Source organism: Streptomyces sp. NPDC097129 (assembly GCF_055668065.1).
Window position 1 is genome coordinate 1023424 of record NZ_JBVOQE010000001.1, and the last position, 114399, is coordinate 1137822.

98 protein-coding genes, 4 tRNA genes and 3 pseudogenes (2 of these 105 cut by a window edge) are annotated in these 114399 nt (G+C 71.9%); 53 read left to right on the plus strand and 52 right to left on the minus strand.

The genetic code is table 11. From position 1 onward, the window contains the following. Positions 1–312, plus strand: partial view of a glycoside hydrolase family 3 protein gene (locus tag AC0B9F_RS04585; protein WP_471998737.1) — the 3' portion only. It extends 1527 nt beyond the left edge of the window; only the last 312 of its 1839 coding nucleotides appear in the window; the start codon falls outside the window, past its left edge; its stop codon occupies positions 310–312. A gap of 119 nt (positions 313–431) precedes the next feature. Here the strand turns inward: AC0B9F_RS04585 and AC0B9F_RS04590 are convergent, their stop codons facing one another. From AC0B9F_RS04590 to AC0B9F_RS04625, 8 genes are all read right to left on the minus strand, one after another. After that, positions 432–1844, minus strand: coding sequence for a S28 family serine protease (locus AC0B9F_RS04590; RefSeq protein WP_471998738.1), 1413 nt, complete (start codon positions 1842–1844; stop codon positions 432–434). A gap of 87 nt (positions 1845–1931) precedes the next feature. Next, positions 1932–2327, minus strand: coding sequence for a hypothetical protein (locus AC0B9F_RS04595; RefSeq protein WP_471998739.1), 396 nt, complete (start codon positions 2325–2327; stop codon positions 1932–1934). 137 nt (positions 2328–2464) lie between these two features. After that, positions 2465–6184, minus strand: a complete 3720-nt coding sequence (locus tag AC0B9F_RS04600) for an ABC transporter ATP-binding protein (RefSeq protein WP_471998740.1) — start codon at positions 6182–6184, stop codon at positions 2465–2467. Positions 6185–6335: 151 nt separating this feature from the next. After that, positions 6336–7343, minus strand: coding sequence for an esterase-like activity of phytase family protein (locus tag AC0B9F_RS04605; protein WP_471998741.1), 1008 nt, complete (start codon positions 7341–7343; stop codon positions 6336–6338). A 53-nt stretch (positions 7344–7396) separates the two neighbouring features. Continuing rightward, positions 7397–8314, minus strand: coding sequence for a serine hydrolase (locus AC0B9F_RS04610; protein WP_471998742.1), 918 nt, complete (start codon positions 8312–8314; stop codon positions 7397–7399). Positions 8315–8641: 327 nt separating this feature from the next. Then, positions 8642–10327, minus strand: a complete 1686-nt coding sequence (locus AC0B9F_RS04615) for a thiamine pyrophosphate-binding protein (protein WP_471998743.1) — start codon at positions 10325–10327, stop codon at positions 8642–8644. Then, positions 10324–11304: an agmatinase gene (gene speB, locus AC0B9F_RS04620; protein WP_363268861.1), complete on the minus strand. Its 981-nt coding sequence runs from the start codon at positions 11302–11304 to the stop codon at positions 10324–10326. The genes AC0B9F_RS04615 and speB overlap by 4 nt, the downstream gene beginning before the upstream one ends. Before the next feature lie 58 nt (positions 11305–11362). Next, positions 11363–12823, minus strand: coding sequence for a sodium:solute symporter family protein (locus AC0B9F_RS04625; RefSeq protein ID WP_471998744.1), 1461 nt, complete (start codon positions 12821–12823; stop codon positions 11363–11365). Positions 12824–13008: 185 nt separating this feature from the next. Here AC0B9F_RS04625 and AC0B9F_RS04630 point away from each other — a divergent pair, with 185 nt between their 5' ends. After that, a complete protein-coding gene (locus tag AC0B9F_RS04630) occupies positions 13009–14469 on the plus strand; it encodes a PucR family transcriptional regulator (RefSeq protein WP_471998745.1) in 1461 nt (486 codons plus the stop codon). An 82-nt stretch (positions 14470–14551) separates the two neighbouring features. Beyond that, positions 14552–15340 (plus strand): phosphatase, encoded by a 789-nt coding sequence (locus AC0B9F_RS04635; protein WP_471998746.1) that lies wholly within the window; start codon positions 14552–14554, stop codon positions 15338–15340. On the opposite strand, the gene AC0B9F_RS04640 is transcribed toward AC0B9F_RS04635, so the two are convergent. The 3 genes from AC0B9F_RS04640 to AC0B9F_RS04650 are packed head-to-tail and all read right to left on the minus strand — an operon-like array spanning position 15279 to position 18409. Then, positions 15279–16316, minus strand: coding sequence for a cation diffusion facilitator family transporter (locus AC0B9F_RS04640; protein WP_471998747.1), 1038 nt, complete (start codon positions 16314–16316; stop codon positions 15279–15281). The genes AC0B9F_RS04635 and AC0B9F_RS04640 overlap by 62 nt on opposite strands. Before the next feature lie 26 nt (positions 16317–16342). Beyond that, entirely contained in the window at positions 16343–17215 is an 873-nt protein-coding gene (gene tesB / locus AC0B9F_RS04645) for an acyl-CoA thioesterase II (RefSeq protein WP_471998748.1), read from the minus strand. 36 nt (positions 17216–17251) lie between these two features. Beyond that, positions 17252–18409 (minus strand): acyl-CoA dehydrogenase family protein, encoded by a 1158-nt coding sequence (locus AC0B9F_RS04650; protein WP_471998749.1) that lies wholly within the window; start codon positions 18407–18409, stop codon positions 17252–17254. Positions 18410–18575: 166 nt separating this feature from the next. Here AC0B9F_RS04650 and AC0B9F_RS04655 point away from each other — a divergent pair, with 166 nt between their 5' ends. Continuing rightward, the gene (locus AC0B9F_RS04655; RefSeq protein ID WP_471998750.1) at positions 18576–19001 is read left to right on the plus strand and encodes a DUF3592 domain-containing protein; all 426 of its coding nucleotides are present in this window, start codon (positions 18576–18578) and stop codon (positions 18999–19001) included. 15 nt (positions 19002–19016) lie between these two features. On the opposite strand, the gene AC0B9F_RS04660 is transcribed toward AC0B9F_RS04655, so the two are convergent. The 4 genes from AC0B9F_RS04660 to AC0B9F_RS04675 all read right to left on the minus strand — a co-directional run bounded on the left by AC0B9F_RS04660 (position 19017) and on the right by AC0B9F_RS04675 (position 23348). Next, complete coding sequence (locus tag AC0B9F_RS04660; protein WP_471998751.1) at positions 19017–19397, minus strand: hypothetical protein; 381 nt, start codon at positions 19395–19397, stop codon at positions 19017–19019. Between the two features lie 459 nt (positions 19398–19856). Beyond that, positions 19857–20774, minus strand: a complete 918-nt coding sequence (locus AC0B9F_RS04665; protein WP_471998752.1) for an RNA polymerase sigma-70 factor — start codon at positions 20772–20774, stop codon at positions 19857–19859. Next, the gene (locus tag AC0B9F_RS04670; protein ID WP_471998753.1) at positions 20771–21964 is read right to left on the minus strand and encodes an NAD(P)/FAD-dependent oxidoreductase; all 1194 of its coding nucleotides are present in this window, start codon (positions 21962–21964) and stop codon (positions 20771–20773) included. The genes AC0B9F_RS04665 and AC0B9F_RS04670 overlap by 4 nt, the downstream gene beginning before the upstream one ends. Before the next feature lie 556 nt (positions 21965–22520). Next, positions 22521–23348: a helix-turn-helix domain-containing protein gene (locus AC0B9F_RS04675; RefSeq protein WP_471999005.1), complete on the minus strand. Its 828-nt coding sequence runs from the start codon at positions 23346–23348 to the stop codon at positions 22521–22523. A 112-nt stretch (positions 23349–23460) separates the two neighbouring features. On the opposite strand from AC0B9F_RS04675, the gene AC0B9F_RS04680 reads away from it, so the two are divergent. Beyond that, positions 23461–24237 carry an alpha/beta fold hydrolase gene (locus tag AC0B9F_RS04680; protein ID WP_471999006.1) on the plus strand — a complete coding sequence of 259 codons (777 nt, stop codon included), beginning with the start codon at positions 23461–23463 and terminating at the stop codon, positions 24235–24237. 449 nt (positions 24238–24686) lie between these two features. Beyond that, positions 24687–25306 (plus strand): annotated as a pseudogene (locus AC0B9F_RS04685) (IS5 family transposase); the annotation flags it as partial. Positions 25307–25764: 458 nt separating this feature from the next. Here AC0B9F_RS04685 and AC0B9F_RS04690 read toward each other — a convergent pair. From AC0B9F_RS04690 to AC0B9F_RS04700, 3 genes and pseudogenes are all read right to left on the minus strand, one after another. After that, positions 25765–26250: a hypothetical protein gene (locus AC0B9F_RS04690; protein ID WP_471998754.1), complete on the minus strand. Its 486-nt coding sequence runs from the start codon at positions 26248–26250 to the stop codon at positions 25765–25767. Positions 26251–26256: 6 nt separating this feature from the next. Beyond that, a pseudogene (locus AC0B9F_RS04695) lies at positions 26257–26664 on the minus strand (GNAT family N-acetyltransferase); the annotation flags it as partial. A gap of 86 nt (positions 26665–26750) precedes the next feature. After that, positions 26751–27302, minus strand: coding sequence for a flavoprotein (locus AC0B9F_RS04700; RefSeq protein ID WP_471998755.1), 552 nt, complete (start codon positions 27300–27302; stop codon positions 26751–26753). 114 nt (positions 27303–27416) lie between these two features. Between AC0B9F_RS04700 and AC0B9F_RS04705 the strand changes: the two genes are divergently transcribed. The 5 genes and pseudogenes from AC0B9F_RS04705 (at position 27417) to tgmC (ending at position 31887) form a co-directional block, all read left to right on the plus strand. Further along, complete coding sequence (locus tag AC0B9F_RS04705; protein ID WP_471998756.1) at positions 27417–28601, plus strand: helix-turn-helix domain-containing protein; 1185 nt, start codon at positions 27417–27419, stop codon at positions 28599–28601. Between the two features lie 417 nt (positions 28602–29018). Next, complete coding sequence (locus AC0B9F_RS04710; RefSeq protein WP_471998757.1) at positions 29019–29393, plus strand: DUF6415 family natural product biosynthesis protein; 375 nt, start codon at positions 29019–29021, stop codon at positions 29391–29393. Positions 29394–29533: 140 nt separating this feature from the next. After that, the gene (gene tgmA, locus AC0B9F_RS04715) at positions 29534–29827 is read left to right on the plus strand and encodes a putative ATP-grasp-modified RiPP (RefSeq protein ID WP_471998758.1); all 294 of its coding nucleotides are present in this window, start codon (positions 29534–29536) and stop codon (positions 29825–29827) included. Then, positions 29824–30772 (plus strand): annotated as a pseudogene (gene tgmB / locus AC0B9F_RS04720) (ATP-grasp ribosomal peptide maturase). Before tgmA ends, tgmB begins: the two are co-directional and overlap by 4 nt. After that, positions 30769–31887, plus strand: coding sequence for an ATP-grasp peptide maturase system methyltransferase (tgmC, locus tag AC0B9F_RS04725; RefSeq protein WP_471998759.1), 1119 nt, complete (start codon positions 30769–30771; stop codon positions 31885–31887). Before tgmB ends, tgmC begins: the two are co-directional and overlap by 4 nt. Positions 31888–31902: 15 nt before the next feature. Here the strand turns inward: tgmC and AC0B9F_RS04730 are convergent, their stop codons facing one another. Further along, positions 31903–32496, minus strand: coding sequence for an SACE_7040 family transcriptional regulator (locus AC0B9F_RS04730; protein ID WP_471998760.1), 594 nt, complete (start codon positions 32494–32496; stop codon positions 31903–31905). Between the two features lie 95 nt (positions 32497–32591). Between AC0B9F_RS04730 and AC0B9F_RS04735 the strand changes: the two genes are divergently transcribed. The 10 genes from AC0B9F_RS04735 to AC0B9F_RS04780 all read left to right on the plus strand — a co-directional run bounded on the left by AC0B9F_RS04735 (position 32592) and on the right by AC0B9F_RS04780 (position 45533). Then, positions 32592–34208, plus strand: coding sequence for a carboxyl transferase domain-containing protein (locus AC0B9F_RS04735; protein ID WP_471998761.1), 1617 nt, complete (start codon positions 32592–32594; stop codon positions 34206–34208). Between the two features lie 8 nt (positions 34209–34216). Next, positions 34217–36148, plus strand: a complete 1932-nt coding sequence (locus AC0B9F_RS04740; protein WP_471998762.1) for an acetyl/propionyl/methylcrotonyl-CoA carboxylase subunit alpha — start codon at positions 34217–34219, stop codon at positions 36146–36148. Continuing rightward, complete coding sequence (locus AC0B9F_RS04745; RefSeq protein ID WP_471998763.1) at positions 36145–37086, plus strand: hydroxymethylglutaryl-CoA lyase; 942 nt, start codon at positions 36145–36147, stop codon at positions 37084–37086. Before AC0B9F_RS04740 ends, AC0B9F_RS04745 begins: the two co-directional genes overlap by 4 nt. 5 nt (positions 37087–37091) lie before the next feature. Further along, positions 37092–38252: an acyl-CoA dehydrogenase family protein gene (locus AC0B9F_RS04750; RefSeq protein WP_471998764.1), complete on the plus strand. Its 1161-nt coding sequence runs from the start codon at positions 37092–37094 to the stop codon at positions 38250–38252. Between the two features lie 99 nt (positions 38253–38351). Continuing rightward, complete coding sequence (locus tag AC0B9F_RS04755; RefSeq protein WP_471998765.1) at positions 38352–39401, plus strand: ABC transporter substrate-binding protein; 1050 nt, start codon at positions 38352–38354, stop codon at positions 39399–39401. A gap of 165 nt (positions 39402–39566) precedes the next feature. Continuing rightward, on the plus strand, positions 39567–40421 hold the full coding sequence (locus AC0B9F_RS04760; protein WP_471998766.1) for a siderophore-interacting protein: 855 nt from the start codon (positions 39567–39569) through the stop codon (positions 40419–40421). Positions 40422–40536: 115 nt separating this feature from the next. After that, positions 40537–41979: a lysine decarboxylase DesA gene (gene desA / locus AC0B9F_RS04765; RefSeq protein WP_471998767.1), complete on the plus strand. Its 1443-nt coding sequence runs from the start codon at positions 40537–40539 to the stop codon at positions 41977–41979. Further along, positions 41963–43243 (plus strand): lysine N(6)-hydroxylase/L-ornithine N(5)-oxygenase family protein, encoded by a 1281-nt coding sequence (locus AC0B9F_RS04770; RefSeq protein ID WP_471998768.1) that lies wholly within the window; start codon positions 41963–41965, stop codon positions 43241–43243. Before desA ends, AC0B9F_RS04770 begins: the two co-directional genes overlap by 17 nt. Beyond that, entirely contained in the window at positions 43240–43764 is a 525-nt protein-coding gene (locus AC0B9F_RS04775) for a GNAT family N-acetyltransferase (RefSeq protein ID WP_471998769.1), read from the plus strand. Before AC0B9F_RS04770 ends, AC0B9F_RS04775 begins: the two co-directional genes overlap by 4 nt. Further along, complete coding sequence (locus tag AC0B9F_RS04780) at positions 43761–45533, plus strand: IucA/IucC family protein (protein ID WP_471998770.1); 1773 nt, start codon at positions 43761–43763, stop codon at positions 45531–45533. The genes AC0B9F_RS04775 and AC0B9F_RS04780 overlap by 4 nt, the downstream gene beginning before the upstream one ends. 65 nt (positions 45534–45598) lie before the next feature. Here the strand turns inward: AC0B9F_RS04780 and AC0B9F_RS04785 are convergent, their stop codons facing one another. Next, positions 45599–47233 carry a beta-N-acetylhexosaminidase gene (locus AC0B9F_RS04785; RefSeq protein WP_471998771.1) on the minus strand — a complete coding sequence of 545 codons (1635 nt, stop codon included), beginning with the start codon at positions 47231–47233 and terminating at the stop codon, positions 45599–45601. A gap of 185 nt (positions 47234–47418) precedes the next feature. Then, positions 47419–48984, minus strand: coding sequence for a purple acid phosphatase family protein (locus AC0B9F_RS04790; RefSeq protein ID WP_471998772.1), 1566 nt, complete (start codon positions 48982–48984; stop codon positions 47419–47421). Between the two features lie 164 nt (positions 48985–49148). On the opposite strand from AC0B9F_RS04790, the gene AC0B9F_RS04795 reads away from it, so the two are divergent. Further along, complete coding sequence (locus AC0B9F_RS04795; protein ID WP_471998773.1) at positions 49149–49406, plus strand: hypothetical protein; 258 nt, start codon at positions 49149–49151, stop codon at positions 49404–49406. Positions 49407–49419: 13 nt separating this feature from the next. Next, positions 49420–51237 carry a glutamine--fructose-6-phosphate transaminase (isomerizing) gene (gene glmS / locus AC0B9F_RS04800; protein ID WP_471998774.1) on the plus strand — a complete coding sequence of 606 codons (1818 nt, stop codon included), beginning with the start codon at positions 49420–49422 and terminating at the stop codon, positions 51235–51237. 175 nt (positions 51238–51412) lie between these two features. Here glmS and AC0B9F_RS04805 read toward each other — a convergent pair whose 3' ends face one another. Together AC0B9F_RS04805 and AC0B9F_RS04810 are read right to left on the minus strand one after the other, a co-directional pair. Then, entirely contained in the window at positions 51413–51964 is a 552-nt protein-coding gene (locus AC0B9F_RS04805) for a hypothetical protein (protein ID WP_471998775.1), read from the minus strand. Positions 51965–52110: 146 nt separating this feature from the next. Continuing rightward, entirely contained in the window at positions 52111–52638 is a 528-nt protein-coding gene (locus tag AC0B9F_RS04810) for a universal stress protein (protein WP_471998776.1), read from the minus strand. A 313-nt stretch (positions 52639–52951) separates the two neighbouring features. Here AC0B9F_RS04810 and AC0B9F_RS04815 point away from each other — a divergent pair, with 313 nt between their 5' ends. The 5 genes from AC0B9F_RS04815 (at position 52952) to AC0B9F_RS04835 (ending at position 56709) form a co-directional block, all read left to right on the plus strand. Beyond that, positions 52952–53266, plus strand: coding sequence for a hypothetical protein (locus tag AC0B9F_RS04815; RefSeq protein WP_471998777.1), 315 nt, complete (start codon positions 52952–52954; stop codon positions 53264–53266). Positions 53267–53643: 377 nt separating this feature from the next. Next, positions 53644–54852, plus strand: a complete 1209-nt coding sequence (locus AC0B9F_RS04820) for a helix-turn-helix domain-containing protein (RefSeq protein WP_471998778.1) — start codon at positions 53644–53646, stop codon at positions 54850–54852. 487 nt (positions 54853–55339) lie between these two features. After that, the gene (gene orn / locus AC0B9F_RS04825) at positions 55340–55948 is read left to right on the plus strand and encodes an oligoribonuclease (protein WP_471998779.1); all 609 of its coding nucleotides are present in this window, start codon (positions 55340–55342) and stop codon (positions 55946–55948) included. Positions 55949–56059: 111 nt separating this feature from the next. Then, positions 56060–56132 (plus strand) — tRNA-His (locus AC0B9F_RS04830). Positions 56133–56175: 43 nt separating this feature from the next. Next, positions 56176–56709 carry a GNAT family N-acetyltransferase gene (locus tag AC0B9F_RS04835; RefSeq protein ID WP_471998780.1) on the plus strand — a complete coding sequence of 178 codons (534 nt, stop codon included), beginning with the start codon at positions 56176–56178 and terminating at the stop codon, positions 56707–56709. A gap of 99 nt (positions 56710–56808) precedes the next feature. On the opposite strand, the gene AC0B9F_RS04840 is transcribed toward AC0B9F_RS04835, so the two are convergent. After that, entirely contained in the window at positions 56809–57870 is a 1062-nt protein-coding gene (locus tag AC0B9F_RS04840) for a LacI family DNA-binding transcriptional regulator (protein WP_471998781.1), read from the minus strand. A 332-nt stretch (positions 57871–58202) separates the two neighbouring features. Here AC0B9F_RS04840 and AC0B9F_RS04845 point away from each other — a divergent pair, with 332 nt between their 5' ends. The 4 genes from AC0B9F_RS04845 (at position 58203) to AC0B9F_RS04860 (ending at position 63017) form a co-directional block, all read left to right on the plus strand. After that, positions 58203–59537 carry an ABC transporter substrate-binding protein gene (locus AC0B9F_RS04845; protein ID WP_471998782.1) on the plus strand — a complete coding sequence of 445 codons (1335 nt, stop codon included), beginning with the start codon at positions 58203–58205 and terminating at the stop codon, positions 59535–59537. Beyond that, positions 59534–60565: a carbohydrate ABC transporter permease gene (locus AC0B9F_RS04850; RefSeq protein ID WP_471998783.1), complete on the plus strand. Its 1032-nt coding sequence runs from the start codon at positions 59534–59536 to the stop codon at positions 60563–60565. Before AC0B9F_RS04845 ends, AC0B9F_RS04850 begins: the two co-directional genes overlap by 4 nt. Next, positions 60562–61455 (plus strand): carbohydrate ABC transporter permease, encoded by an 894-nt coding sequence (locus AC0B9F_RS04855; protein WP_471998784.1) that lies wholly within the window; start codon positions 60562–60564, stop codon positions 61453–61455. Before AC0B9F_RS04850 ends, AC0B9F_RS04855 begins: the two co-directional genes overlap by 4 nt. A gap of 116 nt (positions 61456–61571) precedes the next feature. Next, the gene (locus tag AC0B9F_RS04860) at positions 61572–63017 is read left to right on the plus strand and encodes a GH1 family beta-glucosidase (protein ID WP_471998785.1); all 1446 of its coding nucleotides are present in this window, start codon (positions 61572–61574) and stop codon (positions 63015–63017) included. Between the two features lie 54 nt (positions 63018–63071). On the opposite strand, the gene AC0B9F_RS04865 is transcribed toward AC0B9F_RS04860, so the two are convergent. The 3 genes from AC0B9F_RS04865 to AC0B9F_RS04875 all read right to left on the minus strand — a co-directional run bounded on the left by AC0B9F_RS04865 (position 63072) and on the right by AC0B9F_RS04875 (position 66807). Further along, positions 63072–64556 carry a glycoside hydrolase family 18 protein gene (locus AC0B9F_RS04865; RefSeq protein ID WP_471998786.1) on the minus strand — a complete coding sequence of 495 codons (1485 nt, stop codon included), beginning with the start codon at positions 64554–64556 and terminating at the stop codon, positions 63072–63074. Between the two features lie 170 nt (positions 64557–64726). Beyond that, complete coding sequence (locus AC0B9F_RS04870; protein ID WP_471998787.1) at positions 64727–66103, minus strand: sensor histidine kinase; 1377 nt, start codon at positions 66101–66103, stop codon at positions 64727–64729. Then, on the minus strand, positions 66100–66807 hold the full coding sequence (locus AC0B9F_RS04875; protein ID WP_471998788.1) for a response regulator transcription factor: 708 nt from the start codon (positions 66805–66807) through the stop codon (positions 66100–66102). The genes AC0B9F_RS04870 and AC0B9F_RS04875 overlap by 4 nt, the downstream gene beginning before the upstream one ends. A 141-nt stretch (positions 66808–66948) precedes the next feature. On the opposite strand from AC0B9F_RS04875, the gene AC0B9F_RS04880 reads away from it, so the two are divergent. After that, positions 66949–67482 carry a hypothetical protein gene (locus AC0B9F_RS04880; protein WP_471998789.1) on the plus strand — a complete coding sequence of 178 codons (534 nt, stop codon included), beginning with the start codon at positions 66949–66951 and terminating at the stop codon, positions 67480–67482. A 9-nt stretch (positions 67483–67491) separates the two neighbouring features. Here the strand turns inward: AC0B9F_RS04880 and AC0B9F_RS04885 are convergent, their stop codons facing one another. Together AC0B9F_RS04885 and AC0B9F_RS04890 are read right to left on the minus strand one after the other, a co-directional pair. Further along, positions 67492–68361 (minus strand): spermidine synthase, encoded by an 870-nt coding sequence (locus AC0B9F_RS04885; RefSeq protein WP_471998790.1) that lies wholly within the window; start codon positions 68359–68361, stop codon positions 67492–67494. 211 nt (positions 68362–68572) lie between these two features. Next, positions 68573–69013, minus strand: coding sequence for a hypothetical protein (locus AC0B9F_RS04890; protein ID WP_471998791.1), 441 nt, complete (start codon positions 69011–69013; stop codon positions 68573–68575). Positions 69014–69323: 310 nt separating this feature from the next. On the opposite strand from AC0B9F_RS04890, the gene AC0B9F_RS04895 reads away from it, so the two are divergent. Next, on the plus strand, positions 69324–70799 hold the full coding sequence (locus AC0B9F_RS04895) for a hypothetical protein (RefSeq protein WP_471998792.1): 1476 nt from the start codon (positions 69324–69326) through the stop codon (positions 70797–70799). Between the two features lie 325 nt (positions 70800–71124). Here the strand turns inward: AC0B9F_RS04895 and AC0B9F_RS04900 are convergent, their stop codons facing one another. Then, positions 71125–71721 (minus strand): histidine phosphatase family protein, encoded by a 597-nt coding sequence (locus AC0B9F_RS04900; RefSeq protein WP_471998793.1) that lies wholly within the window; start codon positions 71719–71721, stop codon positions 71125–71127. A 214-nt stretch (positions 71722–71935) separates the two neighbouring features. Here AC0B9F_RS04900 and AC0B9F_RS04905 point away from each other — a divergent pair, with 214 nt between their 5' ends. The 7 genes from AC0B9F_RS04905 to AC0B9F_RS04935 all read left to right on the plus strand — a co-directional run bounded on the left by AC0B9F_RS04905 (position 71936) and on the right by AC0B9F_RS04935 (position 78344). After that, positions 71936–72868: a phosphatase PAP2 family protein gene (locus tag AC0B9F_RS04905; RefSeq protein ID WP_471998794.1), complete on the plus strand. Its 933-nt coding sequence runs from the start codon at positions 71936–71938 to the stop codon at positions 72866–72868. Then, positions 72819–73940 carry a hypothetical protein gene (locus tag AC0B9F_RS04910; protein WP_471999007.1) on the plus strand — a complete coding sequence of 374 codons (1122 nt, stop codon included), beginning with the start codon at positions 72819–72821 and terminating at the stop codon, positions 73938–73940. Before AC0B9F_RS04905 ends, AC0B9F_RS04910 begins: the two co-directional genes overlap by 50 nt. Continuing rightward, positions 73931–75523, plus strand: a complete 1593-nt coding sequence (locus AC0B9F_RS04915) for a hypothetical protein (protein WP_471998795.1) — start codon at positions 73931–73933, stop codon at positions 75521–75523. Before AC0B9F_RS04910 ends, AC0B9F_RS04915 begins: the two co-directional genes overlap by 10 nt. A 2-nt stretch (positions 75524–75525) precedes the next feature. Next, entirely contained in the window at positions 75526–76863 is a 1338-nt protein-coding gene (locus AC0B9F_RS04920) for an AAA domain-containing protein (protein WP_471999008.1), read from the plus strand. A 245-nt stretch (positions 76864–77108) separates the two neighbouring features. Next, a complete protein-coding gene (locus tag AC0B9F_RS04925) occupies positions 77109–77474 on the plus strand; it encodes a hypothetical protein (protein ID WP_471998796.1) in 366 nt (121 codons plus the stop codon). Positions 77475–77701: 227 nt separating this feature from the next. Then, on the plus strand, positions 77702–78280 hold the full coding sequence (locus AC0B9F_RS04930) for a bifunctional DNA primase/polymerase (protein ID WP_471998797.1): 579 nt from the start codon (positions 77702–77704) through the stop codon (positions 78278–78280). Beyond that, positions 78271–78344: transfer RNA gene (locus AC0B9F_RS04935), tRNA-Lys, on the plus strand. Before AC0B9F_RS04930 ends, AC0B9F_RS04935 begins: the two co-directional genes overlap by 10 nt. An 82-nt stretch (positions 78345–78426) precedes the next feature. Here the strand turns inward: AC0B9F_RS04935 and AC0B9F_RS04940 are convergent. Beyond that, positions 78427–79797, minus strand: a complete 1371-nt coding sequence (locus AC0B9F_RS04940) for a M6 family metalloprotease domain-containing protein (protein WP_471998798.1) — start codon at positions 79795–79797, stop codon at positions 78427–78429. Positions 79798–80056: 259 nt separating this feature from the next. Between AC0B9F_RS04940 and AC0B9F_RS04945 the strand changes: the two genes are divergently transcribed. Further along, the gene (locus tag AC0B9F_RS04945; protein WP_471998799.1) at positions 80057–81895 is read left to right on the plus strand and encodes a putative bifunctional diguanylate cyclase/phosphodiesterase; all 1839 of its coding nucleotides are present in this window, start codon (positions 80057–80059) and stop codon (positions 81893–81895) included. Here the strand turns inward: AC0B9F_RS04945 and AC0B9F_RS04950 are convergent. The 3 genes from AC0B9F_RS04950 to AC0B9F_RS04960 form a co-directional block, all read right to left on the minus strand. After that, positions 81868–82977, minus strand: coding sequence for an LLM class flavin-dependent oxidoreductase (locus AC0B9F_RS04950; protein WP_471998800.1), 1110 nt, complete (start codon positions 82975–82977; stop codon positions 81868–81870). The genes AC0B9F_RS04945 and AC0B9F_RS04950 overlap by 28 nt on opposite strands. A 1431-nt stretch (positions 82978–84408) precedes the next feature. After that, positions 84409–85140 (minus strand): maleate cis-trans isomerase family protein, encoded by a 732-nt coding sequence (locus tag AC0B9F_RS04955; protein ID WP_471998801.1) that lies wholly within the window; start codon positions 85138–85140, stop codon positions 84409–84411. Beyond that, the gene (locus tag AC0B9F_RS04960; protein ID WP_471998802.1) at positions 85137–85946 is read right to left on the minus strand and encodes a maleate cis-trans isomerase family protein; all 810 of its coding nucleotides are present in this window, start codon (positions 85944–85946) and stop codon (positions 85137–85139) included. Before AC0B9F_RS04960 ends, AC0B9F_RS04955 begins: the two co-directional genes overlap by 4 nt. Before the next feature lie 148 nt (positions 85947–86094). Between AC0B9F_RS04960 and AC0B9F_RS04965 the strand changes: the two genes are divergently transcribed. After that, positions 86095–87048: a D-2-hydroxyacid dehydrogenase gene (locus AC0B9F_RS04965; RefSeq protein WP_471998803.1), complete on the plus strand. Its 954-nt coding sequence runs from the start codon at positions 86095–86097 to the stop codon at positions 87046–87048. Positions 87049–87186: 138 nt separating this feature from the next. Beyond that, a complete protein-coding gene (locus tag AC0B9F_RS04970; protein WP_471998804.1) occupies positions 87187–88587 on the plus strand; it encodes an amidase in 1401 nt (466 codons plus the stop codon). Here AC0B9F_RS04970 and AC0B9F_RS04975 read toward each other — a convergent pair. Beyond that, positions 88568–89062 (minus strand): DUF3830 family protein, encoded by a 495-nt coding sequence (locus tag AC0B9F_RS04975; RefSeq protein ID WP_471998805.1) that lies wholly within the window; start codon positions 89060–89062, stop codon positions 88568–88570. The genes AC0B9F_RS04970 and AC0B9F_RS04975 overlap by 20 nt on opposite strands. Positions 89063–89109: 47 nt before the next feature. Here AC0B9F_RS04975 and ehuB point away from each other — a divergent pair, with 47 nt between their 5' ends. The 6 genes from ehuB (at position 89110) to AC0B9F_RS05005 (ending at position 93336) form a co-directional block, all read left to right on the plus strand. Then, entirely contained in the window at positions 89110–90024 is a 915-nt protein-coding gene (gene ehuB, locus AC0B9F_RS04980; RefSeq protein WP_471998806.1) for an ectoine/hydroxyectoine ABC transporter substrate-binding protein EhuB, read from the plus strand. Continuing rightward, complete coding sequence (gene ehuC / locus AC0B9F_RS04985) at positions 90021–90722, plus strand: ectoine/hydroxyectoine ABC transporter permease subunit EhuC (RefSeq protein ID WP_471998807.1); 702 nt, start codon at positions 90021–90023, stop codon at positions 90720–90722. Before ehuB ends, ehuC begins: the two co-directional genes overlap by 4 nt. Next, positions 90719–91369: an ectoine/hydroxyectoine ABC transporter permease subunit EhuD gene (ehuD, locus tag AC0B9F_RS04990; protein WP_471998808.1), complete on the plus strand. Its 651-nt coding sequence runs from the start codon at positions 90719–90721 to the stop codon at positions 91367–91369. The genes ehuC and ehuD overlap by 4 nt, the downstream gene beginning before the upstream one ends. Beyond that, positions 91359–92141, plus strand: coding sequence for an ectoine/hydroxyectoine ABC transporter ATP-binding protein EhuA (gene ehuA / locus AC0B9F_RS04995; RefSeq protein WP_471998809.1), 783 nt, complete (start codon positions 91359–91361; stop codon positions 92139–92141). Before ehuD ends, ehuA begins: the two co-directional genes overlap by 11 nt. Positions 92142–92337: 196 nt before the next feature. Then, the gene (locus AC0B9F_RS05000; RefSeq protein ID WP_471998810.1) at positions 92338–93096 is read left to right on the plus strand and encodes an IclR family transcriptional regulator; all 759 of its coding nucleotides are present in this window, start codon (positions 92338–92340) and stop codon (positions 93094–93096) included. A 166-nt stretch (positions 93097–93262) separates the two neighbouring features. Next, positions 93263–93336: transfer RNA gene (locus tag AC0B9F_RS05005), tRNA-Lys, on the plus strand. A 39-nt stretch (positions 93337–93375) separates the two neighbouring features. On the opposite strand, the gene AC0B9F_RS05010 is transcribed toward AC0B9F_RS05005, so the two are convergent. The 4 genes from AC0B9F_RS05010 to AC0B9F_RS05025 all read right to left on the minus strand — a co-directional run bounded on the left by AC0B9F_RS05010 (position 93376) and on the right by AC0B9F_RS05025 (position 97340). Beyond that, a complete protein-coding gene (locus AC0B9F_RS05010; protein ID WP_471998811.1) occupies positions 93376–93837 on the minus strand; it encodes a DUF3592 domain-containing protein in 462 nt (153 codons plus the stop codon). Positions 93838–93925: 88 nt separating this feature from the next. Then, entirely contained in the window at positions 93926–94531 is a 606-nt protein-coding gene (locus AC0B9F_RS05015; protein ID WP_471998812.1) for a lytic polysaccharide monooxygenase auxiliary activity family 9 protein, read from the minus strand. Positions 94532–94689: 158 nt separating this feature from the next. Beyond that, positions 94690–95805 carry an SPFH domain-containing protein gene (locus AC0B9F_RS05020; RefSeq protein ID WP_471998813.1) on the minus strand — a complete coding sequence of 372 codons (1116 nt, stop codon included), beginning with the start codon at positions 95803–95805 and terminating at the stop codon, positions 94690–94692. A 32-nt stretch (positions 95806–95837) separates the two neighbouring features. Further along, the gene (locus AC0B9F_RS05025) at positions 95838–97340 is read right to left on the minus strand and encodes a peptidoglycan-binding protein (RefSeq protein WP_471998814.1); all 1503 of its coding nucleotides are present in this window, start codon (positions 97338–97340) and stop codon (positions 95838–95840) included. A 187-nt stretch (positions 97341–97527) separates the two neighbouring features. On the opposite strand from AC0B9F_RS05025, the gene AC0B9F_RS05030 reads away from it, so the two are divergent. From AC0B9F_RS05030 to glxA, 3 genes are all read left to right on the plus strand, one after another. Then, positions 97528–97601, plus strand: a tRNA-Lys gene (locus AC0B9F_RS05030). A 355-nt stretch (positions 97602–97956) separates the two neighbouring features. Beyond that, a complete protein-coding gene (locus tag AC0B9F_RS05035; RefSeq protein WP_471998815.1) occupies positions 97957–99993 on the plus strand; it encodes a glycosyltransferase family 2 protein in 2037 nt (678 codons plus the stop codon). Further along, the gene (gene glxA / locus AC0B9F_RS05040; protein ID WP_471998816.1) at positions 99990–101924 is read left to right on the plus strand and encodes a radical copper oxidase GlxA; all 1935 of its coding nucleotides are present in this window, start codon (positions 99990–99992) and stop codon (positions 101922–101924) included. The genes AC0B9F_RS05035 and glxA overlap by 4 nt, the downstream gene beginning before the upstream one ends. A gap of 66 nt (positions 101925–101990) precedes the next feature. Here the strand turns inward: glxA and AC0B9F_RS05045 are convergent, their stop codons facing one another. The 13 genes from AC0B9F_RS05045 to AC0B9F_RS05105 all read right to left on the minus strand — a co-directional run. Continuing rightward, positions 101991–102992: a glycoside hydrolase family 6 protein gene (locus AC0B9F_RS05045; RefSeq protein ID WP_471998817.1), complete on the minus strand. Its 1002-nt coding sequence runs from the start codon at positions 102990–102992 to the stop codon at positions 101991–101993. A 94-nt stretch (positions 102993–103086) separates the two neighbouring features. Continuing rightward, entirely contained in the window at positions 103087–103752 is a 666-nt protein-coding gene (locus AC0B9F_RS05050; protein WP_471998818.1) for a class F sortase, read from the minus strand. Positions 103753–103754: 2 nt separating this feature from the next. Continuing rightward, positions 103755–104354 carry a hypothetical protein gene (locus AC0B9F_RS05055; RefSeq protein ID WP_471998819.1) on the minus strand — a complete coding sequence of 200 codons (600 nt, stop codon included), beginning with the start codon at positions 104352–104354 and terminating at the stop codon, positions 103755–103757. 138 nt (positions 104355–104492) lie between these two features. After that, a complete protein-coding gene (locus AC0B9F_RS05060) occupies positions 104493–105272 on the minus strand; it encodes an HAD-IIA family hydrolase (RefSeq protein WP_471998820.1) in 780 nt (259 codons plus the stop codon). 80 nt (positions 105273–105352) lie between these two features. Further along, on the minus strand, positions 105353–106846 hold the full coding sequence (locus AC0B9F_RS05065) for an alkaline phosphatase family protein (RefSeq protein WP_471998821.1): 1494 nt from the start codon (positions 106844–106846) through the stop codon (positions 105353–105355). Positions 106847–107018: 172 nt separating this feature from the next. Beyond that, entirely contained in the window at positions 107019–108083 is a 1065-nt protein-coding gene (locus AC0B9F_RS05070) for a 2-aminoethylphosphonate ABC transporter substrate-binding protein (RefSeq protein WP_471998822.1), read from the minus strand. Positions 108084–108123: 40 nt separating this feature from the next. Continuing rightward, entirely contained in the window at positions 108124–108921 is a 798-nt protein-coding gene (locus tag AC0B9F_RS05075; protein ID WP_471998823.1) for an ABC transporter permease, read from the minus strand. Further along, positions 108908–109786 carry a 2-aminoethylphosphonate ABC transporter permease subunit gene (locus tag AC0B9F_RS05080; RefSeq protein WP_471998824.1) on the minus strand — a complete coding sequence of 293 codons (879 nt, stop codon included), beginning with the start codon at positions 109784–109786 and terminating at the stop codon, positions 108908–108910. The genes AC0B9F_RS05075 and AC0B9F_RS05080 overlap by 14 nt, the downstream gene beginning before the upstream one ends. Further along, entirely contained in the window at positions 109779–110831 is a 1053-nt protein-coding gene (locus AC0B9F_RS05085; protein WP_471998825.1) for an ABC transporter ATP-binding protein, read from the minus strand. The genes AC0B9F_RS05080 and AC0B9F_RS05085 overlap by 8 nt, the downstream gene beginning before the upstream one ends. Further along, positions 110828–111553: an HAD family hydrolase gene (locus AC0B9F_RS05090; RefSeq protein WP_471998826.1), complete on the minus strand. Its 726-nt coding sequence runs from the start codon at positions 111551–111553 to the stop codon at positions 110828–110830. The genes AC0B9F_RS05085 and AC0B9F_RS05090 overlap by 4 nt, the downstream gene beginning before the upstream one ends. Positions 111554–111558: 5 nt before the next feature. Next, on the minus strand, positions 111559–112683 hold the full coding sequence (locus AC0B9F_RS05095) for a TIGR03364 family FAD-dependent oxidoreductase (protein WP_471998827.1): 1125 nt from the start codon (positions 112681–112683) through the stop codon (positions 111559–111561). 131 nt (positions 112684–112814) lie between these two features. Beyond that, positions 112815–113570: a GntR family transcriptional regulator gene (locus AC0B9F_RS05100; protein ID WP_471998828.1), complete on the minus strand. Its 756-nt coding sequence runs from the start codon at positions 113568–113570 to the stop codon at positions 112815–112817. A 138-nt stretch (positions 113571–113708) separates the two neighbouring features. Then, positions 113709–114399 carry the 3' portion of a hypothetical protein gene (locus tag AC0B9F_RS05105; RefSeq protein WP_471998829.1) on the minus strand. 161 nt of this gene lie beyond the right edge of the window, so only the last 691 of its 852 coding nucleotides appear in the window; its start codon lies off the right edge, out of view; its stop codon occupies positions 113709–113711.

Consider the following 114399-nt stretch of genomic DNA (forward strand, 5'->3'; position numbering starts at 1 on the left):
GACGCGGACGCGGTCGTCGTCGGGACGTACAACGTCACCGCTGGCAGCAGCCAGCGCACGCTGGTGCGGCGGCTCCTCGCGACGGGCAGGCCGGTGGTGGCCCTCGCCGTGCGCAACCCCTACGACGTGGCCCAACTGCCCGAGGTGCGCGCGTACCTGGCGTCCTACTCGTGGACCGACGTCGAACTGCGCGCCGCCGCCCGGGTGATCGCCGGGCGGGTCGCTCCGCGCGGGAAGCTGCCGGTGCCGGTGATGCGGGCGGACGATCCGGCGCGGGTGCTGTATCCCATCGGGCACGGCCTGGCGTACTGACGCCACGGTCCGTCGGGGAACGGGCCGCGCGGGCCGTGGCCGTCCGGTCGGTGTGACCGGACGGCCACGGCCCTGTACGTGCGCCTCGGTAGCCGGTCGGCTGCGCCCGCCGGGTGTGGCTACGGGCGCAGGGCGGGCTCGCGTTCGACGTCGCGCACGTCCAGCCGGCTGTCGAACTTCGCCAGCGGCACGGCCCGCGCGGTGTCCTGCTGGACGCCGGCCCACTCGAGGATGCGGGCGGTGGCCAGTTCCTTCTGCGCGGGCACCAGGCCGGCCACGTTGGCGCCGTGGTTCATGCCGGGCGCGGTGAAGACGTAGGAGTCCTCGGCTCCCTTGTCGACGCGGAAGCGCTCGCTGCCCCACGGGTCGTTCTGGCCGTAGACGAAGAGCATGTGGCGGGCGTTGTGCCGCACCCAGGTGTCGACGTCGCGCATCGCCCACGGCTGGAAGCGCATCGGGATCTCGCGCGGGACGAAGTTGCGCGGCGGCTGGTAGCCGTAGCGGATGTAGCGCTTCTCGATGTGCGGGAAGCGGATGGTGGGCGCGCCGAGCTGGGTGCCCGCCTGGTAGTAGTACGGCGTGTACGTCTGAAGGCCCTGGTCGGTGTAGGCGGAGAAGCCGGAGATCTCGTCGACGGAGGCCCAGATCTCGTCGTCGCTCGCGGTGGCCGCGTTCGCGGGGATCTCGTCGCAGTCGGCGAGGAGGCTGTACTGCCAGAAGCCCCACACGTAGTCGAGGACGACGGCCTCGTAGGCGCGGTCCAGGGAGCCGATGGTGGTGAAGGTGTAGCCGTTGGCGGAGGCGTACGCCGCGTACTTCTTCTCCAGCGGCTCGCGGCGCACCAGCGCCTCGCGCTGCACCGCGTTCAGCTTGTCGCGGCACTCCTTGGTGCCGACGGAGGCGAAGAAGCGGTCGTAGGCCGAGTCCTCGTTGTTCACCACGTCGTCGGGGGCGACGTAGGCGATGACGCCGTCCATGTCGCGCGGGTAGAAGCGCTCGTAGTAGGTGGCGGTCATGCCGCCCTTGGAGCCGCCCGTGGCGAGCCAGTTCCTGGAGTAGACCGGCTTCAGGGCCTCGAAGACGCGGTGCTGGTCGCTGGCGGCCTGCCAGATGTCGAGCTTGGACCAGTCGGCCGGGGCGGGCCGGGACGGGGTGAAGTAGCGGTACTCCAGGGAGACCTGGTTGCCGTCCACGATCTGGGTGGGCTCGCGGCGGGACGGGGTCGTGGAGACGTTGTAGCCGCCGGTGTAGAAGACCGTCGGGCGGCTGACGTCCTTGTGCAGCACGGTGATGCGCTGCTGGAACGTGCCCGCCGAGGGGTGCCGGTGGTCGACCGGCTGCGTGTAGTTCAGGACGAAGTAGCGGTAGCCGGGATACGGCTTCTCCTGGATCAGGCTCATGCCCGGTATCGAGAGAAGCCGGTCCTTGATGTCCTGGCTGCCGGAAGTGTCGGCGGCGGTGGCCGCGCCCGCCGCGCTCAGCGTGCCTATGAGCACGGTGAACGCCAGCAGCCATCTGAGTGCCTTGCGCATGCACCCTCCCTGTGAGACAGATGTGCGCCGGAAGCTATCGGAGCAACATCGTTTCCACCAGGGGGAGTTAAAGAAAGAGGAAACCGTTCAGCACAGAATCCAGCCGGAGTTGACCGATCCGCCGCCCACCGAGCCGGTGACGCGTACGCAGCGGTGCCCGGCGTGCACGGTGACCGGCCCGGCCCGCTGGATGAACCGTCCCTTGTCCACGACGGGCCGCCCGCCGCGCGCCTGCACGCTGACCGACATGACCTGCCGGGGCCCGGGGCGGCTGGGCACGGTGAGCGCGCAGATGTAGCCGTCGTTCCGGTAGACCTGCACGCTGCCGGTGGCGAAGGGCAGCGTCGCCACCCTGTGCCCGCCGCACCGCGTGGGCGCCGCGGCGGCCTCGGCACTGCCCGGCGCGGCCAGCGCGAACAGCCCGGCCGCGGTCAGCACACCCAGCCCGACCGCCGTCCGCCGCCGTATCCCACCCCAGTCCACAGTCGTCCCTCCCTGCGTCCGCACGACAAGAGGCGTACGAGTGTACGGACGCAGGACGTATGTCGGATGGTTGCACGACCGTCATGGACACGACGCGCGGGGGGCGCTGCGGAGGGAGCGACCGGGGGCACTGGCGGTCAGCGGGCGGCGCTCACCGGTTCCTCCGGCTCGGCCTCGCCGATGAACGTGCGCCACAGACGGGCGTAGTGACCGTCGCGGGCGAGGAGTTCCTCGTGGGTGCCGTCCTCCGCGACGCGGCCCTGGTCCATGACCACCACCCGGTCCGCGCGGGCGGCGGTGGTCAGCCGGTGTGCCACGACCAGCGTGGTGCGGCGGCCCGCGAGGCGGTCCGTGGCCTGGTTGACCTGGGCCTCGGTCGCCAGATCCAGCGCGGCCGTCGCCTCGTCGAGCAGCAGGACGTCCGGGTCGACCAGCTCGGCGCGGGCCAGCGCGATCAACTGCCGTTGCCCGGCGGACAGGTTGCGTCCGCGCTCGGCGACCTCGTGCAGATAGCCGCCCTCCAGCGTGGCGATCATGTCGTGCGCGCCGACCGCACGCGCCGCCGCCTCCACCTCCGCGTCGGTGGCCTCGGGCCGGCCGTAGGCGATGGCGTCGCGGATCGTGCCGGGGAAGAGATACGCCTCCTGCGGCACGACCCCCAGACGGTGCCGGTACGACGTGAGGTCCAGGTCGCGCAGATCCGTGCCGTCCGCCGTGACGCGGCCGCCGGTCGGGTCGTAGAACCGCGCCACGAGCTTGACGAGGGTCGACTTGCCGGCGCCGGTCTCGCCGACGAAGGCGACCGTCTGCCCGGCGGGGATGCGCAGGTCGACCCCGCCCAGGGCCTCCTCATCGTCGCCGTACGCGAAGTGGACGTTCTCGAAAGCGATCTCGCCGCGCAGGGACAGCACCTCCAGCGGCTCCCGCGCGGCCTTCGTCGACGTCGGCTCGCGCAGCAGTTCCTGGATGCGGCCCAGCGACACCGTGGCCTGCTGGTAGCCGTCGAAGACCTGGGAGAGCTGCTGGACGGGCGCGAAGAACAGGTCGATGTACAGCAGATACGCCACCAGCCCGCCCGTGGTGAGCGTCGCCGCCTCCACCCGGCCCGCGCCGACGATCAGCACCGCGGCCGCGGCGACCGACGACAGGAACTGCACGAACGGGAAGTAGATCGAGATCAGCCACTGGCCGCGGATGCGCGCCTGCCGGTAGCTGTCGCTGCGCTCGGCGAACCGCCGTCCGCCGTCCCGCTCGCGGCGGAACGCCTGCACGATCCTCAGGCCCGACACGGACTCCTGCAGGTCGGCGTTGACCGCCGACACCCGTTCCCGGGCCAGCTCGTACGCCTTCACACTGGCCTTGCGGAAGAAGTACGTGCCGACGACCAGCGGCGGCAGCGTCGCGAAGACGACGAGCGCGAGCTGGAGGTCGATCACCAGCAGGGCGGCCATGATGCCGAAGAACGTGACGACCGAGACGAAGGCGGTGACCAGCCCGGTCTGCAGGAACGTCGACAGCGCGTCGACGTCCGTCGTCATCCGCGTCATGATCCGGCCGGTCAGCTCCCGCTCGTAGTAGTCGAGACCGAGCCGCTGGAGCTGGGAGAAGATCTTCAGGCGCAGGGCGTACAGGACCCGCTCACCGGTACGGCCGGTCATCCGGGTCTCGCCGACCTGGGCCGCCCACTGCACGGCCACCGCGAGCAGCGCCAGCAGCGACGCCGCCCAGACGGCGCCGAGCGCCATCCGGGTCACGCCGCTGTCGATGCCGTGCCGGATCAGCACCGGCAGCAGCAGGCCCACCCCGGCGTCCACGGCGACCAGGGCGAGGCTGACCAGCAGGGGCAGTCCGAAGCCGCGCAGCAGGCGGCGCAGGCCGTAGGAGTCCTCCGCGCGGACCGCGGCCGCCTCGTCCACGGCGGGGGTGTCGGTGGCCGGGGGCAGCGCCTCGACCTGGGCCAGCAGCTCCGGCGTGGCCGGGGTGCCGTGCAGCGCCGCGTCCCGGGGCTCGCGCTCGCCCGCCCACAGCCGGGGCGTGATGCCGCGCTCGGCGTCGAACTCGGCGTCCAGCTCCTCGCGCACCGAGGTGTCCTCGGCGGGCGCGGCAGGCCGGCTGTGGCCCGGGGAGACACCGCCGAGCTCGTCGGGGTCGGTGAGCAGCCGCCGGTACAGGGCGCAGCGTTCCTGCAGCTCGTCGTGGGTGCCGACGTCGGCGAGCCGGCCGTCGTCGAGGACGGCGATGCGGTCGGCGAGGTTCAGGGTGGAACGGCGGTGGGCGATCAGCAGGGTGGTGCGGCCCCGCATGACCTCCTTGAGCGCCTCGTGGATCTCGTGCTCCACGCGGGCGTCGACGGCGGAGGTCGCGTCGTCCAGGACGAGCAGGCGGGGGTCGGTGAGCAGGGCGCGGGCGAGCGCGATGCGCTGGCGCTGTCCGCCGGAGAGGGTCAGTCCGTGCTCGCCGACCGTGGTGGCGTAGCCGTCGGGGAGCTCCTTGATGAAACGGTCCGCCTGTGCGGCGCGCGCGGCGGCCTCGATCTCCTCGTCACTCGCGTCGGGGCGGCCGTAGGCGATGTTGCTGCGGACGGTGTCGGAGAAGAGGAAGGAGTCCTCGGGCACCAGGCCGATCGCGGCCCGCAGCGACTCGAAGGTCAGCTCGCGCACGTCGTGGCCGCCGACCAGGACCGCGCCGTGGGAGACGTCGTAGAAGCGCGGCAGGAGCAGGGAGAGGGTGGACTTGCCGGAGCCGGAGGAGCCGACGACGGCGAGGGTCTCGCCCGGCCGGATCTCGAAGCTCAGCCCCCGAAGCACGGGGCGCTCATGGTCGTATCCGAAGGACACGTCGTCGAACTCGACGCTCGCCGGCGCGTCGGCGGGCAGCGTCTTCGTGCCGTCCTTCAGGGCCGGCTCGGTGTCGATCAGCTCCAGGACGCGCTCGGTGCCGGCGCGGGCCTGCTGGCCCACGGTGAGGACGACGGCGAGCATGCGGACCGGGCCGACCAGCTGGGCGAGGTAGGTGGAGAAGGCGACGAAGGTGCCGAGCGTGATGTGCCCGCGCACCGCGAGCCAGCCGCCGAGCGCCAGCATCGCGACCTGGCCGAGCGCGGGGACCGCCTGGAGGGCGGGGGTGTACCTGCTGTTCAGGCGGATCGTGCGCAGCCGTCCCGCGTACAGCCTGCGGCCGACCTCGCGCAGCTTGCCGGTCTCCTGCTCCTCCTGCCCGAAGCCCTTGACCACGCGTACGCCGCTCACCGCGCCGTCGACCACGCCCGCGACGGCGGCCGCCTGGGCCTGCGCGTACCAGGTGGCCGGGTGCAGCCTGCTGCGGCTGCGCCGGGCGATGTACCAGAGCGCGGGCGCCACGGCCAGCGCGATAAGGGTCAGCGGCAGGGAGAGGGAGGCCATGATGCCCAGGGAGATCAGGAACAGCAGGACGTTCCCGATGGTCATCGGCAGCATGAACAGCAGGCCCTGGATCAGCTGCAGATCGCTGGTGGCACGGCCGACGACCTGCCCGGTGGACAGCTCGTCCTGGCGCCGGCCGTCCAGCCGGGTGATCGTGCCGAACATGTCCGTGCGCAGGTCGTGCTGGACGTCGAGGGCGAGCCGGCCGCCGTAGTAGCGGCGCACATAGGTGAGGACGTACACGACCAGGGCGGCGCAGATCAGCACGCCGGCCCAGGGCGCCATACGGCGGCTGTGGTCGCCGATCACGTCGTCGATGATCACCTTGGTGACCAGCGGGACGACGGCCATGACGGCCATGCCGCCGAGGGAGGAGCCGAGGGCGAGGACGACGTCCTTGGGATACCGCCAGGCATAACCCCACAGTCGCCGAGCCCATCCCCGTTGCGGTGTCACTCCGTGCCTCCCAGTGGTCCTGCTCTACCGGAAGGCTCCAACACCGCCGGGCCACGATTTCATCCCCGCGCAACAAACGTTCGGCCGTCACGGGAGGGGGTGTGCAGCCGACGTATCGAATGTCCGTACGACGCCACGTACGGCAAGCTGCTCAGCCGGTCCGTACCCGCAGGAAGTAGAACCGGGTCGTCTGGGCCGCGTTCTGGTTGTCGTCGCTGACCAGCGTCACCCTCAGGGCGCCGTGGTCGCGGCCCGTGACCGCCATGCCCTCGATGTTGTCGAGCAGCGGGTTCGGCTGGGGCTGCTTCGCGGTGGCGCCGAGGGACGGGCACGCCGCGATGTCGGCCAGCAGGGTCTTGCTGATCGGGCGGACACCGGGCCGCCCGGTCAGCCATGCGATCCCACTGACGTCCGTCGCGTGGCGCGGATCGGCCAGGTAGAGGCGGACGGTGTTGCCGACGCCGGTGGTGAAGGCGCGCTCCAGGACGAGGAGGCGGCCGTGGCCGATCCCCTGGACCTCGGCGACGCCGAGGCCGGGGTCGGTGCGGTAGGCGTACTGGGCGGCGAGGCTGAAGCTGCCCGCGCGGCGCTCCCAGGTCTGGAAGCGGACGGTGTCCGCCGGGTCGCCGGTCAGCGGGTACTCCATCGACGCCAGCAGGGTGCGGCCGTCCGGCAGGAGGGTCAGGCCCTCGAAGGTGCCGTTGGGCCGTGCGCGGCCGGCCGGGGCGGCCCACAGCGCGTCCGGCACCGGCAGGCGCCCCAGGAGACGGCCGTCGGGGTCGTAGCGGCGTACCGATGGCTCGATCTCGGAGGTGATCAGCCGGCTGCCGTCCCGGTCGACCGCCAGGCCCTCGGAGTCGAGCCGCGCCCCGCTCTCGTCGGCGAGCGGCACCACGGACGTCGGTGTGAGCGTCCGCCGGTCCAGGCGGAACAGGAAGGAGCGGTCAGAGAGAGCGGCCAAGGAGCCGTCCCGGTCGACGGCGAGCGCGGAGAGGTTGCCGACGAACTCCCCCCGGTACGTCTTCATGTCGAGGGCGTCGGAGAAGCCCTCGAGGGTCACGGTGGGCGAACAGGCGTGTCGTTCCTGGACGTCGGCGGGCCAGGCGGCGGTCAGGGAGGCGACCACCGCCAGGCCGGCGAGTACGGGTCCAAAGCGCATGCCGGTCACCGTAGGCGGGTACGGTGACCGGCGTGCGGCGGCGTGACGGAACGTCAGCCCTGCGGCGGGACCGCGACGAACGCCTCGCTCGGCCGGCTGGTCGGCGTGTAGCGGGCGGTGGCGGCCGGTACCAGGTCCCGGTGGATGACCTTGGCGACGTTCTGGATGGTGGTGACGCCGTAGCTCATGGTGCTGTTGTCCTGCGTCAGCACCGTGATCGTGTAGTCGTGGCCGGCGCCGTTGAAGGTGCCGAGGCTGTGCACGCGCCAGCCGTGCGTGGCCCGCTGCAGCCAGCCGTTCTTGACGTGCACGGCGACGGAGGAGGGGGCGCCGGCGGGCGTGCCCCAGCGCTGCGAGGAGACGACCTGGCCCATCAGCTTCAGGATGTAGGCGCGGGAGTTGTCGCTGAGCACGGTGTTCTTCGCGGTGACGAGCTTCAGCAGCTTCTGCTCGTCGGTGACGTTGATCTGGGTCAGCCCCCAGTAGCCTCCGCTGCCCGGCGTCGTCCTCGTCATCCCGGCGGCGGCGAGGAAGCCCTTGATCTTCGTCGGGCCGAGCTGCTTCCACAGCGCGCTGGTGGCGTTGTTGTCCGACTGGGTGATCATGGCCTTGGTGAGGGACGCCTCACGGTCGGTCAGATACCGGTTGTGCTTCTTCGCGTCCCACAGCAGCGTGGCGAGGACGGTGACCTTGACGGTGCTCGCCGAGTCGAAGGCGCTGGTGGCGCGCAGTGTGCAGGTCGTGTTGGCCGTACGGTCGTAGAGGCCGAGCGCGACGGTGCCCTTGCGGCCGGCGAGCGCGCCCGTGATGTCCTTCTGCAGTTTGGCGGCGAGGCCAGCCTTGGCCGACGTGCAGCTGACGGCCGGTGTGGCGGCAGCGGCGGGCGTGACCGCGACCACGCCCGGAACGAGAACGCCCGCGCCGACGGCGGCGGCCAGCAGACGGGCGCGCCTTGATATCCCCTGAGTCATAACCTTGTTGACGCACGAGTTCGACCGAATGGTTGTACGGAACCGGGATCATTCCGCGCCCGTGCGTCACACCCGCCGGAAGCAGACCGTGCAGGCGATCCCGGGGAACTCCCGTGACCGCCACGTGGTCCAGCCGTACGTACCGCAGGAGAACGTGTCCTGGTACCGGGCGACGCGGCTGACCACGACCACGTCGGCCTGCCCGCAGGAGGCGGCCTGGAAGGTGGCACGCCCAGAACCCGGCGTACCGGGGGCCCGGCAGCCCGACGGAGCCCCGCAGTTGGGACGATCCCGGCGGCTGCGCGGGCTGCGACGGCGGGGCCGGGCTCAGCCCAGGTGGGTGGGGGCGAACATGCGCAGTACGGCGGGCAGGACGACCACCGAGGGGCCCGGCGTCGCGAGCGCCTTCGCCAGGTCGGCGTGAAGGGCCTCCGGGGTGGTGCGCACGCCCGGCACCCCGAAGGACTCCGCCAGTGCCACATAGTCCGGGCGGGTCAGCTCCGTCGCCGTGGCCTGGCCGAAGGCGTCCGTCATGTACTCGCGCAGGATGCCGTAGCCGCCGTCGTCGACGATCAGCCAGGTGACGTCCAGGTCGTACTGGCGGGCCGTGGCCAGCTCGGCGATGGAGTACAGCGCGCCGCCGTCGCCGGAGACCGCCAGCACCGGGCGGGTCGGGTCGGCCGCCGCCGCGCCGAGGGCGGCCGGGAAGCCGTAGCCGAGGCCGCCGGCGCCCTGCGCGGAGTGCATGGCGTTGGGGGCCTTGGCGTCGAAGGCGGACCACGCCCAGTAGGCGAGGATCGTCATGTCCCAGAAGGAGGGCGCGTCGGCCGGCAGCGCGCGGCGCACCGACGCGAGCACCTGCTGCTCCAGCGTGAGGTCCTGGGCGTCGATCCGCGCGTGGACCTTGGCGAGCAGGTCCCGGACGCGCTCGGGGGCCCCCGGGTCGGGGCGCTCGGTCACCGTCTCCAGGAGGGCCTGCAACGCCAGCCGTGCGTCGGCGTGAATGCCGAGGGCCGGGTGGTTGGACTCCAGCTTGCCGAGGTCGGCCTCGATCTGGATGACCCGGCCGCGGGGGGCGAAGGTGTGGTAGTTCGAGGAGAGTTCGCCGAGGCCCGAGCCGACGACGAGCAGGACGTCGGCGTCCTCGAGGAAGTCGGTGGTGTGCCGGTCCTCCAGCCAGGACTGGAGGGACAGCGGGTGCTCCCAGGGGAAGGCGCCCTTGCCGCCGAAGGTGGTCACGACCGGCGCCTGGAGCGTCTCGGCGAGTGCGAGCAGCTTGCCGGAGGCGTCCGCGCGGACCACTCCCCCGCCCGCGATGATCGCGGGGCGTTCGGCGCGGGACAGCAGGTCGGCGGCCACGGCGGTCAGTTCGGGGCGCGGGAGAAGCTCGTCCGGCGTGGCGTCCAGCGCCGTCACCACCGGCAGCCGGGTCTCGGCGAGCAGGACGTCCTGCGGGATCTCCACCCACACCGGGCCGTGCGGGGCGCTCAGCGCGGACTTCCAGGCCGCGGCGATCGCGGACGGGATCTGCGACTGGGTGCGGACGGTGTGCACGGACTTGACCACGCCGCGGAAGGAGGCGGCCTGGTCGGGCAGTTCGTGCAGATAGCCGTGGCGGCCGCCGCCGAGGCCGGCCGTCGGGATCTGGCTGCTGATGGCGAGGACGGGGGCCGAGGCGGCCGCGGCCTCCTGCAGCGCGGCCAGGGAGGTGAGGGCTCCCGGGCCGGTCGACAGCAGCAGCGGCGCCGCCTCGCCGGTGACCCGGCCGTAGGCGTCGGCGGCGAAGCCCGCGTTGTTCTCCACGCGCAGGCCCACATAGCGCAGGTCGGAGCGGCGCAGGGCGTCGAACATGCCGAGGGCGTGCTGGCCGGGCAGGCCGAAGACGGTCGTCGCGCCGAGCCCGGCCAGGGTCTCCACGACCAGGTCTCCGCCGTTGCGGCCGCCGGGAGGATTCAGCGCGGCCTCCGTCTGGGCGGCACTCGGACGGAGCTCCAGGTCGTGGTCGTGGGTCACTTGCCCTCGTTCTCCTTGCGCGCGGCCGCGATCTGGCGGCTCATGATGGTGGTCAGTTCGTACGCCGTGTGGGAGGCCGCCACCGAGGTGATCTCGGCGTGGTCGTAGGCGGGGGCCACCTCGACGACGTCCGCGGAGACCAGGTTGCAGGAGGCGAGGCCGCGCAGGATCTCCAGCAGCTCGCGGGAGGTCATGCCGCCCGCCTCGGGGGTGCCGGTGCCGGGGGCGTGGGCCGGGTCGAGGCAGTCGATGTCGATGGAGATGTACAGCGGGCGGTCGCCGATGCGCTGGCGCAGCTGGTCGGCGATCTCGTCGGCGCCGCGGCGGTAGACGTCCGCGGAGGTGACGATGCCGAAGCCCATCTTCTCGTCGTCGGTGAGGTCCTGCTTGCCGTACAGCGGGCCGCGGGTGCCGACGTGGGAGAGCGCCTCGGTGTCGAGGATGCCCTCCTCCACCGCGCGGCGGAACGGGGTGCCGTGGGTGTACTCGGCGCCGAAGTAGGTGTCCCAGGTGTCCAGGTGGGCGTCGAAGTGGAGCAGGGCGACGGGGCCGTGCTTCTTCGCCACCGAGCGCAGCAGCGGCAGCGCGATGGTGTGGTCGCCGCCGAGGGTCATCAGACGGGCGCCGGTGCCGAGGAGGTCGTCGGCGGCGGCCTCGATGGTGTCGACGGCCTCGTTGATGTTGAAGGGGTTCACCGCGATGTCGCCGCCGTCGGCCACCTGCGCGAGGGCGAACGGGGAGGCGTCCTGCGCCGGGTTGTAGGGGCGCAGCAGCCGGGACGCCTCACGGATGGCGTTGCCGCCGAAACGGGCGCCCGGCCGGTACGAGACGCCGGAGTCGAACGGCACGCCCACGACGGCGACATCGGCGCGGCCGACCTCGTCGAGACGGGGCAGCCGGGCGAAGGTCGCGGGGCCGGCGTACCGCGGGATGCGGGACGAGTCGACGGGGCCGCGGGGCGTCTCGTTGCTGCTCATGGTGAACTGCCTTCTTTCCTACGCTTCTTCGCGTATGTACTGCTTGGTCCCTGTGACTCTACTGGGGAGCCGGGACCGGTTCGGACACGGGTTCGGCGGTCTGGCCGGCCAGGCGGTCGCGCCAGGCCGACAGGACGGCCGCGTCGGTGGGCCTGGTCGTGAGGGAGACGACGACGTAGGCGGCGAGGGAGGCCAGCAGGCCGTAGTAGACGGGCTCGTTGGCGAGGATGCCGTAGCCGGCCATCAGGCCGATGACGGCGAGACCGCCGACGATCACGGCGGCGAGCGCGCCCTGCACGGTGCCGCGCTTCCACAGCAGACCGCCGAGGATCGGCACGAGCAGGCCGCCGACGAGCAGGTTGTACGCCACCGTCAGCGCCTCGACGACGTTGTTGAGCGCGATGGCCGTGCAGATCACGGCGATGCCCATGATCAGGATGAAGGCGCGGTTGCCCTTGACCTCGTCGTGCTCCTCGCCGCCGCGCTTGACGGCGCCGCGCAGCCGGGACCAGATGTCGTTGTTGGCGACGGTGGCGCAGGCGATCAGCGCGCCGGAGGAGGTCGACATCACGGCGGCGAGGGCGGCGGCCAGCACCAGGCCGCGCACGCCGATGGGGAGTTCGTCCTTGACGATGGTGGCGAAGGCGTCGTCGGGGCTGCCCAGCTTGGGGTACATGACCTTGGCGGCGGTGCCGATGACGGCGCCGGCGAGAGCGTAGACCAGGCAGTAGGTGCCGGCGACGGTGCCGCCGTACCGGGCGGTCCGGTCGCTGCGGGCGGTGAACACCCGCTGCCAGATGTCCTGGCCGATCAGCATGCCGAAGGTGTAGATCAGCACATAGGTGAAGATCGTCTCGCCGCCGATGCCCAGCGGGTCGAAGTACGAGGTCGGCAGCTTGGCCTTCATGCCGGAGAAGCCGCCCGCCTTGACCACCGCGATCGGCAGCAGCAGGAGCAGCACGCCGATGGTCTTGACGACGAACTGGACCATGTCCGTCAGGGTGATCGACCACATGCCGCCGAGGGTGGAGTAGGCGACGACGATCGCTCCGCCGAGGATGATCGCGACCGTGCGGTTCATGTCGAACAGGACGTCGAAGATCGTGGCGTAGGCGATGGTGGAGGTCACCGCGAGCATGAGGGTGTACGCCCACATGACCACGCCGGAGATGACGCCGGCCCGTCCGCCGTAGCGCAGGTCGAGCATCTCGGAGACGGTGTAGACCTTCAGCCGGGCGATGCGCGCCGAGAAGAAGACCGACAGGGCGAGCAGGCCGAGGCCGATGGTGAAGACCATCCAGGCGCCGGAGAGGCCGTACTGGTAGCCGAGGCCCACGCCGCCGATGGTGGAGGCGCCGCCGAGGACGATGGCCGCCATCGTGCCGGAGTACATCGCGGGCCCCAGGCGGCGGCCCGCCACCAGGAAGTCGCTCTTCGACTTGGCGCGGCGCATGCCCCACCAGCCCATGGCCAGCATGCCGGCCAAGTACAGGACGATGACTGTGTAGTCGACGGCCATGGGGCCTCCTTCCACCGTTCTCGGTGGCGTGTCGTGAAAGTGAGGGAAGAGTCGGCAGCGGTTCGCGGGGACATCCGCCCGTACCCGCGGCTGCCGGTTCCGGACTGACACTAGGTGGCCGAAAAGCGACTGCGAAGTGTACGTTTCCTCCATTCGTACGACCGCCGGGTGGATGGAGTGCACACATGCCGGAGCAGGCCGTACCTCCCACGCCCCCCGTTCCCCTCAGGTCGCTCCTGGCCCGTGAGGACCTCGCCCTGGTGCAGATCGCCGGGCCCCGCGATGCGGGTATCGCCATCCGCTGGGCGCACACCTCCGAGATGGCCGACCCCTACCCGTACCTGCTCGGCGGCGAGCTGCTGCTGACCGCGGGCGTGCACATCCCGCAGGCCGCCGGGACGGACGGGACCTTGGGGGCCTACTTCGACGACTACGTGTCCCGGATCGTCGCCGCGGGCGGCGCGGCCCTCGGCTTCGGGGTGGCGCCCGTGCACGACACCGTGCCGCGCGCGCTGGTGGAGGCGTGCGAGGCGCACGGGCTGCCGCTGCTGGAGGTCCCGCCGCAGACCACGTTCTCCGGTGTCGCCCGCGCGGTGTGGCAGCTCATGGCGCAGGCCCGCCTCGCGGAACTGCGCCGGGTGACCGAGGCCCAGCAGTCCCTGGCGGCCGCCGCGGGCCGCTCCGACCCGGTGCCCTCCGTGCTGCGCCAGCTCGCCCAGCGCGTGACGGGCCGGGCCGTGCTGTACGGCCCGGAGGGCGCCCGCATCGCCGAGGCGGGCCGGGAGCAGCCCGAGGAGGCCATGGGCGCGCTCACCCGGCTGGCCGCCGTGGTCACCCGCCGCTCCACCACCACCGCCACGGACACCGCCGCCGGCGTCCACCTCGCCGCCTACGCCCTGGGCGTCGGCCAGGGCTTCGCGCTCGGCGTCGCCGCCCCGCAGCGCGACCCCGCCGACCACACCATCGCCTCACTCGCCGCCGTCCTGCTCACCCTGCTCACCGGCGAGCACCAGAGCGGCACCGGCGCCGCCCGCTCCTCCGCGCTGGTCCGGCTGCTGCTCGGCGCGGCGCCCGAGGAGGTGGCCGCGCTGCTCGGCGCGGACAGCCGCATCGTCGTCCACGCCCTCCCCGACAGCCAGGCCCCGGACCCGGTGGCGGCCTCCGCGCTCGGCGCGGCCCTCGGCACCCCGCTGGTCGACCTGGCCGACGACGTCGTACGCCTGCTGGTGCCCGCCGGTCACGAGGTGCCGGAGCAGCCCGGCTGGACGCTCGGCATGAGCGCGCCCGCCGGCCCCGCCGACTGGGCGGCCGCCGACCGCCAGGCGGCCCGCGCGCTGGCCCGCGCCCGCGCCGGCCGCACCCCGCTGGCCCGGCACGACGACCGCCCCGCCCTGACCGACCTGCTGCCCGCCGAGGAGGCCGCCGCGCACGCCCGCGCCTTGCTCGCCCCGCTCACCCCCGCCCTCACCCAGACGCTGCGCACCTGGCTGTCCCTGCACGGCAGCTGGGACCGGACCGCCGTCGCCCTGTCCGTGCACCGCAACACCGTCCGCCAGCGCATCGGGCGCTGCGCGGCCCTGCTGGACGCCGACCTGGACGACGCGGACGTACGGATGGAGCTGTGGCTGGCGCTGAGGCAGCTGTGAGGCCGGCGCGGGCTACGTGACCCGTGTCCCAGCCGCCGGGACGCCGGCCGCGCGCACAGCGATCTGCCTCACAATGGTGACCATGCCGATACCCGGGACGCCCAGCCGCGCCGAACTCGTCGCCCACCTCGTCCGCACCCGCATCGCGGGCGACGTCGCCACGCCCCGCGAGAACAACCTCTCCCACTACCGGCAACTGGCGAACGGCAACCGTCTGTACTGGCTCGGCCTGGAACTCGGCGACCGCTGGAGCGACGAGCAGGACGTCCTCGCGGTGATGGCGGAACGGGCCGGCGTCAACGACGACCCCGAGTACCGCTACGGCCAGGACACCATCGACCCCGAGCTGACCGTCGACGCCCTGGAGCGGATGGCGGGGCGGCTGCGCAAGGCGGCCGACGGCTCCCAGCGGGTGCTGTTCGCCACCGGGCACCCCGGCGGCCTGCTCGACGTGCACCGCGCCACGGCCGCCGCGCTGCGCGCCGCCGGCTGCGAGATCGTCGTCATCCCCGAGGGGCTGAGCACCGAGGAGGGGTACGTCATGCAGTTCGCGGACGTGGCGGTGCTGGAGCACGGGGCGTCGCTGTGGCACACCCACTCCGGTGAGCCGATGCGGGCCATCCTCACCGGCCTGGAGCGCGAGGGCCGCCCGGTGCCCGACCTGGTCGTCGCCGACCACGGCTGGGCCGGGTACGCCGGCCAGCACGGCGTGGACAGCGTCGGCTACGCCGACTGCAACGACCCGGCGCTCTTCCTCGCCGAGGCCGAGGGCACCGTGCAGGTGACGGTGCCGCTCGACGACCACGTGGTCAGCCCGCGCCACTACGACCCGATGACGGCGTATCTGCTGGACCAGGCGGGTCTGGCGTGACCCGCTCGCCCGGAGCCGGCCTCCCGGGCGTCGGATCGAGGTAGACCCGCCCGATCGCGGGAAGCAGCTCCCGCAGCCGCCGTTCGGCCTGCTCGCAGGCCCGCTCGATCTGCGCGGCCGTGGACACGTCCCGGAAGTCGACCTTCGCCGCCACCAGGGCCTCCTGTGGCCCCTGCACCAGCGTCGTCAGCTCCAGTACGGCCTCGATCTCCTCCACGGCCAGCAGCTCGGCCCGGATCCGCTCCCGCACCGGCTTGGGCAGCGGGCGCCCGATCAGCAGCTCGGCGTTGGAGCGGCCCAGCACCCAGGCGACGTACAGCAGCAGCACGCCGATGCACAGCGACGCGAGCGCGTCCCACACGCCCGACCCGCTGAGCTGACCGCCGAGCAGCCCGCCGGCGGCCAGCACCAGGCCGATCAGCGCGGCGGAGTCCTCCAGCACGACCGCCTTCACGGCCGTGTCGGGCGTGCGCCGCAGGTAGTGCCGGAACGGCACGTCGAGCCGGGCCGCCTCCCCGCGCGCCTGCCGCACGCCCGTCCGCAGCGAGAAGCCCTCCAGCAGGAAGGCGACCACGAGGACGACGTACGACACGAGCGGGTCGCCCAGCTCCTCGCCCGCGAGCAGGGTGTGGACGCCGTCGTAGAGGGAGAAGACGGCGCCGCCGACGAAGGTGGCGACGGCGGCGAGCAGTGCCCAGATGTACCGCTCGGGCCCGTAGCCGAGGGGGTGTTCCTCGTCGGCGGGTTTCTCGCTGCGTTTGAGGGCGGTGAGCAGCAGCACCTCGGTGACCGTGTCGGCGACCGAGTGCGCGGCCTCGGACAGCATCGCGCTGGAGCCGCTGAGCACTCCGGCGACCGCCTTCGCCAGGGCGATCCCGAGATTGGCGAGGGCGGCGACGATCACGGTGCCCGTGGACTCGCCGCCGCCCTGCGCCGCCGACTGCTGCGCCTGGTGCGCCTGGTGTGCTGGGGCCATGCCCCTCAGTGTTCCCGGAAGAGCCTTCAGTGTTCCCGGGGAACGCGGACCACGCCCTCCTGGATCACCGAGATGGCCAGCCGCCCGTCCTGCGTGTAGATCCGCGCCTGACCGAGGCCCCGGCCGCCGGACGCCGACGGGGACTCCTGGTCGTACAGCAGCCACTCGTCGGCGCGGAAGGGCCGGTGGAACCACATGGCGTGGTCCAGCGACGCGCCGACCACGTCACCGACGGCCCAGCCGCCGCGGCCGTGCGCGAGCAGCACGGAGTCGAGGAGGGTCATGTCGGAGACGTAGGTGGCGAGGACGACGTGCAGCAGGGGGTCGTCGTCGAGCTTGCCGTTGGTGCGGAACCACACCTGGGAGTGCGGCTCGCGCGGCGCGCCGAAGCGGCCGTACGGCGGCTCGTCCACGTACCGCAGGTCGATCGCCTCGCGCGCTTCGAGGAACCGCTCGACGACCTCCGGGGCGAGGTGGTCGTATCCGCTGAGCCGCTCCTGCGAGGTGGGCAACGACGCCGGGTCCGGCGCGGGCGGCATCGGGGCCTGGTGGTCGAGGCCCTCCTCGTACGCCTGGAAGGAGGCGGACAGCGAGAAGATCGGCCGGCCGTGCTGGATCGCGACCACACGCCGGGTGGTGAAGGAGCGGCCGTCACGGATGCGCTCGACGTCGTAGACGATGGGCGCGCCCGGGTCGCCCATGCGCAGGAAGTACGCGTGGAGCGAGTGGGCGAGCCGGTCCGCGGGGACCGTCCGCCCGGCGGCGACCAGTGCCTGGGCCGCGACCTGCCCGCCGAAGACGCGGGGGACGACGGCGGAGCGGGACCGGCCGCGGAAGATGTTCTCCTCGATCTGCTCGAGGTCGAGCAGATCGAGGAGATCCTGGAGTGCCTGGCTCATGGGTAGTAGTTGTACCGGCCAGTGATTACCGGTGGCCTACAGACCCATGTCCTTCGCGATGATCGTCTTCATGATCTCGCTGGTGCCGCCGTAGATGCGGTTGACGCGGTTGTCCGCGTACAGGCGGGCGATCGGGTACTCGTTCATGTAGCCGTAGCCGCCGTGCAGCTGGAGGCAGCGGTCGATGACGCGGTGGGCGACCTCGGTGCAGAACAGCTTGGCGGAGGCGGCCTCGGCGGGCGTCAGCTCACCGGCGTCCAGCGCCTCGGTGGCGCGGTCGGCGACGGCCTCGGCGGCGTCGACCTCGGCCTGGCAGGCGGCCAGCTCGAACTTGGTGTTCTGGAAGTGGGCGACGGGCTTGCCGAAGACCGTGCGCTCCTGCACGTACTGCTTGGCGAACCGGACGGCGGCCTTGGCCTGCGCGTAGGCGCCGAAGGCGATGCCCCAGCGCTCGGAGGCGAGGTTGTGGCCGAGGTAGGAGAAGCCCTTGTTCTCCTCGCCGAGCAGGTCCTCGACGGGGACCTTGACGTCGACGAACGCCAGCTCGGCGGTGTCGGAGGTCTTCAGGCCGAGCTTGTCCAGCTTGCGCCCGATCGAGTAGCCCTCGGACTTGGTGTCCACGGCGAACAGCGAGATGCCGTGGCGGCGGTCCTCGGCGGTCGGCGCGGCGGTGCGGGCGCACACGATCACGCGGTCGGCGTGCACACCGCCGGTGATGAAGGTCTTGGCGCCGTTGAGGACGTAGTGCGTGCCGTCCTCGGAGAGCTTGGCGGTGGACTTCATGCCGGCCAGGTCCGAACCGGTGCCCGGCTCGGTCATGGCGATGGCCCACATCTCCTCGCCGCTGACGAACTTCGGCAGGTACCGCTTCTTCTGCTCGTCGGTGGCGAGCATCTTGATGTACGGCAGAGCGAGCAGCACGTGCACGCCCGAGCCGCCGAACTGGACGCCCGCGCGGGCGGTCTCCTCGTACATGACGGCTTCGAACTTGTGGGTGTCCAGGCCGGCGCCGCCGAACTCCTCCGGCACGCTGATGCCGAAGACGCCCAGCTCACCGAGCTTGTAGTAGAAGTCGCGCGGGGCCTGGCCGGCGGCGAACCACTCGTCGTAGACGGGGACGACCTCGGCCTCGATGAAGGCGCGGAGGGTCTCCCGGAACGCCTCGTGATCCTCGTTGAACACCGTACGGCGCACGGCCGCCACCTCCACGTACGTCGACTGTCTAAGCGCTTGCTCAGACTAACGGTACCGGCGAGTAGGGAGTCCGTCCAGAGACGGCCGGGGGTAACGCTGGTCACGCCCGACCGCGAGCGGCGCCCCGCACCGCAACCGGGACCCCCGCCCGCGCGTCGCACAGGGCATGCGACCCGAATGGCTCTTCTCGCTCATCCCGCTGACGGTCGGCGCGGGCTTCCTCGCCTTCGGCGTGTCCGGACGCCGCCGCGCGGAAGCACTGCGCCGCACCGGTGTGACCGCGCGGGGCCGGATCGTCCGCCACGACATCCGGCGAAGCGACGAAGGGCCCCGGTACCACCACCCCGTCGCGGCCTGGACGACCCAGGACGGCCGCGAGTGCACGCACGCGTCCAGGTTCGGCCGCGACAAGATCACCCCCCGCTTCGGCGTGGGCGCCCCGGTCGTGGTCCTCTACGACCCGGCAAAGCCCAGCCGCTTCATCATCCAGGGCTGGGACACCCCGGCGGTCGACAAAGTGTTCACGATAGTGGGGGCGGCGCTCACGGCCGGCACGGTTTTGGCGGTGCTCGTGCTGGCCATCACCCTCTGAGGGCGGTGAGGTGGGTCATGCTTCCTCGGGCCGCAACCGCAGCGAGGCTTCCCACTCGAGGTCCTGCCGGTAGACGACGGAGCCCTGGCGGTACCAGACCCGATACCCGGCGAGGTCGTCGTGCACGGGGGCGGTCACCTTGACGCGTGCCAGGACGTAGGCGTCGGCGCTGCTGTGCGCGGGCACGGTGATCGGCCGTGGGGCGTGGACCGGGGCGCCGGGCACGGTCCCCCCGAAGGTGGAGGCATCGGAGACGCCGAGGGTGTACCCGTCCAACTCCTGAAGAGTGACCACGCCGTACCGGACGACCCGAAGCCCCTGCGGCACCCGCAACCACTCGGTACGCAGCACGGTGAGCGGCTCCCCGGTGACGTTGGCCTGGAGGGGCAGGTTCACCCAGTACTCCCCACCGACCCGGGCATGCTCGAACCCGACCCGACCGCCCCCCGTCGCGTCGAGCCCCCGCCCCTGCGCCAAGCTGCGCGCCCGATCACCCCCAGCCGCGCCCGTCACCAACACCAACGCGGCAACCACGACCACCGCCCGCCGCATCCCCACACCCACGGCTCTGCCCCGCACACCGACCATGACGAATCCCCCCTGTTGATCATTACTGGGGAATGAGACCACGGGACCGACGCGCGGGGAAGCCTGCGGCACCACAGGCCACCACCCGCAGCCGCCAAGCCCACCCCGACCCTGCCCAAGAGGCGAGCGGCCCCACGGTCACGTCACCGATGTACAGCCTGCGAAGCCGACCCTGTCCGTGGCGTCAGCTGGCGCCACGGGACTGACCCGAGTGCATCGCCGCGCGCCACAGCAAGCGGCCGAGGGCGTCGACATCGATCGGGCGACTCAGGAGAGTTCGTGTCGGGTGCCGTCGGCGACGGCGTGGAGCTTGTCGGGGTTGGCCACGTTGTGGATGGCCGAGATGCGGCCTTCCGGGTCGAAGTCGAAGGTCATCGTGGCGATCACGCGCTCCGGGCCGTGGAAGACCACGCCCGGGCCGCCGTTGATCCAGGTGAGCTCTGCCCGCATCTGCCCGGGTTCGATGCCCTGGTAGGTCGCGGTGCCGAGCGCGGCGAACCAGCCAGCCACGGTCTTCAGGCCCACGACCGGCTTGAGGGCCTGACGGACCTTGCCACCGCCATCGGTCCACAGGGTGACGTCCGGGGACAGCAGCTCCATGAGGGTGTTGATGTCGCCGCCCGTCGCCGCCGCGAAGAACCGCTCGGCGATGTCGCGTTGACGAGAGCGGTCGGTGCTGAAACGGGGCCGGCGGGCCTGGACATGCTCGCGGGCGCGGTGCGCGGCCTGCCGGACCGCCGGCTCCGAGCGTTCCACCGCCTCCGCGATCTCCACGTAGCTGAAGGCGAAGACCTCCTTCAGCACGAAGACCGCGCGCTCCAGGGGGCTCAGCGTCTCCAGGACGACCAGCAGGGCCATGGAGACCGAGTCCGCCGCGGCGACGCCGTCGGCGGTGTCCGGGCCGGTGAGGATCGGCTCGGGCAGCCATGGCCCGACATAGGTCTCGCGCTGGTGGCGGGTCGAACGAAGCAGCTCCATCGCCAGGTTGGAGACGATCCGGGTCAGGTAGGCCTTGGGGTCGGCGACCTGGGAACGATCGGCCGCCGACCACTTGAGCCAGGCGTCCTGGACCACGTCCTCGGCGTCGGCGGCGGTGCCGAGGATGCGGTAGGCGACGGAGAAGAGCAGCGTGCGGTACTGCTGGAAGGCGAGCTGGTCGGCGTCGGCCGGCTGCGGCTGGGTCACTTGGCACTCCGGATCCGGGTGTAGCGGCCGCCGTGCGGCCAGAGGGCGCCCGAGGCGGGCATCTTCTTCATGCGGACGAAGGTCGGCCACGGCGCGGCGGTGACCGTCTCCTTGTACTTCGCGGCCCGCTTGCCGGTCAGCACGATCCGGCGCGGGCTGTCGTCGGGGTGGGTGAACTGCACGACGGCATCGTTTCGGCCCAGGCTGACGGGCGTGTGGTAGTAGCCGAAGCGGAAGGACTTGGGCTCCTTGCCGGCCAGCACCCGCAGGATCGACAGGGCCGCGTGCACACCGGTGGGCATGCCGCCCTGGCAGGTCCCGTGCATCACACCGTAGCCCTGACGGATCGCCGCCGCGTCGCCCACGGCGTAGACGTCCGGGTGGGAGACCGAGCGCAGCGCGCCGTCGGTGACCACCCGGCCCCGCTCGTCGACGGCCAGGCCCGCAGCGGCGGCCAGCGGGGAGACGCGGGTGCCGCTGGTCCACAGCACCGCGGCCGCCGGGATGCTGGAGCCGTCCGCGAGCTCGACGCTGTCCGGCAGCACCTTGACCACGTCGACGCCGCTGCGCACCCGCACGCCGAGCCGGGCGAGCGCCGCGTCCAGGTGGGCCTTGGCCTTCGGGCGCATGCCCGCGCCCGGCTCCTGCCGGCCCAGCAGTACCACCTGGAGTTGCGGGTGCCGCTCGGCGATCTCCGCGGCGGCCTCGATACCGGTGAGACCGCTGCCGCCGACCACGACGGTCCCGCCGTCGAGCCCGGCCAGGCGGTCGGCGAGAAGGGCGGCGTCCTGCGGGCTGTTGAGGGTGTAGGCGTGGTCGTCCACGCCGGGGACCGCGACGGTGTCCGCGATGCTGCCCAGGCCGTAGACCAGGGTGTCGTAGCGCAGGATGCGGTCGTCGTCGATCCGGACGGTCTTCGCCCCGGCGTCCACGGCAGTAACCCAGCCACGGACGAAGCCGGCCCCGGTGCCCTCCAGCAGCTCCGGGATGTTCATCTCGGCCGTCTCCTGGCCGGTGGCGGTCATGTGCAGCCGGAGCCGCTCGGTGAAGGTGTCGTACGGGTTGACCAGCGTCACTCGCAGGTCACCGCGCTTCCTGGTGCGGGCCGCCAGCTGGATCGCGGCGGAGAGCCCGGCGTAACCGGCGCCCAGGACCAGGACCTCGTGCTGCTGCGCTGCTGTCGCGTTCATCGCTCTGCCGCCTCTTTCGTGTCGTCTGTTCCCGCCTTGCGGACGACCACCAGACGCAAGCTGCCCTTCCGAACGTGACATGAGGTTGACGTGGTCCGCGTCACATTAGAAAGAGAGGGAGCGGGCGGCACGGCATCAGCACCCCCCGAGCGCCGCGACGCGCAGCATTCAATCATGATCGACCAGGATCGACTGGCTCTGCACGGTAACTGACGGAACAACAGAAACCGCAAGTCAGCGGCACATCTGGTGCTTCGACGCCGCCCGCGAGCGCGACCGCCTTCACCCCACCCTCGACCAGCGGAACTACGCCCTCACCACTTGATCCCGAGCTTCACTCGAAACGAACCGCGCCCAAATCACCGATCGTCACCACCCAGACACCTGAGCGGCGCCGCCCACTACCGGCTCCGGACTCAAGCCCCCGAAGGACTTCTGGAGCCGACCACTTAGAGGTCTCGCAGCCAGGCACGGTGGTACCCAAGCACCCGAGGCAGGGACAGTGACCTTGCGATCATGGAGTTGCGACGCTCCGTGATCATGGATGAGTACCCCCTCACTCGACGGCCACCCTCGCCTGCCACGCGCCCGGGCGCACGCCTGTCGCCTTCCGGAAGAACACCGAGAAGTTGGACGCGTCGGGGAAGCCGAGCGTGTTGGCGCAGGCGGTCGCGGTGAGGCGGTCGTGTGCGAGGAGCCGTTTGGCTTCCAGGACGATCCGATCGACGATGTACGCCTTCGCGCTGCGGCCGGTGACCTGCTGCACCGCTCTTGAGAGGGTGCGGGGAGCGTATCCCAGTGTCCGGGCGTAATAGCCGGCGTCATGATGTTCCCGGAAGTGCGCTTCGACGCTGGACCGGAACAGTCGGAACACCGGATTGATCGACCGTGCATCGGCGTGCGGGGGCCGGAGCCGGGCGATAAGCGCGGACAGCAGGATCTCGGGCAGCTCCGTCGAGATATCCCCGGGTGGGGCGGATGCTTCGAGCAGGAGATGGTTGCGCGCGGTGTCGACGAACGGCCAGTCGGCGTCGGGAATGCTCCAGTGAGCGACCAGGTCCGGGGACGCGACGAGCTCCCGGGTGGCGTGGGTGACCGGCGCGGTCGGCACGAACAGCACGACGTGCCCAGCCACGCCAGTGATGTCGTCCCATCGGTGCACAGCTCCAGGAGCGACCCACACCGCGGACCGCTCCTGGAGCGGGTGTCGGAGGAAGTCCACGGTGACGGATCCGTGCCCGGCATCGACGACGGCGAGGACGTGGAAGTCGGCGCGCTGTGTCCCGCCGTCGTTCAGCTCGCGAAGGCGGTCGAACGTCATGGCTTCGACAGTGGCGGCACGGCGCCCGACGGGCTGGTAGGTCATCTGCCGGATCACGGTCATCTGTCCAGTTTCCACCATCAGGCGACCAGTCATGCCGATGCCCCGACACAGCGGAAGGAATTCAATCAACACACAGAACAACTGCCCCAGAACACTGATCGAGAGGGTCATGATGAACACGACGCAGCAGCCGCTACTGCCCGCTTATGACCACCGGCCGGGGAGCGGACCGACCCTGGTGTTTCTGCACTACTGGGGCGGATCCGCCCGCGCCTGGGACCTCGTCGTCGACCGCCTCGCCGGACGCGACATGCTCACTGTCGACTTCCGCGGGTGGAGCCGCTCGAGCAACCTGGCCGGCCCTTACACCCTCCGGCAACTCGCCGACGACACGCTCGCCGTGATCGCCGACGCGGGCGTCACCGACTACATCCTCGTCGGACATTCCATGGGTGGCAAGGTCGCGCAGCTCATAGCGGCGACCCGGCCCACCGGCCTCCGCGGGATCATCCTCGTCGGTTCCGCTCCGGCGAAGCCCGCCGCAGGGATCACTCCCGAGTACCGGGAACGCCTTTCCCACGCCTACGACTCCAACGAGTCCGTCGCTGACGCACGGGATCACATCCTCACCGCGACAGAGCTGCCCGAATCGATCAAGTCGCAGATCGCGACCGACTCGCGCGCCAGTACCGACGCCGCCCGCACGGAGTGGCCGCTGCGCGGCATCGCGGAGGACGTCAGCGAGCACACCCGCATGATCAGCGTCCCTGCCCTCGTCGTCGCCGGAGAGAACGACCATGTCGAGCCCGTCGACGTGCTCGTCAACAACCTGGTGCCCTACCTCTCCGGAGCTGACTTCACGGTGATTCCGAACACGGGTCACCTGATCCCACTGGAAGCTCCGGCCGACCTCATCGACGCAATCACGGCCTTCGCGCCAGCAGCCTGACCATCTGCGCGTCCTGAAAATCCACAGTGATGATGGCTGGGTGATCGCTTCGGACCTGACCCAAAAATCCACCGACGCTGTTGAGTTGTCCTGGCGAGGATGCGTCGGTCCGGGGCGATCATGCGCGTGGCCACATCCCCGCCACACCTGCTTGCCGTGGCCGACCGGGGCGACGAGCATGTCGGCCTCACCCCCGACGCCGTGCCGACAGGCGGGGCCCTTGTTCATGGACTACCTGTAGGCCGGTGACGTCGAGGGTCTGCCTACCGCCCGGGCCCAGAGGGATGTGGTGAGGGCGCCCCCACGAACCAGAACGAGCCCGCGGTATGGCCACGAGACCTCTGACCCGATCGTCGTGGGCACCAGCCGACGACCAGCGCGAGTAGTTCTCCTGCCCCTCACACCAGAGCCGTGACCAGCAACTTCACCACGCACACCACTCATTGGGGAGACCTGTGTGGATCGCCATGGGCGTCTTCGCGCGGCTCAAGCAGATCGCGCTGGAGTCCTACGACCGGATCGTCGGGCTGGAGCTCGACCAGATCGCCGTCGACGGCTCGATCACCAAGGCCCCCGGAGGCGGCGAGGTAGCCGGGCGTTCCCCAGTCGACCGCGGCAAACAGGGCCGGAAACGCTCGGGCATGACGGACGGTTACGGAATTCCGCTGGGCCGGGTCCTGGCCGGGGCCAACCGACACGACTCCCCGCTGCTCGCCTCGACACTGGACCGCCTGGACGACCTCGGACCGCTGCCCGACGACATCACCGTCCATCTGGACGCCGGCTACGACTCCGACAAGACTCGCGCCCTGCTCGACGCGCGCGGCTTGCACGGCCGGATCGCGCACAAGGGCGAGAAGGCACCCATCCAAGCAAGCCGAAGGTGGCACGTGGAGCGCACCCACGCCTGGAGAACGCCTTCCACCGCCTCGCCCGCTGCTACGAGCGCCGGGCCATCGTCGTCAACGCCTTCTTCGATCTCGCCGACACGATCACCACCGTCCGTAACCTGATCCGCCAGGTATGGAAGACCCACCGCTGGGACGAACGCCCGCACCGCCGACCATGAGTACACGCCTATCTGCGAGACCTCTTAGCCAGGCCGACGTGGCTGGCAGGTCCCTACTAGGCCGGCAACCCCCGACATCGCGCGCCTTGCCCCCTGGCAGCGCTTGGCCCTAACCGGCGGCGGCAGCCCTGGCGTGGCGGACAGATCACGGTCCCGCTACCCGCACCCGCCAAGCCCACCCGGCGTCCATGCGAGGCGCCACCGCGCCCCACACCCCGGTCGGCCGCCCAGCCGACCCGATCGACGCCCCACCCGGGCCCCCGCTCTCCCGGGCCGCTCGCTCGCTTCTCCCCCGTGCTGGAGCGGGCCGGGTCAAGGGTGGCCCGCAGGGCCATCGGCGCAGCCGACGCGCAGCGCCCTTGACGCGGCCCGCGGAAGCACGACCCTGACGGGGAAGCGAGCGGCCCCACGGTCACGTCACCGATGTACGGCCTGCGAAGCCGACCCTGTCCGTGGCGTCAGCTGGCCCTAACCGCTCCCTCCGGCCAGACGACGTCCACCGGCAGCCCGGCCTCCCTGGCTTCAAGGACGGTGTCCGCTGTACCGCCGCCCTTACCCGAGGGCGGCTCGCCGTTCCAGACGGCCACGAGGCGATCAGCTCGGCCGAGCAACGTGCGGTTGGCGTCCTCGTACGCCGCTCGATTCGCGGACTGGTGATCGAGCAGGACCACTTCTCCGGCCGCTTCGAGGAGCCGGTCGAAAGTCTCGGCATGGTCGGGCTTGACCTTGTTCGCCCGGTAGTCCTTCGAGGGGATGACCGCGACCAGGAGGCCACCGAGTTCCAGGACGACTTCAGCGAACAGCGAATCGGACCCGTTGGCGATACAGGAGACGCCCGTGAGGGCGTCGGCGTACGGCTCCAACACCTTCCGCAGCGCCTCGCGCACCAAAGGCACAGTGCTGTCGGTCAGGTCCATGTGCCCGGTCACGGCGATCGTGGTCACGTTGCTTCAAACCTTCCGTGTGGAGACGAAGCCGAGTGAGGCCAGCCCCTCGTCGCGGCAAAGGCGGTCGGAGGCACCTCCGACCTCCGTCTGGAGGAGCTGGTAGTCAGCGCCACGGGACTGACCCCAGTGCATCGCCGCGCGCCACAGCAAGCGGCCCAGCTCCCTGCCACGGGCCTCGGGCAACGCGGCGAAATACTGAGGCATCAGCTGGCGGTAGCCGACCGCGTCACGGCGGATCTCCATGGGGCCGATGGCTCCCACGACACGTCCTTCCAGGGCTGCCGTCAGGACCGGCCCGCAGCCCCCTGCCTGCATCTGGGTGTACAGGAAGAACAAGCCGTCGCCTGCCATGGCCCTGGCGTAGGCCTCGAACGTCTTCCGTACAGCGGCCGGCCACTCGGGGAACGCACGCGCCAGTCAGCGGCCGCCACAGCCGACCGCATCGGCACCCGCTGCTGCCCGACAGTGCGGGATCTGCCCACCGGCGCCGCCCAGGGTCACCGCGCTGCAACGCTGTCCTCGGCTGCCCCGAGCACCAGGTGCCACGGGTACTCCTTGGGCTTGCCCTGGCCAGGCTGGTTCGGTACGAAACCGCCCTCGCCGTAGAGGACTCGCACGCCCATCTCGCGCAGCTCCGCGACGCTGCGTTCGAACTGCCGGTGTTGCACGTAGGCCGCGTTCACGCACGGCATCGCGACCGTGGGAATGCCCTTCCCGATCCCCTCCGCGACGACACCGACCACGAAGTCCCGGGTGATGCCGAGCGCCCACGCGTTGACGGTATTGAAGGTCACGGGAGCCACCGCGATCACATCGGCCCTGGGCCACACGTCCGGCTCGCCCGGCAGCTTGTACTCGCTGCGCACGGGGTGCCCGGTCAGCCGCTCAAGCTCCGCCCGCTGCGGCTCCAGCCAGCGCGCGGCGGTGGGAGTCAGACCAAGGCACACATCGAAGCCACGCTCATGAGCGTCCTCGATGACCGTCGCCACATCGAACACCGGAGGGGCGGCAGAACCGAACAGGTAAAGGACGGGTCGCGTCGTCGTCATTCACCCATCCGATCACAAGCCACCTGCCCGACGGCAAAGGAGCGGGACGGAAGGGTCACGCTCACATCACTGCGCGAGTACCTTTCCCAGTGGGTGCTCAGACGGGAGACGGGGATGCCCACACAGGACGAAAACCACACGGGCGCACGCATCAAGGAACAGCGCAGACTGGCCAGACTCACGCAACGTCAGTTGGCCTCGCTACTGCCCTACTCCTACAGCTACCTCAACCAAGTCGAGTGCGGGGCCCGCCCGGCCACCACCGCCTTCGTCGCCGCGTGCGCCAAGGCCCTCAAGGTCGACGTCACCGTGCTGACCGGACAGCCATACATCACCGAATTGCAACGCGACCGCCTCGCCGAACTGATCCGGCCCATCCGAGAGTCGCTCGACCTCTACGACCTCGGGCCCAACCCGGACCTGGCCGTCCGTCCACCGGACCGGCTCATCGCGAGCGCCAACCAGTTGTGCGCCGACGTACGCGCGACCCGACTGCGCAACGCGGCCCGCGATCTGCCCGGGGTGGTCGCCGAACTGACCCACACCGCGTGGTCAACGCCGTCCACCGAGCTGTGGCAGGCGCTCGCATCCGCCTACCGCACAGCACACGACATCAGTGTGAAGCTCGGCTATTACGACCTGTCCTCCGTCGCACTTGACCGCATGGACTGGGCGGCGCAACGGGCCTCCGACGCAAGTCTGGCGGCTGTGCGGCAGTACATGCGGGCCCTGGTGTATTTCCGTGAGGGTGAGTACCTGATCGGTAAGCGACTCATTGCAGCCGGGCACAAGGTCGTGGCCCAGGCCGATCACTCGCGCGAAGCGGTCGCCGTTACCGGGCAGTTGCACCTTGGTGGAGCAGTCATCGCCGCACGCACCGGCAATCAGGCGATCGTGGATCAGCACCTCGAAGAGGCGCGCCGGATCGCAGAGCGCATCGGCGACGCCTCGGACGTCCACTGGCTCAGCTTCGGCCCCGTGAACGTCGCCCTGCACCAGCTGTCTGCAGCCGTGGAAATGCGCCGCTTCGAAGACGCGCTGAAGCAAGCCCGGATGATCAAGCTACCGACTCAGATGGCCACCTCCCGGCGAGCTCATTTCCTCATCGACCAGGCCCGCGCCGAGATGGAGACCGGTCGCGGCGATGCGGCGCTGAAGTCGTTGGTGGAAGCCCGCCGCCTGGCGCCGGAACAGACTCGCTACCACCCGGCCGCACGAGAGACGATCACTGGTCTGGTACATCTGGCCCGCCGCACACCGGACACGCTCAATCACATGGCGGCCTGGGTGGGCCTGTAGCGGTGCTCGCAACACTCACAGAACTGTGAGTGTTGCGGCCCTAGCGGAGCGTCACGCTGTTCTCACACCTCGTCAATGGTGAGCGGCACCAGGCAAGTTGAGCGAACACCGCCCAGCCTGCGCGATCAGGCCACTCAGCCGCTGGCACCGAGGTGCGCCCCGGCGGCCGCGCGAACGGCCCCGGGGCCGGCCAACGCTGCGAAGGAGCGCCGACGTGACGAACGGTACATGCCCTGCCGGGAACCGCACATCAGCCGCGAAGATGACCATCCGGGTGTACAAGGTGGACCACCACGGCACGGTCACTCAGGACCTTGGGACGGTCAACGTCCTACCCACCGAGGAAGCTCCGTCGCTCACCGGCGCGTTCCCTCCCTGTGCGTGCCCGCGCTGTCGGGCCGGACAGGCGGTGGCCCGGTGAGCGCCACCTTCGAGAGCAACAACGCCACCGCCCCGCTGGACATCGTCACCATGCGGGAGACCACCGAGCACGTGCTCGGTCCGGAAGGCGAGGTACCGCCCCCGGCACCCGCGGACCCGGACACGCTCGCCGCCCTGCTCCGCGGCCACCTGCAACTGCTCATCCCCGAAGTCGCCGAGAGGGCGGCCCGGCTGCCGAGGGACAGCGTCTCCCGCTACTGCGCCCTCGCCTGCATCGGCGAGGCCCGTCGCAAGCTGGACGCAGCGCCCAGTGCCCGCTTCGGCGGCCCCGCCGGCCACGCCCGCCGCCTGGCCCGCGTGCTGCGCGCCCTGTGCGACCACTACGAGAACGCGGAACACGGCGAGCGGTGACACCGCTCAGAGCAATGCCGGTCCGCGCCCCGGTACCGGCGCGGACCCCCGGCCGGCGTACCCCCACGGCGACCGCAGGGTCAGGGTCGCATCCCGGAACTCCCGTACTCGACCAACGCCCGACAGTGAAGGAGCACACCTTGTTCGTCCACTCCGACCGGCTCCCGACCGGCACGCCACTGCCCTCCGGCGCCCGCACCCTCACCCCGTGGGGGCTGGGCCGCATGGCCCCGTACCCGACCATGGCCCCGGACTACGCGCACGCCGAGATCGACCCGGTCACCCAGGCTGCCGTCTTCTTCGACGCCGACGGGCACGTCCTGGAGATGCCCGGCCACGGCACCAGCACCGGCACCTCGCCGTCCACAGGCACCAGTCCCGACGGCAACGGCTCCACGCAGGACAGCGACACGGGCAGTGACAGCGACCAGTGAGTGAGCCGCGTCCGGTGCTGGTCGTCACCAGCCTGTACGACCCCCACCGCCGACGTGGTGATCAGCGAGCTGCACGACCGTGGTGTCCCGGTCGTGCGGCTCGACTCCGGGCACTTCCCGGCATCACTGTCGGTGAAGGCCGAGATCACCGATCGTGGCATCCGGGGGCGTATCTCCACCCCGTCCCGCACGGCGGACCTGTCCCGCATCCGCGCCCTCTACTACCGTCGTCCCTCCGGCTTCTCGTTCCCGCACCTGACCGAGCAGGACGCGCGATTCGCCGTCACCCAGGCCCGCTACGGCCTCGGCGGCGTACTGGCCTCCCTGCCAGGCTGTCTGTACGTCAACCACCCGCACCGCATGGGTGACGCGGAGTTCAAGCCCTCGGGTCTGGCCGCAGCGGTGCAGGCCGGCTTCGACGTACCGCCCACGCTAGTGACGTCCGAACCGGACGCCGCCCGGGCGTTCATCGAGCGGCACGGCCCGGTCATCTACAAGCCCCTGCACAATCCGGTGTATCTGGTCGACGGCGTCTCATCCGTCGTCGAGGTCGCCGAGGTGACGGACGAAGACATCGACGACCGCGTGGCCGGGACGGTGCATCTGTTCCAGAAGCGCGTCCCGAAGACAGCCGACGTCCGCGTGACGGTCATCGGCCCCCGTGTGTTCTGCGTGCGCATCGACTCGGACCTGCTGGACTGGCGCACCGACTACAGCCGTCTGACGTACACCCCGGTCGGGCCCCCGCCCGGCATCGAGGCCGCCCTGCAGCGCTACCTGTGCCACTTCGGGCTGGTCTTCGGCGCTTTCGACTTCTGCGTGGACGGCGACGGTCGATGGTGGTTCCTGGAATGCAATCCCAGCGGCCAGTGGTACTGGCTCCAGACGGAGACCGGCATGCCCATGCTGACAGCGCTGGCAGACCTGTTGGAGACGACGTCATGACCGACCCCGCCCACCTCCACGCGTCGCTCATCGAAGAACTGGCGGAAGGAGGCAGTCTGCGCTCACCCGCGTGGAAGCAGGCGGCCGAAGCGGTCCCGCGGCACGAGTTCCTCCGCGGCGGCTTCTTCCGCCGTATCCACAACTCCGTGCCCTCCGCCTGGGAGCCCGTCCAGGAAAGCGACCCCGGCTGGCTCGGAGCCTGCTACGCCAACGAGTCGCTGGTGACCCAGATCGCCGGCACCGTCGTACCGACCGACGTCCGCGGCCGCATCATGCGGGAGCCGACCAGCTCCAGCACGCTCCCGTCCCTCGTCCTGCGCATGCTGGAGGAGCTCCAGGTCGAGCCCGGGATGCGGGTGCTGGAGATCGGCACCGGCACCGGGTACTCCACCGCGTTGCTCGCCCGGCGGCTCGGCGAGGAGAACGTCACCTCCATCGAGTACGACGAAGACGTGGCCGCCAGGGCACACAACGCCCTCGGCCGGCTCGGCATCCACCCGACGCTCGTCACCGGGGACGGGCTGTGCGGGTACGCCGGCGACGCCCCGTACGACAGGATCATCGCCACCTGTGGTGTACGGACGATCCCCCTGGCCTGGATCGAGCAGACCCGCCCCGGTGGGATCATCCTCGCCACGGTCGGCGGCTGGCTCGGCGCATCGGAGCTGGCCCGGCTGACCGTGCACGACGACGGCACCGCGTCCGGGCCACTGCTCGGCGGCCAGGTCGGCTTCATGCTCGCCCGGCCGCACCTGCCGCCGCCGCTCGGCCTTCTGCCGGATCTGAGCACCGGCGAGGAACGCGAAACCTCGGCCGGGCCCGACGCCCTCGACGACTGGGCTTCCAGGTTCGTGGTGCAGGCGGCCGTGCCGGAGGCCCAGCGCCTCACGCTAGAACGCGACGGCGGCCGCGAGGACGTCGTCATCGACGTCGCATCCGGCTCGTGGGGCGCCCTTCACGACGACGGCCGAAGCCGAACCGTACGACAAGACGGCCCGCACGCCCTCTGGGACACTGCCGAAGAGCACCTGCACCGCTGGTGGGACGCCGGCGCGCCCGGCCTGGAGCGCTTCACGCTCCACGTCACACCTCGCGGGCACAGCTACCGCTGGTAGGTCACCCGCAGCCCGCTAGGACGATTCCGCCGCCGCGAACGCCCCCCGCGCCATCCGGTGCAGCAGTTCCGCCGTCGTCCCGCGTCCGGGCAGGCCACCGCGACCCAGGTGCGGGGTGGAGTTCAGCAGGCCGAAGACCGAGTGGACCGCCGAGCGGGCCGCCGGTTCCGCCAGGCCGGGGTACGTCTCGCGGACGATCTCCACCCACAGCTCGACGTACTGCCGCTGGAGCTGGCGCACCAGCTTGCGGTCGCTGTCGCGCAGGCGGTCCAGTTCACGGTCGTGGAGGGTGATCAGCGGGCGGTCGTCCAGCGCGAAGTCGATGTGGCCCTCGATCAGCGAGTCCAGTACGGCGCTCGCCGGCACCCCGTCCGCCTCCGCCACCCGGCGCTTCGCACCGGTCAGCAGCTGTCCGCTGATCCCGACGAGCAGCTCGGCGAGCATCGCGTCCTTGCCGGGGAAGTGCCGGTACAGCCCCGGCCCGCTGATCCCCACGGCCGCGCCTATCTCGTCGACGCCGACGCCGTGGAAACCGCGTTCGGCGAACAGCCGGGCAGCCGCCTTGAGGATCTGCTCGCGGCGGGTCGGGGCGTCGGTTCTGGTGGCCATGCCGTCAATTCTAGACAGGCAGGTTAGCGGTCGTTAACCTGAAGGAGATGGTTAACGCTCATTAACAGTGATCGCTGGGTGAGGGGACCGCAAGGATGCAAGAGGCACCGGAGCTGACGAGCGCGGCCGACCCCGCGTCGGAGGCCTGGCAGGCCAACGAGGAGGCGCACCGCGTCCTCGTCGAGGAGCTGCGCGGCAAGCTGGCCGCCGCCCGCCTGGGCGGGGGTGAGAAGGCGCGGGCACGGCACACCGCGCGCGGCAAGCTGCTGCCGAGGGACCGGGTGGACACACTGCTCGATCCGGGCTCGCCGTTCCTGGAGCTGGCGCCGCTGGCCGCCGACGGGCTGTACGACGGGCAGGCCCCGGCCGCGGGCGTGATCGCCGGGATCGGCCGGGTCAGCGGCCGCGAGTGCGTGATCGTCGCCAACGACGCCACCGTCAAGGGCGGCACGTACTACCCGATGACCGTGAAGAAGCACCTCCGCGCGCAGGAGGTGGCGCTCGACAACCGGCTCCCCTGCGTGTACCTCGTCGACTCCGGCGGCGCCTTCCTGCCCATGCAGGACGAGGTCTTCCCGGACCGCGACCACTTCGGGCGGATCTTCTACAACCAGGCGCGCATGTCGGGCGCCGGTATCCCGCAGATCGCCGCCGTGCTCGGGTCGTGCACGGCGGGTGGTGCGTACGTCCCGGCCATGAGCGACGAGGCGGTCATCGTCCGCAACCAGGGCACGATCTTCCTGGGCGGCCCGCCCCTGGTGAAGGCCGCCACCGGCGAGGTCGTCACCGCCGAGGAGCTGGGCGGCGGCGAGGTCCACTCCCGCGTCTCGGGCGTCACCGACCACCTCGCCGAGGACGACGCGCATGCCCTGAGGATCGTGCGGAACATCGTCGCGACCCTCCCCGCGCGGACCTCTCTGCCCTGGGAGGTCGTGCCCGCCGCAGAGCCCAAGGTCGACCCCTACGGCCTCTACGGCGCCGTCCCCGTCGACTCCCGCACCCCGTACGACGTCCGCGAGGTCGTCGCCCGGATCACCGACGGCTCCCGCTTCTCGGAGTTCAAGAGCGAGTTCGGGCAGACCCTCGTCACCGGCTTCGCCCGGATCATGGGCCACCCGGTCGGGATCGTCGCCAACAACGGCATCCTGTTCGCCGAGTCCGCCCAGAAGGGCGCGCACTTCATCGAGCTGTGCGACCAGCGCGGCATCCCGCTGGTGTTCCTGCAGAACATCTCCGGGTTCATGGTCGGCAAGGACTACGAGGCCGGCGGCATCGCCAAGCACGGCGCGAAGATGGTGACGGCGGTGGCGTGCACGCGCGTGCCGAAGCTGACCGTCGTCGTCGGCGGATCCTACGGCGCGGGCAACTACTCCATGTGCGGCCGGGCCTACTCGCCCCGCTTCCTGTGGATGTGGCCCAACGCCAAGATCTCCGTAATGGGCGGCGAGCAGGCCGCCTCGGTGCTCGCCACCGTCAAGCGGGACCAGATCGAGGGACGCGGGGAGGAGTGGCCCGCTGAGGAAGAGGAAGCCTTCAAGGCGCCTGTCCGCGCCCAGTACGAGCGCCAGGGCAACGCCTACTACGCCACCGCCCGCCTGTGGGACGACGGCGTCATCGACCCGCTGGACACCCGTCAGGTCCTCGGGCTCGCCCTGACGGCCTGCGCCAACGCGCCGCTGGGCGACCCCCAGTTCGGCGTCTTCCGGATGTGAGGGGACTCGTGTTCGACACCGTACTCGTGGCCAACCGGGGTGAGATCGCCGTCCGCGTCATCCGCACCCTGCGGTCGATGGGCGTGCGCTCGGTGGCCGTCTTCTCCGACGCCGACGCGGACGCCCGGCATGTCCGGGAGGCCGACACGGCGGTCCGGATCGGTCCGGCGCCGGCCGCCGAGAGCTATCTGTCCGTCGAGCGCCTGCTGGAGGCCGCCCGGCGCACCGGCGCCCAGGCCGTCCACCCGGGCTACGGCTTCCTCGCCGAGAACGCGGCCTTCGCCCGGGCCTGCGAGGAGGCCGGGATCGTCTTCATCGGCCCGCCGGCCGACGCGATCGCACTGATGGGCGACAAGATCCGCGCCAAGGAGACCGTGCAGGCGGCCGGGGTGCCGGTCGTGCCGGGCTCCAGCGGCAGCGGGCTCAGCGACGAGCAGCTCGCCGACGCGGCCCGGCAGATCGGCATGCCGGTGCTGCTGAAGCCGAGCGCCGGCGGCGGCGGCAAGGGCATGCGGCTGGTGCGGGACATCGAGAAGCTCGCCGACGAGATCGCCGCCGCCCGCCGCGAGGCCCGCGCCTCCTTCGGCGACGACACGCTGCTGGTGGAGCGGTGGATCGACCGGCCCCGGCACATCGAGATCCAGGTGCTGGCCGACGGCCACGGCAACGTCGTCCACCTCGGCGAGCGCGAGTGCTCGCTCCAGCGGCGCCACCAGAAGATCATCGAGGAGGCGCCGAGCGTGCTCCTCGACGAGGCCACGCGCGCGTCGATGGGCGAGGCGGCCGCGCAGGCGGCCCGCTCCTGCGGCTACCGCGGCGCGGGCACGGTGGAGTTCATCGTCCCCGGCAGCGACCCCTCGCAGTACTACTTCATGGAGATGAACACCCGCCTGCAGGTGGAGCACCCGGTCACCGAGCTCATCACCGGCCTCGACCTGGTGGAGTGGCAGTTGCGCGTCGCGGCCGGTGAGCCGCTCGGCTTCCGGCAGGAGGACGTCCGCCTCACCGGGCACGCGTTCGAGGCCCGCATCTGCGCCGAGGACCCGGCGCGCGGCTTCCTCCCCTCGGGCGGCACCGTCCTCAAACTCCGCGAACCCGAGGGTGACGGGCTGCGCACCGACTCCGGGCTGAGCGAGGGCACCGAGGTCGGCAGCCTGTACGACCCGATGCTGTCCAAGGTCATCGCGTACGGCCCCGACCGGCCGACCGCTCTGCGCAGACTCCGCGCGGCCCTCGCGGACACGGTGACGCTCGGTGTGCAGACCAACGCGGGCTTCCTGCGCCGGCTGCTGGCCCACCCGGCGGTCGTCGCCGGGGACCTGGACACCGGGCTGGTGGAGCGGGTGGTGGACGACCTGGCCCCTGCCGGCGTACCGGAGGAGGTGTACGAGGCGGCGGCCGCCGTACGCCTGCACGCGCTGAAGCCGGAGGAGGACGGCTGGGTCGACCCCTTCTCCGTGCCGAGCGGCTGGCGGATGGGCGGCACACCCAAGCCCGTCTCCTTCCCGCTGCGGGTCACCGAGCCCGTGGACCACACCCCGCGCGGCACCCACACGGTCACCGGCGACACGGTCACCGTCACCCTCGACGGCGTACGGCACACCTTCCACCGTGCCGCCGACTGGCTCGGCCGGGACGGCGACGCCTGGCACGTGCGCGACCACGACCCGGTCGCCGCGTCCCTCACCCGCGCCGGGCACGCGGGCGCCGACTCGCTGACCGCGCCGATGCCGGGCACGGTGACGGTGGTGAAGGTGGCCGTCGGCGACGAGGTCGCCGCCGGGCAGAGCCTGCTGGTGGTGGAGGCGATGAAGATGGAGCACGTCATCTCCGCCCCGCACGCCGGCACGGTCGCCGAACTGGACGTCACGCCCGGCACGACGGTCGCCATGGACCAGGTGCTGGCCGTGATCACCCCGCACGAGGAGGTGACCGCATGACCGCCGAAGGGCTCCCCATGAGGGTGCCGGCCGCCGGGCTGCCCGCCCGGGTGCGCATCCACGAGGTGGGCGCGCGCGACGGGCTGCAGAACGAGAAGGCGGCCGTGCCGACCGAGGTGAAGGCGGAGTTCGTGCGCCGCCTCGCCGACGCGGGCCTGACCACGATCGAGGCGACCAGCTTCGTGCACCCGAAGTGGGTGCCCCAGCTCGCCGACGCCGAGCAGCTGTTCCCCCTGGTGAGCGCGCTCCCCGTGGACCTGCCGGTGCTGGTGCCGAACGAACGCGGCCTGGAGCGGGCGCTCGCCCTGAAGGCGACCCGGGTCGCCGTGTTCGCCAGCGCGACCGATTCCTTCGCCAAGGCCAACCTCAACCGCACGGTGGACGAGGCGCTGGCCATGTTCGCGCCGGTGGTGTCGCGGGCGAAGGCGGAGGGCGTCCACGTGCGCGGCTACCTCTCCATGTGCTTCGGCGACCCCTGGGAGGGTCCGGTGCCCGTGGACCAGGTCGTCCGGGTGTGCCGGGCGCTGCTCGGGATGGGCTGCGACGAGCTGAGCCTCGGCGACACCATCGGGGTGGCGACCCCGGGGCACGTCACCGCGCTGCTCACGGCGCTCCAGGAAGCCGGGATCGGCACCGAGGCGCTCGGCGTGCACTTCCACGACACCTACGGCCAGGCGCTCGCCAACACCCTGGCCGCGCTGCAACAGGGCGTCACCACCGTCGACGCCTCCGCGGGCGGCCTGGGCGGCTGCCCCTACGCGAAGTCCGCCACCGGCAACCTCGCCACCGAGGACCTGGTGTGGATGCTGCACGGCCTCGGCATCGACACCGGGGTCGACCTCGGCCGTCTCGTCGCCACAAGCGTCTGGATGGCCGGACAGCTGGGCCGCCCGAGCCCCTCCCGTACCGTCCGCGCCCTCTCCCACAAGGACCAGTGATCAGCATGGACTACCGACTCTCCCCCGAACTGGAAGAACTCCGGCGCACGGTCGAGGAGTTCGCGCACGACGTGGTGGCCCCGAAGATCGGCGACTTCTACGAGCGGCACGAGTTCCCGTACGAGATCGTGCGGGAGATGGGCCGCATGGGCCTGTTCGGGCTGCCGTTCCCGGAGGAGTACGGCGGCATGGGCGGCGACTATCTCGCGCTCGGCGTGGCGCTGGAGGAGCTGGCCCGGGTGGACTCGTCCGTGGCGATCACGCTGGAGGCGGGGGTGTCGCTGGGGGCGATGCCGATCCACCTGTTCGGCACCGAGGAGCAGAAGCGCGAGTGGCTGCCCCGGCTGTGCGCGGGCGAGATGCTGGGCGCGTTCGGCCTGACCGAGCCGGACGGGGGCTCGGACGCCGGCGCCACCCGCACCACGGCCCGCCTCGACGCGGACACCGACGAGTGGGTGATCAACGGCACCAAGTGCTTCATCACCAACTCCGGCACGGACGTCACCGGTCTGGTCACGGTCACCGCCGTCACCGGCCGCAAGCCCGACGGCCGCCCACGGATCTCCGCGATCATCGTGCCGTCCGGCACCCCCGGCTTCACGGTCGCGGCGCCGTACTCCAAGGTCGGCTGGAACGCCTCGGACACCCGCGAGCTGTCCTTCCAGGACGTCCGGGTGCCGGCCGCGAACCTGCTCGGTGAGGAGGGCCGCGGGTACGCGCAGTTCCTGCGCATTCTCGACGAGGGCCGCATCGCCATCGCCGCCCTGGCGACGGGCCTGGCGCAGGGCTGCGTGGACGAGTCGGTGAAGTACGCCAAGGAGCGGCACGCCTTCGGCAAGCCGATCGGCGCCAACCAGGCCATCCAGTTCAAGATCGCCGACATGGAGATGCGGGCCCACACCGCGCGTCTGGCCTGGCGCGACGCGGCGGCCCGTCTGGTCTCCGGGGAGCCGTTCAAGAAGCAGGCGGCGCTGGCGAAGCTGTACTCCTCCACGGTCGCGGTGGACAACGCCCGCGACGCCACCCAGGTGCACGGCGGCTACGGCTTCATGAACGAGTACCCGGTGGCCCGTATGTGGCGCGACTCCAAGATCCTGGAGATCGGCGAGGGCACCAGCGAGGTCCAGCGGATGCTGATCGCCCGGGAGCTGGGGCTGGTGAGCTGAGGGCGAGGGGGCGCCCCCTGGACAGTGAGTGAGGTTAGGCTAACCTACCTTCGAACCTGTCCAGCGGGCGCTCCGCCCCGTTCGAAAGCAGTCACACCCATGTCCAACGCCAGAGCCACCCATCTCTCCCGCCGCGGGATCCTGGCCGCGGGCGGCGTCATCGGCCTCGGGGCCGCGCTCGCCGCCTGCGGTGACGGCGACGCGACAGCCGGGGGCTCGGGCAAGGAGACCTCCGCCGCCAGGTCCGGCCCCTGGACGTTCAAGGACGACCGCGGGCAGACCGCGAAGGCCGGCAAGGTGCCGTCCGCGATCGTCGCGTTCACCGGCGTCGCCGCCGCGCTGCACGACTACGGCGTGGAGGTGAAGGGCGTCTTCGGCCCGACGAAGACCAAGGACGGCAAGGCCGACGTGCAGGCCGGCGGCCTGGACGTGAACAAGGTGACCGTCCTCGGCAACGAGTGGGGCCAGTTCAACATCGAGAAGTACGCGGCGCTCCAGCCGGACCTGCTCATCTCCACGATGTTCGACGACGCCGGCACGCTCTGGTACGTCCCGGAGGAGTCGAAGAAGAAGATCGAGGCCGTCGGCGCGCCCAGCGTCGGCATCTCCGTCTACGACCGCCGGCTGACCGAGCCGCTGGCGCGCATGCTCCAGCTGGCGAAGTCGCTCGGCGGGGACGTGAGCGCCGCGAAGGTCACGCAGGCGAAGAAGCGTTTCGAGGCCGCGGCGGCCCGGCTGCGCGCCGCGGCCAAGGCCAGGCCGGACATCAAGGTGATGGCGGGCAGCGCCAGCCAGGACCTGTTCTACGTCTCCGGCACCCACCTCTCCATCGACCTGGAGTACTTCAAGTCCCTCGGCGTGAACTTCGTGGAGCCGCCGGAGAGCGCCAAGAAGCAGGGCGGCGGCTGGTTCGAGTCGCTGAGCTGGGAGAACGTCGACAAGTACGCGGCGGACATCATCATGATGGACAGCCGGACCTCGGCCGTGCAGCCCGCCGACATTTCCGAGGCCACGTGGAAGAAGCTGCCCGCGGTGAAGGCGGGTCAGGTCATCTCCCGTAATCCCGAGCCGATCCTTTCCTACGACAAGTGTGCGCCGCTTCTCGAGTCCCTCGCCGAGGCCATCGAGAAGGCCAAGAAGGTCAGCTGACACGCCCCGTCGGGTGGGTGGCCCGTCAGCGCCGTAGGGGTGCCTCGCCGTGGGCGGACTGCGGCCCGTCCGTGGCCGGTCGCGCCCACGCGGCGGAGCCGCACATCGATACAGCCCCGCGCCCCTGAGTCGGCCACCCTCCCGCCCGATGACACAGGAGCCCCCATGACCACCGCCGTAGCCGCCCCGTTCCGTTTCTTTTCCCTTCAGGTCGTGCGGACGCGGCGGCTCGGGCCGTCCCTGGTCCGGGTTTCCTTCGCCGGGGCCGATCTGGACGCCTTCCAGTCACTCGGGTGCGATCAGTCGCTGTCGCTGTTCCTGCCGCATCCGGGGCAACAGGAGCCGGTCGTGCCGATCGAGCTGGGCGATGGCTGGTGGCAGGCGTGGCGTGAACTCCCGGACGGCGTACGGGCCGTGATGCGGTCGTACACGCTGCGCGCCCTGCGCCGGGACGCCTGGGGGCGCACCAGCGAGATCGACATCGACTTCGCGCTGCACGGCGTCGAGCCGGGCGCGGCCGCCCCCGCAGGCCCCGCCTCCCGCTGGGCCGCCCGGGCCGCGGCCGGTGACCGGGTGCTGCTGCTCGGACCGGCGATCGCCGACAACCGGGCCATCCGCTTCCGCCCGCCCGCGGACGCCGACCTCGTCGTGCTGTGGGGCGACGAGACCGCCGTGCCCGCCGCGACCGCCGTCCTCGAGTCCCTGCCGGCCGGCACCCGGGTGCGTGCCTGGCTGGAGGTGCCGCACGCCGGTGACATCCAGGACGTGGCCACCGAGGCGGACGCCGAGATCACGTGGCTCGTACGGCACGACGGGTCCCCCACGACCGTCGACGCCGTACGGGCCGCCCGGCTGCCCGACGCGGAGCGGCCGTATGTGTGGATCGCCGGTGAGTCCGGCCGGGTGAAGGAGCTGCGCCGGCACTTCGTCGGCGAGCGGGGCGTCGACCGGCGGCGGGTGACGTTCGTCGGGTACTGGCGGCAGGGCATGAGCGAGGAACAGCTCCGCACGGCGGAGTAACTCCCCTGGGGTGAGCGCGGTCACGGCACAGCCATGTCCGCGCGTGATCAACTTAGGCTAGGCTAACCTAAGCACCGCATCCCCGCACGGACTGTCCCGACCGGAGGACCCCCACATGCGCTCGCACCTGCTCAATGACCTCACCGCGGAGCACTACCGCCGTTCCGTGACCGAAGGAGTCGAGCGGGTGGCCGCCAAACTCGCCACCACCGGCCGTCCGTTCACCGGCGTCACCGTCGACGACCTCGCCCCCCGCATCGAGGGCATCGACCTGGACGAGCCGCTCCTCGACACCACGGCCGCCCTGGACGAGCTGGAGGAGGTCTACCTCCGCGACGCCGTCTACTTCCACCACCCCCGCTACCTCGCCCACCTCAACTGCCCGGTCGTCATCCCCGCGGTAGTCGGCGAGGCCGTCCTGTCCGCCGTCAACTCCTCCCTGGACACCTGGGACCAGTCCGCCGGCGGCACCCTCATCGAGCGCCGGATCGTCGACTGGACGGCCGAGCGCATCGGCCTCGGCCCGGCCGCCGACGGCGTGTTCACCTCCGGCGGCAGCCAGTCCAACCTCCAGGCGCTGCTGCTGGCCCGGGAAGAGGCCAAGAGCGACTCCCTCGCACGGCTGCGCGTCTTCGCCTCCGAGGCCGGCCACTTCAGCGTGAAGAAGTCCGCCGGACTCCTCGGCCTCGGCCCGGACGCCGTCGTCACCGTCCCCGTCGACCACGACCAGCGGATGCGGACCGTCGCCCTCGCCCGCGAACTCGAGCGCTGCCGCGAGGACGGCCTGGTGCCGATGGCCGTCGTCGCCACCGCCGGCACCACCGACTTCGGCTCCATCGACCCGCTGCCCGAGATCGCCGAGCTGTGCTCCCGGTACGGCACCTGGATGCACGTCGACGCCGCCTACGGCTGCGGCCTGCTGGTCTCCCCCACCCGGCGCGCGCTGCTGACCGGCATCGAGCGCGCCGACTCCGTCACCGTCGATTACCACAAGTCCTTCTTCCAGCCGGTGAGTTCCTCCGCCCTGCTGGTCCGCGACGCCTCCACCCTGCGGCACGCCACCTACCACGCCGAGTACCTCAACCCGCGCCGCATGGTCGCCGAGCGCATCCCCAACCAGGTCGACAAATCCCTGCAGACCACCCGCCGCTTCGACGCGCTGAAGCTGTGGCTGACGCTGCGCGTGATGGGCGCCGACGGCGTCGGGCGGCTCTTCGACGAGGTGTGCGACCTCGCGGGTGAGGGGTTCCGGCTGCTGGCCGCCGACCCACGCTACGACGTCGTCGTCGAACCCGCCCTGTCCACCCTGGTCTTCCGCTACATCCCGGCCGCCGTCACCGGTCCGGCCGCGATCGACCGCGCCAACCTCCACGCCCGCAAGGCCCTGTTCGCCTCCGGGGACGCCGTCGTCGCCGGCACCAAGGTCGCGGGCCGCCACTACCTGAAGTTCACCCTGCTCAACCCCGAGACGACGGCCGACGACATCGCGGCCGTCCTCGACCTGATCGCCGGCCACGCCGAGCAGTACCTGGGAGAGTCCCTTGACCGCGCTTGCTGAGTCCCGCCGCACCTACGACTTCGTGGGGATCGGGCTCGGGCCCTTCAACCTCGGCCTGGCCTGCCTGACCGAACCCATCGACGCGCTCGACGGCGTCTTCCTGGAGTCCAAGCCGGACTTCGAGTGGCACGCCGGGATGTTCCTCGACGGCGCGCACCTGCAGACGCCGTTCCTGTCGGACCTGGTCACGCTGGCCGACCCGACCTCGCCGTACTCCTTCCTGAACTACCTCAAGGAGCAGGGCCGGCTGTACTCCTTCTACATCCGGGAGAACTTCTACCCGCTGCGCGTCGAGTACGACGCCTACTGCCGCTGGGCCGCGAACAAACTCAGCAGCGTCCGCTTCGGCACGACGGTCACCGAGGTGACGTACGACGAGAGCGACGAGCTGTACGCCGTACGGACGGACGGCGGTGACACCTTCCGCGGCCGCCATCTGGTCCTGGGCACCGGCACCCCGCCCTACGTCCCCGAGGCCTGCCAGGGTCTCGGCGGCGACTACCTGCACACCTCCCGCTATGTGCAGCACAAGGCCGAGCTCCAGCGGAAGGAGTCGATCACGCTGGTCGGCTCCGGGCAGTCCGCCGCCGAGATCTACCACGACCTGCTCAGCGACATCGACGTCCACGGCTACCGGCTGAACTGGGTCACCCGCTCCCCGCGCTTCTTCCCGCTGGAGTACACCAAGCTCACGCTGGAGATGACCTCGCCGGAGTACATCGACTACTACCGCGCCCTGCCCGAGGCCACCCGCTACCGGCTCACGGAACGGCAGAAGGGCCTGTTCAAGGGCATCGACGGCGATCTGATCAACGACATCTTCGACCTGCTCTACCAGAAGAACCTGGCCGGCCCGGTGCCCACCCGGCTGCTCACCAACTCCGCGCTGACCCGGGCGGCGTACGACCACGGCGCGTACACGCTCACCTTCCGCCAGGAGGAGCAGGGCAAGGACTTCGAGATCGTCACCGACGGACTGGTCCTGGCCACCGGGTACAAGTACGTCGAGCCGGAGTTCCTCGCGCCCATCCGGGACCGGCTGGTCCGCGACTCCCGGGGCGCCTTGGACGTCGCCCGCAACTACTCCGTCGACGTCACCGGCAGAGGCGTCTTCCTGCAGAACGCCGGCGTCCACACCCACAGCGTCACCAGCCCCGACCTGGGCATGGGCGCCTACCGCAACAGCTACATCATCCGGGAGCTGCTCGGCAGCGAGCACTACCCGGTCGAGAAGACCATCGCCTTCCAGGAGTTCGCCGCATGACGTTCACGTTCCGCCCCCTCGACCCGCTGCAGGACGCCGGGCTGGTGCACTCCTGGGTCACCCACCCCAAGGCGGCCTTCTGGATGATGCAGGACGCGAAACTCGAGGACGTCGAGCGGGCGTACGGGGAGATCGCCGCGGACGAGCACCATCACGCGCTGCTGGGGCTCAGGGACGGCGAACCCGCCTTCCTCATGGAGAGGTACGACCCCGCCCACCGGGAACTGGCCGGGCTGTACGAGGCACGGCCGGGCGACGTCGGCATGCACTTCCTGACACCGCCGGCGGACACGCCCGTGCACGGGTTCACGCGGGCCGTCATCACCGCGGTCATGACGCACCTCTTCGAAAACCCGGCCGTGCGTCGCGTCGTCGTCGAGCCGGACGTGCGCAACACGGCCGTGCACGCGCTCAACGCGGCCGTCGGCTTCGTGGCGGAGCGGGAGATCGACAAGCCGGAGAAGCGGGCGCTGCTGAGCTTCTGCACCCGCGAGCAGTTCGAGAAGGCGGTGCGCGCATGACCCTCACCGACGCCGTGGCCCATCTGTCGCCCGAACGCTGGGAGGAGGCGAGCCGGCTGCTGCTGCGCAAGGCGCTCGCCGAGTTCGCGCACGAGCGGCTGATCACCCCGGAGGAGACCGCTCCCGGGCAGTACGTCGTCCGCAGCGACGACGGGCTCACCCGGTACCGCTTCACCGCCGTCCGCCGCGCCCTGGACCACTGGCAGGTGGAGGCCGCCTCGATCACCCGGCACCGCGACGGAACCGAACTGCCGCTGAGCGCGCTGGACTTCTTCATCGAGCTGAAGGAGACGCTGGGGCTGAGCGACGAGATCCTGCCGGTGTATCTGGAGGAGATCTCCTCCACCGTCTCCGGCACCTGCTACAAGCTGACCAAACCGCGGGTGAGCGCCGCCGAGCTGGCGGAGAGCGGCTTCCAGGCCATCGAGACCGGGATGACCGAGGGCCACCCCTGCTTCGTCGCCAACAACGGACGGCTCGGCTTCGGCGTCCACGACTACCGGTCGTACGCGCCGGAGGCGGCGAGCCCCGTCCGGCTGGTGTGGCTGGCCGCGCACCGGTCCCGGGCGGTGTTCACGGCGGGCGCCGGCATCGAGTACGGGACGTTCGTGCGCGAGGAGCTGGGCGAGGAGACCGTCGAGCGGTTCCACGGGGTGCTGCGCGGGCAGGGCCTGGACCCGGCCGACTACCTGCTGATCCCGGTCCACCCGTGGCAGTGGCGGAACAAGCTCGCCGTCACCTTCGCCGCCGAGGTCGCGAGGAAGCACCTGGTGTGCCTGGGCGAGGGCGACGACGCGTATCTGGCGCAGCAATCCATACGCACCTTCTTCAACACCTCGCACCCGCACAAGCACTACGTCAAGACGGCGCTGTCCGTGCTGAACATGGGCTTCATGCGGGGCCTGTCGGCGGCGTACATGGAGGCGACCCCGGCCATCAACGACTGGCTGGCGCAGCTGATCGAGAACGACCCGGTGCTGAAGTCGGCGGGCCTGTCGATCATCCGGGAGCGGGCGGCCGTCGGCTACCGGCATCTGGAGTACGAGCGGGCCACCGACAGCTATTCGCCGTACCGCAAGATGCTCGCCGCGCTGTGGCGGGAGAGCCCGGTGCCGTCGCTGGCGGAGGGTGAGCACCTGGCGACCATGGCCTCGCTGCTGCACGTGGACGGCGAGGGCCGGTCGTTCGCGGGCGCGCTGGTCGAACGGTCGGGGCTGGCGGCGGCCGAGTGGCTGCGGCGCTATCTGCGGGCCTACTACACACCGCTGCTGCACAGCTTCTACGCCTACGACCTGGTGTTCATGCCGCACGGGGAGAACACGATCCTGGTGCTGCGGGACGGCGTGGTGCAGCGGGCGGTCTACAAGGACATCGCCGAGGAGATCGCGGTGATGGACCCGGACGCGGCGCTGCCGCCGGAGGTGGCGCGCATCCGCGTGGAGGTGCCGGAGGACAAGAAGCTGCTGTCCCTCTTCACGGACGTCTTCGACTGCTTCTTCCGTTTCCTGGCCGCGCTGCTCGCCGCGGAGGGGGTGCTGAGCGAGGACGCCTTCTGGCGGACGGTCGCCGAGGTCACCCGCGAGTACCAGCAGGCGCATCCGGAACTCGCCGACCGCTTCCGGCAGTACGACATGTTCGCCCCCGAGTTCGCGCTGTCCTGCCTCAACCGGCTCCAGTTGCGCGACAACCGGCAGATGGTCGACCTGGCGGACCCCTCCGGGGCACTCCAGCTGGTCGGCGCGCTGAAGAACCCGATCGCCGGGCTCTGACCTGCCGAAAGCGGGCGGGCGCCCCGGTGTACGGTCCACCGGGGCGCCCGTCGATGTGCTCGGGTTCAGTTCGCCGGCCAGGGGACCTCGGGCGACTTGTGGTAGCCGATGCCGAGGGCGTCCCAGCGGGGGCCCTGGGCGGCCAGGCGGGTCTTGTAGGCGTCCCAGTCGTGGGTGGCCGCCGGGGACCAGCCCAGTTCGGCGACGCCCGTGACGCGCGGGAAGGCCATGTAGTCGATGTCGGCGGACGTGGTGATGCGCTCCGTCCACATCGGCGCCTCGACGCCCTTGACCGCGGTGGCGGGGGTGCCGGGCAGGTAGGAGCCCGGGTCCCAGTCGTAGGACTTGCGCGCCTCGACGTAGCCGGCCCAGGTCGCGCCCTGCTTGGTCGTGCTGTCGTACTTCATGTCGAGGTAGAGCCGGTCGGCGGGCGACAGGATCAGCCCGGTGCCGTTCTGCGCGGCCTGGGCGACCTGGGCCTTCTCGGCGGCGCTGGTGGAGTCCAGGCCCCAGTACTGGGCGAGCGCGCCGGGGGCCGGGGTGGCGCCGGTGAGCTGGTGCCAGCCGATGACCGTCTTGCCGTACTTGGCGACGACGGGCTGGATCCGGTTCATGAACGTCACGTAGTCGGCGTGGCTGGTGGAGTGCGCCTCGTCGCCGCCGATGTGCAGATAGCGGCCCGGGGTGAGCGCGGCCAGTTCGCGCACGACGTCGTCGACGAAGCGGTAGGTGACGTCCTTGGGCACGCACAGCGAGCTGAAGCCGACGCTCGTGCCGGTGTACAGCGGGGGTGCGGTGCCGTCGCAGTTCAGTTCGGCGTAGGAGGCGAGGGCGGCGTTGGTGTGGCCGGGCATGTCGATCTCGGGGACGACGTCGAGGTAGCGGGAGGCGGCGTAGCGCACGATCTCCCGGTAGTCGTCCTTGGTGTAGAAGCCGCCGGGGCCGCCGCCGACCTCGGTGGAGCCGCCGTGGGCGGCCAGGCGCGGCCAGGAGTCGATCGCGATGCGCCAGCCCTGGTCGTCGCTGAGGTGCAGATGCAGCTTGTTGATCTTGTAGAGGGCGAGTTCGTCGATGTAGCGCTCGACCTGGCCGACGGTGAAGAAGTGCCGGGAGACGTCGAGCATGGCGCCGCGGTAGCCGTAGCGCGGGCTGTCGGTGATGGTGCCGCCCGCCACCAGCCAGGGGCCGCGCTGCACGGTGTCCTTCTCGACGGCGGCGGGCAGCAGCTGACGGAGCGTCTGCACGCTGTGGAAGAGGCCGGCCGGGGTGCCCGCGGTGAGGGTGACGCCGCCGGGGCCGCTGTGCAGCCGGTAGCCCTCGGCGCCGTACTGACCGGGGGTCAGGCGCAGGGCGATGCCGCTCGTGCCCTCGTGGACGATCGGCAGCGGGTAGCCGGTGGAGGGCCGCAGGACGTCCGCGAGGTAGGCGGCGACGCGCTCGGCCGCGGGATCGCCGTCGACACGCAGGACGGTGCCGCCGGTGATGCGGTACGGCTGCCCGCTCGCGGTGACCGACGCGGGCGCCGGGACCACCTGGCCGAGCGGCGTGGCCTGGGCGTCGGGGGCCTGCGGCAGGGCCCGGGGGGCGGCCGCGCCGACGGTGAGGACGCCCGCCGCGGTCAGCAGCAGCGCGCCGAGGACACGGGCCGTGCGGGCGGCCCCGGTCCGCTGTCGGGGAGTCGTGCTGTGGTGCCGTCTCACATGCGCTCCCATCAGAAGTGGTTGAGACCACTGTCCCGCAGATGCGGCGAAACAATCCCCGCACCGCGGAAATCATCCGGAAGGACGGCATGTGGGCGTTCGACGGGAGGAGTTCACGCCGGCCGAGCAGGCGGTCCTGAAACGTCTGTGACGCCGGGACCGCCTGCCCTCGCGCGGGCCGGGGCCTACTTCGCCCGGCGGGCCACCGTGAAGTGGTCGATCCGGTCGCCGGTCTCGGCGATGCCCTGGACCTTCAGGGTGGTCCAGCGGCCCTGCGGCGCGGGCTCGACGTCCACGCGCAGGAACGAGTAGTTCAGGTAGCGCACCCGGGACCAGGCGACGGTCTCGTTCTGCTTGCCGCCCTTGAGGTTGACGAAGGAGGCGACCGAGTCGACCTCGTGCTCGTGGCCCTCGTAGGAGTCCGGCGCGGTGAACGCGTACAGGCTGCGGCCCGCCGCGCCCGCCGTGACGTACACCACGCCCTCGGTCTCGGGGTAGGCGGTGCCGCCGATCGGCAGCTTCTTCGCGACCTGGTCGCCCTTGATCACGTCGGTGCGCTCGTACTGGTGGTTGTGGCCGTTGATGACCAGGTCGACCTGGTACTTCTCGAACAGCGGCACCCACTCCTGGCGCACGCCCCCCTCCGAGGCGTGCGCCGTGGAGGTGCAGTAGGCGCAGTGGTGGAAGAAGACGATGACGAAGTCGATGTCCCGCGCCGCGCGGAACCTCTTCAGCTGGTCCTCGAACCACTTGGTCTGCGTGCCGCCGGAGAGGCCGAGGTTGGCCGGGATCTCGTAGGAGACGTCGTTGGGGTCGAGCGAGATGATCGCGGTGTTGCCGTAGACGAAGGAGTAGACGCCCGGCAGGTTCTTCTGGTCCGGCCCGTTGTCGGGCAGGGTGAAGCGGGCCTCCTCGCCGCCGTAGCCGTTGGGCGAGTACCAGGCCTCCATGTCGTGGTTGCCGTACGACACCATCCACGGGACCTGCTTGGCGACCGACTCCGTCTGGTAGAGGAACTGGTCCCAGGTGCGCGAGTCGAAGCCGCTGTCGCTGGTCTTGCCGGCGCCGGACGGGTCACCGTAGGCGATGTCGCCCGCGTGCAGGTGGAAGGCCGGGTTCTGGCCGAGGATCAGCGCGTCGTTGGCCAGCGCGTGGTAGCTGACGCCCTGGTCGCCGAAGGCGGTGAAGGTGAACGGCGCCTTGTGGGCGGGGGCGGTGGTGAAGGTGCCCAGGGTGCCCAGCAGGTGGGACTCGGCCGGGTCGAAGCCCTCGTGGCCGACACCGTAGTAATAGGTGCGGCCGGGGCGCAGGTGGGCCAGCTGGGCGTGCAGGTAGTACTGCGTGTGGTCGCCGCTCGCGCCGACGCCGGCCGGCGTGTACAGGGTGCGCACCTCGGCCTCTATCTTGCGGGAGAGGTCCCAGGGGTGCGCGCCGATGCGCACGAACGGCTTCTTCACGGCGACCGGGACCTGCCAGGAGATGGTCATCTCCGTGCGCGGGTCGTTGCCGTAGGCGAGGTGGCGGCCGAAGGGGGCGACCAGCGCGCCGTCCACGGTCTCGGTGGCCGGAGCGGTCCGCTGGGTCGGCACGGCGGCCTGGGCGGTGGCGCCCGTCACGAACGCGCCACCGACCACGGCCCCCAGGGTGACGGCGCCGCCGCGGAACATGGTGCGGCGGGAGAATCTCGACCGCAGGTACTCGTGCTGCTCGGCCATACTCATGCGGTCGGCGAGCTGGTCCGGTACTCCCATACGAGGAATGTCCATGGCGACTGAAACTCGTCTGCCCGGGCAACGGGAGTCGGACCGCCGGATGGACAGCCGACAAACAGCCGCTCATGAGACCTTCAACAGTCGCTTGCCCGAAATCGGGCAGGTTTCTTGCGAAAGAGCGGCCGGTACTCCAGGATCATCGGGTGCACGACGAACTCGTAGATCACCTGACGCGCTCCACGCCCCTGAGCCGGGGCGAAGCGCTGCGGGTGATCCAGGACGTGCTCGCGTTTTTCGACGAGACGACCGAGGATTTCGTCCGTCGCCGCCACCGTGAGCTCCAGGCCCAGGGCCTGGTGAACACGACGATCTTCGAACGGATCGCGGCGGACCTGAAGTATCGCGCGGTGGCGCCCCCGGAGCTGTCGCTCCGGCAGCTGCGCCGCATCGTCTACGGCTGAGGAATACCAACATATGTGCGGAATCGTCGGATACATCGGGAAGCGTGACGTCGCCCCCCTCCTGCTCGAGGGCCTCCAGCGGCTGGAGTACCGCGGCTACGACTCCGCGGGCATCGTCGTCACCTCCCCGAAGACCGCCGGCCTGAAGATGGTCAAGGCCAAGGGCCGGGTGCGCGACCTGGAGGCCAAGGTCCCGGCGCGCTTCAAGGGCACCACCGGCATCGCCCACACCCGCTGGGCCACCCACGGCGCCCCCTCCGACGTCAACGCCCACCCGCACATGGACGCCGGGGGCAAGGTCGCCGTCGTCCACAACGGCATCATCGACAACGCCTCCGACCTGCGCCGCAAGCTGGAGGCGGACGGCGTCGAGTTCCTCTCCGAGACGGACACCGAGGTCCTCGTCCACCTCATCGCCCGCTCCCAGGCCGACAAGCTCGAGGACAAGGTCCGCGACGCGCTGCGCCTGGTCGAGGGCACCTACGGCATCGCCGTCATGCACGCCGACTTCAACGACCGCATCGTGGTCGCCCGCAACGGCTCGCCGGTCGTCCTCGGCATCGGCGAGAAGGAGATGTTCGTCGCCTCCGACATCGCCGCGCTGGTCGCCCACACCCGGCAGATAGTCACCCTCGACGACGGCGAGATGGCCACCCTCAAGGCCGACGACTTCCGCACCTACACCACCGAGGGCACCCGCACCACGGCCGAGCCCACCACCGTGGAATGGGAGGCCGCCTCCTACGACATGGGCGGCCACGACACCTACATGCACAAGGAGATCCACGAGCAGGCCGACGCCGTGGACCGCGTGCTGCGCGGCCGCATCGACGACCGCTTCTCCACCGTGCACCTCGGCGGCCTCAACCTGGACGCCCGCGAGGCGCGCCGCATCCGGCGCGTGAAGATCCTCGGCTGCGGCACCTCGTACCACGCGGGCATGATCGGCGCCCAGATGATCGAGGAGCTGGCCCGCATCCCCGCCGACGCCGAGCCGGCCTCCGAGTTCCGCTACCGCAACGCGGTCGTGGACCCCGACACCCTCTACATCGCGGTCTCCCAGTCCGGCGAGACCTACGACGTCCTCGCCGCCGTCCAGGAGCTCAAGCGCAAGGGCGCCCGCGTCCTCGGCGTGGTGAACGTGGTCGGCTCGGCGATCGCCCGCGAGGCCGACGGCGGCGTGTACGTGCACGCCGGTCCCGAGGTCTGCGTGGTCTCCACGAAGTGCTTCACCAACACCACGGTCGCCTTCGCCCTGCTCGCCCTGCACCTCGGCCGCACCCGCGACCTCTCGGTCCGCGACGGCAAGCGCATCATCGAGGGCCTGCGCAGGCTGCCCGCGCAGATCTCCGAGATGCTGGAGAACGAGGACGAGATCAAGAAGCTGGCCGAGGAGCTCGCCCAGGCCCGCTCGATGCTCTTCATCGGCCGCGTCCGGGGCTACCCGGTGGCCCGCGAGGCCTCCCTGAAGCTCAAGGAGGTCTCCTACATCCACGCCGAGGCCTACCCGGCCTCCGAGCTGAAGCACGGTCCGCTGGCCCTGATCGAGCCGGCCCTGCCGACGGTCGCGATCGTCCCGGACGACGACCTGCTGGAGAAGAACCGCGCCGCGATGGAGGAGATCAAGGCCCGCAGCGGCCGCATCGTCGCCGTCGCCCACCAGAACCAGGAGAAGGCCGACCACACGATCGTCGTCCCGAAGAACGAGGACGAACTCGACCCGATCCTGATGGGCATCCCCCTCCAGCTCCTCGCCTACCACACGGCCAAGGCCCTCGACCGGGACATCGACAAGCCGAGGAACCTCGCCAAGTCGGTCACGGTGGAATAACCCACCCAGGGGCGCAGTTCCCCGCGCCGCCCCGAAAGGGGCGCGGGGAACTGCGCGACCAGCCACAGCGAACCCGCAGAGGCCACACAAGAGAACGGGCCCCCTGGTGATGCCAGCCACCAGGGGGCCCGCCCATGGAACACCGGGGAGCCGCCCAACCCCCCAGCCGGCGCAGCTAACCGGTGGCCGTCACCCCCCGGCCCGCAGCGCGTCCCGGAAGTGCCGTCGGCCAGTGGGCCAGCGCGGCCGTCGCCGCGTACCAGGCCACCGCGCCGGAGGCGACCGCCACCCAGCCGCCGGCCTTGGTGAGCACCGAGCTGTCCGCGAACTGGGCGACGGCGAGCACGAGCATCGCCAGGAACAGCAGCCCGTGCACGGCCTGGCCGAGGGTGTCGCCGCCCGCGAGGGTCAGCGTGAGCGCCACCAGGGCGAACAGCAGCAGGAAGAGCCCTGTCGCGTTGGCCGAGCCGTGCCCGGAGACGGCCCAGGTGAACCAGAGGGCGCCGAGAGCGACGTACCCCACACCGAAGGCGCCGTCACGCAGGGCCAGCAGACCGACGAGGAAGAGGGCGACCCCGCCCACGTAGTGGGCCAGCGACATGGCGTCGGACGTCGCCACACCGTCGATGACACCGGTCGTACCGAGACCGAACGCCAACAGGGTGATGCCCAGGGCGAGTCGGCCGGCGATGGTGGTGGTGCTTCCCGCAGAGACGTCGTTGTCCACGGCGGGCTCCCTTCATGCATGTGCAGTTGTGCGGTGACCGGTATATGCCCTTCACAACCGCACAAACACCTGCGACGCGCGAGTAACTTCACGCAGTGCACAGGGATATTGACACGCCGTGAGCGGCGCGCAGTGAACTCGATACGTCAGGGGATGACGATCACGGGCCGCTTCGCCCGCTTGGCCAGGCGCCCGGCCACGGAGCCGAAGATCCGGCCGACAATGCCGTGCGTGGACCCCACGACGATCGCGTCGGCCTCGTACTCCTGGCCGACTTCCTCGAGTTCGTGACAGATGTCGCCGCCACGCTCGACCAGGATCCACGGCACCTCGGCGAGGTAGTCCGCACAGGCCAGTTCCAGACCGAGCACCTCGGTGCGGTGGTCGGGGACGTCGACGAAGACGGGGGGCTCGCAGCCGGCCCAGACCGTGGTCGGCAGCCGGTTGGCCACATGGACGATGATCAGTCCGGAACGGGACCGATGGGCCATGCCGATCGCGTACGCCAGCGCACGCTCACTGGACGTCGAGCCGTCGAAGCCGACGACCACACCGTGCTGGAAGGCGGGGTCGCAGGGATGGCGTGCCTCTTCGGCCGCCTGGGGCTCCATCGCCGACGGGTCGGCGACCGGCCGCTTGCGGTCCGCGGGTTCGAAGAATTCGTGACCGGCCATGGCTGTCTCGGCGTTGTGATCCTTTATGGGGGACGACAGTGTGCGGCGGAGCTGTGTCCGGGAAACATCTTCCCAACCCCATACCCCCAAGGGTACGGCGGCACGCCTCCTTCGCCCAGATCCCGCGCCTGCACGGCGGGGTTCACCGGAGCATGCACGAGTCGGCGCCCGTAACGCAATGGTTGCTGCCCCGTACAGGCGGTTCGCACGAGAACTCACCGGCATCCGCCAGATGATCGTCCCGCGGCCCCACACGGTGACCGACCCGGTCGAACAGGCGTTGAACCCGGTGATCGACTCCAGGAGGCGCGCCATGCCCGCACCGCGTACCGAGGACACCTCGGCCGAGGTCGTCCGCTGGGCGGCCTTCAGCTGCGTCCTCGTTCCCGTGGTACTGCTCTGGTACGGCACCTCGCTCGGCGGCGCCACCGGCACCGCCCTGGGTCTCGCCGCGGTCACCGCCGTCTGCCGGCTGCTGCTGCGCCGTTCCGAACGCCACCCGGTCCGCCTGCTGGAGGAGCCGCACCAGCATCGCGGGCGCCACCAGCGCACAGGGAGCGGCACGCACCGCGGAGCGCGTCGCTCCGCGCCCCCGGCGCACACGGAGGGAAACTCACCGGTCGGCTGACCGGTTTCCGCGCACGCACCCGTCTCTTTTCAGCCAACTTCTGGATAGCGCCCCCGACCGCCCCCAGACACCCGTCACCCCCCGTTCGACCTGCAAGGAAAGGGTCTCAGGACCCTCCCGCACCCTACGTGGATTGGCCACCGCGACGAGGCGCACTTCCCTGCGCCCTCCCCGAGTGCAACGCTTCGTGATCGAATGCTTTACGCCAAGTTGTCATGTCGACAATCTGCGGGGTGGCGAACCGGTCACCGCGGCTTGGCGGGACACAGTAGATTCGATCTTGACTGTCTACGGCGGGGGACTCGTGCAGGACCGAGGGGAAACGTGCAGGAGCGACACAACCGAGGAGCCGCGACCACCGAGGGGGGCTTAGCAGGATGAGCCACGACTCCACTGCCGCGCCGGAAACCGCGGCCCGGAAGCTGTCCGGGCGACGTCGCAAGGAGATCGTCGCGGTGCTGCTGTTCAGCGGCGGCCCCATTTTCGAGAGTTCCATTCCACTGTCGGTGTTCGGGGTTGACCGCCAGGACGCCGGCGTTCCGCGCTACCGCTTGCTGGTGTGCGCGGGCGAGGAAGGGCCCCTGCGGACCACAGGAGGCCTGGAACTCACCGCACCACACGGGCTGGAGGCGATCTCACGCGCGGGCACGGTCGTCGTGCCGGCCTGGCGCTCGATCACCTCACCGCCACCGGAGGAAGCGCTCGACGCGCTGCGCCGGGCGCATGAGGAGGGTGCCCGCATCGTCGGGCTGTGCACCGGCGCCTTCGTGCTCGCCGCGGCCGGCCTGCTGGACGGCCGCCCGGCGACCACCCACTGGATGTACGCACCGACGCTGGCCAAGCGCTATCCGTCGGTCCACGTCGATCCGCGGGAGCTCTTCGTCGACGACGGAGACGTCCTCACCTCCGCCGGTACGGCGGCCGGAATCGACCTCTGCCTCCACATCGTGCGCACGGACCACGGCAACGAGGCGGCCGGCGCGCTCGCCCGGCGCCTGGTGGTCCCGCCGCGCCGCTCGGGCGGGCAGGAGCGCTACCTCGACCGGTCTTTACCGGAGGAGATCGGCGCCGACCCGCTCGCCGAGGTCGTCGCCTGGGCGCTGGAGCATCTCCACGAGCAGTTCGACGTGGAGACGCTGGCCGCGCGCGCGTACATGAGCCGCCGCACGTTCGACCGCCGCTTCCGTTCTCTGACCGGAAGCGCACCATTGCAGTGGCTGATCACGCAGCGCGTGCTGCAGGCCCAGCGGCTGCTGGAGACGTCGGACTACTCGGTGGACGAGGTCGCGGGCCGCTGCGGCTTCCGCTCCCCGGTGGCACTGCGCGGCCACTTCCGCCGCCAGCTGGGTTCGTCCCCGGCGGCGTACCGTGCCGCGTACCGGGCCAGGCGCCCGCAGGCCGATAAACCGGTCGAGGCCGACCCGACGCAGCAGCCGGCTGCGCTGAGCCCTTCGTCCCCCCACGCCCCGGCGGCCCTGCACCCGGACACCCCGGTATCCCTGCAGTCCCGCCGCGCCCCCGTAGGCGCGATGAGTTCCGCGACCCCGGCCCCCCTGTCCCTCCCGAGCCAACGCAGCGGCTCCTGACCAAGCGAAGGGCCCGTGGGGTGCAACCACCCCACGGGCCCTTCCGCGTTTCCCCGCGGCCCGCTCGCCAGGTGCGAGGGGGAGGCACGACTGCCCGCAGCTCTCGGAGTTGAAGGCGCCCGCCACGGCGTTGTCGCACCCGCCGACGGCGGGAAGGGGACGGGGTGGGGGGTGTCCGCCCGCAGCGGCCGGCACCGGGCAACGGTGAGCGTGTCGGGGACGGGCGGCCGGACCGAGGACGGACACCCCCCACCCCGGCCCCGACTCGGAAACCGGCCGCAGGCGCGACAGCAACCACCCACCGGACAGCAACGGGCCGCCGCAGGCATCAAAGGGGCGCGGGGCTGTGTCGATATGCGGCTCCGCCGCGTGGGCGCGACCAGCCACAACGAAACCCGCAGACAAACGACGACCCAGCGCCGCAGGCACCCCGCACAAGACACACGACCGGCGCCGCACGCCCCCCACCCCCCGTAAGGTGACACACATGAACGATCGCATGGTGTGGATCGACTGCGAGATGACCGGCCTCTCGCTGTCCGACGACGCGCTCATCGAGGTGGCCGCCCTCGTCACCGACTCCGAGCTCAACGTGCTCGGCGAAGGCGTCGACATCGTCATCCGTCCGCCGGACCGCGCACTGGAGACGATGCCGGAAGTGGTGCGTCAGATGCACACCGCCTCCGGGCTGCTCGCGGAACTCCCGAACGGCACGACGCTCAAGGACGCCGAGGAGCAGGTCCTGGCGTACGTGAAGGAGTACGTGAAGGAACCCGGCAAGGCCCCCCTGTGCGGCAACTCCGTCGGCACCGACCGCGGCTTCCTCCTCCGCGACATGCCCACGCTGGAGGACTACCTCCACTACCGCATCGTCGACGTCTCCTCCATCAAGGAGCTGGCCCGCCGCTGGTACCCGAGGGCCTACTTCAACAGCCCGGAGAAGAACGGCAACCACCGCGCCCTCGCCGACATCCGCGAATCCATCGCGGAGCTGCGCTACTACCGCGAGGCGATCTTCGTGCCCCAGCCCGGCCCGGACTCCGACACCGCGAAGACGATCGCGGCGAAGCACGTCCTGCCAGCTCAGCACCACTGACAGGGTCACCCGAAGGGGGCGCCGAGAAAGGCGGGCGCGAGCACCCCTTCGGACCCTGTACACTTTTTCTCGGCCGGTCAGGGAGACGAAAGAATCCCAGCACCGGTCATGGTGGGTGTAGCTCAGCTGGTAGAGCACCTGGTTGTGGTCCAGGATGCCGCGGGTTCGAGTCCCGTCACTCACCCTGTGAAATCAGCCGGTGACCTCGTCCAGAGGTCACCGGCTGATTGCGTTCACCGACACTCCCCGGGGGGCCCGCCCTGTACGCCGAGCCGTTCCGCACCGACCGCCTGGACCTCCTCCCCCTCCTCCCCGAGCACGCCCCGCAGATGGCCGAGGCCCTCGCCGACCCCGCCCTGCACACCTTCATCGGCGGCTCCCCCGCCACCCCGCAGGCACTGCGCGCCCGTTACGAACGTCTCGTCGCCGGCTCCCCCGACCCGGCCGTCGTCTGGTGCAACTGGGTGCTGCGGCTGCGGGAGGAGAACCTGCTGATCGGCACCGTGCAGGCCACGGTGGACACGCCGGCCGCCGAGGCCGCCGTCGCCTGGGTCGTCGGCGCCCCCTGGCAGGGGCACGGCTACGCCACCGAGGCGGCACGCGGGCTGGTGGACTGGCTGGGCCGGCAGCCGTCGGTCAGTACCGTCGTCGCCCACATCCACCCCGGCCACCTCGCGTCGGCGGCCGTGGCGCGAGCGGCCGGACTGAAGCCCACCGACGAGGAACAAGACGGCGAGACCCGCTGGCGGCTGCGACGGTAGCCGCCCCACACAGGACGACCACCCCGCACAGAACGACCGCCCCGCACAGGACCACCACCCCGCACAGGACGACCACCCCACACAGAACGACCGCCCCGCTCAGGACGACGCCCGCACCACCAGCTCCGCCGCCAGCACCACCTGCCGCCGCACGGCATCCAGCTCCCGCGAGACCGCCGGCCGGCGCTCCGCTATCTCGCTGAGCAGCAGGTCGATCATCCGCCGCCCCATCTCCTGGATCGGCTGCCGCACACTCGTCAGCGGCGGCTCCATGTGCCGGGCGATCGCGGAGTCGTCGTACCCCACCAGCGCCACGTCCTGCGGGATGCGCCGCCCGGCCGCCCGCAGCACCTGACGCGCCCCGGCCGCCGTGACGTCGGAGCCGGCGAACACCGCGTCCAGCTGCGGGCAGCGCGCCAGCAGCCGGGTCATCGCCCGCCGGCCGCCCTCCTCGGTGAAGTCGCCGGGCTCGATGAGCGTGTCGTCCACGCCCCGCCCCGCGTCCCGCAGCGCGTCCCGGTAGCCGTCGACGCGCCGCTGGGCGCCGTAGACGTCGAGGCGGCCGGTGATGTGGGCGATGCGCGAGCGGCCGCGTGCGAGCAGGTGCTCCACCGCCTGCCGGGCGCCGCCGTAGTTGTCCGAGTCCACCGACGGCAGCACCTCCCCCGCCGAACGCGGACCGCTGATCACCGCGGGGATCTCCAGCTGGGCCAGCAGGTCCGGCAGCGGGTCGTCGGCGTGCACGGAGACCAGCAGGACGCCGTCCACGCGGTGCGCGGCCAGGTACTGGGCGAGCCGCTGCCGCTCGCGGTCGTTGCCCGCGAAGATCAGCAGCAGCTGCATCTCGGTGTCGGTCAGCTCCGCGCCGACGCCGCGCAGCATGTCCGAGAAGTACGGCTCGGCGAAGAACCGGGTCTCCGGCTCGGGCACGACCAGGGCGATCGCGTCGGTGCGGTTGGCGGCCAGGGCGCGGGCGGCGGTGTTCGGGACGTAGCCCAGCTCGGCGACGGCGGCCTCGACGGCGGCGCGGGTGGTGTCACTGACCCGGGGGGAGCCGTTGATCACCCGGGACACCGTTCCCCGGCCGACACCGGCGCGCGCGGCGACCTCCTCGAGGGTGGGCCGGCCCCCGCTCCGTCCCCGCGCTCCGTGGCCTGCCATGGGCTCCGCCTCCCGCCGTCGTCGTCCCGCTGGCCTGGAATCTAACAGTCGCGCCGCCTTCAGCCGCCGCCCCGGCGGGCCCCGGCGACGCCCCCACCGGAGCCCCCGACTCCGGTTAACGGCCCGATAACTGAACGCAATTCTCCGCGTCCGTTCCCTTGACACCCCCGCACGAACCCACGACTCTTCAACACATCACTTGTGGGAGCGCTCCCACAGTACCTGACACATACATGTCCCGCACGTTCCCCGCCCGAGCCGCAGCTAGCACGAACGGGCCCAACCACTGCAGTTGGCCGGGGGGTCGGCACGTCAGGCAACAGGAGGACGCAATGCGTACGAGTACCCGCCGGTCCCACCGGCTGACGGCACTGACAGCCGTCGCCGTACTGGCCACGGGACTGCTGGCAGGCTGCGCCAGCGACGACGGCTCGTCGAGTGCCGACAACGGCAGCGGCGGCGGAGGGGGGAACGCCAAGGGCAAGGTGACGCTGTCCGTCGGCACGTTCGGGGTCTTCGGTTACAAGCAGGCCGGTCTGTACGACGAGTACATGAAGCTGCACCCGGACATCGTCGTCAAGGAGAACGTCACCACCAAGACCGACGTCTACTGGCCGAAGGTGCTCACCCGCCTCCAGGCCGGCTCCGGCACCGACGACGTCCAGGCCATCGAGATCGGCAACGTCACCGAGGCCGTGCAGACGCAGGCCGACAAGTTCGTCGACCTCGGCAAGGAGGTCGACAAGTCGCAGTGGCTGGACTGGAAGAACGCCCAGGCCACCACCAAGGACGGCAAGCTCATCGGGCTCGGCACCGACATCGGCCCGATGGCGGTCTGCTACCGCAAGGACCTCTTCGCCAAGGCCGGCATAGAGACCGACCGCACCAAACTCGCGGCGTTGTGGAAGGGCGACTGGAACAAGTACGTCGACCTCGGCAAGCAGTACATGCGGAAGGCGCCGAGCGGCACCAAGTTCGTCGACTCCGCCTCCTCCGTGTACAACGCGGTCCTCGGCGGCGAGAGCGAGCGCAACTACGACAAGGACGGCAACGTCGTCTACGACAAGTCCGCCGGCGTGAAGAAGGCCTGGAACGCCGCGATGGGCGTGGCGACGAGCGACATGTCGGCGAAGCTGAAGCAGTTCGACAAGCCGTGGGACCAGGCGTTCGCCAACGGCACCTTCGCCACCGTGGCCTGCCCGGCCTGGATGATCGGTTACATCCAGGAGAAGTCCGGCCCGGCCGGCAGCGGCAAGTGGGACGTGGCGGCGGCGCCGACCGCGGGCAACTGGGGCGGCTCCTTCATCGGCGTGCCGAAGGCGAGCAAGCACCAGAAGGAGGCCATCGCGCTGGCCAAGTGGCTGACCGCGCCCGAGCAGGAGGCGAAGGTCTTCGCCAAGCAGGCGAGTTTCCCGTCCGTCCCGGCGGCGTACGCGAGCCTGAAGCCGCAGGCCGACACCCAGGCGTACTTCTCGAACGCCCCGCTGACGCAGATCTTCTCCGACGCGGCGAAGACCATCCCGGCACAGCCGCTCGGCCCGAAGGACAAGCCGATCGACACGGCGATCTGTGACATCGGCATCGTCCAGGTCGAGCAGAAGGGCAAGACGCCCGAGCAGGGCTGGGACGCGGCCACCAGGGAAGTCAAGGACGTGCTCGGCCAGTGACCAGCTCCGAGCAGGCTCTCGCGCACCCCGCGTCGAGCGCCGAGGCCGCGCCCGGCTCCCAGCCGGGCGCGGCCCGGGGCGCTCACGGTCGCGGTACGCCGCCGGCGGACAGGGGCTCCTGGCGCAGCCGGCTGTACCGCTGGGACATGAAGGCGTCGCCGTACGCGTTCATCTCCCCGTTCTTCGTGGTCTTCGGCGCCTTCTCGCTGGTGCCGCTGCTGTACACCGCCTGGTACTCGCTGCACCATGTGCAGCTGTCCAACCTGGACGGGCAGAGCTGGGCGGGTCTCGCGAACTACAAGTCGCTGCTGTCCTCGGAGTTCTTCTGGAACGCCCTGGAGAACACCTTCACCATCGGCCTGATCTCCACCGTGCCGCAGCTCGCGGCCGCGCTCTGGCTGGCGCATCTGCTGAACTTCAGGCTGCGCGGCTCGACCGTGTGGCGGGTGGTGATGCTGACCCCGTACGCCACCTCGGTGGCGGCGGCGGCGCTGGTGTTCGCGCTGCTGTTCTCGCCGGAGAAGAACGGCATCGTCAACTGGGCCCTCGACCTGGTGGGCCTGGGCCCGGTCAACTGGCAGGAGTCCGACTGGGGTTCGCAGCTGGCGGTGTCCTCGATCGTGATCTGGCGATGGACCGGCTACAACGCGCTGATCTATCTGGCGGCGATGCAGGCGATCCCGGCGGACCTGTACGAGTCGGCGGCGATCGACGGCGCGAACCGCTGGCAGCAGTTCCGCAACGTGACGATCCCGATGCTGCGGCCGACGATCCTGTTCACCGTCGTCGTCTCCACGATCGGCGCGACCCAGCTGTTCGGCGAGCCGCTGCTGTTCGGCGGCGTGAGCGGCTCCAAGGGCGGCTCGGAGCACCAGTTCCAGACCCTCGGCCTGTACATGTACGACCAGGGTTTCATCCTCGGCAATCTCGGCAAGGCGTCCGCGATCGCCTGGACGATGCTGCTGCTCCTGCTGCTCGTCGCCGCGCTCAACCTGCTGGTCTCCCGACGGCTGAGGAAGGCCCAATGACCACCAGTGACCTGACTCTGCCACGCAAGGCCGCCCTGCGTGAGGGCCGGCGCCGGGTGATGGGCGCGGGCAAACAGCTGCACGCCGGCCCGGTCACCTACGCCGTCCTGGTCGTGTTCGCGCTGGTCTCGCTGTCCCCGCTGGTGTGGACGGCGGTCGCGGCCTCGCGCACCAACACGCGTCTGGCGCAGACCCCGCCGCCGCTGTGGTTCGGCGGGAACCTGTTCAAGAACCTCCAGACCGCCTGGGACCAGGCCGGGATGGGCACCGCGATGGTCAACACCACGTTCGTCGCGGGCACGATCACCGTCGGCACGGTGCTGTTCTCGACGCTGGCCGGGTTCGCCTTCGCCAAGCTGCGGTTCCGCTTCTCCTCGCTGCTGCTGCTGCTCACCATCGGCACGATGATGATCCCGCCGCAGCTGGCCGTCGTACCGCTGTATCTGTGGATGACGGATCTGCACTGGTCGAACCATCTGCAGACGGTGATCCTGCCGACGCTGGTGAGCGCCTTCGGCACGTTCTTCATGCGGCAGTACCTGGTGCAGGCGCTGCCGACCGAGCTGATCGAGGCGGCACGGGTGGACGGCGCGAGCAGCCTGCGGGTCGTGTGGCACGTCGTCTTCCCGGCGGCCCGGCCGGCGATGGCGGTGCTGGGGCTGCTGACGTTCGTGATGGCCTGGAACGACTTCCTGTGGCCGATCATCGCGCTGAACGGCGACAACCCGACCGTGCAGGTGGCCCTGAACCAGCTGGGCACCGGCTACATCCCCGACGACTCGGTGATCATGGCGGGTGCGCTGCTCGGCACGCTGCCGCTGCTGCTGGCGTTCCTGCTGTTCGGCAAGCAGATCGTCGGCGGCATCATGCAGGGCGCGGTCAAGGGCTGACCGCGCGAGACATTCCCGCGGGGCCGGGTCACCGCCGTCCCGGCCCCCACCCTGTTGTCCATCTGTCGGTCTTCACGACCACGAAGGTCTCCACGACCACCTATGGGAGCGCTTCCATGCCTGAGTCCGTGAACGCTGCGCATCCGGCGAATCCGGTGACGTTTCCGCCGGCCTTCCTCTGGGGCGCCGCGACCTCCGCGTACCAGATCGAGGGGGCGGTGCGGGAGGACGGCCGCACCCCCTCGATCTGGGACACCTTCAGCCATACGCCGGGCCGGACGGCCGACGGCGAGACCGGTGACATCGCGGTCGACCACTACCACCGCTTCCGCGAGGACGTGGCGCTGATGGCCGAACTGGGCCTGAACGCCTACCGCTTCTCCGTCTCCTGGCCCCGGGTGCAGCCCACCGGCCGCGGCCCGGCCGTCCAGCGCGGCCTGGACTTCTACCGCAGGCTGGTCGACGAGCTGCTGGCCCACGGCATCAAGCCGGCCGTCACCCTCTACCACTGGGACCTGCCGCAGGAGCTGGAGGACGCGGGCGGCTGGCCGGAGCGCGACACCGCCTACCGGTTCGCCGAGTACGCCCAGCTCGTCGGCGAGGCGCTGGGCGACCGGGTGGAGCAGTGGATCACCCTGAACGAGCCCTGGTGCAGCGCCTTCCTGGGGTACGGCTCCGGCGTGCACGCCCCCGGCCGCACCGACCCGGTGGCCTCGCTGAGGGCAGCCCACCACCTGAACCTGGCGCACGGCCTCGGCGCCGCGGCGCTGCGCTCGGTGATGCCGGCCCGCAACCAGGTGGCGATCAGCCTCAACTCCTCGGTGGTGCGCCCGCTGTCGCAGACCCCGCAGGACCTCGCCGCGGCCCGCCGCATCGACGACCTGGCCAACGGCGTCTTCCACGGCCCGATCCTGCACGGGGCGTACCCGCGCACCCTGCTGGAGGCCACGAGCTCGCTCACCGACTGGTCCTTCGTCCAGGCCGGCGACCTGGAGCTGATCCGCCAGCCGCTGGACGCGCTCGGCCTGAACTACTACACGCCCGCGCTGGTGTCGGCCGCCGACCCGGACGCGCCGCCCACGCGCGCCGACGGCCACGGCGCCAGCGAGCACTCCCCCTGGCCGGCCGCCGACGACGTGGCCTTCCACCAGACGCCGGGCGAGCGCACCGAGATGGGCTGGACCATCGACCCGACCGGCCTGCACGAGCTGATCATGCGCTACTCGCGTGAGGCGCCCGGGCTGCCGCTGTACATCACGGAGAACGGCGCCGCCTACGACGACAAGCCCGACCCCGACGGCCAGGTCCACGACCCGGAGCGCATCGCCTACCTGCACGGCCACCTCTCGGCGGTGCGCCGCGCGCTCACCGACGGCGCCGACGTGCGCGGCTACTACCTGTGGTCCCTGATGGACAACTTCGAGTGGGCGTACGGCTACGGCAAGCGTTTCGGCGCGGTCTACGTCGACTACGTCACGCTCGCGCGGACCCCGAAGTCCAGCGCCCGCTGGTACGGCCGGGCGGCCCGCACCGGGTCACTGCCGCCGGTGGAGGCCGCCTAGGCCCTGCCGTTCGGCCCTAGCCCCGGACACCCCGCAGGGTGTCCGGCGGGCGCCTCAGTTGTAGGCCGCGAAGGCCTTGGCGAAGGCGGACGGGGCCTGGGCGATCGAGCTGCACGTGGCGTCGGCGGACGGCTTCGGGCCGCCGGCGCAGGCCTTGTCACGGGTGGCCGACCACATCGACAGCCGGCCCAGGCCCTTGGACCTGGCGAAGTTCACCAGCCGGTTCGCGTCGTCGACCGTGAAGACCTCGGAGGAGACGTCGTTGACGCCGATCATCGGGGTCACGGCGACCGCCTTCCAGGCCGCGCTGTCGGACAGGCCGAGGACGCCCTTGATCTGCGCCTGGGTGGCGGTGGCGGCCTGCTCGGCGTAGGCGCCCATGTCGCCGCTGTAGGAGGCGCCGTAGTCCATCGCCATGATGTTGACGGCGGAGATCTTCACGCCGTTGGACTTGGCGTTGGAGAGCAGGTTCACGCCGTCCTGGGTGAGGCCCTCCGGCATGACCGGCAGGGTGAAGGAGACGTCCAGGCCGGGGTGGCTCTGCTGGAGCTTGGCGATGGCCTGGGCGCGGCGGGTGTTGGCGGCCGTGTTCGGCAGTGCGCCGCCCTCGACGTCGAAGTCGACCTTGGTGAGCTTGAACGCGTCGACCGCCTTGCCGTAGGCCGCCGCCAGCGCGTCCGCCGAGGAGCAGGAGGTGGCGAGTTCGGTGCCGCTGGCGCCGCCGAAGGAGACGCGGACGTCGCCGCCCTTGGCGCGCAGGGCGCCGATCTGGCCGGCCACGGCGTCGGCGGTCAGGTCTGTGACGCCGCCCCACTTGGGCGTGCAGCCGCCGCCGTCGGTGACGAAGGCGAGGATGTAGTTCTTCAGGCCGGTCGCGTCCGCGCTCGCGAGCAGGTCGAACGCCGGGTAGAGGGAGGTGTCGACGTACGGCGCGAATCCGGCGGACGTCGTCGTTCCGGTGCCGCTGCTCGGGGACGGGGAAGCGGTGGGCGGGTGACTGGGCCCGGCGGTCCGGGTGGGCGTCGCGGTCCGGGTGGGCCCGGCGGTCGATGTCGCGGTCGGCGTGGGGGTCTGCGACTGGGTGGGGCGGCCGCTGGGTTCCGGGGTGGCGCCGCCGTCGGCGGAACACGCGGCGTCGTCGATACGGCAGCCCGCCGGATCGCCGGTGCCGTCGACGACGAACCCGACGGTGGCCGACTCGCCCGCCCTGAGACCGTCGGTGTCCCATTTCGGCGGCGTCACGGTGACGTGCCGTCCGCTGACGCTCGACTCGCCGTTCCACAGTGAGCTGAGCTTCGCACCGGCCGGCAGGTCGAACTCGAGCGTCCAGGTCTTCTCCGCCCGGCCGCTGTTGTTGGTGACGACGTACTGCGCGGTGTAGCCGGTCGACCAGCTGCTGGTCTTCGTGTACGCGGCGTTCACCCCGGCCGCGTTCGCCGTGCCGGTGAGCAGGACCGCGCCGCCGCCGGCCACGGCCGCGGCCACCAGGCCGCCTATCACCTTGTTCCTGCCACTGATCCTGCGCCGGTGCGTGCTCATGCGTGCCTGCCTTCGCTGTTCACGGGGGGTGTGGTGCGGCAGCACGCTAGCGAGCCCGAACCGGGCAAAAGCCCTGATGCAGACGGCGATCGAGGTTCTTAGGCCGCGCTTAAGGAAGGGATCGGGACCGGTTAAAGGTAGAGACCAATGTGAGCGCCCATGCGGGGGCGTCACCTCGTGGCGAGCCGGCGGCGCCGCCGTACGCTCCCCCGGTGACCGCGCCCCGCGGGCGGGCGTCTGCGGCCGTCCAGCTGGATCCAGATCCGCACCTCCGCGCCGCCCAGCACCGAGGACCCGACGCGCACGTCACCCCCGGTGGACTCGGCGAGCCGGCGCACGATGTCCAGGCCGAGGCCGGTCGAGCCGTCGCTGCCCGAGCCCTGGCCACGGGCCATGGCCGCCTGCGGGTCGGGGATGCCGGGCCCGGCGTCGGAGACCAGCACGATCACCGCGTCCTCGCCGTTGTGCACGTCCACCGCGAAGGCCGTGCCCTGCGGGGTGTGCCGGAAGACGTTGCCGAGCAGCGCGTCCAGCGCGGCCGCGAGGTCGGCGCGGGCCACGGGTATACGCACCGGCCGCTCCACGCCGGCCAGCCGCCACTTGCGGCCCTCGTCCTCGGCGAGCGCCGACCAGAACTCCATCCGCTCCCGGACCACTTCGGCCGCGTCGCAACCGGCGCCGGGCCCGGCGGCCGCGGTCTGCGGCTTGGCCTCGCGGGCGGTGCGGATGATGGTGTCGACCTCGCGCTCCAGCTGCGCCACGGCCGCCCGGGTCTGTTCGGCGGCGGGCGTGTCGCCGAGCGAGGCCGCGTTCAGCCGCAGCACGGTCAGCGGGGTGCGCAGCCGGTGGGACAGGTCCGCGGCCAGCTCCCGCTCGTTGGCGAGGAGATGGACGACCTGGTCGGCCATCGAGTTGAACGCGACCGCCGCGAGCCGCAGTTCCGTCGGTCCCTCCTCCGGCACCCGGGCGCCGAGCCGTCCCTCGCCCAGTTCGTGCGCGCCCTCGACCAGCCGCTGCGCCGGGCGGACCATCCGCACGCCCAGCCGGTCGGCGACCGCGACGGAGCCCACGACCAGCGCCGCGCCGACGCCGGCGAGCACCGCCCAGGCCGTGCCGACGCCGTTGCTCACCTCGGACTCGGGGACGTACACCTCGACGACGACGGTGCCGAGGCTGAGCGCCACGGGCTGGAGCAGGACGGAACCGCCGGGCACCTCGGCGGTGGAGGCGCGGCCCATTCTGCGTACCGCTTCGATGTCCTGGGCGGTGGCGCGGCGGCGGCCCAGGTCGAGAGCGGGCGTGCCGTCGCCGGCCGGCAGGTGGACCGCCATGCCGTCGTCCGTGCCGGCCGAGGCGACGACCCGTTCGAGCTGCTCGCGGTCGGTGGTGATGGACAGCGCGGGCACCACGACCGCCGCCTGCCGTTCGGCGTTGGAGAAGGCGCGGTCGCGGGCCATCTCCTTGATGACGAGTCCGAGGGGGACGGCGAAGGCGACCACGACCATCGTGGTGACCGCCAGGCAGACCCGCACCAGTGCCCACCTCATCGCGGTGGCTCCGCTTCCCGCGGTGGCTCCAGCTTCACCCCGACACCGCGCAGGGTGTGCAGATAGCGCGGTTCGGCGGCGGTCTCGCCCAGTTTGCGGCGCAGCCAGGACAGATGGACGTCGATGGTCTGGTCGTCGCCGTAGGACTGCTGCCACACCTCGGCGAGCAGTTCCCGGCGGGGGACGACCACGCCGGGGCGGCCGGCGAGGAAGGCGAGCAGGTCGAACTCGCGGCGGGTGAGGTCGAGGCGCGCCCCGTCCAGTTCGGCCTGGCGGCGCAGCGGGTCGACGGTGAGGCCGCCGACGCGCAGGACCGTGGAGGGCGGGGTGTCGGCGGCGCCGCCGCGGGCGCGGCGCAGTACGGCGGCCATGCGCGCCGACAGGTGTTCCGGGGAGAACGGCTTGGTGAGGTAGTCGTCCGCGCCGGCGTTCAGCAGCCGGACGATCTCCGCCTCGTCGTCCCGGGCGGTGGCGATGATCACCGGCACGTCGGTGATGCCGCGCAGCATCTTCAGCGCCTCGGAGCCGTCCAGGTCGGGCAGTCCCAGGTCCAGGATGACGACGTCGAAACGGAAATGGGCGACCTCGCGCAGCGCCTCCAGTGCCGTGCCGACGCTGCGCACCGTGTGGGTGGCGTCGGTCAGATGCCGGATGAGCGCCGAGCGTACGAACTGGTCGTCCTCGACCACGAGCACACTTGCCATGCGCCGCACCGTACGCCATGCACGGAACGCCGGTGGGGGGCTGTGGACAACTCCCGGGTTGTGGAAAACCGGCGCCGTTGCGGGGTCCGGCGCGGCCCGTCCGTGGGACACCCGGGTGACGGGTGAGGCAGTATGGCCGCGATGCGCAGAGGACTCGTACATGTACTGGCGTGGTCGCTCGCCACGGGCGCGGCGGTCACGCTGTCGTGGTGGGGCGTGCACACGGTGATGGCGGGCACCGCGTACGACCCGCCGCGCGCCCTGCCGATCACGGCGGCGCAGGCGACGACGCAGGGGGCGGGACCGCGGGTGTCGTCCACGGCGCGGTCGGCGCCGCCGTCCGGGCGGCCCTCTGATGCGTCACCGCACTCGCCGTCACCGTCGCCGAGCCGCCGGCCGCCCGCCTCCTCCCGCCCGCCGTCCGCCTCCGCCGGCCCGTCCGCCACCGCCTCGGGCCGGGTGAAGAGCTACGACTCGAAGGGCGGCCGCGTGGTGTTCGACATCGGCCCGTCCAGCGCGTCCCTGGTGTCGGCGACCCCGCACCCGGGCTGGTCGATGCAGTGGTGGAAGACCGAGACCTGGATCCGGGTGGAGTTCGCCTCGGGCGCGGACCGGGTGTCCGTGTTCTGCACCTGGCACGACGGGCCGCCGCGGGTGGACGTCGGCACGTACTGACGGCAGCGGCTAACCGAACACCGACGGCGGCGGGGCGGGGGACGCGACCGCGGCCGCGTCCGTCACGGGAGCCGCGCCGCCGGTGAAGTCCCGCAGCGCTCTGCCGTGTTCGACCCGGCCGGGGTGCGGGTCGGAGGCCGCGCGGCGGGTCAGTTCGGCGATGGGCAGGGGCAGGTCGGAGGCGACGAGCACCGCGTTGCCGAAGCGTTTGCCGCGCAGCACCGCCGGGTCGGCGACCAGCGCGAGGTCGGCGAACCGCGCGGCGGCACTGGCGATCTGGCTCCGCAAGTACGCCAGCGGCGGGCCGTCGGCGATGTTCGCGGCGTACACACCGCCCGGCTTGAGCGCCCGGCGGACCTCGTCAAGGAACTCGGTGGAGGTGAGGTGGGCGGGGGTGCGGGCGCCGCTGAAGACGTCCGCGACGAGCAGGTCCGCCCAGCCGTCCGGGACCTTGCCGAGGCCCTCGCGGGCGTCGGCGGAGCGGACGCGGATCCGGGCGGCGGGGTCCAGCGGCAGCTCGCGGCGCACCAGCCGGACGAGGGCCGCGTCCCGCTCGACGACCTGCTGGGTGGAGCGGGGGCGGGTGGCGGCGACGTAGCGGGCCAGGGTGAGGGCGCCGCCGCCGAGATGCACGGCGTGGACGGGCTTGCCGGGCGGGGCGGCGAGGTCGATGACATGGCCGATGCGGCGCTGGTACTCGAAGGAGAGATGGGCCGGGTCGTCCAGGTCGACGTGCGACTGCGGCGCGCCGTCCACCAGCAGCGTCCAGGCCCGCGGGCGGTCCCGGTCGGGTACCAGCTCCGCGAGCCCGCCGTCGACCTGCTCCACGACGGCGTCGACGGCGGCCTGCCGGCGCCGGGGGTTCCTGGACTTGCCCATCGGGCCATTATCCGGGGTCGCGGGGTCGCGGGGTCGCGGGGTCCGGGGGTCGCGGGGGCCCGGGGTCCGGAGAGTGCGGGGCCCGGGGGTCGCGGGGCCCGGGGAGCACGCGTGGGCAGGTGGGCAGGTGGGGTGATCGGACGCGGGCAGCGCGTGAGGGGGGCAGGGCGCAGGGGGCAGGGCGCGGGGAACAGGGGCTCGCGGACGCGGGTCAGCGGCAGCTGTCCGCCGCCTCGATCAGGCGGGCCGCCTCGCCCAGGGCACGGCGCAGGACCGCCGGGTCGGTCGCCCCGTCGGCGTCGCCGGGCGGCAGCAGCCAGACCGAGCCCTCCACCGGCGGCTCCGGTGCGAGGCGCAGCCCGCGGCCGTCGGTCTGGACACAGGTACTGCCCGGGACGTCCCAGCCGGCCGCCGTACCGGGCGGGACGAGGAAGGCGAGCGTGCCGCAGCCGTCGTCGTGCAGGACCGGGCCGACCGCGTCCGAGGCGCCGCGGCGCAGGATGTCGACGGCCTCCAGGCCCTGCCGGGTCGGCACGGTGACGAGGTCGCACGCGCTCCCCGCACCGGTCGCGACGCCGACCTCCGGTCCGTAGGTGTGCGCCGCCGGCACACCCGGTGCCGCACACGGTGCGATGCTCTGGCTGGTCTCCATCCCGGCCTCCATCACGCAATTCCTGGGCACCTGTCGCGGACCGCCATGGCCTGTCGCGGCGATGCGCCTGTGGCGGTCCATCGGGTTCAACGCGTGCCCGTGTCAACGGCTACGGCGAAAGTCCGCCGCAAAGGATGGCAGTTCATGGCAGAACGGGGGTGGGATATCCGGTTTGTAGCTAAACACTGCGTGGCGGGACGACCACAGCAGGTACGTTCTTGCCGCCGGACAACAGGGTGATCACCCCGCAATGCGGGCAACTCACCTCTGTTCCGGCATGGTTCGACGGTTCGCACGAGAGGACCCGGCCATGGCGTCGTCAACGGTGAACGCCCCAGCGTCCCAGCCCAACCGGCCACCGCGGCCCAACCTCGTCTTCCGGAAGCTGCGCGGAGCGCGCTCACCGGCCGAGTTCGCCGCGCTGGTCAGGCGCGCGGCCCGGGAGATCGGTGAGCGGGTCAGCTGCGACGCGCGCTACATCGGGCGGGTCGAGGCGGGCGAGATCCGCTGTCCCAACTACGCCTACGAACGGGTGTTCCTGCACATGTTCCCTGGCCGCACGCTCGTGGACCTGGGTTTCGCACCCCGCTCGGCGGTACGCGGGCGGGCGGCGCGCGTGCCGGTCGCCGGCGGCGCCGGACCGGGCGCGGGCGGAGCTGAACCCGGCGCGGGCGTCGAACCGTATGACACGCAGGACCCGTATGACACGCACCACCACGACCACGAGGAGAGCGACGTGCTGCGTCGCGCATTCATCAGCGGCGGAGGCGCCACGGTGGCCGCCGCCTCGCTGGGCCCCATCGGGCTCGCCCCGGACGCCGCGGCGTCCGCGCGGCCCGCGGGCCTCGCCCACCTCGCGCACCTCGCCCGTCCCGCGCGCCGCGCCGGGACGAGTGAGGCGAGCGCCCTGGAAGAGGCCGTCCGCAGAATCCGGCTCCTGGACGACCGGCACGGCGCCGACGGCCTCTACCGGCGGGCAGCCGCCCCGCTGCGCGCCGCCTACGCGCTGCTGGACGCCGGCGCGACCCGGCAGGCGACCGCCGACCGGCTGCACTCGGGCGCCGGTGAGCTGGCCATCTCGGTGGGGTGGCTGGCGCACGACTCGGGGCGCTTCGAGGACGCACGCTCGCACTACGCCGAGGCGCTGGCCACCGCGCGGATGACCGGTGACGTGGGGCTGGAGGCGCACGCCTTCTGCAACATGGCGTTCCTCGCGCGCGACGCCGGGCGGCCGCGCGAGGCCGTGCGGGCGGCGCAGGCCGCGCAGCGGATCGCCCGTCCGCTGGGGTCGCCGCGGCTGATGTCGCTGCTGGCGCTGCGGGAGGCCGGGGGCTGGGCGGGACTCGCGGACCGGTTCGGGTGCGAGCAGGCGCTCGGGCGGGCGCAGGCGCTGTTCGAACGGGGGCTGTCGGACGCGGACCCGGAGTGGATGAGCTTCTACGGCGAGGCCGAGCTGGCCGGTCTGGAGGCGCAGTGCTGGTCCACGCTCGGGGACTGGGACCGGGCGGCGCGGCACGCGCGGCGGGCGGCCCGGTTGCAGGATCCGCACTTCACGCGGAACACGGCGCTGTACACGGCGGAGCTGGCGGACGATCTGGCGCGTGGGGGGCGGCCGGACGAGGCGGCCTCGGCGGGGATGACGGTGCTGGGGTTGCTGGATCAGGTGCAGTCGTCGCGGGTGCAGGGGATGTTGGCGGGGACGGCTCGGGTGCTGTTGCCTCACCGGCGGGCTTCGGGGGTGGGGGCGTTTTTGGAACGGCATGCGAGTTTGCCGCGGATGCCTTGACGGGTGGTGCGGTGCCTGCGGCGCCGGGTCGTCGTTTGTCTGCGGGTGCGTTGTGGCTGGTCGCGCAGTTCCCCGCGCCCCTTTTGTGCCTGCGGCGGCCCGTCGCGGTCGCGTCGTGGCGTGCGTCGCGCCTACCGGCGGTTTCTGAGTCGGGGCCGGGGTGGGGGGTGTCCGTCCTCGGTCCGGCCGCCCGTTTCCGACGACGGCGCCGTTGCCCGGTGCCGGACGCTGCGGGCGGACACCCCCCCACCCCGTCCCCTTCCCGCCGTCGGCGGGTGCGGCGACGTCGTGGCGGGTGCCTCGGTCCGCTCGGGTGCGGGTGGTGTCAGCCCGGGAGGTGGCCCACGTCGTTCCAGGACTCCAGGGCCGGGGCGCCGTAGGCCCAGCCGAGGATGGAGAGGGATGCGGGGTGGAGGCGGATGCGGGAGGCGAAGTGCAGGGGGAGGTCCAGCCAGCGGGCGCCGATCGCGCGCAGGATGTGGCCGTGCGCGAAGACCAGGACGTCGCGGTCCGCCGAGCGGGCCCAGGCGACGACCTCGTCGGCCCGCGCGGTCACCTCCGCCAGGGTCTCGCCCTCGGGCACCCCGTCGCGCCAGATGAACCAGCCGGGGCGCAGCGCCTGTATCTCGGCCGGCGTGAGGCCCTCGTACGCGCCGTAGTCCCACTCCATGAGCGTGTCCCACTGGGTCGCGCGGTCGCCGAAGCCGGCCAGCTCGCACGTCTCACGCGCGCGTGCCAGCGGGCTGGTGCGGACCTCCACGTCGGGCAGGCCGTCCAGCGGCGCCCGGTGCAGCCGCTCGCCGAGCAGCTTGGCGCCGCGCCGGCCCTCCTCCAGCAGCGGGATGTCCGTCCTGCCGGTGTGCCTGCCGGACAGCGACCACTCGGTCTGTCCGTGCCGTGCCAGCAGGATGCGCGGTGCCATGCGAGGGACCTTTCAGGTGAGAAGGGGGTTGGTTTCCATCATCGCGTACCGGCGGCGCGGGCAACCCGGTGGGCGCTCGTGGCGTCTTCCTGGGCCGGGGGCGGGCCGTCAGGGGTGCCGCCCACGCCGTAGAGTGACTCCCCCGCATCCGCCGGGTGATCCCGGCGCGAAGACCCGCGAAACAGCAGTGAGAAGAAGGGGGAGGGCGAATCGGATGCCGCAGACCGAGTCACCAGGCAGCGAGGCGGGCCCGGAGACCCGGTTGCGCTGGTGGACCGAGCTCCCTCTGATCCTGCTCGTGTACGGCTGCTACTCGGCCGGCCGGCTGCTCGCCCGCGGTGACGTGACCGACGCCGTCGACCACGGGCTGGCGCTCCTGCGGATCGAGCAGTTCCTGCACATCAACGCCGAGCACCCGCTGAACCGGCTGTTCACCCGCACCCCCTGGCTCGGCATCCCGGCCGACTTCTGGTACGCCTCGCTGCACTACCTGGTCACGCCCGCGCTGCTGGTGTGGCTGTTCCACGCGCACGCCGCCCACTACCGGGCCGCCCGCACCTGGCTGATGACGTCCACGTTCCTGGGGCTGATCGGCTTCACACTGATGCCGACCTGCCCGCCGCGCCTGCTGGCCGCCGGGTACGGCTTCGTCGACACGATGGCCCACTACAGCTCGTACGGCTGGTGGGGCGGCGAGGCGAGCGCGCCGCGCGGCATGGGCGGCATGACCAACCAGTACGCGGCGATGCCGAGCCTGCACGTCGGCTGGGCCCTGTGGTGCGGCGTCATGCTGTGGCGGTACGGGCGTGGCCGGGCGGCGCGGGTCGCCGCGGTGGTCTACCCCCTGGGCACCACTTTGGTGGTGATGGGGACCGCCAATCACTATCTGCTCGACGCGGTCGCCGGGGTCGCCGTGATGGGCGTCGGGCTGCTGCTCGCGCCCGTCGTGATGCGGTTCGCGGACCAGGTGCGGGCGCGGTTCACGGGCGGCTCTTCCGGCGCTCCCGCCTCGATTGTCAGTGGCGAATGCGAGACTTCGGCGGGTGAGCGAATTCCACGGCAGCGCGCATCACGGCCCGGAGCCGACGCCGAGCCGAGTGCCGCCCCCACGGACTCCGGGGACGGCGCTGCGGCACCGGCTCGCTGAGCTGCGCGGACCCGACGTACCCGCGAGGGCGCTGGACGCCCGCGCCCTCGCGGCCCTCGCCGCCAACCCGGGCTGCCGGCGGCGGGCGCTCCTCGACGGCGCCGGGGTGGACAAGGCGGCGCTGGCGGGCGCGCTGGGCGCGCCGTCGGTGTTCGGGCAGTCGCAGTTCGCCCTCACCCGTGGCAACGCCTTCGAGGCGAAGGTCAAGGCGGACGGCGGCGTGGAACTGCTGCGGCTGGTGCGGGAGAAACTCGATCCCGGCGCAGATGCGCCGGAGCGTGCCTATGCGCCGGATCTGACCGCGTCCGGGCCCGAGGGGCGTACGGCGCGTACGGCGCTGGCGCTGCGGGAGGCCGTCGAGGCGGGCGGCTGGACGCTGCTGGACCATCCGATGCTCGCCCTGGAGGTCGCCGGTTCGCCGGCGTTCCTGGAGCCGGACGCGGTGGTGGTGCACCCGGACGGCAGTTGGACGGTCGTCGAGATCAAATCCTTCCCGATGCTGGACGGTTCCGCCGACCCGGCGAAGGTGGGCGCCGCCGCCCGGCAGGCCGCCGTGTACGTGCTGGCGCTGGAGGAGGTCGCGGGCCGGATGGAGTCCGCGCCACGGGTGCGGCACCGGGTGCTGCTGGTGTGTCCCAAGGACTTCTCCAATCTTCCGACCGCCGCCGCCGTCGACGTACGCAAGCAGCGGGCCGTGACCGGCCGGCAGCTGGCCCGGCTCACCCGCATCGAGGAGATCGCCGACGCGCTGCCCGAGGGGACGTGCTTCTCCCCCGAGCTGCCCGCCGAGCAGCTCACCAAGGCCGTCGAGTCCGTTCCCGCGACGTACGCCCCTGAGTGCCTGGCCGCCTGCGAGCTGGCCTTCCACTGCCGTCGCCGGTCCCGTGAGGCCGCCGCGGTGACCTCGCTCGGCCGGGCCGTGCGGGCCGAGCTGGGCGGGCTGGCCACCGTGCCCGAGGTGCTGGCGGCCGCCCGCGGGGAGGCCGGTGACCCGGACGATCCGGCGGTGGCGGCGCTGCGCCGGGCCGCCCAGCTGCGCGCCGAGGCGCTCGAGGGGGCCGCATGTCGCTGATCGCCACCCTCGCCCGCATGGAGGCCGTCAGCAGCGGGCGCGCGCAGCCCGCCGCGACCGTGCGGCACCGGCATCTGTCCGACCGGCCGCTGGTGCTGGTGCCGCTCACCACGGCCGGTGAGGCGGGCGCCCCGCTCGGCGCGCTGGTCGGCACCGACCGGGACGCGCCGCGCCTGCTGGTCGTACCGCAGCCGCGTGACCGGGACCTGCGGTTCGCGTTCCTGGCCGAGCTGGCCGACGTCGTCCTGCCGTACGTCGAGTCGTACGGCGAGGTGGTGGAGGCCGCGGAGCGCACGGAGACCGATCCGGAGACCGGCAAGCGGGTCAAGGTCGAGGTCGACCTGTGCGCGGACGCGCCGCAGCTGATCGTGCCGAGCCGGGCCGGCGTCGACCTGGTGCGGCTGCTGGGGCGTTCGACGCGGTTCCGGCGTACGGCGGAGCAGGAGCCGGAGACGCCGTATCCCGCGCCGCCGCGGGTGCCGCTGCTGGGGCGCTGGTTCACGCACTACGCCGAGCGGGCCCGGGTGCCCGGTTCGTCGCTGCTGCTGGCCCTGACCGATGTGCTCGCCCGGCACTGGGCCACCGGTCAGTCCGGTCTGGAGGACCAGCATCTGGGGGCGCTGCTGGCGTGGATCGATCCGCCGGAGGGCGTCCTGGGGGCCGAGGCGGCGCTGGAGGCGGAGCTGGCCAGGGACGCGGTCGGGCAGTTGCGGTGCCCGCCGGCCGGGCCGGCCACCGATCCGGCGTTCGACAACAAGCTGCTCGCCCCCGCCATCGAGCGCTACGACCGGGCCCGCACCGCGCTGGCCGCCGCCGAGGACGGCGTGCAGGCCGACGGGCGGCTGGGTGCGCTCACCCGGGCGGAGGAGGAGATCCGGGAGCTGGTCGCGCGGGTCACCCTGCCCACCTGGCGGAATGTCTGGCGTGGGCTGGATCTGCTGCGGGCGCTGCCCGCGGGGGCGCATGTCGAGGAGCGGTGGACGCGGGACCGCTGGTCGTTCACCGGGCACCGGGACCGGGTGCTGGCCGGCGAGCCGCCGCAGCCGCGCCGCGACGACGCGGTCACCGCGGCGAACAAGCTCGCGGCGCGCGAGCGCGAGCAGGCGCGGCTGGAGGCGCAGGAGGCGCTCGACGACCCGCTGGTGATGGCGGGGCGGCGGCTGGCCGGGGAGGCGTTCGCCGGTGAGGTGACGGACGTGACCATGGCGTACAGCGAGGGCAAGCGGCCCAGTCCGCGCCCGCTGGTGACGGTGCGCACGGACGACCGGCCGCATCTGGGCGAGCGGGTGAAGGTGTACCGGTCGCTTGGCGGGCGGCCGCAGTCGGCGGAGTTCGTGGGCGCCGAGGAGGACGGCGCGCTGCTGGTGTTGCGGATCCTCGACAAGATGGGGCGCGGCAAGGAACCCGAGGAGGGCTCGCTGCCCGAGAAGGGCGACCGGGTGTGCTTCACGCTGTTCGAGCACGATCAGCGCGGCGGCGCGAAGCTGCCCGACCCGGAGAACACGCCGTGGACGCACGGCGGGCCGCCCGGGGAGCAGGTCATCGAGGCCGCCGATCCCGTCACCGAGGAGGACGTGCTGTGACCGTGACCGAGACGGCCTTCGATCCGGGGGCGGCCGCGACGCGGGCCACGGACGCGATCCTCGCGGACACGCTGCACGGCGCCGCGCGCGGTGTCGTCGTCGACTCGCCGCCCGGCGCCGGCAAGTCGACGCTGGTGGTGCGCGCGGCGCTGGAGCTGGCCGACGCCGGGCGGCCGCTGATGGTCGTCGCGCAGACCAACGCGCAGGTCGACGACCTGGTGCTGCGGCTGGCCGAGAAGAACCCCGAGCTGCCCGTCGGCCGGCTGCACAGCAGCGACGCCGACGCCTACGACCGGGCCCTGGACGAGTTGGAGCAGGTGCGCACCTCGGCCAAGCCGACCGATCTGGCGGGGCTGCCGGTGGTGCTGTCCACGGCGGCCAAGTGGGCGCATGTGAAGGTGGACGAGCCGTGGCGGCACGCGATCGTCGACGAGGCGTACCAGATGCGCTCCGACGGTCTGCTGGCCGTGGCGGGGCTGTTCGAGCGGGCGCTGTTCGTGGGCGACCCCGGGCAGCTCGACCCGTTCGCGATCGTGGGCAGCGAGCAGTGGGCGGGCCTGTCGTACGACCCGTCGGCGTCGGCGGTGACGACCCTGCTCGCGCACAATCCGCAGCTGCCGCAGCACCGGCTGCCGGTGTCCTGGCGGCTGCCGGCCTCCGCGGCGCCGCTGGTGTCGGACGCGTTCTATCCGTACACGCCGTTCCGCAGCGGCACCGGCCCCGGTGACCGCCGGCTCGCCTTCGCCGTCCCGTCGGACGGCTCCGGCCCCGACCGGGTGATCGACGAGGCCGCGGCCTCCGGCTGGGGACTGCTGCAGCTTCCGGCCCGGCACACCCCGCGCACGGACCCGGAGGCGGTCCGCGCGGTGGCGCTGGTGGTACGGCGGCTGCTGGACCGGGGCGGGGCGGCGGTGTCGGAGCGCTCACCCGAGCCGTCCCCGCTGACCGCCGACCGGGTCGCCGTCGGCACCGCGCACCGCGACCAGGCGGCGGCGGTCCGCGCGGCCCTGGCCGAGCTGGGCGTGCCGGACGTGACGGTCGACACGGCGAACCGGCTCCAGGGGCGGGAGTACGACGTGACGGTGGTCCTGCACCCGCTGTCCGGCCGCCCCGACGCCACGGCGTTCCATCTGGAGACCGGCCGCCTGTGCGTCCTTGCCTCCCGCCACCGGCACGCCTGCATCGTGGTCTGCCGCGCGGGCGTCGAGGACCTCCTGGACGACTACCCGTCGACGGAACCGGTCCAGCTCGGCACGCTCGTGAAGTTCCCGGACGGATGGGAGGCGAACCACGCGGTGCTGGCGCATCTCGGCGAGCACCGGGTTTCCTGGCGTCCGTGACGCGCCCGCCTCGCACGGCGTCCGTGACGCACCCGCCTCGCCGGGGGGACCGTGACGCGCCCCCTCACCCGGCGTCCGTGTCCGGCGGGAACATCGCGAGGGGCGGGGCGCTTGACATTCCGGGGTGCCTGGCCGCATCGGGAACGGTGAGGCCGAGGCCCCCTTGCGTGCGCGCGGGACAATGGAGGGTGGTCCACCCGTGGCGGCGCCCCCGTGACGTACGCCCCGTACGAGAAGGAGAAGACATGGCGGAGCCCACGCCGCGTCGGAACGAACCGCGGCTACGCCCCGCGCCCCTGCTCTTCGAGCCCACGGCGGCGGCCGCCGACCCCGAGCACTTCTTCGACCTGGAGTCGATCGACGATCCGCGCGCGCTGCTGGAGCGGGCGACGGAGCTGACGCACGCGTTCCGGGCGGCGGCCGACCGGGCCGTGGAGTTCCAGGCGATCGCGGCGGCGCAGCTCGCCGACCCGCGCCGGTTCGACCGGCTGACGCCGGCGGACATCGCCGAGCGGGCCGAGTGGACCGAGGACTACGCGAAGAAGATGGTCGAGTTCGGCCGCGACCTGCTGCGGGGCGGCGACGGATCCAACCCCTCCGACCCGATCTGAGCCCGCCCGCCGCACCCGCCGCCATCGCCCCCGGCGCCGCGCCACCCGCTGCCGCTGCCGACCGCCCCGCGGCCGCCCGCGGTACCCGCCGCCCCTTGGCCCGCCGCCCGCCTCGGCATATGCCAGGCGGGCAAGAAGCGGGCAAGATACCCCCTCCCCTGCCCTCCTGTCCCGATTTCCCGCAACCCTGCGGAAGCGCGCGCTCACGCCCGGTAGACCTGGGTGCCATGAGCAGTACGTGTCATGTCACGCATGACGGCGCCAGCTGGCTGGCCTCGGCAGGTACCTACCCGCGCAGCACCCTCGCCCTGTGGGAGGAGCAGCCGGACGCCCCGGTCGTCCTGCCCTGCGGCACCGCCTTCGACGTCGTCGGCGCCCCCGCGCTGTTCGGGCGCCGCATGCTCGACCGGCTCTGGGACGAGGGGCCGGGCTCCGGCCCGGTGGCCGTCTTCCGGGGCCGGATGCTGCTCTTCGCCGCGCCCGGCACCGCCCAGCGGCTGCCGTCGCTGCTGGAGTGGGAGGAGTGGGGGTCGGGCAGCGGCCGCACCGGCCGTACCGACGGGATCCCGCCGCTGATCTGCCACGGGGCCGGTGACGCGGTGACCGTGCCGCCGGTGTCCGCGGGTGCGCCGGGCACCGCCGCGACCCGCTGGCTGGTCGCCCCCGACACCCGTCACCCGTGGCTGCCGGGCCCGGAAATCCTGCTCTGGGCGGCGGTGCGGGCGGCCCGCGCGGCGGTGCGGATTTCGATTTCACCTCCCGCCGACCAGGATGCTAAGGTCTACGACGTCAGCAGGCGCCGCTAGCTCAGTTGGTTAGAGCAGCTGACTCTTAATCAGCGGGTCCGGGGTTCGAGTCCCTGGCGGCGCACACGACGGGAAAGCCCCTCGCGAAAGCGAGGGGCTTTCTTCTATGCCCGGAAGGGTGTCCGGAAGATCAAGCAGCCGACCGTTCACCGCGGCGCCCCCGGCGTGATCGTCACCGTCCACGCCCCCGACGGTGTGCGGTCCTCCACCTCCACCCGGACGCCGTCCCCGGGCACCGTGAAGCTCTCGCCGAGGGCGACCGGGGCGTCGGCGAGCGCCGGGTAGACGGAGTCCTCCCAGCAGGCCTCGGTGTGCGGGTGGGCGTCGACCACCTCGATGGGCCCGCGCCCGGACTCCGTCGCGCTGTGCACCCGGTACACGAGCACCCCGGCCCGGCAGGCCGCGCTGTCGTTGCCGACGGGTTCGCGCGCCTCGAAGGCGAGCGCGCTGTCGGGCCCGGTGCGCACGAGGGCGAGCTTGGTGCCGTTGCCGAGCCCGAAGGCGGGCGCGCCCGCGGCGCCGGGGACGCGGACGCCGGGTCCGGCGCCGAGTGGTTCGAGGGTGAGCCGGGTCGGGCGCTGCACGCACACCACCTGCCGCGGATCGAGCCAGCCGAGCTTCCACTTGTGCCAGCCGAAGAGGTCCGGGGCCAGGCCGAACTGGCTGCCCATCAAGTCCCAGTCGCCGACGTAGGTGTCCCAGTCGCCCTTGCCGTCGGCCGGACGGTGGTAGAGGTCGGGCAGGTCGAAGACGTGCCCGGTCTCGTGGGCGAGCACCAGACGGTCCGGCGGGTGCCGCTCGAAGACCGTCACCACGCGGCGGATGTCCGTGCCGTCCGCCCTGAGCGGGGTGTCGAGGTTGACCACCTTGGTGGCGTCGGAGTCGACACCGGGGGCGTCCGGGTCGGCGACGAAGTACACGACGTCGTAGCGGGAGAAGTCGACCTGGCCGTCTGCGGCCCGCAGGGCGTCGCGCAGGTACAGGGCGCGCAGGCCGGCGCTCCAGTCGCGCTGTATGCGGTACGTGGTGGACCGGCGGGGCATGCGGATCCAGTGCCGCATCGGATGGGCGGTCAGGGTGAAGCGGCCGTAGGAGGCGCGGCGGAAGTAGTCGCTGGTGGCGGGGAAGTGGTCGGCGGCCAGTTCGGCGGGGGTGGTCAGCGGGGTGGCGTCGGGGAACGACAGGAAGATCATCACCGCGTTCAGGGCGCGGTTGGGGCGCGCGTAGGCGGCGTTCCAGGTGTCCACGCCCTCGGAGTGGTGGGCGTCGGTGCGCTGGAGGGTGCAGGGCTCGGTGGAGAAGGGCTCGGCGACCGAGGGGGCGCTGAGCAGGGAGGTCGCGGCGAGCGCGGACATGGTGGTGAACACGGCGGCGGTGCTGCGCAGCCGTGGCGGCTCCAGTGCCGACTTGAGGCCCCTGCGGGTTCTTCGGCCCAGTCTTCGCAGGGTGAGCTGACGCGACAAGGGGACCTCCGGGTGCGGTTCACGGGACGCCGCACCCAGCCTGGTGGGGTTCATTGTCGTATGCCCTGTTTATCTGACCCGGACGAGTGAGCGGCCGTCGGGCCGACACCCCCGAAGCGTTCACGGAACGTCACATTCGGTCGGGGGGCCGCACAGGCCGCCCACCTGCGAACAGAAACGATCCGCCACCCGGTCGGGGAGCCCTTGAGGGCCGCGCGGGATGGGGCCACGGCTGGTACCGCCCCGGGCCAGCCTCTATGATCGGCACACTTTCCTGCGCGGTCAGCGATCGAGTGCACTGCGGGAGCGAGCGGTGAGCGGAACGTCCGAAGGGTCGACACCCGCGGCGGATGCCGACGGGCCAGTCGTTACAGAGAGCGACAGTGCCACCCCTGCCCGTGCCGAGCCGTCGTACCGCTCCGCCTTCGCGGCCGCGCCGCTCGCCATGGCCGTCGTCGACCGCGCGGGCCTGGTCGTCGACGCCAACGACACCCTCGGGGAACTGCTCGGCGGCGACCCGGACCAGCTCACCGGCCGGCTCGCGTCCGACCTGCTCGACCTCTCCTCCGACAGCGGCACCCGGCACGCCTACCGCGAAGTGCTCGACGGCCGCCGCGACCGGCTGCGCTGCACCCGCCGCCTCAAACACCCGGACGGCCACTCGCTGTGGGCGCAGGTCACCGTCTCCCCGTTGCCGGCCGGCGAGGAGGGCGCGCTGGTGTCGGTCGCCGACATCAGCGCCCGCCGCGAACTCCAGGCCCAGCTACGGCACTTGCAGATGCACGACCCGGTGACCCGGCTGCCCAACCGCACCCTGTTCTTCGAACGGCTGTCGGCGGTGCTGGAGTCGGCCGCGCTGGAGGCCGACACGTACGAGACGGGCGGCACCGGCCGGATCGGCCTGTGCTACCTGGACCTGGACGGCTTCAAGGCGGTCAACGACACCCTCGGCCACCGCGTCGGCGACCGGCTGCTCGCGGCCGTCGCCGAGCGCCTGACCCGGTGCGCCGACGCGGCCGCCCACGGCCGGGCGAGTGCGCCGCTGGTGGCGCGGCTGGGCGGCGACGAGTTCGCGCTGCTGGTGGAGGACTCGACGGGCACCGAGCAGCTCGCGGACCTCGCCGAGTCGGCGCTGAAGGCGCTGCAGGAGCCGTTCGACCTGGCGGGTCAGCGGCTGTCGGTGTCGGCGTCGATCGGTGTGGTGGAGCGGCAGGCGGCGGGGACGACGGCCACCGGGCTGATGCAGGCGGCCGACACGACGCTGTACTGGGCGAAGGCGGACGGCAAGGACCGCTGGACGCTGTTCGACCCCGAACGCAACGCACACCTGATGACCCGTCAGGCGCTTGCCTCCACGCTCCGGCCGGCCATCGAGCGCGGGGAGTTCGTGCTCGACTACCAGCCGCTGGTGGGCATGGCGGACGGGCGGCTGCACGGGGTGGAGGCGCTGGTCCGCTGGAACCATCCGCAGTTCGGGCTGCTGCCGCCGAATCGGTTCGTCGGGCTGGCGGAGGAGGACGGCTCGATCGTGCCGCTCGGCCGCTGGATCCTCGCCACCGCCTGCCGGCAGGCCCGTCGCTGGCAGCTGGAGAACCCCGGCGAGCCGCCGCTGTTCGTCAGCGTCAATGTGGCGGTCCGTCAGGTGTGGGACTCCGACCTGGTGGCGGACGTGGCGCGGACGCTGGCCGAGACGGGCCTCGCGGCGCATCTGCTGCAACTGGAGCTGACGGAGTCGGCGGTGATGGGCTCGGCGGGCCGCCCGCTGCAGACGCTGAAGGCGCTGAGCGACATGGGCGTGCAGATCGCCATCGACGACTTCGGCACCGGCTACTCGAACCTGGCGTATCTGTCCCGGCTGCCGGTGAAGGTGCTGAAGCTGGACGGCTCCTTCGTGCGCGGCTTCCGCTACGACGACCCCGCCGCGCACCCGAGCCCCGCCGACGAGGTGATCGTCGAGGCGATGATCCAGCTCGCGCACCGGCTCGGGCTGACCGTGACCGCCGAGTGCGTGGAGACGTCCGCGCAGGCGGACCGCCTCCGTCTCATCGGCTGCGACACCGGGCAGGGGTGGCTCTACTCCCGTCCGGTGCCGCCGGATCGTATCTCCGCGCTGCTGGGGACGGTTCAGCCGGACGTCGTCGGCAAACCGTAAGCGTCGGCGATCAGTTCGTAGGACCGCAGGCGTACGTCACCGCTGTGCGCGTTGCCGGTGATCATCAGTTCGTCGGCGCCGGTGCGCTTGTGGAGCTCGTCGAGCCCGGTGCGGACCTCGTCCGGAGTGCCGTGGACGACGTTGGCGTTCCAGGAGGCGACGAACTCCTCCTCCATGGGGCTGAACTCGTGGGCCTCGGCCTCCTCCGGCGTCGGCACGAGCCCCGGCCGGCCGGTGCGCAGCCGGACCATGTTCAGGGCGGCGGCCCGCACCTGACGCCGGGCCTCCTTCTCGTCCTCGGTGGCGAGCGCGGCGACACCGATCAGCGCGTACGGCTCGTCTAGGACGTCGGACGCCCGGAAGGACTCGCGGTACAGGTCGAGGGCCGGGACGGTGTTCTGCGCGGAGAAGTGGTGCGCGAAGGCGAACGGCAGGCCGAGCATCCCCGCGAGGCGGGCGCTGAAGCCGGACGACCCCAGCAGCCAGACCGGCGGCCGATGCGGCGACTGCACCCCGCCGGGTGAGGTGGCCTGAATCGGCCCGGGCACGGCGTGGATCCTGCGGTACGGATGCCCGTCGGGGAAGTCGTCGTCCAGGAACCGGGTCAGCTCGGCGAGTTGCTGCGGGAAGTCGTCGGCGCCCTCGTTCAGCCGGTCGGTTCGGCGCAGGGCCGCCGCGGTGGCCCCGTCCGTGCCGGGCGCCCGGCCGAGCCCGAGATCGATCCGCCCCGGCGCCATGGCCTCCAGCGTGCCGAACTGCTCGGCGATGACGAGCGGCGCGTGGTTGGGCAGCATGACGCCGCCCGAGCCGAGCCGGATGCGGTCGGTGTGGGCGGCGAGGTGGGCGAGGATCACCGCGGGCGAGGAGGAGGCGACGCCGGGCATCGAGTGGTGCTCGGCGACCCAGTACCGGTGGAACCCACGCGCCTCGGCGAGCCGCACCAGCTCCACGCTGGTCCGCAACGCGTCGGACGCGGTCCGCCCGGCCCCCACGGTGACCAGGTCCAGCACGGACAGCGCAACGGGCGCGCTCCCCTGCACCACACCCCGAATCTCATCGCCGGGCTTCTCGGATACGGCCACGGTGGCTCCTCCTGCGTATACGGGTCCCCTACGGCCCGGCTAACAGGAGGGAGTCTCCGGTTATTCCCTGGGGGGTGGGGCGGCTTGGGTGGATCGTGGGGCCCCGCCCCGGGGCTGGGGGTGCGCTCCCGCGCGGGGGTGCTTTGCGGGGGCGCTGCCCCGGGCTTGGGGTGCGCTCCCGCGCGGGGGTGTTTTGCGGGGGCCCGCCCCGGGCTTGGGGTGCGCTCCCGCGAGGGTGCTTTGCGGGGGGCCCGCCCCGGGCTTGGGGTGCGCTCCCGCGAGGGTGCTTTGCGGGGGCCCGGGCGGGGCGGGCCCCGTGCGCCCCTTGGGGCGCAGCCCCATGGCGGGGTCGGGGGCGGAGCCCCGCCCGCGAGGCCCGCGGCGAAGCACCCGGCGGGGCCGGCGGTCCGGGGAGGCCGGGGGCCAGGCCGGTCCGGCGGGTCGGCGGGTCGGCGGCCGGGGGCCCGGCAGCCGGGGCCCCAGGGGCGAAGCCCCGGCGGGGTCCGGGGCGGAGCCCGTGGCGGCACCTTCTGCCCAAGCGAGACGGGCTGGTGAGTGGGAAACCCCCCGGGATCCAGGGCGCAGCCCCGTGGCGGGGTCCGGAGCGGAGACCCCGCCCGGGGGCCCCGCGGCGAAGCACCCGGCGGGGCCCGGCGGTCCGGCGGGTCGGCGGCCCCGGGGGCCCGGGGGCCCGGCAGCCGGGGCCCCAGGGGCGAAGCCCCGGCGGGATCCGGGGCGGAGCCCGTGGCGGCACCTTCTGCCCAAGCGAGACGGGTGGGTGGGAAACCCTCCGGGAGCCGGGGCGCAGCCCCGTGGCGGGGTCGGGGGCTGAGCCCCGCCACGGGGCCTGCGGCGAAGTACCCGGCGGGGCCCGGCGGTCGGGGCCCGGCAGCCGGGGGCCCCAGGGACGAAGCCCCGGCGGCGACCGGGACGGAGCCCCGTGGCGGGTCGGGGGCGGAGCCCCGCCTGCAGGGTCCGGGGCGGAGCCCCGTGACGGCACCTCCTGCTCAAGCGAGAGGGGCGGGTGGGTGGGAAACCCCCCGGGATCCAGGGCGGAGCCCCGTGGCGGGGTCGGGGGCGGAGCCCCGCCTGCGGGGCCCGCGGCGGGGTCCGGCGGTCCGGGGGGGTGCCGCCCCGGGGCCCGGGGGCTCGGGGGCGAAGCCCGGGCGGGGTCCGGGGCGCAGCCCCGTGACGGCACCTTCTGCCCAAGCGAGACGGGTGGGTGGGTGGGAAACCCCCCGGGGTCCGGGGCGGAGCCCCGGGCGGGGCCTTCAGCCCGACCGGGTGGGAACCCCCCGGGGTCCGGGGCGGAGCCCCGGGGCGGGGCCTTCTGCCCGGCCGGGTGGGAACCCACCGGGGTCCGGGGCGGAGTCCCGGGGCGGGAGCTCCTGGCCGACCGGGGGGAAATCGGGGGAACCGGCGGAGCCGCTGTCAGGCCTGGATGAGGGGTTCGCGGAGGAACAGGGAGCCCAGGGCGGGGGCGTTCACCCGGCGATCGGTCAGGCGCAGGCCCTCCCATACCGTGACCTGGTTCGCCGTGAGGACGGGCTTGCCGAGTTCCTTCTCCAGCGCCGGGACGTGTGCCGCCGTGTGCAGGGCCGTGTCCGGCAGCAGCACCGCCTGCGCGTCGGGGTGGTCGGCGGCCCGGGCCAGCGCCAGGACCTCCGCCTCACCCCACGTGCCGACCTCCGCCGCCGTGATGATCCCCGAACTGCGCACCCCGGTGACCTCGACGCCGGCCGCCCGCAGGAAGCCGGCGAACAGCTCCGCCACGTCGTCCGGGTACGTCGCGCCGACGGCGACCGTGCGCGCCCCGATCTCCCGTGCTGCGTTCACGAAGGCGAAAGAGGTCGAGGAGGCCGGTGTCCCGGCCGCCCGGGCCAGCGCGCGCACCTGCTCGTGGGCGCCCTCCCAGCCGTACACGAAGCTGCCGCTGGTGCACGCCCACACCACCGACTCCACTCCGGCCAGCCGCAGCTCCTCCACGCCCGCCGCGAGGCGCTCCGCCGCGCCCATCCGCAGCAGCGCGTCCACCCGGTGCGCGTCCTCACCGATGTCCGTGTGGACGACGTCCACCCGGATGTCACTGCCCAGGAGCTGCTCGATGCGCGGATAGTCGTCCTCGGCCGAGTGACCCGGGTAGAGGAATCCGAGTGCGGTCATGTTCGCCCTTCCTGCTGTTCCTGCGGCTCGTCCGGCAGTACGGGGGGCCACGCGCGTGCAGATACGTCGGTCAGTGCCTGGTACGGCCCTACCGCGCGGGTACCCAGCCGGCGCAGTGCCGCCCACATCGTCACTTGGTTGGCCGAGATCACCGGGATACGCAGCTCCGCCTCCAGCTGCGGGATCACGTCGTACGTCGGCAGGTTGGTGCAGGACAGGAACAGTGCCTGCGCGCCCCCCGCCGCGCCCGGGGTGCGTACCGCCCGCCGGGCCATCTCCACGACGTCCCGGTACGGCACCTTCCAGATGTGCCGGGTCAGCCCCATGTACACGCACCCGGTGACCACGACCCCGGCCTGCGCGGCGTACGCCCGCAGCGACCGCGTCACCGACTCCGTGTACGGCGTCACCAGCGCCACCCGTCGCACGCCCAGCTCGGTCAGCGCCTCCAGCAGCGCCCCGGACGTCGTCACGGACGGCACCGCGCCCGCCCCGCTCATCGCCTCGCACATGGCGCGTTCCCCGGCGATCCCGCCGACGAAGCTGCCGGAGGTGCAGGCGTACGCGACGACCTCGGGATGCACGGCGATCAGGGTGCGCACGGCGTCGGTGAGCGTCTCGTGTTCGCTGACCAGCCGGGCGAGATCCAGGCTGACCTCGACCGGCACATAGGGCGTGCGGGTCAGGTGCAGCGACACCTCGTCCGGTGTCCAGCGCCACAACTCCCGGTCGAGCGCGAAGTCGAAGGGGGCGACGACACCGACACCGCGCTGCGGGCGGGGGCCGCCCAGAAACATGGCCTCCATCAAGGGCACCGCCTCACGGTGGGAGACGACAGGGCAACGGATCGTATGCGTGGCCCTGTTGACGACGGTAGGTTCCGGTGCGAGCGTGGTCAATCCGCGCATGTCAGACGCCAGATCATCGCCCGGTCCCCGGAGAAACGGCCCCTGCATGACCACCGCCCCGCCCACGCTCCTCGTCCTCGACGCCGATCCCCCGCCCCGTCTGGGCCGTCTCACCGGCCGGGCGCGGATCGTGCACACCGACGCCGCCGGCCTCGCCGGGCGGCTGCCCGGCGCCGACGTGCTGCTGGTGTGGGACTTCACCTCCACCGCCGTACGGGACGCCTGGCCCGGCGAGGGGGCGCGGCCGCGCTGGGTGCACACGGCGAGCGCGGGCGTCGACCATCTGATGTGCCCGCAACTCGCGCAGTCGGACACGGTCGTGACCAATGCGCGCGGTGTCTTCGACCAGCCGATCGCCGAGTACGTCGCCGCGCTCGTCCTGGCGATGGCCAAGGATCTGCCGCGGACGCTGCGGTTGCAGCAGCAGCGGGAGTGGCGGCACCGGGAGTCCCGGCGGGTGGCCGGCACGCGCGCGTGCGTGGTCGGCTCCGGGCCGATCGGGCGGGCCGTCGCACGGCTGCTGAAGGCGCTCGGCATCACCACCGCGCTCGTCGGCCGCACCCCGCGCACCGGTGTCCACGGCCCCGACGACCTCGACCGTCTCCTCTCGCGCGCCGATTGGGTGATCTGCGCGGCGCCGCTGACGGAGCAGACCCGGGGCATGTTCGACGCGCGCCGCTTCGGCGTGATGCAGCCGTCGGCGTGTTTCGTCAACGTCGGCCGCGGGCCGCTGGTGGACGAGGAGGCGCTCGCCGAGGCGCTGGCCAAACGCTGGATCGCGGGGGCCGCGCTGGATGTGTTCGAGCATGAGCCGCTGCCCGCGGACAGCCCGCTGTGGCAGGTGCGGGATCTGATCGTCTCCCCGCACATGAGCGGCGACACGATCGGCTGGCGCGACGAACTGGGCGCGCAGTTCGTGGATCTGTACGAGCGCTGGGCGGCGGGCCGGCCGCTGCTCAACGTCGTCGACAAGCAGCGCGGTTACGTCCCCGGTCACTGAAGCCCGTTCAGCACCGACGGTCACTGAAGCAGTTCAGCGCCGACGGTCACCGAAGCCGCTCAATACCGAGGTCACCGAAGCCGCTCAGTACCGAGGTCACCGAAGCCGCTCCTCACCGACGCCCCTGGGAGGCTGTGCATGACGCAACTCACCGACCTGACCGCGACCGAGCTCGTCGAGGGCTACCGCAAGGGCGAGTTCGATCCCGTCGAGGCGACGCGCGCGGTGCTGGAGCGGGCCGAGCGGATCCAGCCGGAGGTGAACGCGTTCGTCCGGCTGCTGCCCGAGGAGGCCCTGGAGCAGGCGCGGGCGTCGGCCGGGCGGTGGCGGCGCGGGGAGCCGGCCGGGCTGCTGGACGGGGTGCCGGTGACCGTCAAGGACATCCTGCTGCTGCGCGGCCATCCCACTCTGCGCGGCTCCCGCACGATCGACCCGGCGGGGCGGTGGGAGGAGGACGCCCCGTCGGTGGCCCGGCTGCGGGAGCACGGGGCGGTGTTCGCCGGCAAGACGACCACGCCCGAGTTCGGCTGGAAGGGCGTGACGGATTCACCGCTGTCCGGGATCACCCGCAACCCGCACGATCCGTCCCGTACGGCCGGCGGTTCCAGCGGCGGCAGCGCGGCCGCGGTGGCGCTCGGCGCGGGCCCGCTGTCGCTGGGCACGGACGGCGGGGGCAGTGTGCGCATCCCGGCGGCGTTCTGCGGGATCTTCGGGCTGAAGCCGACGTACGGCCGGGTGCCGCTGTACCCGGCGAGCGCGTTCGGCACGTTGTCGCACGTCGGGCCGATGACCCGGACCGCGGCGGACGCGGCGCTCGCGCTGGACGTGATCGGCGCGCCGGACACCCGGGACTGGTCGGCGCTGGGCCCGGCCGGGCTGTCGTACACGGACGTGCTCCGCGAGGGGGTGCACGGGCTGCGGGTGGCGTACTCGCCGTCGCTGGGCGGGCAGGTCGCGGTGCAGCCGGCGGTGGCGTCGGCGGTGCGGCACGCGGTGGGGCGGCTGGCCGGGCTCGGCGCGTACGTCGAGGAGGCCGACCCGGACGTCACCGACCCGGTGGACGCCTTCGAGGCGCTGTGGTTCGCGGGGGCGGCACGGGTGGCGCAGCAGCTGAAGCCGCATCAGCGGGAACTGCTGGATACGGGGCTGCGGGAGGTCTGCGCGGCCGGGGCGCGGCTGTCGGCGCTGGAGTACCTGGCCGCGGTGGACGTGCGGATGGACCTGGGGCGGCGCATGGGCCGCTTCCACGAGGCGTACGACCTGCTGCTGACGCCCACGCTGCCGCTGACGGCGTTCGAGGCGGGCGCGGAGGTGCCGGACGGTTCGGGGCTGAGGCGCTGGACGGGGTGGACGCCGTTCACCTATCCGTTCAACCTGACGCAGCAGCCCGCCGCGTCCGTCCCGGTGGGTGTGGACGCGGACGGGCTGCCGGTGGGCCTGCAGATCGTGGCCGCCCGGCACCGCGACGACCTGGTGCTGCGGGCCGCGCACGCCCTGTACGAGGCGGGGGCCGCGGGTCTCACAGCCGCCGGAAGCTGAGCGTCTCGCCCGCCGCGCCGGTGCGCCACAGGTCGTTGCACGCCTCGGCCATGGCGTCCAGGCCGTCCACGACCTGGCCCCAGACGATCCCGGGCACCCAGCCCACGTCGCCGTTCAGCAGCAGGTTGTTGCGTTCGTAGAACAGGGCCAGGTCGACGACGGTGGTCCCGGCGCGCACCTCGCGGTCGTAGCCGTAGGCGTTGGTGCCCAGTTCGGCTCCGGCGAAGGAGAAATAGCAGAGATCTCCGGGGATCGGGGTGACGGTGGGGTTTTCCAGGGGTGGTTCGGTCGCGGCGAAGGGTGGGAAAAGCGCGTAGATCTCGTTGCGTGCGTATTTGGCGTGGTAGACGTCGCCGGACAGCGGCAGCGCGTTCCACACCGCGGCGCAGGTGAGGGGGGCGCGGTCGTCCAGCAGCTTCGCGGTGCAGTGGATCTGACGCTTGACCAGGGACACTTCGAGGTAGCGATCGGCCATGAAATCCATGGTGCATGCTGCGCGTTCAGTTGGGTAGCAGCGCCGCCATGGCTCCACCACACGGTCATGCAAGACATGGCGCACACACAACCGGACCCACTCGCCGGTCGCTGCTCGCGGGGGTGGCAGCGGTCGGCGCACTGGGTGCCGCGGGCTGCTCGCGGGTGGCGACCGCGTCCACGAAGAACGGCGGTGACCTGCTCGACCGGCTGCGCGCGCAGGGCGTCGTACGGCTCGGGATCGCCGGTGAGATTCCGTTCGGATACATCGACAAGAACGGTGAACTCACCGGTGAGGCGCCGGAACTGGCCAAGGTGATCTTCAAGCGGCTCGGGGTGGACAAGGTGCAGCCCGTGCCGACCGAGTTCGGTTCGCTCATACCCGGGCTGAATTCCCAGCAGTTCGATGTCGTGGCCGCCGGCATGTACGTCAATCCCGAGCGCTGCGCGCAGGTGATCTTCGCCGATCCCGACTATCAGATGCTCGATTCCTTCATCGTCCGCAAGGGAAATCCCAAGGGGCTGCACACCTACCGGGACATCGTCGAGAAGAAGGCGAGGTTCGCGACCGGGACCGGTTACGCGGAGATCCAGTACGCGGTCGGGGCGGGTTACCGGGAGAGCGACATCCTCATCGTCCCGGACCAGGTCGCGGGGCTGAACGCGGTGGAGGCGGGCCGCGTGGACGTGTTCGCGGGAACGGCAGTGACCGTCCGTGACGTGGTGAAGAAGTCGGCCAGGACGGAGGCGACCAAGCCGTTCGCCCCGCTGGTGAAGGGCACACCGCACGTCGACGGCGGCGCGTTCGCGTTCCGGCCGACCGAGACCGGGCTGCGGGACGCCTTCAACACCGAGCTGCACAAGCTGAAGAGGAGCGGCGAACTGCTCCGCATCCTGCGGCCGTTCGGCTTCACGCGGGCCGAGATGACCGATCTGACCGCGAAGGAGCTGTGCGGCGGATGACCTCGGGACTGTGGGAACTCGTACTGAAGGGCGTGTGGGTCACGCTCCAGCTGCTGGTGTGCAGCGCGCTGCTGGGCGCGGCGGTCGCGTTCACCGTCGGGGTCGCGCGCACCCACCGGCTGTGGATCGTCCGTTTCCTCGCGGGCTTCTACACGGAGATCTTCCGTGGCACCTCCGCGCTGGTGATGATCTTCTGGGTGTTCTTCGTGCTGCCGCCGGCCTTCGGCTGGCAGCTGGTGCCGCTGTGGGCGGGCACGCTGGCGCTCGGTCTGACCTATGGCGCGTACGGCGCGGAGATCGTGCGCGGGGCGCTGAAGGCCGTCGATCCGGCGCAGCGGGAGGGCGGCATCGCGCTCGGCTTCACACCGGGGCAGCGGATGCGCAAGATCCTGCTGCCGCAGGCGGTTCCGGAGATGATCCCGCCGTTCAGCAACCTGCTGGTCGAGCTGCTCAAGGGCACGGCGCTGGTGTCGGTGATGGGCATGGGCGACCTGGCCTTCAGCGGCAACCTGGTCCGCCTGGCGTTGCAGGAGAGCGCGGAGATCTACACGTATGTGCTGCTGATCTACTTCGTGATCGCGTTCCTGCTCACCCGGGGGATGCGGGGCCTGGAGAGGCGGCTGAAGGCCGGGGTCGGCCGGGCGCCGGAGAAGAAGGCGGACCCGGTGCGGGTGCCTGAGGGGGCTGGTGTCGCGTGACCTGGGACTGGAGTGCCGTCAGCGGCTTCATGCCGCATTTCTGGGACGGCCTGCTGGTGACCTTGCAGGCGCTGGTGCTCGGCTCGCTGATCTCGTTCGCGCTGGGTCTGGTGTGGGCGCTGCTGATGCGGACGCCGACGCGGTGGGTGCGCTGGCCGGTGGGCGTGGTCACGGAGTTCGTGCGCGACACCCCGCTGCTGGTGCAGCTGTTCTTCCTCTTCTACGTGCTGCCCGAGTGGGGCGTGACCATGTCCGCGCTGACCACCGGTGTCCTCGCGATCGGCCTGCACTACTCGACGTACACCATGCAGGTCTACCGGGCCGGTATCGAGGCGGTGCCCGTCGGGCAGTGGGAGGCGGCGACCGCGCTGAGCCTGCCGGTGCACCGCACCTGGGCGGCGGTGATCCTGCCGCAGGCGGTACGCCGGGTGGTGCCCGCGCTCGGCAACTACGTGATCGCCATGCTCAAGGACACGCCGATGCTGATGGTGATCACCGTGCTGGAGATGCTCGGCCAGGCGCGGCTGTACTCGCAGCAGCACTTCCAGTTCACCGAGCCGCTGACGGTGATCGGCGTCGCCTTCGTCGTCATCTCCTACCTGGCCTCCCTTCTCCTTCGCACCCTGGAGCGACGCCTTGTCCGTTGACACCAGCAAGCAGCCGACCGCAGCGCCCGCCGATCTTTCCCCGCTGGTGCGTCTGGAGCAGGTCACCAAGCGGTTCGGGGACAACACCGTCCTGGACCACCTGGACTTCTCCGTGGACGCGGGCAAGCACGTCACGCTGATCGGGCCGTCCGGCTCCGGCAAGACGACCATCCTCAGACTGCTGATGACGCTCACCAAGCCCGACGAGGGCGTGATCACGGTCGACGGGGACCAGTTGTTCCCGGCGGGCGAGCGGCAGTGCCGGGAGGTGCGCAAGAAGATCGGCATGGTCTTCCAGCAGTTCAACCTGTTCCCGAACATGAGCGTGCTGAGGAACATCACCGAGGCGCCGGTCACCGTGCTCGGCCTGTCCAGGGACGAGGCGGAGGAGCGGGCCCGGGAACTGCTGGACCTGGTGGGCCTGGCCGACAAGTGCGACGCGCGCCCGACCCGGCTGTCCGGCGGGCAGCAGCAGCGGGTGGCGATCGCGCGGGCGCTGGCGATGCGGCCGAAGGTGCTGCTGCTGGACGAGGTGACGTCGGCGCTGGACCCGGAGCTGGTGGCCGGGGTGCTGGATCTGCTGCGGGACATCGCGCGCAGCACGGACATCACGATGCTGTGCGTGACCCACGAGATGAACTTCGCCCGGGACATCTCCGACCAGGTGCTGATGTTCGACGCGGGCCGGATCGTGGAGGCGGGATCGCCGGAGAAGATCTTCAACGACCCCGAGCAGGAGCGCACACGGGAATTCCTGAGCGCCGTGCTGTGACTACGCGCCGTACGCACGCCAACACCCCAGGTCTCCGCGGTGGGGCGTGACCCGGACATATGCCAGCGGGTCGTTGCCCCAGCTGGGAGGGATGAGATCTCGCCAACACCCCCTCCACGCAGGGCGCTTGCCCGTTATGGTGGAGGGGGTCCGGGTTCCGGATCACGGCCTGAAAGCGACCGCAGGGGGAGACACCGTGGCGCTGATGAACGAGCCGACCGCGCCGTACCACGCGGCCCAGGACGCCCTGCGCGTACTGGAGACCGTGGCCCGGCACACCGCCGGCGTCACCGACGCCCAGATAGCCCGCCGCACGGGCCTCACCACCGAGCGGCTGACCCCGCTGCTGCGGATGCTGCGCCGTGAGGGATACGTCGAGCAGATCACCGGCGGGGCGTACACGGCCGGTGACGCGCTCGCCCGGCTGGGTTCCGCCCAGGGGCGGGAGGAGGCGCTGCGGGCCCACCTCCAGCGCACCCTCGACCGGCTGCGCGACTCGGTGCGGGCCGCCGTCTACATCAGCCGGTACGTCGACGGCGAGGTGCGCATCACCCAGTACGCCGCCGGGCCGGGCGCTCCCCCGGTCAACGAGTGGGTGGACTTCCGGGAGTCCGCGCACGCCCACGCGGTCGGCAAGAGCCTGCTGACCCAGCTCGACCACAACGGCCGCCGCGACCATCTCTCCCGGCACAAGATGGCCCGCCTCACCTCGCGCACGATCACCAGCGACAAGCTGCTGCTCTCCCGCCTGGAGGCTCAGCCGGCGACGGTGCCGGTGCTGGACCTCCAGGAGTACGCGGTGGGCACGGTCTGCGCGGCCGTCCCGATCACGGCGGGCTCCTCGGTGGGGTGCCTGGCACTGTCGATGCCGGTGGAACACGCGCACCGGCTGCGCACGGCCGCCGACGCGCTCAACCGCAGCGCGGCACCGGTGCTGCTGTCGCTGGCGATCTAGACCCCCGGGACACCGCACCCGGCGCGGTGCCCGGCGCGGTGTCCCGGGCGCGAGCCGGGCGCCTCGGCGGGTGGTCACGAGCACCCCGGAGAACCAGGTACTATTTTCTTCGTCGCCGCCCGCGGGGCCGGGAGAAACACCTGGTGAAGCGGTCGGCGGGAGTCATGCGCCGCTAGCTCAGTTGGTTAGAGCAGCTGACTCTTAATCAGCGGGTCCGGGGTTCGAGTCCCTGGCGGCGCACAGAAGAAGGGCCCTCGCGAAAGCGGGGGCCCTTCGGCGTTACGGCAGGGCGTCACCCGCCACGGAGAACATGGCGTGCACCACGATCATGAACCCCGCGCAGACGACGACCACCGCGCCGAGGACGAACAGCAGGCAGCCGGCTTCCGCCGCGAGCCGCCCCGGCGCGGGCGGCAGGGCCGTCGCCCCTTCGGGGCGGTCGGCCGGGTATCGCACGGTCACGATGTCGCCGACGAGCGTCGTGCCGGGCCCGCCCCTCTCGTCGAAGCGCACGCTACGCCCGTCACGGCTGACGAACTCGTACACGTGATGCAGATGCGTGTGCACCGCGCTGTCCCCGCCGCCGCTGGTCGTCGTGTAGGTCCGCAAACAGCGCGCCTCGGCCATGAGCCCGTCGCTCCAGGTCCGGCGTATCCGCCGGGCGCGGCCGAGCACCCTGACGCCCCCGTAGACCGCCCCCGTGATCATCAGCAGCGGTACGACATAAAACAGCACTTCCACTGTGGCCCCCCGTGGCTCACGCCGGCCCCGATCGGCCGGCGTGGGGGGAACCTACCCGCGCCGGCCGGGGTGGTGGCTCAAGGAAGCCTCAGAACGTGACGTCCGAGCAGGCGTAGAACGCGTTGCCCGTGTCCGCGACCGTCCAGACCGCGAGGATCACGTGGTGGCCGCTGAGCCCGGACGGCAGGGTGCCACTGTGGGAGAGGGTGGACGGCGGGCGCTGGCCTCCGTAGGGGACGGTGAGGAACGGGGTGAGGTTGAGGTCGGCGCGGGTCAGATTGTGGTCCTGGTTCCAGCCCTGCTTGGTGACGTAGTACTTGAAGTCGGTCGTGGCGTGCATCGCGGTGAACTGCCAGCGGAAGGTGTAGCTCTGTCCGCCCGTCACCTTGGTCGTGGGCCAGGCGCCGCCCGACGGGGTGCGCGGGCTGTCCAGTTCGGCGAAGCGGGTGTTGCCGCCCGAGCACAGCCGGCCGTCGGCCGGTCCGGCGGCGGGGAAGCCCTTGGGGCCCTCCACGCTCTGCGGCTCCCACTGGATGTCGCCGCAGTTGCTGACGGTGCCGAGCTGGCAGACCTTCTGCCGGCTGACGGGCAGGTCGGTGTAGCCGTGGCTGCTGGCCCCGCCGGAGGAGAGCGCGATCGCTCCGGTCGTGGCCAGCCCCACCACGGCGGCGTAGAGCTTGGTCCTTGTGCGCATGCTGCCGCTCCTGGGATGTGGGGAGTTCAGTGAGCCGTGCAGGTAGGTCTAGACCAAGTTCGAGGTTATGGGCGACCGTTGAACGTGTCCATACCAATCGCAGGGCCCGCTTCCCCGACCCCGTCAGCTCTCGCCACGGCCGGCGCGGAACGTCACCCTCACCCCTCCCCGCGTCCCGCGCAGAACGCCACCGTCAGGTCCTTCACCAGCGCCTTGCGTTCGTAGTCGTCCAGGGACACCAGGCCGCGCACGGTCAGCCGGGTCACCGTGTCCTCGACCGAGTCCACGACCGAGCCGAGCATGCTCGCCCGGTTCTCGGCCTCCAGCACGGCGATCCGCCGGCGCTGCATCACGGCGGCCACCTCGGGGGCGTACTCCACCCGCAGCGGCCGTACCGAGAACACCTCCAGGCCCACCGGCGCCACATCCGCCGCGACCAGCCGGGTCAGCGTGTCCCCGGTCGCCTGAGCCGGGGCCTGCCCGGCGCCGGGCACCTCCACCGGCAGCCGGGCCAGCGCCGCCTCGACGCACTCCCGCAGAAACGTCTCGTGGTCCTCCACGCCGAGCGCGGCCCGTGCGGTGTCCCGCACCCGCCACACCACCAGCGCGACCACCCTCAGCGCCACCCCGCCGGCGTCGGCGGCCGGCATCGGCTCGCTGCGCCAGTGCCGCAGCCGCACATCCACACCGCGCCGCAGCAGCAGCGGGTTGACCCACAGCAGGCCGGTGCGCCGGACCGTGCCCCGGTAGCGGCCGAACAGGCCGAGCACCCAGGCCCGGCCGGTCCGCCCGCGTGCCAGCCCGCCGAAACCGAACAGGGCGAGCGCGCCCGCCCCCGCGTACACCGCCCACTGCGCCGGCCCTAGCCCGGCACCCGGCGTCGCCGGCAGGTGCAGCGCCCGCACGACGAGCGGCGGCACCAGCCCCGCCCACCAGGACGCGACCGCGCACCCCGCCGCCCCGCACAGCCCGGCGAGCACGCCCACCGCGCCGGGCAGCACCCGCGCCCGCCGCTCCACCAGCTCCGGGTCGACCTCCGGCACCGCGGGGCGGGGCGCCTTCGGGACCGGGCGGCGCACCCGCGGCTGCTCGCCGGTGCCCTGGCGGCGCGCCACGACGGTGGGACGCACCGGCACCGGCTGCGGGTCGGGGTCGTCGCGGAAGAGAAGGTGGACGGGGATCTCGGTGGTGGCCTCGTTCTGGATCAGCCGGGGCGGGCGGGACGCGGCGGCGTCCGCGCTTCCCTCCGACTCGGGCGTCGTGGCCGTACTCAATGCGTGCCTCCAACCACTGCGGATGGGTGATGTCACCGGAAGAGCCGTCGCCAGGTCTCCGGGCCGGGGTAGCCGTCGGCGGCCGAGCCGCGCCAGCCCTGGGCGAGCTGGAAGGCCTCGACGGCCCTGCGGTCGGCCTCGCTCCAGCGGGGACCGGGGCCGCTCGCGTAGAAGGCGCCGAAGCCCTTCTTCACGAGCTGCCGGCCGAGCTCGGTGACATGGGCGTTGTTCGCACCCGGCCGGAAGGCGTCCGGGCCGGGGAAGGGCGGGACCGCGGCGGCCGGGACCGGCGGCTCGGAAGTCGCGGGCTTGGGCGCCGCGGGCTTGGAAGTCGCGGGCTCGGGCGCCGCGGGCTTGGCCGGTGGCTCCGGTGCCGCCGGTGTCACCGGCGACGTGGGTGACGTCGATGACGTCGATGGCGTCGGTGTCACCGGTGACGTCGGTGACGTCGATGACGTCGATGACGTCGATGGCGTCGGCTTCACCGCACCCTGGCCCCCCACGGGCGGGATGTCCTTGCCCGTGCCGGCGGCCAGCAGGGCCCAGGTCCTCGGGCCGGGCAGGCCGTCCGCGTCCGCGCCGCTCCAGCCCTGCGCCTGCTGGAACGCCTGCGTGGCCCGGCGGTCGGCGTCCGTCCACACGGGCCCGGGACCCTGGGCGTAGAAGCGGGCGCCGCCGCGCTTGACGAGCAGCTCGCCCAGGTGGGTGACATGGGCGTTGTTCGCGCCGGGCCCGAAGGAGTCCGCGCCCGGGAACGCGGTGGTGTCCTTCTGGGTGCCCCCGCTCCCCGCCGGGGCGCCGGCCGCGCCGTCGGTGACGCCCTTGTAGCGGTACGGCAAATACTGGGAGGCGTTGCTCCAGTACGGGTAGGGGGTGGCCTGGCGGCGGGTGGTGGGGCGGGTCTGCTCGTAGGCGGTGTAGTAGGTGTGCGTGTAGTCCGTCCAGCCGCCGAAGAGCACCACATGGGACCCCTTCTCGGGGTCGGCCGTGTTGTGGAACAGCAGGATGTCGCCGGGCTGGAGCTCCTCCTTGGTGATCCGCTCGGCGAACTGGCCGAGGCTGCCGGTCCACTCGTTGCCGGGCAGGTGCCAGGCCATCGACACGAAGCCCGAGCAGTCCTGCCGGTACCCGTCCGACCAGTAGGCGTACATGCTGTACGGCACCTGCGCCGCCACCCACACCTTGGCGCGGTTGATGATCTCCGTACGGCTGATCGGCGGCAGCTTCACGGGGGTGGGCGCCTGGGCGGGAGCGCCGCCCGGGCCGTGCAGCGGGGCCTTGCCGCCCTGCGGGGTCTGCGGCTCGTCACCTGCGGGAACGCCGGGCCGGCCCGCGGTGTGCGGGGCTGCGAGGGCCGGTGCGGCGCCGCTCGCGGCGAGCGCGGTGGAGGCGGCCGCCGCGACGATCACCACACGGTGCGCGGCGGCGGGGCCGGGGGTCGGGGAGGACGGCGGGGCGGGCCGGTGCAGCCGGGCGCAGCCGGGGCAACCGCAGTCGCTCGCAGGATCGATTTCCTCGAATACCGGACTGTTCATGCGATCCGCCTCACACTCCGGTCCGTTTTGTCCAGGCCTGTACACGCCGATCAGTTTCCCAACGGTCTTGCCGAAGCGCATGGTGACGATCCGAATGATGTACGACTTTCCCATTTCATGACATAAAGGACACGGATGCGCGGTCAGGGGCACCCCCGGGTGTCCTGTAGAGTTACGTCGTCAGCAGGCGCCGCTAGCTCAGTTGGTTAGAGCAGCTGACTCTTAATCAGCGGGTCCGGGGTTCGAGTCCCTGGCGGCGCACCGACGGCAAGGCCCTTCGCTTCGGCGAGGGGCCTTGTTTCGTTGCGCGCCCACACCGTCTTGCGATCATGCCGAACCCCATAGAACCCTGAATGGGCAACACGACGCGCATACACGGGACTTGGGGGGCTGAGGGCCGTTTGCGCGGATGTCACGGGGAGAAGGGGGCCCCGTTCACACTGCTGATGCCGAGAGGGCATCATGCACCCGGAACGCCGCCGTTCCCTGTCTATAGGGTTGGGACGACGTGGGGACAGCGGCCCACCACTTAACCATCTGCACCGGTCGAGGGGGACCGGAGCAGATGAAGACGCCGACACACACGCGCTGACCACGCGTGCTGGGGGGATGACTCATGACGTCGACGCCGCCGGACGCCCGGCACGGCTCCGACCCGTCACCGACCACTCGGCTCAGGGTGCCCACGCACCGGATGAGCACCACCGGAACCTTCCGGCGGATCAGGAGAAACCTGCCGAGATACGACTACGAGCACTACAGCAGGCTGGCCGGGCCCCTCACCCAGCCCGATCCGCACAAGCCGTACACCGTCCAGTACCGCTCGCTGATCTCCCAGGAGCCGCACCGCATCCGGGTCGCCCTGATGCTGGCCGCGGCCCCCATACTCTCGCTGGTCCTGCTGTTCTGGCTGCTCCAGCCCGAACACTGGACCGAACGCGACTATCCCGCCTTCGACTTCCTGCCGGCTCTCGACGTGGTCATGCTGGTCTCGATCGGCCTGATCGAGTTCTTCCGCTGCCTGAACGTGCTGTCCAACGCGCACGCCACGCTCGTCGCCCGCGATCCCGTGCCCGTCGTGCCGCAGACCGGCACCCGGGTCGCCTTCCTCACCTCCTTCGTGCCCGGCAAGGAGCCGCTGGAGATGGTCACCCGGACCCTGGAGGCCGCCGTCCGGCTGCGCCACCGGGGCCTGCTGCACGTATGGCTGCTCGACGAGGGCGACGACCCCGAGGTCAAGGCCGTGTGCGAGCGGCTCGGCGTGCACCACTTCTCCCGCAAGGGCGTCGCGAAGTGGAACCAGGCCAAGGGCCCGCACCGGGCCAGGACCAAGCACGGCAACTACAACGCCTGGCTGGACGCCCACGGCGACGACTACGACTTCTTCGCCTCCGTCGACACCGACCACGTGCCGCTGCCGAACTACCTGGAGCGGATGCTCGGCTTCTTCCGCGACCCGGACGTCGGCTTCGTCATCGGCCCGCAGGTGTACGGCAACTACGACTCGTTCGTGACCAAGGCCGCCGAGTCGCAGCAGTTCCTCTTCCACGCGCTCATCCAGCGCGCCGGCAACAAGTACGGCGCCCCGATGTTCGTCGGCACCTCCAACGCCGTACGCATCAAGGCACTGCAGCAGATCGGCGGCCTGTACGACTCGATCACCGAGGACATGGCCACCGGGTTCGAGATGCACCGCCACAAGAACCCGGTCACCGGGCGCAAGTGGAAGTCGGTCTACACCCCCGACGTGCTCGCCGTCGGCGAGGGCCCGGCCGCCTGGACGGACTTCTTCACCCAGCAGATGCGCTGGTCGCGCGGCACCTACGAGACGATCCTCAAGCAGTACTGGAAGGGCTGGGGCACGCTGCCGCCGGGCCGCCTCTTCAACTACACGATGATGATCATCTTCTATCCGATGTCCGCCTTGAACTGGATCCTCGCGGCACTGAGCTGTGCGCTGTTCCTGGGCGTGGGCGCCTCGGGTGTGAACATCGACCCCACCGTGTGGCTGATGCTCTACGGCAACGCCTCCGCCCTGCAGATCGGCCTGTACGTCTGGAACCGGCGCCACAACGTCTCCCCGCACGAGCCGGAGGGCTCCGGCGGCGTGGCCGGCATGGTGATGTCCGCGCTGTCGGCGCCGCTGTACGCCAAGGCGCTGATCGACTCCCTGCTGCGCCGCAAGAGCAAGTTCGTCGTCACGCCCAAGGGCGACTCGGCGAGCCCGGACACCTGGTTCGGCACCTTCCGCTACCACTGGTACTTCATCGCGATCTTCGCCGGCTCCATCGTCGCGGGCCTGGTGCTCGGGCACTCCCACCCGGCGATGATCATCTGGGCGACGTTCGCCCTGCTCATCACCGCCGCGCCGGTCTTCGTCTGGCGCCATGAGCTGCGGCAGGCCGCGAAGAAGCCGGCCGCCGGCCCGGCGGGACAGCCGCGGCACGCCGCCGCGCCCGCCCCGGCACACGGGACACCCGCGCACGGGACGCCGGTGAACGGGACACCCGCGCACGGAGCACCCGCGCACGGGACTCCGGCGCAGTACGCGCCGCACGGCCCGGCCCCGCGCCCCCAGTGGGCCGAGCCGGGCTCGGGCGACGACCAGACCATGCAGATCGCCCTTGGTGGGCTGGGGGGACGTAAGGAATGAACGACCGTGCCGGCCGCCGCCGTGCCCGTCGACTCGCGATAGGCACGGCGGTGGTCCTCGCGCTGGCCGGGATGAACGGTCCGTGGCTGTACCGCTTCAGTACCGCGAAGTACCACGACTACAAGATCAACAAGCCGGAGTACAAGGCGGAGAACGGCCACTGGGACATCATCGAGTTCCCCAGGGAGTACCGGCAGAACACCATCCACGCGGCGCTGCTGCACACCGGGAAGATCCTCCTCGTCGCCGGGTCCGGCAACAACCAGGAGAACTTCGACGCCAAGAAGTTCGACACCCGGATCTGGGGCCCCGTCAAGGGCACGATCAAGAAGGTGCCCACGCCGACCGACCTGTTCTGCACCGGCCACACCCAGCTGCCCAACGGCAACCTGCTCATCGCGGGCGGCACCAAGCGGTACGAGAAGCTCAAGGGCGACGTCACCAAGGCCGGCGGGCTGATGATCGTCCACAACGAGAACCCGGACAAGCCGATCACCCTGCCCGCGGGCACCCGGTTCACCGGCAAGGAGAACGGCAGGACGTTCGTCTCCAAGGACCCGGTGCTGGTGCCGCGCGCGAAGAAGGTGTTCGACAAGGCCGGGAGGTTCCTGCGCAACGACCCCGGGCTCGGCCGTATCTACGTCGAGGCGCAGCACAGCGGGCAGAAGTACGAGACCGGCACCCAGGACAACTACCGCATCCAGGGGCTGTCCGGTGCCGACGCCCGCAACACCTACGGCATCGCGCAGAAGCTCGCCCTGGACAAGAAGGACTTCCAGGGCATCCGTGACGCCTACGAGTTCGACCCGGTCGCCGAGAAGTACATCAAGGTCGACCCGATGAACGAGGCCCGCTGGTACCCGACGCTCACCACGCTGAGCGACGGCAAGGTCCTCAGCGTCTCCGGACTCGACGACATCGGCCAGCTGGTCCCGGGCAAGAACGAGATCTTCGACCCGAAGACCAAGACGTGGACCTACACCAAGTCGGTCCGTCAGTTCCCCACCTATCCGGCGCTGTTCCTGCTGGAGAACGGCAAGATCTTCTACTCGGGCTCCAACGCGGGCTACGGCCCCGACAACATCGGGCGTGAGCCGGGCGTCTGGGACGTGGGCACCAACAAGTTCGCCAAGATCCCCGGCCTGAGCGACGCGAACATGATGGAGACGTCCGGCACGGTGCTGCTGCCGCCGGCGCAGGACCAGAAGTACATGGTGATCGGCGGCGGCGGGGTCGGCGAGTCCAAGCTGTCCAGCAACCGGACCCGGATCGTGGACCTGAAGCAGCCGGACCCGAGGTTCGTGGACGGGCCGACGCTGGAGAAGGGCACCCGCTACCCGCAGTCCTCCGTCCTGCCCGACGACAGCGTGCTCGTCTCCGGCGGCTCGGAGGACTACCGGGGCCGCGGCGACTCCAACATCCTCCAGGCGCGGCTCTACGACCCGAAGACCAACGCATTCCGGCGGGTCGCCGATCCGCTGGTCGGCCGCAACTACCACTCCGGGTCGATCCTGCTGCCCGACGGGCGCGTGATGTTCTTCGGCTCCGACTCGCTCTACGGCGACAAGGCCAACACCAAGCCCGGCACGTTCGAGCAGCGCATCGAGATCTACACGCCGCCCTATCTGTACCGGGACGCACGGCCCGACCTGTCCGGCGGCCCGCAGACCATCGAGCGCGGCGGCTCGGGCACCTTCACCTCGCGGCACGCCGCCACGCTCAAGAAGGCCCGGCTGATCCGGCCGAGCGCGTCGACGCACGTGACCGACGTCGACCAGCGCTCGATCGCCCTGGACTTCAAGGTGTCCGGCGACACGGTGACGGTGACGGTCCCGAAGAGCCGCAACCTCGTCCCGTCCGGCTGGTACATGCTGTTCGTGGACGACGACCAGGGCACGCCCAGCACGGCGCAGTGGGTGCGCGTGCCCTGAGCCCGCTCCAAGGTCAGGACGACGGGGCGCCCCCCTCCCGGGGGCGCCCCGTCCTTACGTCGTGGGCTACTTGGACGCCTTGGCGAGCTTCAGGGCGTAGTCCGCCCACCACTCGCCCGCCTTCGGGCCGCCCTTGCACTCGCCGTCGGACTCGCCGGGGCGCTTCACCCACAGGTAGGCGTCGACCAGCGGGTCGGCGGTCTTCGTCGTCGGCGGCTCGCCCAGCGCCCGGCCCGGCGGGTTGCACCAGCGCTCTTCGGCCTCGCCGCCGGTGTAGGGGCCGTTGCCGTTGCGGCTGGTGTCGATGACGAAGTGCTTGCCGCCGGCCTTCGCCGACAGCTGCCTGCCGTAGGCGATCGAGTCCTTGGTGGAGTAGAAGTTGGACACGTTGACCGCGAAGCCGTCGGCCTGGTCGACGCCCGCCCACTTCAGCGGCTCGGCGACCTGGTCGGGGTGGCCCCAGCCGGCGTTGCCCGCGTCCAGGTACACCTTGGTGTTCTTCAGCGACTTCAGCCTGGCGATCGCGCCCTTGAGCAGGTCGTAGCGCTCCTCGTGGAACTCGTCCGGGGTGCACCCGTCCACCAGGTGCAGCACGGCGTCCGGTTCCAGGATGACCGTGGCCGGGCGGTCGCCGATGCCCTTCGCCACGCCGTCGATCCAGGCGCGGTAGGTGTCTCCGTCGGCGGCGCCGCCCTGCGAGTACTGGCCGCAGTCGCGGTGCGGGATGTCGTACAGCACGAGCAGCGCGGTGCGGCCGGCCTTGTCGGCGGCCTCGGTGAAGCCGCGCGCCTCCGCCTCGGGGTTCTCCGGGCCGATCCACTCGCCGGTCGGCTGCTCGGCGATCTTGCGGATCTCGTCGGCCTCGGACTGCTTGCCGTCCTTGAGGTAGGCCGCGACCTGCCGGGCCGCGGTGCCGTCCGGATCGACCCAGAACGGGTCGGCCTCCTTCGGCTGCTGGGTGATGCCGGCGCCCGGCGCGCCGTCCTTGCCGTCACCGCTCCCGGAGGAACATCCGGCGATCAGCAGCGCCGCCCCCAGCGCTGCCGCCACCCCCCTCTTGCGGTCCATCCAACTCCCCCTCGGGTGGCCTGTCTCGGGGCTCAATCCTGGCATACGACGCGCGACGCCCACGAGGTCGTCCCGCCGGACCGCCGGCGGGCTGTCACAGCCGGGTGCCGGTCAGATAGGCGGACACGATCACGTTGGCCGTGTAGCTGCGGCTCGCCCGGTCGAAGGTGCCGCCGCAGGTGATCAGCCGCAGCTCCGCGCGTCCCGGCTGCCGGGGGCCGTAGGCGCGGTGGGCGTCGAAGTGGTCGCGGGGCAGCACCTCGACGTCATCGACGGTGAACTCCGCGACATGCCCGTCGGCCCGCACGACGCGGACCGTGCGGCCCGGCCTGAGCGTGCTGAGCTTGTAGAAGACAGCCGGTTTGGTCTCGGTGTCGACATGGCCCACCATCAGCGCGGTCCCGGCCGCGCCCGGCGCCGCCCCGCCCGCGTACCAGCCGACCACGGCCGCCTGGTCGAACGGCGGCGGGTCGATGGCGCCGTCCGCGTCGAGGCCGCGCCCCACGACCGGCGCCTGCACGCCGAGGTCGGGGATGTCGATGCGCTGCGGCGTGGCCCCGCCGAGCGGCCGGGCGGCCGGCGGCAGCTCGGCGAGCGGGGGGCGGCCCGCGGCGGCCATGTCACCGGTGGTCGGCGCGGACATGCCCTGCCGTACGTCGGAGACCTTCATCCCCCACAGCCACAGCCCCAGCAGCAGTACCGCCCAGGCCACGCCCATGACCAGGCGCGCGGTGCCGGAGGAGCGTTCGGTGTCCGCCATGGTCAGTGGGTCCTGCGGCTCCGGCGGGCGGCACCGCGCGCGGCCACGGCGGCCGCGGCGGCACCGGCCAGCACCAGACCCGTCACGGCGTGCGCGAGGCCGGGTGCGTCGGCGTGGGGGTCGGCGGCGGTGAGGCGTGCGGTGCGGCCTGCGGTGAGCCGGGCGGTGCCGCCGCCACCCGCGTGCACGGGGGCGACCGGTGAGGCGGGGGCGGACGCCGGCGGCCGGTGGGCGGGAGGGGTCGTGTGGCCGCCGCGTGCGACGACGGTGACCTTGCCCTGGAGCGTGCGGTCGGCGCAGGTGACCTTGACGTCGTAGGCGCCGGGCGGCGCGGAGGAGCGGACCTTGGTCTCCCCGGCGAGGGTGCCGCCCGCGGCGACGGTGCCGCCCGCGCCGGCCAGCCGGGCGTCGGCGACGAAGGCGGTGGAGACGGCGGTGGCGGTCCGGGCGGTGCAGCCGTGCACGGTCAGCGACACGTCGGCGCCGGGAGCGGGTGAGGAAGGGGACACCGAGACTCCGCCTCCGTCCGCCGCGTACGCGGCCGGGGTGAGCGCGGCGAGCACGGCAGCACCCGCGCAGACCGTGACCTTCAGTGAGCCCATCGTGTACCTCCAGATAACTGGAGGCTCCCCGTCCGGGACCGCCCCCGCATCCGCAGGGGCGCCGATATTGCTCCGTCCGGGTGAGGTTCACGCCGCTCCGGGGCGGTGGGGGCCGCCCCGGGCCGGCGACGGGCTCGGTCAGACCAGGTCGACGAGGTCCGCGATGGAGTCCACGACGTGCGAGGGGCGGTAGGGGAAGTTCTCCACCTGGAGGGTCGTGGTCAGACCGGTGAGCACCAGGAAGGTCTGCATCCCGGCCTCCATGCCGGCCAGCACGTCGGTGTCCATCCGGTCGCCGATCATCGCGCTCGTCTCGGAGTGCGCGCCGATGGCGTTCAGACCGGTGCGCATCATCAGCGGGTTCGGCTTGCCCGCGAAGTACGGCTGCTTGCCGGTCGCCTTCGTGATCAGCGCGGCCACCGCACCGGTCGCCGGCAGCGGGCCCTCGGTGGAGGGACCCGTCTCGTCGGGGTTGGTGCAGATGAACCGGGCCCCGTCGTTGATCAGCCGGACCGCCTTGGTCATCGCCTCGAAGGAGTAGGTGCGGGTCTCGCCGAGGACGACGTAGTCGGGCTCGTGGTCGGTGAGGATGTAGCCGATGTCGTGCAGCGCGGTGGTCAGTCCGGCCTCGCCGATGACGTACGCCGAACCGCCCGGACGCTGGTCGTCGAGGAACTTCGCGGTGGCCAGCGCCGAGGTCCAGATGTTCTCGATCGGCACGTCCAGGCCCATGCGGGTCAGGCGGGCGTGCAGGTCGCGCGGCGTGTACATGGAGTTGTTGGTCAGCACCAGGAACGGTTTGCCGGACTCGCGCAGCTTCTTCAGGAAGGCGTCGGCGCCGGGGATCGGCACTCCCTCGTGGATCAGGACGCCGTCCATGTCGGTGAGCCACGACTCGATGGGCTTGCGGTCTGCCATGTGCTGCGTCTCCTGGCGTACGTACGGTCCTACACGGGCTGGGGCGCCGGAACCACGCCGTACCGACGCCCCCAGCCTAGTCAGAGCTGCCTGATCTGTACCCCGTCGATCACCCAGTACCAGTTGTTGCCCCCGGTGTAGCGGAAGCGGACGCGGGCCGAGGTGGCGCCGGACGGGATCTGGAGGGCGACGGTCTCGGTGCGGGAGGGCACGTCCGCGGTGTACGTCCTGACGCTCACCGGGGTGCCGCCGTCGTAGGAGACGAGGACCTCGCCCTTCTGCGGGGCCTCGTGCCGGTAGAACGTCGTGTACGTGAGGGTGGCGGTGCGGCCGCCGGTGACCGGGTACGCCGGGCTGATCAGGGTGGAGTCGAAGGCGCCGGTGACGGCCTTGTCGCTCCACTCGTCGCCGTCGGCGACCGCGAAGACGCCCCGGGCGCGGACGTTGCACTCGCGGTTCTGGTCGCGCTGGGCCTGGGTCCAGAACTCGTCGGTGGTGAAGGACCAGCCACGCCACTCGGTGACCCCGCCGCCGCCCATCGCGGAGTTGTCGACCGTCCAGCCCGGCGGCGGGGTGTGCGTGAAGCCGGCCAGCGCGGCCGGGATGCCGGTCTCGTCGGCCCGGGTCCGCAACTGCCCGTACAGGACGTCGAAGTCGTCCGGGGAGGGCTGCTGCACGGGGCGGCCGTCCAGGTCCCAGGCGGGGTCGACGGCGATGCCGAGGTGGGCGAGCGCGGAGGCGGCGACGTCCGGCATCTTCACGTCGTGGCGGACCGAACCGGGCGCGAGGGCCGGGCCGGTGGCGATGAGGAACGTCTGGCGTTCCTGGAGCGTGGAGCCGCCGTGGCCGCCGGCGTCGGTGTGCCCGTGATCGGCGGTGACCATGACCAGCCAGTCCTCGTCGGCGTACGCCGGGCGGCCCTTGAGCGCGGCGATCATCTGGCCGACCTGCGCGTCCGCGGTGTGGATGGCGTCCAGGTACTGCTGCGAGGCCGCGCCGTAGCTGTGGCCCGCGTGGTCGATGCCGTCGAGCTGCACGAACATCGCGTCCGGGGCGCCGCCTCGCAGCCGGTCGACCGCGCGGGCGGTGGTGCCGGTGTCGTACTCGGCGCTGGGCGTGGACACGCGGGTGTCGACCTTCGCCGAGAAGACGGTGTCGGTGAGCGGCGCCCAGGAGGAGACGGCGTACGTCGACAGTTCGGGGCGGGCCGTCTCCACCCGGGTGAGGAAGTCGGGGTACCGGTCGAAGCGGTTGCCGGTGAAGGCGTTGTCCTTGACGTTGTGCTTGTCGGGCCAGACGCCGGTGATCAGCGTGGACCAGCCGGGGCCGGACAGGGTGGGCGCGAGCGGGTCGGCGTAGATGCTGCTCGGCGCGGTGAGGCCGGCCGCCATGAGGGCGTCCAGGTTCGGCGCGTCGGCGTCCTTGATACGGCTGAGCAGGGCACCGTCCAGGCCGATGACCAGCACCTTCGGGGTGCGGGCCACGGCACGGGCGACGGCGGCGAGGGGGCCGGCGGTCGCCGCGAGGGCCACGGCGGAGACGAGGAGGGTACGGCGGGACAGGCGGTGCGACACGTGGTCCTCCGGAGGTCGGGAGCGGGTCTGCGGGCGGGCGGAGGGGCGAGCGGGCCAGCGGGCCAGCGCCCCCGCACCGCCCCCGGTGGTGCCAGGGGCGGTGCGGGGGCGGTGCGGGGGGTGTGTGGTTTGTGGTGGGGTGCCGTGGCCGTGGCCGTGGTCAGCGCCGTGGTCAGCTTCCGGTCGCGGACTTCCAGTCGTCGACGTACGACGTGAGGTTCTTGTCGATGTCGGTCCAGTCCGGCTCGAAGACCTGGACGCCGTCCATCAGCTTGGCCAGCGCGATGGCGTTGGCGTCGGTGGCCTTGACGTCGGTGCGGGCGCTGAAGCCGCCGCCGATCTCGCTGACCTGCTGCTGGGCGGCCCGGCCGAGCATGAAGTCGAGCAGTTTCCGGCCGTTCTCGCTGTGCGGCGCCTTGGTGACCAGGCCGGCCGCGTACGGCAGCGCGAAGGTCGTGGCCTTGCCGTCCTTGCCTGCCGGGAACCAGATGCCGAGGTGGGGCATGGTCTTGGACTGGGCGTAGTTCATCTGCACATCGCCGTTGGCGACGAGGAGTTCGCCCTTGTCGACCTTCGGTGCGAGCTTGCCGGTGGAGGCGGACGGGCCGACGTTGTTGGCCTGGAGCTTGCCCAGGTAGTCCAGGGCGGGCTGCTTGCCGCCGAAGTCGTGGATCGCCTTGATCAGGACGGCGGTGCCGTCACCGGCGACGCCCGGGGTGGAGTACTGGAGCTTGTTCTTGTACCGGCCGTCCAGCAGTTCCTGCCAGGTCTTGGGGGCCTGCGGAAGCTGCTTGTTGTTGTAGACGAAGCCGAAGTAGTTGTTGACGACCGCCGTCCAGGTGCCGTCGGCGGCCTTGTCGGCGCCGCTGACCTGCTCGGCGCCCTTCGGGGCGTACTTCTGCAGCAGGCCCTTGCTGTCGGCCTGCTGGATGAACGGCGGCAGGGTGACCAGCACGTCGGCCTGCGGGTTGCTCTTCTCGCGGACGGCGCGCTGCACCATCTCGCCCGAGCCGCCCTCGACGTACTTGACCTTGATGCCGGTCTGCTTCTCGAAGTCCTTGAAGACGCGGTCGTACCAGCCGTCGCCGTTCTCGCCCTTCAGTCCGTCGGCGCTGTAGACGGTGACGGCCTTCTCGTCGGCGGCGGCGGAGGAGCCGCCGCAGGCGGTGAGCAGCGGGGCGGTGAGGAGCAGGGCGCCGGTGAGGGCGGTGGCGGCCGTGCGGGTGTGTGCGGACATGGCGAGGTGAACTCCTGGCGTTCGAGGGGCTGTACGGCGGTCAGCGGTAGGAGGCCCGGGTGCGGATGCGGGAGACGGCGAACAGCACGAGCAGCGTCGCCGCCATGAGGACCACCGCGACGGCGGACCCGGCGAACAGGGCGCCGCGGTCGGTGGCCGCGTAGATCAGGACGGGCAGCGGGGTCCAGTCGGGCGGGTAGAGCATCATCGTGGCGCTCAGCTCGCCCATCGACAGGGCGAAGCACAGGCCGGCCGCGGCGGTCAGCGAGGGCAGCAGCAGCGGCAGCCGCACCCGCCACAGCACGCGGGCGGGGCTCGCGCCGAGGGAGGCGGCGGCCTGTTCGTAGGCCGGGTCCAGGCGGCGGATCGCGGCGGACACCGACTGGTGGGCGAAGGCGGTGACCAGCACGGTGTGGGCGAGGATCACGATCCAGCGGGTGCCGTTGAGCAGCAGCGGCGGCTTGGAGAAGGCGACCAGGACGGACAGGCCGACGACGACGGAGGGCACGGCGACGGGCAGCACGAACAGGGCGTCCATCAGCCGCCGCTGGCGCCGCCCCAGCGCCGCCGCGGCCAGCGCCGCCCAGGTCCCGACGGCGAGTGCGAGCGCGCTCGCGGCGAGCGCGGTGAGCAGGCTGGTGGTGAGCGCCTGGAGGGCGTCGCCGCGGGTGGCGGCGCGGTAGTGGGCGACGGTCGGGCCGGAGGGCAGGACGCTCGACCAGTGGGTGGCGAAGGACGCGCCGAGGACGACGAGGAGGGGCAGCGCGAACAGGGGCAGGAAGAGCAGCGCGAAGAGCGCCCAGATCGCCCGCTTGGCGCCGCGGCTATGCACCAGCACGACGGCTCACCACCCGGTACAGGCCGTACAGGCCCACGGAGAGAACGACGTTGACGACGGCGACCACGCACGCGCCCGGGTAGTCGGACTCCAGGATCGCCTTGCCGTAGACGAGGGTCGGCAGGGTGGTGACGCCCTTGGCGCCGGTGAACAGCACGATGCCGAACTCGTTGAGGCACAGCACCAGGACGAGGCTGCCGCCGGCGGCGAGCGCGGGCAGCGCCTCCGGCAGGATGATCCGCCGCACGATGCGGGGGGCGCGGGCGCCGAGTGAACTGGCCGCCTCCAGCTGGGCGGTGTCGAGCTGCGTGAACGCGGCGAGCAGCGGCCGCATCACGAACGGGGTGAAGTAGGTGACCTCCGCGAGCAGTACGCCCCACGGTGTGGTCAGGAACGCGAAGGGGCCCTCGGCGGCGCCGGTGAGGTCCGTCCACAGCCCGTTGGCCATGCCCACGCTGCCGTAGACGAACAGCAGCGCGAGGGTGATGAGGAAGGACGGGAAGGACAGGAAGACGTCGATGAACCGGGCGACGGCCTTCGCGCCGGGGAACGGCACGAACGCGATGACCAGCGCCAGCAGGAAGCCGAGCACCAGGCACCCGGCGGTCGCGGCGACGGCCAGCCACACCGTCGTCCACAGCGCCTGGCGGAACGCGGTGGAGGCGAGGACGTCGGCGTACGGCTTCAGCGAGGTGGAGCCGGTGTCGGGCTGGAAGGACTGCCGGACGACGAGGGCGAGGGGGTAGAGGAAGAAGACGGCGAGCAGGGCGACGGGGGGCAGCGCCCACAGCGGGCGGCGGTCGCGCGGCGCCCGGGCGCGCTTCGTCGCCGGGGCCGCGAGCGGTATCTCCAGGGACCTACTCATCGCCCACCCCGGCGGCCAGCAGCGTCGCGTCGTGCGGAGCGAAGTGCACGGTGACCTGTTCGCCGTGCGCGGGCGGGTCCTTCAGCTCGCGCAGGTCGGCCATGATGCGGTGGCCACCCACCTCGACGTACAGCCGGTGGGTGGCGCCGCGCCACTGGAGGTCGGTGACCGTGCCGGTGAGCGGGTTGGGGCCGTCGCCGAGGCCGACGAGGTGGGGGCGCACGCACAAGGTGGCCTTCGCCCCGGTCGTCGCCTCGCCGGTGACGACCTCGATCGGCGCGTCCCCGAGGCGGACGCCGTCGCCGGTGACGGTCACCGGCAGCAGGTTCGCGTTGCCGACGAAGGACGCGGTGAACGCGTTCGCGGGCGCCCGGTACAGCTCGCGCGGTGTCCCGCAGGCCTGGAGGCGGGCCTGGTCCATCACGGCGATCCGGTCGGCGAGGGTGAGGGCCTCGACCTGGTCGTGCGTGACGTACAGGATCGACACGTCGGGCAGTTCGCGGTGCAGCCGGGCCAGTTCGGTCAGCATCCCCGAGCGCAGCCGGGCGTCGAGCGCGGACAGCGGCTCGTCCAGCAGCAGCACGGAGGGGCGGATCGCGAGGGCGCGGGCGATGGCGACGCGCTGCTGCTGGCCGCCGGACAGCTCCCGCGGGTGGCGGTGGGCGTAGCCGGTCATGCCGACCATCTCCAGCGCCTCGGCGACCCGGGTGCGGATCTCGGCCAGGTCCGCCTTGCGGGCCTTGAGTCCGAAGGCGACGTTGTCCTCGACCCGCAGGTGCGGGAACAGCGCGTAGCTCTGCACGACCATGCCGATGCCCCGCCGGTGCGGTGGCAGGTCGGTGACGTCCCGGCCGCCGAGGTGCACGCGCCCGGCGGCGGGCCGCACGAACCCGGCGACCGCCCGCAGCGCGGTGGTCTTGCCGGATCCGGACGGTCCGAGCAGCGCCATGACCTCGCCGCTTTCCACGGTGAGGTCGAAGGAGTCGAGGACGACGTGGCCGTCGTAGGCGACGGTGACGTTCTCGAAGCGGATGCCGCTGGTCATCCGAGCACTCCCGGCAACTCGCCGACGGACGGCAGGACATGGGTGGCGCCGGCCCGGCGCAGCTCGGGTTCGCGGTGTGCGCCGGTGAGCACACCGGCCACCAGGCCCGCCCCGGCCCGCACGCCGCTGAGCATGTCGTAGGAGGTGTCGCCGACGACGGCGACCTGACGGACGTCGTCCGCGGCCTTCGTGCGCAGGAACGCCTCCAGCACCATGTCGGGATACGGCCGCCCGCGCCCGCCGGCGTCGGCCGGGCACAGGGTGAGTTCCACCAGGTCGCGCCAGCCGAGCGCGCCGAGGATGGCGTCCTGGGTGACGCGGGCGAAGCCGGTGGTCAGCACGACGGTGCGGCCGGCGGCCCGGAGCTGTTCGACGGCCTCGCGGGCGCCGGGCACGGGGGCGATGCGGCCGTCGCCGACGAGGTCGCCGTACGCCTTCTCGAAGGCGGTGTTGGCGCGCTGGGCGAGATCCTCGGCGCCGAACAGGTGCCGGAAGACGGAGATCTTCGACTCGCCCATGGTGGCGCGCACATGGGCGAGCTGGTGGGCGTGGTCCCCGCTGCCGGGCTCCACGCCCAGCTCGGCGGCGGCCGCCGCGAAGGCCTCCTCGACGAGGCCGCCGTCGGCGACGGTCGTGCCGGCCATGTCGAGGACGACGAGGCGGGTGTCGGGGGCGACGGGGCGGGTGTCGGGGGCGACGGGGCGGGTGTCGGGGGTCGTCATACGGTTCACCACTTCAGTTCGTTCGCGGTGGTCTCGGCTATCGCGGGCGAGCAGGTCATGCCGCGCCCGCCGGGCCCGGTGACCAGCCACACCCCCTCGCGCACCTGCTCGCGGTGCACGACCTTGCGCGGGTCGGTGCACTGCGCGTACACCCCGGCCCAGCGGCGCCGGATCCTCGGCAGCGCCCGGCCCAGCAGGGACTCGACGACACCGGTGAGGTGCTCGTAGGGGTCCTCGAGCGTGTCGAAGGCGAAGGGGTGCTCGTACTCGTGCGTGTCGCCGATGGTCAGCCCGCCGTCGGCGCGCTGCACCATCAGCAGCTGCATCTTGTGCGCGGCGGCGGTCTCCGCCTGCGGCCGGCGGGCGTTGAGGTCGTCCAGGGCGGGCGAGGCGTACGCCGGGTAGTAGCGGAAGCTGTCGGCGTCGGCGACCGAGGTGGTCAGGGGCTCGCCGAGCGGGTCGGTCTGCATCATCTGCAGCCGCACCCGGCGCACGGGCAGGTCCCCTCCGGTCAGTTCGCGCACCAGGCCGCCGAGCCAGGCGCCGGTGGCCAGGATGACGACGTCGGCGCGGTGCACGTCGCCGTGGTCGTCGCGCACGGCCCTCTCGCCGATCACCTCGCGGACCTCGCGGCCCGGCAGGAAGGTGTAGCGCGGGGACTTCGCCAGCTCGGCGCGCAGGGCGAGCTGCGCGGTGCGCGGCTCCACGGCGGCGTCGCGCTCGCAGTACAGGGCGGCGTCGAACGCTCCGCGCAGAGCGGGGTTCAGCGCGCGGGCCTCGTCCGGGGTGAGCAGCTTGTACCCGCGGTCGGGGGCGTCCTCGCGGGCCACCGCGGCCTCGGCGACGGCGACTTCGAGGTCGCCGCGGACCGGGGTCAGCGAGCCGTTGGGACGAAAGCCCAGCCCGGGCACCCGCGCGCCGATCTCCTGCCACAGCTCGCGCGCCCGCAGGGCCGTCCGGAGTTCCTCACCCCCCGCTCGGCCACTGACCCAGATCTGGCCGAAGTTGCGCAGGGAGGCGCCGCGCGCCTCGCTCTCGCGCTCGATCTGTACGACCTCATGGCCGCGCTGGACTGCTTGCCAGGCATGCATGGTCCCGACCACGCCGCCTCCGACGACTGTCACTCTCACGCCGGTCACGCTCCTCTCGCCCGGGGAACCGGAAGGGTCCGGATACCAACGGGAGCGTGAACGCGCCATCACGTTTGGGCTAGACCCGTTATCTCTTCGTGATCATAGGAGCGAGTGCGGGGCGACTGTTTTCAGCCGCGCAGATGGGTCGTGAAGGAGAACCGGTCCCCCCGGTACAGGCTGCGCACCCGCTCCAGCGGCCTGCCCTCGGCGTCCCGGGAGACCCGGTGGATCAGCAGCATCGGCAGCGCGGGCGGGGTGCCGATGAGCAGCGCCTCGCGCGGGGTGGCCAGCACCGTCTCGATGCGCTCGTCGGCGTCGCCGAACGCGATGCCGCGGCCCTGGAGGTAGCCGTAGAAGGAGGAGTCCGGCTCGAAGCCGGTGTCCAGGTCGGGCACCCGCGCCACGGCGACGTAGGTGCTCTCCAGGCCGACCCGTTCGTCGTCGGCGAGCAGCACCCGCTCCAGGTGCCACACGGGCTCGCCGCGCGTCAGCCCCGTCTCGGCGGCGAGGGCCTGCGGGCACGGGAAGCGGTCCAGGGTGACGAGGGCACGGCCGGGGGTACGGCCCTGACGGCGCACGCCCTCCGTGTAACTGGCCAGGGACAGCGGCTGCTCCAGCTTGGGCCCCGCGACGACGGTGCCGCGCCCCTGCCGGCGCAGCTTGCCCTCCAGCACCAGCTCGCGCAGCGCCTGCCGGACGGTCTCGCGGGCCACGTCGTAGCGCTCGGCGAGGTCGCGCTCGGTGGGGATGACGCCGCCCTCGCCGAGTTCGGCGACGAGGCCGTCGACGCGGGCCTTGACCGCGTAGTACTTCGGGATGCGCCCGTGCTCCGGGATGCCGGAGCGGACGGGGGCGCCGGGGGCCTGGTCGTTGGGGTAGTCCACGCGAGGATCGTCGCAGACGGGGCGGCCCCGCCCGGCGGCGCCTCCGCCCCCCGCCCGGCGGCGCCTCCGTCCCAGTCAGCGGCGCCCCCGCCCCCGGTCAGCGGTGCCTCCGCCCCCCTCAGCGGTCCTCCGTCACCGTCAGCGGCGTCTGCGCAGCGCCAGCAGCGCGGCGCCGCCCAGCAGCAGGGCGACGGTGGCGGCGAGCGCGCCGTCGGCGATGCCGGTACGGGCGAGTTCGTCGGCGGCGAGCGCGCCGGTCGGGGCGGGCGAGGGGGCCGGAGTGGGCGCGGGGGTGGGCCTGGCGGTGGCGGGGGTGCGGGCGGGGCCGGGCGGTGTGCCGCCGGGGTCGGTGCCGGCGTCCCGGCTCGGTGGGGGCGCGGAGGCGTTCCGTACGGCGAAGCGGTAGTCGTTGGACTGGCCCACCCAGTCGCCGTCGTCGTTGTGCCGGCGTACGACCGCGGCCTCGGCGGTGACCTCGTTGGGTACGGCGTCGGCGGTGAACGCCAGCCGCACGCGCACGGTGAGGGTGCGGCGCGGCCCGACGCTGAACCCCGGGAAGTCGTCCGTCTCCCCGAACGCGCCGACCAGTTCGTCCTCGTCGGTCGTCTCGAACCGGACGCCACGGGTGCGGGTGCCGTCGTCGAACTCCAGCCGCGGCTGGGCCGCCGTCAGGGCACGCCGCTCGTCGACCAGGACGACGACCGGGTGGACGGCGGTGCAGGTGCCCCGGGTGGTGTTCGTCAGGTCCAGATACCAGACGCCGTACCCGCCACCGGCGTCGTACGCCGCGGGACCGCCGCGGATCCGGGCCTTCAGCGGGAAGTCACGG

What these genes read in the sequence shown, in the direction of transcription:
- AC0B9F_RS04590 (WP_471998738.1), bottom strand. Translation starts at nt 1,844, where the DNA reads ATGCGCAAGGCACTCAGATGGCTGCTGGCGTTCACCGTGCTCATAGGC.
- AC0B9F_RS04605 (WP_471998741.1), bottom strand. Translation starts at nt 7,343, where the DNA reads ATGCGCTTTGGACCCGTACTCGCCGGCCTGGCGGTGGTCGCCTCCCTG.
- AC0B9F_RS04610 (WP_471998742.1), bottom strand. Translation starts at nt 8,314, where the DNA reads ATGACTCAGGGGATATCAAGGCGCGCCCGTCTGCTGGCCGCCGCCGTC.
- speB (WP_363268861.1), bottom strand. Translation starts at nt 11,304, where the DNA reads ATGAGCAGCAACGAGACGCCCCGCGGCCCCGTCGACTCGTCCCGCATC.
- AC0B9F_RS04625 (WP_471998744.1), bottom strand. Translation starts at nt 12,823, where the DNA reads ATGGCCGTCGACTACACAGTCATCGTCCTGTACTTGGCCGGCATGCTG.
- AC0B9F_RS04630 (WP_471998745.1), top strand. Translation starts at nt 13,009, where the DNA reads ATGCCGGAGCAGGCCGTACCTCCCACGCCCCCCGTTCCCCTCAGGTCG.
- AC0B9F_RS04635 (WP_471998746.1), top strand. Translation starts at nt 14,552, where the DNA reads ATGCCGATACCCGGGACGCCCAGCCGCGCCGAACTCGTCGCCCACCTC.
- AC0B9F_RS04640 (WP_471998747.1), bottom strand. Translation starts at nt 16,316, where the DNA reads ATGGCCCCAGCACACCAGGCGCACCAGGCGCAGCAGTCGGCGGCGCAG.
- tesB (WP_471998748.1), bottom strand. Translation starts at nt 17,215, where the DNA reads ATGAGCCAGGCACTCCAGGATCTCCTCGATCTGCTCGACCTCGAGCAG.
- AC0B9F_RS04655 (WP_471998750.1), top strand. Translation starts at nt 18,576, where the DNA reads ATGCGACCCGAATGGCTCTTCTCGCTCATCCCGCTGACGGTCGGCGCG.
- AC0B9F_RS04670 (WP_471998753.1), bottom strand. Translation starts at nt 21,964, where the DNA reads ATGAACGCGACAGCAGCGCAGCAGCACGAGGTCCTGGTCCTGGGCGCC.
- AC0B9F_RS04675 (WP_471999005.1), bottom strand. Translation starts at nt 23,348, where the DNA reads ATGACCGTGATCCGGCAGATGACCTACCAGCCCGTCGGGCGCCGTGCC.
- AC0B9F_RS04680 (WP_471999006.1), top strand. Translation starts at nt 23,461, where the DNA reads ATGAACACGACGCAGCAGCCGCTACTGCCCGCTTATGACCACCGGCCG.
- AC0B9F_RS04700 (WP_471998755.1), bottom strand. Translation starts at nt 27,302, where the DNA reads ATGACGACGACGCGACCCGTCCTTTACCTGTTCGGTTCTGCCGCCCCT.
- AC0B9F_RS04705 (WP_471998756.1), top strand. Translation starts at nt 27,417, where the DNA reads ATGCCCACACAGGACGAAAACCACACGGGCGCACGCATCAAGGAACAG.
- tgmC (WP_471998759.1), top strand. Translation starts at nt 30,769, where the DNA reads ATGACCGACCCCGCCCACCTCCACGCGTCGCTCATCGAAGAACTGGCG.
- AC0B9F_RS04730 (WP_471998760.1), bottom strand. Translation starts at nt 32,496, where the DNA reads ATGGCCACCAGAACCGACGCCCCGACCCGCCGCGAGCAGATCCTCAAG.
- AC0B9F_RS04735 (WP_471998761.1), top strand. Translation starts at nt 32,592, where the DNA reads ATGCAAGAGGCACCGGAGCTGACGAGCGCGGCCGACCCCGCGTCGGAG.
- AC0B9F_RS04745 (WP_471998763.1), top strand. Translation starts at nt 36,145, where the DNA reads ATGACCGCCGAAGGGCTCCCCATGAGGGTGCCGGCCGCCGGGCTGCCC.
- AC0B9F_RS04750 (WP_471998764.1), top strand. Translation starts at nt 37,092, where the DNA reads ATGGACTACCGACTCTCCCCCGAACTGGAAGAACTCCGGCGCACGGTC.
- AC0B9F_RS04755 (WP_471998765.1), top strand. Translation starts at nt 38,352, where the DNA reads ATGTCCAACGCCAGAGCCACCCATCTCTCCCGCCGCGGGATCCTGGCC.
- AC0B9F_RS04760 (WP_471998766.1), top strand. Translation starts at nt 39,567, where the DNA reads ATGACCACCGCCGTAGCCGCCCCGTTCCGTTTCTTTTCCCTTCAGGTC.
- desA (WP_471998767.1), top strand. Translation starts at nt 40,537, where the DNA reads ATGCGCTCGCACCTGCTCAATGACCTCACCGCGGAGCACTACCGCCGT.
- AC0B9F_RS04775 (WP_471998769.1), top strand. Translation starts at nt 43,240, where the DNA reads ATGACGTTCACGTTCCGCCCCCTCGACCCGCTGCAGGACGCCGGGCTG.
- AC0B9F_RS04780 (WP_471998770.1), top strand. Translation starts at nt 43,761, where the DNA reads ATGACCCTCACCGACGCCGTGGCCCATCTGTCGCCCGAACGCTGGGAG.
- AC0B9F_RS04790 (WP_471998772.1), bottom strand. Translation starts at nt 48,984, where the DNA reads ATGGGAGTACCGGACCAGCTCGCCGACCGCATGAGTATGGCCGAGCAG.
- glmS (WP_471998774.1), top strand. Translation starts at nt 49,420, where the DNA reads ATGTGCGGAATCGTCGGATACATCGGGAAGCGTGACGTCGCCCCCCTC.
- AC0B9F_RS04810 (WP_471998776.1), bottom strand. Translation starts at nt 52,638, where the DNA reads ATGGCCGGTCACGAATTCTTCGAACCCGCGGACCGCAAGCGGCCGGTC.
- AC0B9F_RS04815 (WP_471998777.1), top strand. Translation starts at nt 52,952, where the DNA reads ATGCCCGCACCGCGTACCGAGGACACCTCGGCCGAGGTCGTCCGCTGG.
- AC0B9F_RS04820 (WP_471998778.1), top strand. Translation starts at nt 53,644, where the DNA reads ATGAGCCACGACTCCACTGCCGCGCCGGAAACCGCGGCCCGGAAGCTG.
- orn (WP_471998779.1), top strand. Translation starts at nt 55,340, where the DNA reads ATGAACGATCGCATGGTGTGGATCGACTGCGAGATGACCGGCCTCTCG.
- AC0B9F_RS04840 (WP_471998781.1), bottom strand. Translation starts at nt 57,870, where the DNA reads ATGGCAGGCCACGGAGCGCGGGGACGGAGCGGGGGCCGGCCCACCCTC.
- AC0B9F_RS04845 (WP_471998782.1), top strand. Translation starts at nt 58,203, where the DNA reads ATGCGTACGAGTACCCGCCGGTCCCACCGGCTGACGGCACTGACAGCC.
- AC0B9F_RS04855 (WP_471998784.1), top strand. Translation starts at nt 60,562, where the DNA reads ATGACCACCAGTGACCTGACTCTGCCACGCAAGGCCGCCCTGCGTGAG.
- AC0B9F_RS04860 (WP_471998785.1), top strand. Translation starts at nt 61,572, where the DNA reads ATGCCTGAGTCCGTGAACGCTGCGCATCCGGCGAATCCGGTGACGTTT.
- AC0B9F_RS04865 (WP_471998786.1), bottom strand. Translation starts at nt 64,556, where the DNA reads ATGAGCACGCACCGGCGCAGGATCAGTGGCAGGAACAAGGTGATAGGC.
- AC0B9F_RS04870 (WP_471998787.1), bottom strand. Translation starts at nt 66,103, where the DNA reads ATGAGGTGGGCACTGGTGCGGGTCTGCCTGGCGGTCACCACGATGGTC.
- AC0B9F_RS04875 (WP_471998788.1), bottom strand. Translation starts at nt 66,807, where the DNA reads ATGGCAAGTGTGCTCGTGGTCGAGGACGACCAGTTCGTACGCTCGGCG.
- AC0B9F_RS04880 (WP_471998789.1), top strand. Translation starts at nt 66,949, where the DNA reads ATGCGCAGAGGACTCGTACATGTACTGGCGTGGTCGCTCGCCACGGGC.
- AC0B9F_RS04885 (WP_471998790.1), bottom strand. Translation starts at nt 68,361, where the DNA reads ATGGGCAAGTCCAGGAACCCCCGGCGCCGGCAGGCCGCCGTCGACGCC.
- AC0B9F_RS04890 (WP_471998791.1), bottom strand. Translation starts at nt 69,013, where the DNA reads ATGGAGACCAGCCAGAGCATCGCACCGTGTGCGGCACCGGGTGTGCCG.
- AC0B9F_RS04895 (WP_471998792.1), top strand. Translation starts at nt 69,324, where the DNA reads ATGGCGTCGTCAACGGTGAACGCCCCAGCGTCCCAGCCCAACCGGCCA.
- AC0B9F_RS04900 (WP_471998793.1), bottom strand. Translation starts at nt 71,721, where the DNA reads ATGGCACCGCGCATCCTGCTGGCACGGCACGGACAGACCGAGTGGTCG.
- AC0B9F_RS04905 (WP_471998794.1), top strand. Translation starts at nt 71,936, where the DNA reads ATGCCGCAGACCGAGTCACCAGGCAGCGAGGCGGGCCCGGAGACCCGG.
- AC0B9F_RS04915 (WP_471998795.1), top strand. Translation starts at nt 73,931, where the DNA reads ATGTCGCTGATCGCCACCCTCGCCCGCATGGAGGCCGTCAGCAGCGGG.
- AC0B9F_RS04925 (WP_471998796.1), top strand. Translation starts at nt 77,109, where the DNA reads ATGGCGGAGCCCACGCCGCGTCGGAACGAACCGCGGCTACGCCCCGCG.
- AC0B9F_RS04930 (WP_471998797.1), top strand. Translation starts at nt 77,702, where the DNA reads ATGAGCAGTACGTGTCATGTCACGCATGACGGCGCCAGCTGGCTGGCC.
- AC0B9F_RS04940 (WP_471998798.1), bottom strand. Translation starts at nt 79,797, where the DNA reads ATGAACCCCACCAGGCTGGGTGCGGCGTCCCGTGAACCGCACCCGGAG.
- AC0B9F_RS04955 (WP_471998801.1), bottom strand. Translation starts at nt 85,140, where the DNA reads ATGACCGCACTCGGATTCCTCTACCCGGGTCACTCGGCCGAGGACGAC.
- AC0B9F_RS04960 (WP_471998802.1), bottom strand. Translation starts at nt 85,946, where the DNA reads ATGGAGGCCATGTTTCTGGGCGGCCCCCGCCCGCAGCGCGGTGTCGGT.
- AC0B9F_RS04965 (WP_471998803.1), top strand. Translation starts at nt 86,095, where the DNA reads ATGACCACCGCCCCGCCCACGCTCCTCGTCCTCGACGCCGATCCCCCG.
- AC0B9F_RS04970 (WP_471998804.1), top strand. Translation starts at nt 87,187, where the DNA reads ATGACGCAACTCACCGACCTGACCGCGACCGAGCTCGTCGAGGGCTAC.
- AC0B9F_RS04975 (WP_471998805.1), bottom strand. Translation starts at nt 89,062, where the DNA reads ATGGCCGATCGCTACCTCGAAGTGTCCCTGGTCAAGCGTCAGATCCAC.
- ehuB (WP_471998806.1), top strand. Translation starts at nt 89,110, where the DNA reads ATGGCTCCACCACACGGTCATGCAAGACATGGCGCACACACAACCGGA.
- ehuC (WP_471998807.1), top strand. Translation starts at nt 90,021, where the DNA reads ATGACCTCGGGACTGTGGGAACTCGTACTGAAGGGCGTGTGGGTCACG.
- AC0B9F_RS05015 (WP_471998812.1), bottom strand. Translation starts at nt 94,531, where the DNA reads ATGCGCACAAGGACCAAGCTCTACGCCGCCGTGGTGGGGCTGGCCACG.
- AC0B9F_RS05025 (WP_471998814.1), bottom strand. Translation starts at nt 97,340, where the DNA reads ATGAACAGTCCGGTATTCGAGGAAATCGATCCTGCGAGCGACTGCGGT.
- AC0B9F_RS05035 (WP_471998815.1), top strand. Translation starts at nt 97,957, where the DNA reads ATGACGTCGACGCCGCCGGACGCCCGGCACGGCTCCGACCCGTCACCG.
- glxA (WP_471998816.1), top strand. Translation starts at nt 99,990, where the DNA reads ATGAACGACCGTGCCGGCCGCCGCCGTGCCCGTCGACTCGCGATAGGC.
- AC0B9F_RS05045 (WP_471998817.1), bottom strand. Translation starts at nt 102,992, where the DNA reads ATGGACCGCAAGAGGGGGGTGGCGGCAGCGCTGGGGGCGGCGCTGCTG.
- AC0B9F_RS05050 (WP_471998818.1), bottom strand. Translation starts at nt 103,752, where the DNA reads ATGGCGGACACCGAACGCTCCTCCGGCACCGCGCGCCTGGTCATGGGC.
- AC0B9F_RS05055 (WP_471998819.1), bottom strand. Translation starts at nt 104,354, where the DNA reads ATGGGCTCACTGAAGGTCACGGTCTGCGCGGGTGCTGCCGTGCTCGCC.
- AC0B9F_RS05060 (WP_471998820.1), bottom strand. Translation starts at nt 105,272, where the DNA reads ATGGCAGACCGCAAGCCCATCGAGTCGTGGCTCACCGACATGGACGGC.
- AC0B9F_RS05070 (WP_471998822.1), bottom strand. Translation starts at nt 108,083, where the DNA reads ATGTCCGCACACACCCGCACGGCCGCCACCGCCCTCACCGGCGCCCTG.
- AC0B9F_RS05080 (WP_471998824.1), bottom strand. Translation starts at nt 109,786, where the DNA reads ATGAGTAGGTCCCTGGAGATACCGCTCGCGGCCCCGGCGACGAAGCGC.
- AC0B9F_RS05085 (WP_471998825.1), bottom strand. Translation starts at nt 110,831, where the DNA reads ATGACCAGCGGCATCCGCTTCGAGAACGTCACCGTCGCCTACGACGGC.
- AC0B9F_RS05090 (WP_471998826.1), bottom strand. Translation starts at nt 111,553, where the DNA reads ATGACGACCCCCGACACCCGCCCCGTCGCCCCCGACACCCGCCCCGTC.